Annotated in this window: 99 protein-coding genes; 31 read left to right on the plus strand and 68 right to left on the minus strand. The window is 67.3% G+C overall.

Going from position 1 to position 103,839, the window contains the following annotated elements; all coding sequences use genetic code 11:
- Positions 1 to 799: 799 nt before the first annotated feature.
- The 9 genes from ACJH6H_RS18220 to ACJH6H_RS18260 all read right to left on the minus strand — a co-directional run bounded on the left by ACJH6H_RS18220 (position 800) and on the right by ACJH6H_RS18260 (position 9,219).
- Positions 800 to 1,294 carry a hypothetical protein gene (locus ACJH6H_RS18220; RefSeq protein WP_406775498.1) on the minus strand — a complete coding sequence of 165 codons (495 nt, stop codon included), beginning with the start codon at positions 1,292 to 1,294 and terminating at the stop codon, positions 800 to 802.
- Positions 1,291 to 1,683 (minus strand): hypothetical protein, encoded by a 393-nt coding sequence (locus ACJH6H_RS18225; RefSeq protein ID WP_406775499.1) that lies wholly within the window; start codon positions 1,681 to 1,683, stop codon positions 1,291 to 1,293. Before ACJH6H_RS18225 ends, ACJH6H_RS18220 begins: the two co-directional genes overlap by 4 nt.
- A 7-nt stretch (positions 1,684 to 1,690) precedes the next feature.
- Positions 1,691 to 2,089 carry a hypothetical protein gene (locus ACJH6H_RS18230; RefSeq protein ID WP_406775500.1) on the minus strand — a complete coding sequence of 133 codons (399 nt, stop codon included), beginning with the start codon at positions 2,087 to 2,089 and terminating at the stop codon, positions 1,691 to 1,693.
- Between the two features lie 97 nt (positions 2,090 to 2,186).
- Positions 2,187 to 3,806, minus strand: coding sequence for a chaperonin GroEL (groL, locus tag ACJH6H_RS18235; RefSeq protein WP_212806839.1), 1,620 nt, complete (start codon positions 3,804 to 3,806; stop codon positions 2,187 to 2,189).
- Between the two features lie 82 nt (positions 3,807 to 3,888).
- The gene (gene groES / locus ACJH6H_RS18240) at positions 3,889 to 4,191 is read right to left on the minus strand and encodes a co-chaperone GroES (protein ID WP_029367666.1); all 303 of its coding nucleotides are present in this window, start codon (positions 4,189 to 4,191) and stop codon (positions 3,889 to 3,891) included.
- A gap of 208 nt (positions 4,192 to 4,399) precedes the next feature.
- The gene (locus ACJH6H_RS18245; protein ID WP_406775501.1) at positions 4,400 to 5,212 is read right to left on the minus strand and encodes a universal stress protein; all 813 of its coding nucleotides are present in this window, start codon (positions 5,210 to 5,212) and stop codon (positions 4,400 to 4,402) included.
- Positions 5,205 to 6,626: a hypothetical protein gene (locus ACJH6H_RS18250; RefSeq protein WP_406775502.1), complete on the minus strand. Its 1,422-nt coding sequence runs from the start codon at positions 6,624 to 6,626 to the stop codon at positions 5,205 to 5,207. Before ACJH6H_RS18250 ends, ACJH6H_RS18245 begins: the two co-directional genes overlap by 8 nt.
- A gap of 30 nt (positions 6,627 to 6,656) precedes the next feature.
- Positions 6,657 to 7,766, minus strand: coding sequence for an Abi-alpha family protein (locus tag ACJH6H_RS18255; protein WP_406775503.1), 1,110 nt, complete (start codon positions 7,764 to 7,766; stop codon positions 6,657 to 6,659).
- A 184-nt stretch (positions 7,767 to 7,950) separates the two neighbouring features.
- The gene (locus tag ACJH6H_RS18260) at positions 7,951 to 9,219 is read right to left on the minus strand and encodes a PucR family transcriptional regulator (protein ID WP_406775504.1); all 1,269 of its coding nucleotides are present in this window, start codon (positions 9,217 to 9,219) and stop codon (positions 7,951 to 7,953) included.
- 190 nt (positions 9,220 to 9,409) lie between these two features.
- Between ACJH6H_RS18260 and ACJH6H_RS18265 the strand changes: the two genes are divergently transcribed.
- From ACJH6H_RS18265 to ACJH6H_RS18275, 3 genes are read left to right on the plus strand one after another with little or no spacing between them, the layout of a single operon-like run.
- On the plus strand, positions 9,410 to 10,384 hold the full coding sequence (locus tag ACJH6H_RS18265) for a PDR/VanB family oxidoreductase (protein ID WP_406775505.1): 975 nt from the start codon (positions 9,410 to 9,412) through the stop codon (positions 10,382 to 10,384).
- On the plus strand, positions 10,381 to 11,406 hold the full coding sequence (locus ACJH6H_RS18270; protein ID WP_406775506.1) for a Rieske 2Fe-2S domain-containing protein: 1,026 nt from the start codon (positions 10,381 to 10,383) through the stop codon (positions 11,404 to 11,406). The genes ACJH6H_RS18265 and ACJH6H_RS18270 overlap by 4 nt, the downstream gene beginning before the upstream one ends.
- 10 nt (positions 11,407 to 11,416) lie before the next feature.
- On the plus strand, positions 11,417 to 13,132 hold the full coding sequence (locus tag ACJH6H_RS18275; RefSeq protein ID WP_406775507.1) for a GMC oxidoreductase: 1,716 nt from the start codon (positions 11,417 to 11,419) through the stop codon (positions 13,130 to 13,132).
- Between the two features lie 3 nt (positions 13,133 to 13,135).
- On the opposite strand, the gene ACJH6H_RS18280 is transcribed toward ACJH6H_RS18275, so the two are convergent.
- From ACJH6H_RS18280 to ACJH6H_RS18320, 9 genes are all read right to left on the minus strand, one after another.
- A complete protein-coding gene (locus ACJH6H_RS18280) occupies positions 13,136 to 13,570 on the minus strand; it encodes a nuclear transport factor 2 family protein (RefSeq protein WP_406775508.1) in 435 nt (144 codons plus the stop codon).
- Positions 13,567 to 14,592, minus strand: a complete 1,026-nt coding sequence (gene tsaD, locus ACJH6H_RS18285; RefSeq protein WP_406775509.1) for a tRNA (adenosine(37)-N6)-threonylcarbamoyltransferase complex transferase subunit TsaD — start codon at positions 14,590 to 14,592, stop codon at positions 13,567 to 13,569. Before tsaD ends, ACJH6H_RS18280 begins: the two co-directional genes overlap by 4 nt.
- Positions 14,589 to 15,089: a ribosomal protein S18-alanine N-acetyltransferase gene (gene rimI, locus ACJH6H_RS18290; protein WP_406775510.1), complete on the minus strand. Its 501-nt coding sequence runs from the start codon at positions 15,087 to 15,089 to the stop codon at positions 14,589 to 14,591. The genes tsaD and rimI overlap by 4 nt, the downstream gene beginning before the upstream one ends.
- Entirely contained in the window at positions 15,086 to 15,709 is a 624-nt protein-coding gene (gene tsaB / locus ACJH6H_RS18295) for a tRNA (adenosine(37)-N6)-threonylcarbamoyltransferase complex dimerization subunit type 1 TsaB (RefSeq protein ID WP_406775511.1), read from the minus strand. The genes rimI and tsaB overlap by 4 nt, the downstream gene beginning before the upstream one ends.
- Positions 15,706 to 16,167, minus strand: coding sequence for a tRNA (adenosine(37)-N6)-threonylcarbamoyltransferase complex ATPase subunit type 1 TsaE (gene tsaE / locus ACJH6H_RS18300; RefSeq protein WP_020102514.1), 462 nt, complete (start codon positions 16,165 to 16,167; stop codon positions 15,706 to 15,708). Before tsaE ends, tsaB begins: the two co-directional genes overlap by 4 nt.
- Positions 16,160 to 17,251 (minus strand): alpha/beta fold hydrolase, encoded by a 1,092-nt coding sequence (locus tag ACJH6H_RS18305; RefSeq protein ID WP_406775512.1) that lies wholly within the window; start codon positions 17,249 to 17,251, stop codon positions 16,160 to 16,162. Before ACJH6H_RS18305 ends, tsaE begins: the two co-directional genes overlap by 8 nt.
- 5 nt (positions 17,252 to 17,256) lie before the next feature.
- Complete coding sequence (gene alr / locus ACJH6H_RS18310) at positions 17,257 to 18,402, minus strand: alanine racemase (RefSeq protein WP_406775513.1); 1,146 nt, start codon at positions 18,400 to 18,402, stop codon at positions 17,257 to 17,259.
- A gap of 99 nt (positions 18,403 to 18,501) precedes the next feature.
- A complete protein-coding gene (locus ACJH6H_RS18315) occupies positions 18,502 to 19,923 on the minus strand; it encodes a glutamate decarboxylase (protein ID WP_406775514.1) in 1,422 nt (473 codons plus the stop codon).
- On the minus strand, positions 19,895 to 21,307 hold the full coding sequence (locus tag ACJH6H_RS18320; RefSeq protein WP_406775515.1) for an NAD(P)H-hydrate dehydratase: 1,413 nt from the start codon (positions 21,305 to 21,307) through the stop codon (positions 19,895 to 19,897). The genes ACJH6H_RS18315 and ACJH6H_RS18320 overlap by 29 nt, the downstream gene beginning before the upstream one ends.
- 137 nt (positions 21,308 to 21,444) lie before the next feature.
- On the opposite strand from ACJH6H_RS18320, the gene ACJH6H_RS18325 reads away from it, so the two are divergent.
- The gene (locus ACJH6H_RS18325; protein ID WP_406775516.1) at positions 21,445 to 21,810 is read left to right on the plus strand and encodes a hypothetical protein; all 366 of its coding nucleotides are present in this window, start codon (positions 21,445 to 21,447) and stop codon (positions 21,808 to 21,810) included.
- A 3-nt stretch (positions 21,811 to 21,813) separates the two neighbouring features.
- Here ACJH6H_RS18325 and ACJH6H_RS18330 read toward each other — a convergent pair whose 3' ends face one another.
- On the minus strand, positions 21,814 to 22,887 hold the full coding sequence (locus tag ACJH6H_RS18330; protein ID WP_053855627.1) for a zinc-dependent dehydrogenase: 1,074 nt from the start codon (positions 22,885 to 22,887) through the stop codon (positions 21,814 to 21,816).
- 212 nt (positions 22,888 to 23,099) lie between these two features.
- On the opposite strand from ACJH6H_RS18330, the gene ACJH6H_RS18335 reads away from it, so the two are divergent.
- The 3 genes from ACJH6H_RS18335 to ACJH6H_RS18345 all read left to right on the plus strand — a co-directional run bounded on the left by ACJH6H_RS18335 (position 23,100) and on the right by ACJH6H_RS18345 (position 27,375).
- Entirely contained in the window at positions 23,100 to 25,073 is a 1,974-nt protein-coding gene (locus tag ACJH6H_RS18335) for a PTS mannitol transporter subunit IICBA (RefSeq protein WP_406775517.1), read from the plus strand.
- A gap of 24 nt (positions 25,074 to 25,097) precedes the next feature.
- On the plus strand, positions 25,098 to 25,856 hold the full coding sequence (locus ACJH6H_RS18340) for a DeoR/GlpR family DNA-binding transcription regulator (protein WP_406775518.1): 759 nt from the start codon (positions 25,098 to 25,100) through the stop codon (positions 25,854 to 25,856).
- A gap of 283 nt (positions 25,857 to 26,139) precedes the next feature.
- On the plus strand, positions 26,140 to 27,375 hold the full coding sequence (locus ACJH6H_RS18345) for a DUF222 domain-containing protein (protein ID WP_406775519.1): 1,236 nt from the start codon (positions 26,140 to 26,142) through the stop codon (positions 27,373 to 27,375).
- A 114-nt stretch (positions 27,376 to 27,489) separates the two neighbouring features.
- Here ACJH6H_RS18345 and ACJH6H_RS18350 read toward each other — a convergent pair whose 3' ends face one another.
- Together ACJH6H_RS18350 and glmS are read right to left on the minus strand one after the other, a co-directional pair.
- A complete protein-coding gene (locus ACJH6H_RS18350; RefSeq protein ID WP_406775520.1) occupies positions 27,490 to 28,635 on the minus strand; it encodes a GGDEF domain-containing protein in 1,146 nt (381 codons plus the stop codon).
- Positions 28,636 to 28,798: 163 nt separating this feature from the next.
- Positions 28,799 to 30,667, minus strand: a complete 1,869-nt coding sequence (gene glmS / locus ACJH6H_RS18355; RefSeq protein ID WP_406775521.1) for a glutamine--fructose-6-phosphate transaminase (isomerizing) — start codon at positions 30,665 to 30,667, stop codon at positions 28,799 to 28,801.
- A gap of 85 nt (positions 30,668 to 30,752) precedes the next feature.
- Here glmS and ACJH6H_RS18360 point away from each other — a divergent pair, with 85 nt between their 5' ends.
- Positions 30,753 to 31,604, plus strand: a complete 852-nt coding sequence (locus tag ACJH6H_RS18360) for a dienelactone hydrolase family protein (protein WP_406775522.1) — start codon at positions 30,753 to 30,755, stop codon at positions 31,602 to 31,604.
- Here ACJH6H_RS18360 and ACJH6H_RS18365 read toward each other — a convergent pair.
- From ACJH6H_RS18365 to ACJH6H_RS18375, 3 genes are all read right to left on the minus strand, one after another.
- Complete coding sequence (locus ACJH6H_RS18365) at positions 31,601 to 31,858, minus strand: Rho termination factor N-terminal domain-containing protein (RefSeq protein ID WP_406775523.1); 258 nt, start codon at positions 31,856 to 31,858, stop codon at positions 31,601 to 31,603. The two genes, ACJH6H_RS18360 and ACJH6H_RS18365, sit on opposite strands and share 4 nt — an antisense overlap.
- 74 nt (positions 31,859 to 31,932) lie before the next feature.
- Positions 31,933 to 33,405: a hypothetical protein gene (locus ACJH6H_RS18370; RefSeq protein WP_406775524.1), complete on the minus strand. Its 1,473-nt coding sequence runs from the start codon at positions 33,403 to 33,405 to the stop codon at positions 31,933 to 31,935.
- Positions 33,405 to 33,707 carry a type VII secretion target gene (locus ACJH6H_RS18375; protein WP_406775525.1) on the minus strand — a complete coding sequence of 101 codons (303 nt, stop codon included), beginning with the start codon at positions 33,705 to 33,707 and terminating at the stop codon, positions 33,405 to 33,407. The genes ACJH6H_RS18370 and ACJH6H_RS18375 overlap by 1 nt, the downstream gene beginning before the upstream one ends.
- A 111-nt stretch (positions 33,708 to 33,818) precedes the next feature.
- Here ACJH6H_RS18375 and ACJH6H_RS18380 point away from each other — a divergent pair, with 111 nt between their 5' ends.
- Complete coding sequence (locus ACJH6H_RS18380) at positions 33,819 to 34,394, plus strand: exonuclease domain-containing protein (RefSeq protein WP_406775526.1); 576 nt, start codon at positions 33,819 to 33,821, stop codon at positions 34,392 to 34,394.
- An 11-nt stretch (positions 34,395 to 34,405) separates the two neighbouring features.
- Here ACJH6H_RS18380 and ACJH6H_RS18385 read toward each other — a convergent pair whose 3' ends face one another.
- The 10 genes from ACJH6H_RS18385 to ACJH6H_RS18430 all read right to left on the minus strand — a co-directional run bounded on the left by ACJH6H_RS18385 (position 34,406) and on the right by ACJH6H_RS18430 (position 46,502).
- Positions 34,406 to 36,235, minus strand: coding sequence for a DUF294 nucleotidyltransferase-like domain-containing protein (locus tag ACJH6H_RS18385; RefSeq protein ID WP_406775527.1), 1,830 nt, complete (start codon positions 36,233 to 36,235; stop codon positions 34,406 to 34,408).
- A 19-nt stretch (positions 36,236 to 36,254) separates the two neighbouring features.
- Positions 36,255 to 37,841: a GMC family oxidoreductase gene (locus ACJH6H_RS18390; protein ID WP_406775528.1), complete on the minus strand. Its 1,587-nt coding sequence runs from the start codon at positions 37,839 to 37,841 to the stop codon at positions 36,255 to 36,257.
- A 51-nt stretch (positions 37,842 to 37,892) separates the two neighbouring features.
- The gene (locus tag ACJH6H_RS18395; protein ID WP_406775529.1) at positions 37,893 to 39,413 is read right to left on the minus strand and encodes an APC family permease; all 1,521 of its coding nucleotides are present in this window, start codon (positions 39,411 to 39,413) and stop codon (positions 37,893 to 37,895) included.
- Between the two features lie 12 nt (positions 39,414 to 39,425).
- Positions 39,426 to 40,928, minus strand: coding sequence for an aldehyde dehydrogenase family protein (locus ACJH6H_RS18400; protein WP_406775530.1), 1,503 nt, complete (start codon positions 40,926 to 40,928; stop codon positions 39,426 to 39,428).
- 145 nt (positions 40,929 to 41,073) lie between these two features.
- Positions 41,074 to 42,201 (minus strand): aromatic ring-hydroxylating dioxygenase subunit alpha, encoded by a 1,128-nt coding sequence (locus ACJH6H_RS18405; RefSeq protein WP_406775531.1) that lies wholly within the window; start codon positions 42,199 to 42,201, stop codon positions 41,074 to 41,076.
- 55 nt (positions 42,202 to 42,256) lie between these two features.
- Entirely contained in the window at positions 42,257 to 43,456 is a 1,200-nt protein-coding gene (locus ACJH6H_RS18410; RefSeq protein ID WP_082761841.1) for an NAD(P)/FAD-dependent oxidoreductase, read from the minus strand.
- Positions 43,456 to 43,812, minus strand: a complete 357-nt coding sequence (locus tag ACJH6H_RS18415; RefSeq protein WP_061007193.1) for a bifunctional 3-phenylpropionate/cinnamic acid dioxygenase ferredoxin subunit — start codon at positions 43,810 to 43,812, stop codon at positions 43,456 to 43,458. The genes ACJH6H_RS18410 and ACJH6H_RS18415 overlap by 1 nt, the downstream gene beginning before the upstream one ends.
- 359 nt (positions 43,813 to 44,171) lie before the next feature.
- Positions 44,172 to 44,954: an IclR family transcriptional regulator gene (locus tag ACJH6H_RS18420; protein WP_204158611.1), complete on the minus strand. Its 783-nt coding sequence runs from the start codon at positions 44,952 to 44,954 to the stop codon at positions 44,172 to 44,174.
- Positions 44,955 to 45,006: 52 nt separating this feature from the next.
- On the minus strand, positions 45,007 to 45,684 hold the full coding sequence (locus ACJH6H_RS18425) for a GntR family transcriptional regulator (RefSeq protein ID WP_061007194.1): 678 nt from the start codon (positions 45,682 to 45,684) through the stop codon (positions 45,007 to 45,009).
- A gap of 137 nt (positions 45,685 to 45,821) precedes the next feature.
- Entirely contained in the window at positions 45,822 to 46,502 is a 681-nt protein-coding gene (locus tag ACJH6H_RS18430) for a GntR family transcriptional regulator (protein WP_061007195.1), read from the minus strand.
- Positions 46,503 to 46,619: 117 nt separating this feature from the next.
- Here ACJH6H_RS18430 and glyA point away from each other — a divergent pair, with 117 nt between their 5' ends.
- The 5 genes from glyA to ACJH6H_RS18455 are packed head-to-tail and all read left to right on the plus strand — an operon-like array spanning position 46,620 to position 52,888.
- Entirely contained in the window at positions 46,620 to 47,936 is a 1,317-nt protein-coding gene (glyA, locus tag ACJH6H_RS18435; protein WP_061007196.1) for a serine hydroxymethyltransferase, read from the plus strand.
- Positions 47,933 to 49,171: a sarcosine oxidase subunit beta family protein gene (locus tag ACJH6H_RS18440; protein WP_406775532.1), complete on the plus strand. Its 1,239-nt coding sequence runs from the start codon at positions 47,933 to 47,935 to the stop codon at positions 49,169 to 49,171. The genes glyA and ACJH6H_RS18440 overlap by 4 nt, the downstream gene beginning before the upstream one ends.
- A gap of 15 nt (positions 49,172 to 49,186) precedes the next feature.
- Positions 49,187 to 49,462 (plus strand): sarcosine oxidase subunit delta, encoded by a 276-nt coding sequence (locus ACJH6H_RS18445; RefSeq protein ID WP_212806877.1) that lies wholly within the window; start codon positions 49,187 to 49,189, stop codon positions 49,460 to 49,462.
- The gene (locus tag ACJH6H_RS18450; protein WP_406775533.1) at positions 49,462 to 52,311 is read left to right on the plus strand and encodes a 2Fe-2S iron-sulfur cluster-binding protein; all 2,850 of its coding nucleotides are present in this window, start codon (positions 49,462 to 49,464) and stop codon (positions 52,309 to 52,311) included. The genes ACJH6H_RS18445 and ACJH6H_RS18450 overlap by 1 nt, the downstream gene beginning before the upstream one ends.
- The gene (locus ACJH6H_RS18455; RefSeq protein ID WP_406775534.1) at positions 52,304 to 52,888 is read left to right on the plus strand and encodes a sarcosine oxidase subunit gamma; all 585 of its coding nucleotides are present in this window, start codon (positions 52,304 to 52,306) and stop codon (positions 52,886 to 52,888) included. The genes ACJH6H_RS18450 and ACJH6H_RS18455 overlap by 8 nt, the downstream gene beginning before the upstream one ends.
- Positions 52,889 to 53,255: 367 nt before the next feature.
- Here ACJH6H_RS18455 and ACJH6H_RS18460 read toward each other — a convergent pair whose 3' ends face one another.
- Genes ACJH6H_RS18460 through ACJH6H_RS18470 form a run of 3 tightly spaced genes read right to left on the minus strand, consistent with a single transcriptional unit; the run spans position 53,256 to position 57,051 of the window.
- The gene (locus ACJH6H_RS18460; RefSeq protein ID WP_406775535.1) at positions 53,256 to 53,888 is read right to left on the minus strand and encodes an MBL fold metallo-hydrolase; all 633 of its coding nucleotides are present in this window, start codon (positions 53,886 to 53,888) and stop codon (positions 53,256 to 53,258) included.
- The gene (locus tag ACJH6H_RS18465) at positions 53,885 to 54,970 is read right to left on the minus strand and encodes an S-(hydroxymethyl)mycothiol dehydrogenase (RefSeq protein WP_406775536.1); all 1,086 of its coding nucleotides are present in this window, start codon (positions 54,968 to 54,970) and stop codon (positions 53,885 to 53,887) included. The genes ACJH6H_RS18460 and ACJH6H_RS18465 overlap by 4 nt, the downstream gene beginning before the upstream one ends.
- Positions 54,971 to 55,002: 32 nt before the next feature.
- Positions 55,003 to 57,051: an FAD-dependent oxidoreductase gene (locus ACJH6H_RS18470; protein WP_406775537.1), complete on the minus strand. Its 2,049-nt coding sequence runs from the start codon at positions 57,049 to 57,051 to the stop codon at positions 55,003 to 55,005.
- Positions 57,052 to 57,215: 164 nt separating this feature from the next.
- Between ACJH6H_RS18470 and ACJH6H_RS18475 the strand changes: the two genes are divergently transcribed.
- Complete coding sequence (locus ACJH6H_RS18475) at positions 57,216 to 58,613, plus strand: L-serine ammonia-lyase (protein WP_406775538.1); 1,398 nt, start codon at positions 57,216 to 57,218, stop codon at positions 58,611 to 58,613.
- Between the two features lie 27 nt (positions 58,614 to 58,640).
- Positions 58,641 to 58,880: a hypothetical protein gene (locus ACJH6H_RS18480; RefSeq protein ID WP_406775539.1), complete on the plus strand. Its 240-nt coding sequence runs from the start codon at positions 58,641 to 58,643 to the stop codon at positions 58,878 to 58,880.
- A gap of 3 nt (positions 58,881 to 58,883) precedes the next feature.
- Here ACJH6H_RS18480 and glmM read toward each other — a convergent pair whose 3' ends face one another.
- The 15 genes from glmM to eccCb all read right to left on the minus strand — a co-directional run bounded on the left by glmM (position 58,884) and on the right by eccCb (position 75,528).
- Positions 58,884 to 60,221 (minus strand): phosphoglucosamine mutase, encoded by a 1,338-nt coding sequence (gene glmM / locus ACJH6H_RS18485; protein WP_406775540.1) that lies wholly within the window; start codon positions 60,219 to 60,221, stop codon positions 58,884 to 58,886.
- 89 nt (positions 60,222 to 60,310) lie between these two features.
- Positions 60,311 to 60,751, minus strand: a complete 441-nt coding sequence (gene rpsI / locus ACJH6H_RS18490) for a 30S ribosomal protein S9 (protein WP_406775556.1) — start codon at positions 60,749 to 60,751, stop codon at positions 60,311 to 60,313.
- A 29-nt stretch (positions 60,752 to 60,780) separates the two neighbouring features.
- Positions 60,781 to 61,224 (minus strand): 50S ribosomal protein L13, encoded by a 444-nt coding sequence (rplM, locus tag ACJH6H_RS18495; RefSeq protein WP_064859820.1) that lies wholly within the window; start codon positions 61,222 to 61,224, stop codon positions 60,781 to 60,783.
- 485 nt (positions 61,225 to 61,709) lie between these two features.
- The gene (locus tag ACJH6H_RS18500; RefSeq protein ID WP_406775541.1) at positions 61,710 to 62,084 is read right to left on the minus strand and encodes a hypothetical protein; all 375 of its coding nucleotides are present in this window, start codon (positions 62,082 to 62,084) and stop codon (positions 61,710 to 61,712) included.
- A gap of 97 nt (positions 62,085 to 62,181) precedes the next feature.
- Positions 62,182 to 62,547 (minus strand): hypothetical protein, encoded by a 366-nt coding sequence (locus ACJH6H_RS18505; protein ID WP_406775542.1) that lies wholly within the window; start codon positions 62,545 to 62,547, stop codon positions 62,182 to 62,184.
- Positions 62,544 to 62,987, minus strand: a complete 444-nt coding sequence (locus ACJH6H_RS18510) for a hypothetical protein (protein ID WP_406775543.1) — start codon at positions 62,985 to 62,987, stop codon at positions 62,544 to 62,546. Before ACJH6H_RS18510 ends, ACJH6H_RS18505 begins: the two co-directional genes overlap by 4 nt.
- A gap of 170 nt (positions 62,988 to 63,157) precedes the next feature.
- On the minus strand, positions 63,158 to 63,934 hold the full coding sequence (gene eutC, locus ACJH6H_RS18515; RefSeq protein WP_406775544.1) for an ethanolamine ammonia-lyase subunit EutC: 777 nt from the start codon (positions 63,932 to 63,934) through the stop codon (positions 63,158 to 63,160).
- Positions 63,931 to 65,340 carry an ethanolamine ammonia-lyase subunit EutB gene (locus ACJH6H_RS18520; RefSeq protein ID WP_406775545.1) on the minus strand — a complete coding sequence of 470 codons (1,410 nt, stop codon included), beginning with the start codon at positions 65,338 to 65,340 and terminating at the stop codon, positions 63,931 to 63,933. The genes eutC and ACJH6H_RS18520 overlap by 4 nt, the downstream gene beginning before the upstream one ends.
- Positions 65,337 to 66,782, minus strand: coding sequence for an ethanolamine permease (eat, locus tag ACJH6H_RS18525; RefSeq protein ID WP_406775546.1), 1,446 nt, complete (start codon positions 66,780 to 66,782; stop codon positions 65,337 to 65,339). Before eat ends, ACJH6H_RS18520 begins: the two co-directional genes overlap by 4 nt.
- A gap of 236 nt (positions 66,783 to 67,018) precedes the next feature.
- A complete protein-coding gene (gene adh, locus ACJH6H_RS18530; RefSeq protein WP_020101488.1) occupies positions 67,019 to 68,542 on the minus strand; it encodes an aldehyde dehydrogenase in 1,524 nt (507 codons plus the stop codon).
- Positions 68,543 to 68,655: 113 nt separating this feature from the next.
- The gene (locus tag ACJH6H_RS18535; RefSeq protein ID WP_020101487.1) at positions 68,656 to 69,948 is read right to left on the minus strand and encodes a GAF domain-containing protein; all 1,293 of its coding nucleotides are present in this window, start codon (positions 69,946 to 69,948) and stop codon (positions 68,656 to 68,658) included.
- Between the two features lie 161 nt (positions 69,949 to 70,109).
- Positions 70,110 to 70,406 (minus strand): WXG100 family type VII secretion target, encoded by a 297-nt coding sequence (locus ACJH6H_RS18540; RefSeq protein WP_061007211.1) that lies wholly within the window; start codon positions 70,404 to 70,406, stop codon positions 70,110 to 70,112.
- A 13-nt stretch (positions 70,407 to 70,419) separates the two neighbouring features.
- On the minus strand, positions 70,420 to 70,743 hold the full coding sequence (locus ACJH6H_RS18545; protein ID WP_061007212.1) for a WXG100 family type VII secretion target: 324 nt from the start codon (positions 70,741 to 70,743) through the stop codon (positions 70,420 to 70,422).
- A 73-nt stretch (positions 70,744 to 70,816) separates the two neighbouring features.
- Complete coding sequence (locus ACJH6H_RS18550; RefSeq protein WP_406775547.1) at positions 70,817 to 71,959, minus strand: type VII secretion-associated protein; 1,143 nt, start codon at positions 71,957 to 71,959, stop codon at positions 70,817 to 70,819.
- The gene (gene eccCb, locus ACJH6H_RS18555; RefSeq protein WP_406775548.1) at positions 71,956 to 75,528 is read right to left on the minus strand and encodes a type VII secretion protein EccCb; all 3,573 of its coding nucleotides are present in this window, start codon (positions 75,526 to 75,528) and stop codon (positions 71,956 to 71,958) included. Before eccCb ends, ACJH6H_RS18550 begins: the two co-directional genes overlap by 4 nt.
- A gap of 108 nt (positions 75,529 to 75,636) precedes the next feature.
- On the opposite strand from eccCb, the gene eccD reads away from it, so the two are divergent.
- The 3 genes from eccD to ACJH6H_RS18570 all read left to right on the plus strand — a co-directional run bounded on the left by eccD (position 75,637) and on the right by ACJH6H_RS18570 (position 78,924).
- Positions 75,637 to 76,905 (plus strand): type VII secretion integral membrane protein EccD, encoded by a 1,269-nt coding sequence (eccD, locus tag ACJH6H_RS18560; RefSeq protein ID WP_406775549.1) that lies wholly within the window; start codon positions 75,637 to 75,639, stop codon positions 76,903 to 76,905.
- On the plus strand, positions 76,857 to 78,215 hold the full coding sequence (gene mycP, locus ACJH6H_RS18565) for a type VII secretion-associated serine protease mycosin (RefSeq protein WP_061007216.1): 1,359 nt from the start codon (positions 76,857 to 76,859) through the stop codon (positions 78,213 to 78,215). The genes eccD and mycP overlap by 49 nt, the downstream gene beginning before the upstream one ends.
- Positions 78,216 to 78,399: 184 nt before the next feature.
- Positions 78,400 to 78,924, plus strand: a complete 525-nt coding sequence (locus ACJH6H_RS18570) for a hypothetical protein (protein ID WP_061007217.1) — start codon at positions 78,400 to 78,402, stop codon at positions 78,922 to 78,924.
- Positions 78,925 to 79,048: 124 nt separating this feature from the next.
- On the opposite strand, the gene ACJH6H_RS18575 is transcribed toward ACJH6H_RS18570, so the two are convergent.
- Entirely contained in the window at positions 79,049 to 79,912 is an 864-nt protein-coding gene (locus tag ACJH6H_RS18575; RefSeq protein WP_267324347.1) for a glycoside hydrolase family 16 protein, read from the minus strand.
- Between the two features lie 231 nt (positions 79,913 to 80,143).
- Between ACJH6H_RS18575 and ACJH6H_RS18580 the strand changes: the two genes are divergently transcribed.
- A complete protein-coding gene (locus tag ACJH6H_RS18580) occupies positions 80,144 to 80,635 on the plus strand; it encodes a carbonic anhydrase (protein WP_061007219.1) in 492 nt (163 codons plus the stop codon).
- Positions 80,636 to 80,764: 129 nt separating this feature from the next.
- Here the strand turns inward: ACJH6H_RS18580 and ACJH6H_RS18585 are convergent, their stop codons facing one another.
- Complete coding sequence (locus tag ACJH6H_RS18585; protein WP_061007220.1) at positions 80,765 to 81,673, minus strand: hypothetical protein; 909 nt, start codon at positions 81,671 to 81,673, stop codon at positions 80,765 to 80,767.
- 98 nt (positions 81,674 to 81,771) lie between these two features.
- Here ACJH6H_RS18585 and ACJH6H_RS18590 point away from each other — a divergent pair, with 98 nt between their 5' ends.
- Together ACJH6H_RS18590 and ACJH6H_RS18595 are read left to right on the plus strand one after the other, a co-directional pair.
- On the plus strand, positions 81,772 to 82,413 hold the full coding sequence (locus ACJH6H_RS18590) for a TetR/AcrR family transcriptional regulator (protein ID WP_406775550.1): 642 nt from the start codon (positions 81,772 to 81,774) through the stop codon (positions 82,411 to 82,413).
- Between the two features lie 226 nt (positions 82,414 to 82,639).
- Positions 82,640 to 83,302, plus strand: coding sequence for a DUF308 domain-containing protein (locus ACJH6H_RS18595; RefSeq protein ID WP_064859998.1), 663 nt, complete (start codon positions 82,640 to 82,642; stop codon positions 83,300 to 83,302).
- On the opposite strand, the gene ACJH6H_RS18600 is transcribed toward ACJH6H_RS18595, so the two are convergent.
- The 4 genes from ACJH6H_RS18600 to ACJH6H_RS18615 form a co-directional block, all read right to left on the minus strand.
- Positions 83,291 to 84,403 (minus strand): glutamate--cysteine ligase, encoded by a 1,113-nt coding sequence (locus ACJH6H_RS18600; RefSeq protein ID WP_406775551.1) that lies wholly within the window; start codon positions 84,401 to 84,403, stop codon positions 83,291 to 83,293. The two genes, ACJH6H_RS18595 and ACJH6H_RS18600, sit on opposite strands and share 12 nt — an antisense overlap.
- Positions 84,404 to 84,450: 47 nt before the next feature.
- Complete coding sequence (gene eccB, locus ACJH6H_RS18605) at positions 84,451 to 85,800, minus strand: type VII secretion protein EccB (protein WP_061007231.1); 1,350 nt, start codon at positions 85,798 to 85,800, stop codon at positions 84,451 to 84,453.
- Between the two features lie 115 nt (positions 85,801 to 85,915).
- On the minus strand, positions 85,916 to 87,433 hold the full coding sequence (gene glpK / locus ACJH6H_RS18610; RefSeq protein ID WP_061007223.1) for a glycerol kinase GlpK: 1,518 nt from the start codon (positions 87,431 to 87,433) through the stop codon (positions 85,916 to 85,918).
- 114 nt (positions 87,434 to 87,547) lie between these two features.
- On the minus strand, positions 87,548 to 88,102 hold the full coding sequence (locus ACJH6H_RS18615; protein ID WP_020101471.1) for a CGNR zinc finger domain-containing protein: 555 nt from the start codon (positions 88,100 to 88,102) through the stop codon (positions 87,548 to 87,550).
- A 120-nt stretch (positions 88,103 to 88,222) separates the two neighbouring features.
- On the opposite strand from ACJH6H_RS18615, the gene ACJH6H_RS18620 reads away from it, so the two are divergent.
- The 5 genes from ACJH6H_RS18620 to ACJH6H_RS18640 all read left to right on the plus strand — a co-directional run bounded on the left by ACJH6H_RS18620 (position 88,223) and on the right by ACJH6H_RS18640 (position 92,072).
- Complete coding sequence (locus tag ACJH6H_RS18620; RefSeq protein WP_406775557.1) at positions 88,223 to 89,200, plus strand: EamA family transporter; 978 nt, start codon at positions 88,223 to 88,225, stop codon at positions 89,198 to 89,200.
- A 15-nt stretch (positions 89,201 to 89,215) separates the two neighbouring features.
- Positions 89,216 to 89,884 (plus strand): cutinase family protein, encoded by a 669-nt coding sequence (locus ACJH6H_RS18625; protein WP_406775552.1) that lies wholly within the window; start codon positions 89,216 to 89,218, stop codon positions 89,882 to 89,884.
- 110 nt (positions 89,885 to 89,994) lie between these two features.
- Positions 89,995 to 90,606: a cutinase family protein gene (locus ACJH6H_RS18630; protein WP_406775558.1), complete on the plus strand. Its 612-nt coding sequence runs from the start codon at positions 89,995 to 89,997 to the stop codon at positions 90,604 to 90,606.
- A 114-nt stretch (positions 90,607 to 90,720) separates the two neighbouring features.
- Positions 90,721 to 91,326 carry a cutinase family protein gene (locus tag ACJH6H_RS18635; RefSeq protein ID WP_406775559.1) on the plus strand — a complete coding sequence of 202 codons (606 nt, stop codon included), beginning with the start codon at positions 90,721 to 90,723 and terminating at the stop codon, positions 91,324 to 91,326.
- A gap of 20 nt (positions 91,327 to 91,346) precedes the next feature.
- The gene (locus ACJH6H_RS18640; RefSeq protein WP_036427226.1) at positions 91,347 to 92,072 is read left to right on the plus strand and encodes a cutinase family protein; all 726 of its coding nucleotides are present in this window, start codon (positions 91,347 to 91,349) and stop codon (positions 92,070 to 92,072) included.
- A gap of 1 nt (position 92,073) precedes the next feature.
- On the opposite strand, the gene truA is transcribed toward ACJH6H_RS18640, so the two are convergent.
- The 8 genes from truA to infA form a co-directional block, all read right to left on the minus strand.
- A complete protein-coding gene (gene truA, locus ACJH6H_RS18645) occupies positions 92,074 to 92,970 on the minus strand; it encodes a tRNA pseudouridine(38-40) synthase TruA (RefSeq protein WP_406775553.1) in 897 nt (298 codons plus the stop codon).
- The gene (rplQ, locus tag ACJH6H_RS18650) at positions 92,954 to 93,505 is read right to left on the minus strand and encodes a 50S ribosomal protein L17 (protein ID WP_020101464.1); all 552 of its coding nucleotides are present in this window, start codon (positions 93,503 to 93,505) and stop codon (positions 92,954 to 92,956) included. The genes truA and rplQ overlap by 17 nt, the downstream gene beginning before the upstream one ends.
- A gap of 61 nt (positions 93,506 to 93,566) precedes the next feature.
- Positions 93,567 to 94,619, minus strand: a complete 1,053-nt coding sequence (locus tag ACJH6H_RS18655) for a DNA-directed RNA polymerase subunit alpha (RefSeq protein WP_406775554.1) — start codon at positions 94,617 to 94,619, stop codon at positions 93,567 to 93,569.
- An 84-nt stretch (positions 94,620 to 94,703) separates the two neighbouring features.
- Positions 94,704 to 95,309, minus strand: coding sequence for a 30S ribosomal protein S4 (gene rpsD / locus ACJH6H_RS18660; RefSeq protein ID WP_060998918.1), 606 nt, complete (start codon positions 95,307 to 95,309; stop codon positions 94,704 to 94,706).
- 14 nt (positions 95,310 to 95,323) lie between these two features.
- A complete protein-coding gene (rpsK, locus tag ACJH6H_RS18665) occupies positions 95,324 to 95,740 on the minus strand; it encodes a 30S ribosomal protein S11 (protein ID WP_020101461.1) in 417 nt (138 codons plus the stop codon).
- Between the two features lie 4 nt (positions 95,741 to 95,744).
- Entirely contained in the window at positions 95,745 to 96,119 is a 375-nt protein-coding gene (gene rpsM / locus ACJH6H_RS18670; RefSeq protein ID WP_060998921.1) for a 30S ribosomal protein S13, read from the minus strand.
- 155 nt (positions 96,120 to 96,274) lie between these two features.
- Positions 96,275 to 96,388, minus strand: coding sequence for a 50S ribosomal protein L36 (gene rpmJ / locus ACJH6H_RS18675; protein ID WP_003879483.1), 114 nt, complete (start codon positions 96,386 to 96,388; stop codon positions 96,275 to 96,277).
- A gap of 48 nt (positions 96,389 to 96,436) precedes the next feature.
- Positions 96,437 to 96,658: a translation initiation factor IF-1 gene (infA, locus tag ACJH6H_RS18680; protein WP_003886926.1), complete on the minus strand. Its 222-nt coding sequence runs from the start codon at positions 96,656 to 96,658 to the stop codon at positions 96,437 to 96,439.
- Between the two features lie 265 nt (positions 96,659 to 96,923).
- Here infA and ACJH6H_RS18685 point away from each other — a divergent pair, with 265 nt between their 5' ends.
- The 4 genes from ACJH6H_RS18685 to ACJH6H_RS18700 are packed head-to-tail and all read left to right on the plus strand — an operon-like array spanning position 96,924 to position 101,864.
- Positions 96,924 to 98,624 (plus strand): FAD-dependent oxidoreductase, encoded by a 1,701-nt coding sequence (locus ACJH6H_RS18685; protein ID WP_060998923.1) that lies wholly within the window; start codon positions 96,924 to 96,926, stop codon positions 98,622 to 98,624.
- Positions 98,625 to 98,636: 12 nt separating this feature from the next.
- The gene (locus tag ACJH6H_RS18690) at positions 98,637 to 100,112 is read left to right on the plus strand and encodes an ATP-binding protein (RefSeq protein ID WP_060998925.1); all 1,476 of its coding nucleotides are present in this window, start codon (positions 98,637 to 98,639) and stop codon (positions 100,110 to 100,112) included.
- 42 nt (positions 100,113 to 100,154) lie between these two features.
- Positions 100,155 to 101,000 carry an LLM class F420-dependent oxidoreductase gene (locus ACJH6H_RS18695; protein ID WP_406775560.1) on the plus strand — a complete coding sequence of 282 codons (846 nt, stop codon included), beginning with the start codon at positions 100,155 to 100,157 and terminating at the stop codon, positions 100,998 to 101,000.
- Between the two features lie 15 nt (positions 101,001 to 101,015).
- A complete protein-coding gene (locus ACJH6H_RS18700) occupies positions 101,016 to 101,864 on the plus strand; it encodes an LLM class F420-dependent oxidoreductase (protein WP_060998928.1) in 849 nt (282 codons plus the stop codon).
- An 8-nt stretch (positions 101,865 to 101,872) separates the two neighbouring features.
- On the opposite strand, the gene ACJH6H_RS18705 is transcribed toward ACJH6H_RS18700, so the two are convergent.
- Together ACJH6H_RS18705 and ACJH6H_RS18710 are read right to left on the minus strand one after the other, a co-directional pair.
- The gene (locus ACJH6H_RS18705) at positions 101,873 to 102,451 is read right to left on the minus strand and encodes a hypothetical protein (protein ID WP_131808708.1); all 579 of its coding nucleotides are present in this window, start codon (positions 102,449 to 102,451) and stop codon (positions 101,873 to 101,875) included.
- A 121-nt stretch (positions 102,452 to 102,572) separates the two neighbouring features.
- The gene (locus ACJH6H_RS18710; RefSeq protein WP_406775555.1) at positions 102,573 to 103,769 is read right to left on the minus strand and encodes an RNA polymerase sigma factor; all 1,197 of its coding nucleotides are present in this window, start codon (positions 103,767 to 103,769) and stop codon (positions 102,573 to 102,575) included.
- Positions 103,770 to 103,839: the final 70 nt, after the last annotated feature.

Here is a 103,839-nt window from a genome sequence, read left to right on the forward strand (position 1 = left end):
CGGCACCGACACGGCCTGAACATCTCCGCCCACCTCAGCCCCGTCCCCGAATTCCCACCACCCCAGGGGACTTAGCCCTTGTCACGCCGATCAGTACCGCCCATACTTTCGACAACGAGCCGATGGGAACATGACCGGCGCCAGTGATGCACTCGTCGTGCCTACGCTGGTAATTTCGCATCGACGGGCTTACGAGTTCCTTCACTTCAACGACATGCCGCGCCGACTCGAAATCTGGCGTCGGCTCGTTCGCGCCCCTTGCACAGACACGATTGAGCTCGTAGTCGCGTAGGAGCCGACGAACAATTTCGACGGCTCGGGCCTCAACGTTCGTTGGCACACACCGGTCATGTTGACAACTCACAGTTCCAATTTTGCGCTACATTTCCACTTCGTCGTCCTGCTCTAGGACAACGAGGCTCCACACCCAGACGTTCGCCGTCCGTGCAGCCGTCGACTCGTCAGCGGCCCTGGGGCGAGTCCGCAGGCTCGCGGAACCAATAAGCGATGGTCGGGCGGGTGCGCTACCAGCCCAGATCTAGCCATCGCCCGGTACTTGCCAGCTCGTATCAGCCGTGCTCCAGACTGCAGTAGCACCGAGACAGCCGACCCAGCTGAGGGTGAGCTTGTCGTCTTCGTCGGATCCCCGAATTGGCTTTCGGCAGGCCGGGCATGTCCGGTGATTGCTTCAGAGGTCAGCGACTTCTGGCGGCAGCACGCGCGCTGCCTAGCGAGTACCTCGGTGCCTGTGCGTCACACCGGGCCACTCTCGGCGCCCCACCTCCTGGCACAACGTGCTCTAGCCGATCTTGCTGGCCGGAACGTAGATGTCCTCGGTCCAGTCGTCGCGAGTCATACCATCAATTCGAATACGCCAAGTAAATCGCTGCCCGGGCGCTAACGGCAGTCCTGCATTAAACATCAGCATAATTGTTGCTCTCGGCCGTACCGCCCCGTCCGGAACGTATCCCCAGTCCACTTTCGGATGTTCAAGCTGGTCTTCATGCCGCATACGGAGATATTGGGACTGGCCCAGCTGGCCTTCAATCCCGGGAATTGCAACCAAATCACCGTTGGCGTCTTCAAGAGATAATTCGACCAACGGCCGTCTACCAACAAACTTGGAGTCAAAATCAGCGGTTGCGACTACGGCGAAGGGTGCGGCTACTCCTGGCCGGGCGGTACCCGCGATAGTGATACCCGCGCCAACGAGTGTGAACTTGCCACTACTATCCAGCGTTCCGTAGTCGGCCAGCATGATCCGGACGCGGGCCGACTCTGCGACTTCACTCATGCAGTGAGTGCCATTGCAAGGTACTGCGCGCTGTCAGGCGCGACCGCATCATAGTGCGAGGTCGTCGCAGCAAAGGTCATCGTCTGCCGAGGCTCCGTCACCCTTAGGGTTAATCCATCGACCACTTGCCGGACCTGTTCTAGCAGCTCTGACGAGGTCAAGTAATGCTCGGGGACTAGCGACTTCCAATCCACAGCAAGATAAATCAGCCGAGCATCGTCTAGCACTCTCGTAACTTGACCGAACCCGATGACGTCCGACTCCGACTCGCGCACCACCACACGGTCGCCCACGCCAGGAACGGGACCGCCTTTAACATCCTCGAAGCCAGAGCGGGTCTGATTGCCCGCAACACGCACATTGAGATCAATGTGAACCTCGGTCAACATGTCGAACCTACCTCCGTTCTGGTCGAAAAGGTTCTAGGAACCGCTTGGCATCATCGATAGTTGGCGGATTGCCGAGAACCACAGAGTAGTGGGTAAGCGGCTCACCGGTCCATCCATCCTTTACAAACGTGAACTTACGGTCGAGAAGTTCCTGTGCTGTAGTACACAGCCAGTACTTTGAGTTGCTCACAGGATCGATACCGTCAAGCTCACTGTCCGCCAGCAGGCGTTTTACTACATCGTCGCGACCTTCATCATCGCGCGCATGGTCTGCGAAAACAGACGATCCGTAATGTCCCCCACAGTCAGGGTCGCGCGCATTCTGTTCCGCGCGTAGAAGCACCCTCTCGGCGTCCACAGGCCGGAAACGGATCACCACGGCATCGGGTCGCGGCATGTCAGGCATCGGAATAGACATTAGTGTCGGCCGGGGACGAAGCCGACAGACCCACTGACGAACGAAGCATCCCCGGCCGAGACCGGGGATGCTTCGCATTTTCCGCCTAGTGGGCGTGGCCGTGGTGGCCGTGCCCGTGATCGGCTTCCTCGGCCGGCTTGTCCACGACGGCCGTCTCGGTCGTCAGGATCATCCGGGCCACCGACGCGGCGTTGAGCACCGCGGACCGGGTCACCTTGGCCGGGTCGACGACACCGTCGGCCAGCAGGTCACCGTAGGTCAGGGTGGCGGCGTTGAAGCCGTGCCCGGCGGGCAGCTCGGCCACCTTGTTCACCACGACGGGGCCGTCGAGGCCGGCGTTGGTGGCGATCCAGTACAGCGGGGCGGACAGCGCCGAGGAGAAGACCTCGAGGCCGATCAGCTCGTCGCCGGTCAGCGAGCCACGCAGGCCCTCCAGCGCGGCACGGGCCTGGACCAGAGCGGCGCCACCACCTGTGACGATGCCCTCTTCCACCGCAGCCTTGGCGGCGGCGACGGCGTCCTCGACGGCTTCCTTGCGCTTCTTCAGGTCGGTCTCGGTGGCAGCGCCGACCTTGATGACGGCCACGCCGCCGGCCAGCTTGGCGAGCCGCTCTTCGAGCTTCTCGCGGTCCCAATCCGAGTCCGAGGCCTCGATCTCGCTGCGCAGCTGCGCCTTACGGCCGTCGATGGCCTCGGCGGTGCCGCCACCGTCGACGATCACGGTGCTGTCCTTGGTGACGACGACGCGACGGGCGGTGCCCAGCACGTCGAGGCCCGCCTCACGGAGCGTCAGGCCCACATCGGGGTTGACGACCTGGCCACCGGTGACGACGGCGAGGTCCTCGAGGAACGCCTTGCGACGGTCACCGAAGAACGGCGCCTTGACCGCGACGGCCTTGAGGGTCTTGCGGATGGCGTTGACGACCAGGGTCGACAGGGCCTCGCCCTCGATGTCCTCGGCAACGATCAGCAGCGGCTTGCCGGCCTGGGCGACCTTCTCCAGCAGCGGCAGCAGGTCGGGCAGCGAGCTGATCTTGTCGCGGTGCAGCAGCACCAGCGCGTCCTCGAGGACGGCTTCCTGCGAGTCGAAGTCGGTGACGAAGTACGCCGACAGGAAGCCCTTGTCGAATCCGACGCCCTCAGTCACCTCGAGCTCGGTGTTCAGGGTCGAGGACTCCTCGACGGTGACGACGCCGTCGGCACCGACGCGGGTCATGGCCTCACCGACCAGCTCACCGATCAGTTCGTCGCGCGACGAAACGGTCGCGACCTGGGCGATGGCGGTCTTGTCGGACACCGGCTTGGCCGCGGCCAGCAGGGCCTCGGACACCGCGTCGGCGGCCTTCGAGATGCCCGCGCCGAGCGCGATCGGGTTGGCACCGGCCGCGACGTTGCGCAGGCCGGCCTTCACGATGGCCTGGGCCAGCACGGTGGCGGTGGTGGTGCCGTCGCCGGCAACGTCGTTGGTCTTGGTCGCGACGGACTTGACCAGCTGGGCGCCCAGGTTCTCGAACGGGTCTTCCAGGTCGATGTCGCGGGCGATGGTGACGCCGTCGTTGGTGACCTGCGGGCCACCGAAGGCCTTGGCCAGCACGACGTTGCGGCCACGCGGGCCGATGGTGACGCGGACCGCGTCAGCGAGCTTGTCGACACCGGCTTCCATGGCCCGGCGCGCAGCTTCGTTGAATTCAATCTGCTTGCTCATAAGAGCCTTTCGCTGAGACGCATACCGCCCCGGACATCACCCGCACAGACATGCGGGGACGACCGGGGCGGGACACGAACGCTTACTTGGAGACGACAGCCAGCACGTCGCGGGCCGACAGGATCAGGTACTCCTCGCCGTTGTACTTGATCTCGGTGCCGCCGTACTTGCTGTAGATGACGGTGTCGCCCTCGGCAACGTCCAGGGGGATCCGCTTCTCGCCGTCCTCATCCCAGCGGCCGGGGCCAACTGCGACGACGGTGCCTTCCTGCGGCTTTTCCTTGGCGGTGTCAGGGATGACCAGACCGGAAGCGGTCGTGGTCTCGGCCTCGTTGGCCTGAACGAGGATCTTGTCCTCGAGTGGCTTGATGTTGACTGCCACGATGGAAGCCCTCCACTTGGTTGGTATGTCGATCCAGGGCCAATCCCCGGATGCCAGGTTGTTCGGCAAGCGTCCTGACCACACACCGTCGTCGCGGGTGCCGGAGCGCGGTTGGCCGCGTGCCACCTAGCACTCTATACACGCGAGTGCTAGCGCTCAAGGGTGGGGCAGTGCCGGATTCGGCGAACTCGCTGTCGGCGGAAACAGCAGGCTACCCAGCGGCCGGTGACGTGGGGACCAGGAGCAGGTTGGACGTCGCCCGATGGGTGACGGTGTTGGCCGTCGACCCGAGGACGCGGGCGAAACCCGCCATGCCGCGGTTTCCGATCACGATGACGTCATATTCGGCGGCCGCGAGCACGTCGGCGGGGTCGCCCGCCAGCGCGAGCCGCTCCAGTGAGCCGGTGACCCCCAGCCGGCGTTCGACGTCGTTCAGCGTCTCCTCGGCCGCGGCGGTGTCGCCGGCGACGGTGACCAGGATCGGCCTGGCGCCGAGTGCAGCCGCCAGGTCGTACCCGGCACGTACCGCACGCACCGAGGTGCCGGAGCCGTCGGTGGCCAGGGCGATCGTCGGCACCGCCGAGAGCGGCTTACGCACGAACAGCACGTCGACGGGGCTGTGGTGCGACAGTTCGTTCGAGGTACTCCCCCACAGCCGGCTGGACGTGTGGCCGAACCCCGCGGCCCCGACCACGATCAGCGGCCGCTCGGCCTGCGCCGCGGCGTCGACAAGGGCGTCGAACGCGCTGCCCTTCACCGCAATCTTCTCGATCGTCGTGACGCCCAGCGCGGTGAGATCGACGTCGGCGCCCGCGGCCGTCAGGTCTGCCCACGACTGTTCCCGTCCACCCGGAACCGAGACGCTGGGCTTCCACGCGGTGACGACGGTGACCGGCGCACCGAGGCCGGCCGCCACCACCCCGGCGACGGTGACCGCGTCGGTCGCCTCGTCGGACCCGTCGGTGCCGACGACGATTCTGGAATAGGACGCCATGGCGACCCTTTCGCTCGGGGTGTCAGGCACCGAAGACGAGGATGTGGACGGCGCCGACGAGGATGCCCAGGAGCCCACCGTGGGCGTACAGCAGCCAGGCGTCCTGCTCGATGGCGGAGTACAGCATCTCGCCGAACTTGTCGGGCGGCAGCGCCCGGAACTTCTCGGTCGCGAACGTCTCGATCTTCTTGGCCTGTGTCTTGTTGAACCCGGGGTCGTAGAGGACGCTCGGGGCGAAATCGACCAGCTTGTCCCCGGCACCGCGTTGCAGCCCTTCGACATCCACGACACCGAACGAGTTGCGCGCAACGACCAGGTACGGGCCCAGGATGCGCTCGGCTTCTTCACCGACCGCGGACTGGATCAGCGCCCGGGTCTTGTCCGCACTGGCACCGTTGAGTAGTTCATGCGCGAAGTTCTTGACCGTCAGGACCTGTAACGACAGCATCGTCGCGAGTTCGTGGGCGGCCTGGTGCTGCCGCTTCGCGAAAAGCCCTTGCTTCCAGAGGTATTTGTAGCGGGGCTGCGGCTCGCCGGGCTCGAATACGACTTTGATCGCGATGATGTTGACGACGATGCCGATCACCGCGGCGCCGGCGAGCACCCACAGCCAGGTCGGCAGGAAGTGCAGGATCGAGTCGAGGAACCCCGGCAGGTGGATCGCGAAACCGCCATGGGTCGCAGCATGTTCGCGCGCCTCATCGCTGGAGTAGTAGATCAGCGACAGCCACAGCGCGAGCAGCACGCCGAACGGAAAACCCAGCGCGCCGATACGCACCATGAAGCGCAGCTCGGGCACCGCCATGCCTTTGATGATGTCCCGCAACACTTCCGGGTTGCGGCGCAGGAAGTTGACGGTCATCAGCTTGACGTTGAGCAACTGGTCGATGTTCTCGCCGATCTTGGCGAAGGCCCGCTTGGAGATGGTCGGCAGCTCGGCGTCGACGGTCTGCAGCACCTCGTCCTTCAACGGCTGCGGCAGCGACCGCCACATCTGTGGATGCCGGGCCTCGATGATCTCGGTGGTGAGCCGGCCGATATCCGGCCTGGCTGCCACCGCAATGGCTTTGGCGAGTTTGTCGGGATTGAGTTGTTCGTAGAAATCCGAAATCTTGCCGATCCGGGCTATGGACGTGTCGACGATGAGGCTGGCCATCTTCTCGGCGCGACACGGAATGAATCCCTGGAAACCCAGAATTCCGTTGGGCGCGAAGGTGGGCAGAATCTGAACCTTGCGGGGCAGAAAGGGAAATATCCGTTTCAGGCCCGGCACATAGAAGCCGGTGAAGCGGACGGGTGCGAACAACATGATGACGCCGGTCCAGTTGGTGATCAAGCCGGCGATCGCGCTGAAGATCGGCACGCTGATGATGTCGACGACGAATTTCGATTGTCCGGTGAGCTCCTCCCAATCAAGAAAGGGCCCGGCGGCGAGCGTTGTCATGAAATATCCCTGGGCTTGTCGGGGGGCGGATCAGTGCTTGGGTTTGTACGCGGCGGGATCGGGCGGCCCTTTTCCGATGATCTTGTCGCCGCGCTCATCGGTGGCCCAGCCACCGGCGTTGTAGCCGTCGGTGTCGATGCAGACCTCGCAGAACTGTTGGCCGAATTCCGACAGATAGATGCTGCGGTACACGCTGATGGTCTTGGGTATCGACTCGGTCACCTCGAGGGCACGCGGTTGCACCTCGAGCAGAGCGTAGCGCCGGTAGTCCGCCACCGGCTCGGACGAAAAGCGCACCAGACCAAGACGATTGAGGTTCGCGAGATAGCGCTGGTCGGCCTCCGGCCAACGGCACCCGGCCATGTCCGCGATCATGTTCACGCCGCTGACGAGCCGCTCCGAGCCAACCTGGAACATCGTCTTCGTCCGGATGTCGATGGACGGCTGCGTGCCCGCGACGGCCAGGAAGCGCAGCATCCGGACTTCATCCGGCGCAAGCTCGCTGAGGATCTGTCCGAATGCCGGATGACGGTGCGCCTGTTTACGTGTCGGCTTCTGCGACTTCGCAATCAGTTCGTCGCCCCAATGGCGCAAATCGGCGTCGCTGTCGTGCTTCGCCACTTTCTTGTCCCCGTCACGGTTTTCGGACTTCTTCTTGGCGGTGTCGCCGGAACCCATCACCTTGCGCACCGGTGTTACGGCCACACCGATCACGGTGGCAGGATTCAGCGCCGACTCCGCGGCGCGCTTGAGGCCGCCGAAGAGTCCCGGGGTCTCGGCCGGCGACGCGTCCGGCGCCACGACGGGCAGCACAGCGGTTGCCGCAGCGGCATTTTCGTCGCCATCGTCAATATCGTCGCTGCCCTCGGCCCCTTCAGTCGGCGACGGGACCGCGGCCGGCGCCGGATGCGTCTCGCGTCCGGGCAACCGACTCAGAATGTTGACGACCTTCAGCAAGTCTCCGGCGGCAGCCCGGGTCGATTGCACCGCGGCGGCAATGTCACGCGCGGTGTCGATGCCCAGCTTGGTGAGCGGATCGACTATGGCGCCCAAGGGATTACTGCTCTGATTCTGATCTTGACCGCGATCGGCGGAAGGCGACGTGTCACGCGCTTCGTCGGATTTTGGATCGTCGCCCATGATTCGCCTCCGTCGGACCGTGCGAGTAATTATCCAAAGGACCGACTCGCTGACATGCGTTTCGCAGTGATCCAAAAACTACTGACGGCAGCGCACGCGAACTACGTCGCAAACAGCCAAAGTTCGTACCGCACCCGGTGTACGTGTTGTCGACGGTCCACAAATGGACCGCCGCGACGAATTGTCAGTTCAGAACGGCCTGACCGAACCAGTGGCACAGCAGCAATGCGACCTCGACCTCGATGCGGTCGTCGACAATCGGCGTGCCGCGGCGACTGATCGCGCGGTTCACCCGGTACTTGATCGAATTCGAATGCAGGTGCATTTCGTCGGCAGCCGCTTTGAAACTCGAGCCGGTCCGCAGGAACACCCGCAATGTCTCGCGGAGGCGTTCGTCGTTCTCGGTGTCGCTCGCGAGCGGGCCCAGGATTTCGGCGACCCAGGCGCCGACCGATCCGATGTTGTCGCCGAGCAGCGTGGCGACCGGCAACCCCGGATCGCTCGCCGCGGTGATGCGGCGCTCGGCCGAGCCCGAGACCACCGCAACCGCGCGGGCATCCACCGCTTGTTCATGTGAACGCCGGAAACCTTCGATACCCGGCAACGGATTGCCCATCGCGATCCACGGCGAATCCTGTTGCATTGCCGCCAATTCACGAACCCGGTCCGAGGCGCCCTCGGCGTCGCGCGCCGACAGCGGCAGCCAGACCCAGGCGGTCAGATGGTCGACCGAGAGGAACAGGGGCGGCTCATGGGTGCCGAGCGCCGTGGCGAGGTGGTTCGCGAACCGTTCCATCCGCACGAGCGCATCGCTGCCGGTGGCAGCGGGATACCACAGCGCAAGCGCCAGGTGTACCCGCCGGAGCGGGTAGCGGATCTCCTCGGTGAGCTCGTCGACGTCACTGGCAGCAGTGGTGAGGATTGCGCGAACCCGCTGGGCCCGCATGCTGTTTCGGTTTTCCACCCACCGGTCGTACTCCTGCTGGTAGGTGATGAGCACCTGCTGCGAAATCCAGTCGATATAACCGAACGCGATGGTCTGGAAGTACTTGAAAACTTCGAGGCCCCAACGCGGATCCATGTCCGATTCCGCGATCTCGTCGAGCACGAAGTTCATCACTTCCTGGTGGCCCAGCCGGTAGGCGCGCACCACCGCGTTTGCGGGAACGCCGCGCTGCGCCATCCGCCTGGCGTGTTCGAGCGACTCCGTCGGCGGGACGACGTCCTTGATCGGGATCCGGTGCCGGATCGAGGCGAAGACGGTCTCGACGTTGGCGGCGACGGTATGCGCCTGCAATTCCATCAGCTGCGCATCCTCGCTGAGCTCGGCGATCTCGGTGAGGAGGATCTTCTGGATCGACTGCGTGATGTCACCCAACTTGCCGTCGAGCCCGCCGATCACCTGTGCTGCGCGCGCGACGACGTCCTGCTCTTCGGCGCGTCGTTCCGGCATGAAACGACCGTAGATCACCAGGCGCCGAAGTTGCTGCAAATCGGGCTTTGTCCCCGCACGACAATGACGCCCCGCAAACCCTTCGAGAGTTGGTCGTCGCGAGACGTCGATTCGAACCGGCTCGGTGAATAGCTTTCGTAAACATCACACCGACAAGGAGGTCAACCGTGAGCGATGAGCAGAAGGCATCGTGAGTAACGCTGCATACCGGGAAGTCGAGGTCGACCTCGAGGTCCGCCGGCGCGAGCAGTCAGCGGACGGTGTCGTCACGCTGACCCTCGCCGACCCCTCCGGCGCGGACCTGCCCGAGTGGACCCCCGGCGCTCACATCGACCTGGTCATGTCGCCGTCGCTGACGCGGCAGTACTCCCTGTGCGGCAGCACCGCCAGCCGCACCGAGTGGCAAGTGGGCATCCTGCTCGACCCGAACAGCCGTGGCGGCTCGCAGTACGTCCACGACAAGCTGCACGAGGGCACCACGGTCCGGGTTCGCGGGCCGCGCAACCACTTTGCGCTCGTCAATTCGCCGCGCTACCAATTCGTCGCGGGCGGTATCGGCATCACGCCGATGCTCCCCATGATCGAGGCCGCCGAGGCCACGGGCGCCGACTGGCAGTTGATCTACGGCGGCAGCTCCCGCTCATCGATGGCGTACCTGGATGCACTGAAGCGCTTCGGCGACCGCGTCACCGTCTGTGCGCGTGACGAGCACGGCGACGCTTTCCGGACGAAGCTGTCGGCGGTGCTGGCGGCACCGCAGGACAAGACGTTGGTCTACTGCTGTGGGCCCGAGGGCCTGCTCGACGCGGTCGAGAAGGGCTGCCAAGCCTGGCCCGACGGCAGCCTGCACCTCGAGCGCTTCTCTGCGAAGACCATCGAGGAACCGGCCGACGCCCTCGACACGTTCGAGATCGAGTGCCAGCGTTCCGGCATCACCCTGACCGTGCCGTCGGACAAGACGATCTACGACGTCGCCGAAGAAGCGGGCCTGGACGTGCTGGGGTCGTGCATGGAGGGCGTCTGCGGCACCTGTGAATGCGAAATCATCGCCGGCATCGGCGATCACCGCGACTCCGTGCTCAACGATTCGGAGAAGGCGGAAAACAAAACCATCATGATCTGCGTCTCGCGCTCCCGGTCCGAAAGGCTGGTGCTCGACCTATGAGAACCAACTACCCGTTGAACTGCTGGTACGTGGCCGCACTCAGCGATGAGGTCGGCGCGGGACTGCTCTCCCGGCGTCTGCTGGACAAGCACGTGGTCCTGTACCGCCGAGCCTCCGGCGACGTGGTGGCCCTGGAGGACCGCTGCGTGCACCGCGCCTATCCCCTGTCGGAGGGCCGGTTGGACGGCGACCGCGTGGTCTGCGGCTACCACGGCTTCAGCTACAACCCCGACGGCTGTCTGACCGACGTGCCGTCGCAGGAGAACGTGCCGCCCGGCGCCCGGGTGCCGGCGTACCCGGTCGTCGAGACCGCGCCGTTCGTCTGGATCTGGCTCGGTGAGCCGCGCGCCGCGGCCCTGCGCCCGCCGCCCCGCGTGCCGTGGTACCTGGACGGTACCGGCTGGACCGGCTCCACCGAGGTCCTGCGCGTCGAGGCGAATTACCTTCTGCTGCACGAGCATTACCTCGACCTGACCGACGTGTTCATCACCCGTCCGGAGATGGTGCCGCCCGATATCCAGCAGCTGCCGCCGCTCGACGAGGTCGAGATCTCCGAACGCTCCGTGGCCTATACCCGGGTGACTCAGCCGAGTCGCCTTGCGCCGTGGGAGTCGGCGATCACCGGATTGCCTGAGGAGACGGTCGCCATCCGGCGTGAAGAAGGCACGTTCGTGTCACCCGCGCTGCACACGCAGCACTACGCCATCGACGTCATCGATGGAAAGTCGTACGGGCTCTTGCGGATTCACGGGTTCACGCCCGAATCCCCCGGCGCGACACACGTCTTCCTGCAGTTGGCGCGCAACTACGACAGCGCCGAGGACAGCATCACCGAGTACCTGCGGATCATGTTCCACGAGTGGGCCATCCGCAATGCCACGATCCTGGAGACGATTCAGCGGCGGCTCGACGGACCCGGTGGCCGCCGGCGCGACATCAACGTCAAGGCCGACCGGGCCGCGATCCGTGCCCGGCGTATCGCCATGGACATGGTCGACGACGAAACCAGCTTTTTCAACTGAGGAGAAGTACATGTCCAACACCGACTATGACGTGATCGTCGTCGGGTCCGGATTCGGAGGTAGCGTCACCGCGCTGCGATTGACCGAGAAGGGCTACCGTGTCGGCGTTCTGGAGGCCGGCCGTCGATTCACCGACGACCAGTTCCCCAAAACCAGTTGGGACGTCCGGAAATTCGTGTGGGCGCCCAAGCTGGGCTGCTACGGCATTCAGCGCATCCACATGCTGCGCGACGTCGTCATCCTGGCCGGGGCGGGTGTCGGCGGCGGGTCGTTGAACTACGCCAACACCCTCTACAAGCCGCCCGCGACGTTCTTCAACGACCCGCAGTGGGCCCACATCACCGACTGGTCCGACGAGCTCTCGCCGTTCTACGACCAGGCCAGGCGCATGCTCGGCGTGGTGATCAACCCGAGCATGACCCCGGCCGACGACATCATGAAAGCGGTCGCCGAGGACATGGGTGTCGGCGACACGTTCGTGCAGACCCCGGTCGGGGTGTTCTTCGGTGAGCCCGGCAAGACCGTGGCCGATCCGTTCTTCGGCGGCGCCGGCCCGGACCGTACCGGGTGCATCGAATGCGGCAGCTGTATGACGGGCTGCCGCTACGGCGCCAAGAACACGCTGCTGAAGAACTACTTGGGGCTGGCCGAGAATGCCGGTGCCACAGTGCATCCGCTGACGACGGTCGATTCCGTGCGGCAGAGTCCGAGCGGCATCTGGGAGATCGACACCGTGCGCACGGGCCGGACCCTGCGCAAGAACCGTCGCACCTTCACGGCGCGGCACGTCGTCCTTGCGGCCGGTACCTGGGGTACCCAGAATCTGCTGCACAAGATGAAGGACAACGGCGCCCTGCCCCAGCTGTCGGACCGCCTCGGTGTTCTCACCCGCACCAACTCCGAATCCATCGTCGGCGCAATGAAATACAAGGTCGACCCGGCGCTCGACCTGACGCGCGGCGTGGCGATCACGTCGTCGTTCCACCCGACCAGCGACACCCATATCGAGTCGGTGCGTTACGGCAAGGGCTCCAACGCGATGGGTCTGCTCCAGACCCTGATGACCGACGGCGGTGGCCGATGGCCGCGCTGGTTGAAGGCCCTGGGCCTCGCTGTGACGCATCCGCGCGCGTTGCTGCGGGTGCTGACGGTCGACCATTGGAGTGAGCGCACGGTGATCTCGCTGGTGATGCAGAACCTCGACAACTCGATCACCACGTTCACCAAACGCGGACTGCGAGGCCGGCATCTGTCGAGCAAGCAGGGCCACGGCCAGCCCAACCCGACGTGGATCCCGGCCGGCAATGACGCGACCCGCCGGGTTGCCCAGAAGATCGACGGCGTAACGGCCGGTACCTGGGGCGAGCTGTTCAACATCCCGATGACCGCGCATTTCCTCGGCGGTTGCGCCATCGGCTCGGACGCCGAGCATGCGGTGATCGACCCGTACCACCGGGTCTACGGCTACCCGACGCTGAGTGTTGTTGACGGGTCGGCGGTTTCGGCGAACCTCGGGGTCAACCCGTCGCTGACCATCACCGCACAGGCCGAGCGCGCGGCGGCCATGTGGCCCAACAAGGGCGAGGAGGACCTGCGTCCCGAGCAGGGGCTGCCCTATCGTCGGGTGGACGCTGTCGCTCCGATCAAACCCGTTGTGCCGGCGGGCGCGCCGGGGGCGCTGCGACTGCCCCTCATCCCGCTCTCCCCGGCTGCGAACGATGCCTAGCGGCTACAGCGACATGTTCAGGTGATCGGACACGTCACCAACCATCTGCACATCCACGACGCGTTCGGTGAAGTACCAGCCCGAGTCGTCGCGCGCGAACGCATCGGCATAGCGGCCCACCACGATGGGTTGCAGCGGCACCGTTTCGGTCTGCTGCACCACGCAGAACGTCGACCGGGCGCGGGCGGTGTCGCCGTCGAGTTCAACGATCGGGTTGAGCACCAGATGCCGGGTGCGCGGGGTGTTCCCGTGATCGGGGAAACGGCGGGTGGTCGTGGCGAACAGCGCCGCGATGGCCTCGGCGCCGGCAACGCCCATGAAGTTCCCGCGCCCCAGCAGTTTTCCCACGCCATCGAAGTCACCGGCGTCGATCAGTTCGGCGTACCGGTACAGCAGCTCGGTGATCTCCAGTTTGTCCGCGGCATCCTGGAGGCTCACGCGATCTGGCCTTTCACCACCGGCAGCCCCGGGTCGCTCGGCACGTCGAGCCGCGACGGTTTGGCTCCCGCCGCGATCAGGTGCGCGGCGAACGAGGCGATCATGGCCCCGTTGTCGGTGCACAGTCGTGGCCGGGGCACCCGCAGCGTCAAACCGGCCTCGGCGCAACGTTCTTCGGCCAGCTCCCGCAGCCGCGAATTGGCGGCCACTCCCCCGGCGATCAGCAGCGTGGACACGCCCAGGTCGGTGGCCGCGCGAACGGCCTTGCGGGTCAATACATCCGCGACGGCCTCCTGGAAACCGGCCGCGACGTCGGCGTGCGACGCGTCGGGGTGCTTCTCCATGTGGCGGGCGACGGCGGTCTTGAGGCCGGAGAAGCTGAAGGCGTACGGGTCATCTCGAGGACCGGTCATGCCGCGCGGGAACACGATGGCGTTCCGATCGCCCTGGCGGGCCAGCTCGTCGAGCACGCGGCCGCCGGGGTAGCCGAGGCCGAGCAGCCGGGCCACCTTGTCGTAGGCCTCGCCCGCCGCGTCGTCAACGGTGCTGCCGAGTTCCTCGATCGGCTCGCCCAGGGATCGCACATGCAGCAGGTGCGTGTGTCCACCCGACACCAGCAGCCCGACACTCTCGGGCAGCGGGCCGTGGTCGTAGACGTCGGCGGCCAGATGCCCACCCAGGTGGTTGACGCCGTAGAAGGGCACACCCCACGCCGCCGAATATGCCTTGGCCGCAGCCACACCCACCAACAGTGCACCGGCCAGGCCGGGCCCGATGGTCGCGGCGACAACGTCGGGCCGCTCGATGCCGGCGGCCGCCAGGGCGCGATTCATGGTGGGCCCCAGCGATTCCAGGTGCGCACGCGAGGCGATCTCGGGGACCACGCCGCCGTAACGCGTGTGCTCGTCGACGCTGGAGGCGACCTCGTCGGCCAAGAGCGTCACGGTGCCGTCGTCCGCCAAGTCGCAGATGCCGACACCTGTTTCGTCACAAGAACTTTCGATTGCCAAGATGATTGTCATGAGCCTGACTCGCTCCTCACGTCCGCGTCGCCTGACACGCTGCTCACCTGCGCGTCCCGTCGCATGGTGTACGCGTCCGCGCCACTGATCCGGTAATACCGCTTGCGCACACCCATTTTCACGAACCCGACGCTCTCGTACAGGCCGATTGCCGGCTCGTTGTCGGTGCGCACCTCGAGGAACACGGTGCCGCCGTCGGCAATGGCCAACAGCCGGTCCAGCAGCTCGCGGCCGATGCCCTGGCCCTGGTACGCCGGATCGACGCCGATGGTGTGCACCTCGTACTCGAACGGCGGTTTACGGCCCAGCCGGCTGATGCCGGCATACCCCACCAGAAGCTTGCCGTCCCGCGCGGCGACGTAGTGGTTGTGCTCCGAGTCGAGCTCGCGGATGAAGGCGACTGCCGGCCACGGGTCGTCGCCGGGGAACAGGATCGCCTCGAGCTCGCCGCACCGGTCGGCGTCGCCGACCGTCAGGTGACCGTACTCGATGGTCACGAGAGTCCCCGCTCGGCAAGGGTTTTCGCGTCGGGGCGGCGCAGGTAGAGCGGCACCAGCGCGGCAGGCGGCTGGTCCCAGTCGGCGGCGGTCACGAGTCCGGTCACAGTCGGGTATTCGACGTCGAGCGACGGCAACGGGAACAGCGCGGCCTGCGCGGCCGGGCCGGCCACCGAACCCGACCCGGGCTCGACGTCGGCCGCAGCGCTCACCGACGGCCCATCGACCCGCACGCCGTCGCGGTAGCGCGCCCAGTACACCTCGCGGCGGCGGGCATCGGTGACCACCAACAGTTCTCCAGCAGTCGCCGGGGCGATCGCATCCAGGCTGCATACGCCGTATACGGGGATGCCGAGCGCCTGCCCATACGCGGCCGCGGTGGCCATGCCGACGCGTAACCCCGTGAACGGGCCCGGCCCGCAACCGACGACCACAGCTTCCAGATCGGCGAACGTGATACCGGCATCGGCAACGGCCGCAATCACATTGGGTGTCAACTGCTCGGCGTGCGCGCGGGCGTCGATGGTGATCCGTTCGGCCAGCACCTCGACGCCGGCCGCGGCACGCCGTGCCACACCGGCGGTGACGGCCGGAGTGGCGGTATCGATGGCGAGAATCATCCACGGCTCCAATGCCAGACAGCGGTACGGGTGTCGTCGTCGGCGCGCTCCAACCGGATGTCCAGATGGCTGGCCGACAGTCGCTCGGCCAGACCCTCGCCCCACTCGACGACCACCACGGCGTCATCGAGGTCGGTGTCGAGGTCGAGCGAGTCGAGTTCTCCGAGCAGGTCGGTACTGCCCGAGTCGAGCAGCCGGTACATGTCGACGTGCACCATCGCGGGGTGTCCGGCACGGCGGGCGGGGTGCACCCGGGCCAAGACGTACGACGGCGACGTCACGGCACCGTCGACGTCCATTCCCTGCGCAATTCCCTTGGCCAGCATGGTTTTCCCCGCGCCCAGCGGGCCCGTGAGCACCACGACGTCACCGACCTTGAGCTCGGCGCCGAACCGGGCGCCGAGTGCCATCGTGTCGGCCTCGGTCGGCAGGTGCACGGTGCCGTGCGAATCATCCATTGCGCTTGGCCTTTCCACGCAGATGCCGGGTGAGCGCCACCAACCGTGACGGCGTGGCGTGCTCGACGAAGCGCTCCAGCGCCTCGTTGATCAGTTCGGGTTGCTCCATGTGCACCATGTGCCCGGCGCCTTCGACGATCACCAGCTCGGACTTCGGCAGCTGCCGGGCCATCGCCTGGGACTTGGCCAGCGGGGTGAGCAGATCGTGGTCGCCGCAGGCGATCAGGGTGGGCACGTGCTGCAGGACCGGCAGCGCGCCGGCCTCGTCGTGGGTTTCGAGTGCGTGCAGGAACTCGACGGTCGTGCGGATCGACGTGCTGTGCGTCATCTTCTCGACGTACCGCGCCACCGAGGGACTGACGGCGTCGTCACCGAACGATGCGGCCTTGAGCACGGGACCGATGACGGCCTTTGCCGCACCACGGCCCGCACTGACTGCTCCGGGCGCGAACCGCACCGCCGCCTTTGCCGCCTCCAGCGCGGGATTCTGCAGCACCTCACCCAGCGGCGACCGGGTAACCCCTTGTGCCGCAGAGGCGAGGATGGCCACGCCGCACACGCGGGCCGGGTAGTTGTGCGGAAACTGCCGGGCGTGCGACAGCACCGTCATGCCGCCCATCGAGTGACCGACCAGCACCACGGGACCACGCGGCGCCATCACCCGCATGACCGATTCGAGGTCCTGCCCCAGTTGCGGGACGGTGTACGAGTCGGTCGGGCCCGCCGAGGACCGGCCGTGACCGCGCTGGTCGTAGAACACCATGCGGACCTGATCGCCCCACCGCTCGGCCAGCCGGGCCCGCTGAAAGTGGAAGGAGCCCATGCTGTTACAGAAACCGTGGGCGAAGAGCACCGTCAGCCGGGCGTCTTTCGGGCCGACCTCGCGGACCGCCAGCGGCACGCCGTCGGTGGCCGTCACCACGTACCCGCGGTCGGCGTCGAGCGTGGTGAAATCCTCACCCGCGTAGGGATCTTCACCACCACGGCGGCGCAACGAGCGGGCGACGCTGACCCCGGCGACCGACCCCACGGCAGTGAGCCCGGCCATGCCCGCCAGCCACCGGGCATTCCTGTTGTCGCTCATGGACGTCAGCCCGTCGACTCGCGATAGGTCCGGGCGATCCGGCCCCGCGGGCTGGTGACGACCTCGTAGTTGATGGTGCCCAGCAGTTCGGCCCAGTCCTGCGCCGTCGGCTCACCGGAGGCACCCGAGCCGAACAGCACCGCCTCGTCCCCCACCTTGACACCGGCACCATCGGGGCCGAGATCAACGACGAACTGGTCCATACAGATTCGGCCGACGTTGCGGTACCGGGCGCCGTTGATGGCGACGTCGATGCGTCCGCTCAGATTGCGGAACACGCCGTCGGCGTAGCCGAGCGGGATCAGCCCCACGGTGGTGTCGCGGTCGGCGATCCACGTGTGTCCGTAAGACACACCGTCGCCGGCTTTGATCGAACGCACCGCGGTGACAGGGCATTTCAGCGTCATGACGGGCCGCAGGCCGAAATCCCCGAGCGCGGGGATCGGCGTCTGCCCGTAGACGGCGATGCCCGGCCGCACCACATCGAAATGCAGGTCGGGCCGCGTCAGGGTCGCGGGCGAATTGGCCAGGTGCGCCACTTCGAAGTGCACGCCGACCTCCGCTGCCTGTTTCCGCGCGGCGGTGAGGCGGGCGGCCTGCGTGTCGTTCATCGGGTGCTGAGGGTCATCGCCGCATGCGAGGTGGCTCATGATGCCGCGGGGGCGCACCGCGCCGTCGGCGGCCGCCCGGGCGATGGCATCGAGCAGGGCCGGGTACTCGGCGGGGCTGACGCCGTTGCGGCTCAGGCCGGTGTCGACCTTGACGGTGAGCGTGGCGGGTGCACCGCTGCGGCGCACGCCGTCGAGCACGTCGTCGAACTGCCGCACCGATGCCACCGCAACCTGTACATCGGCGGCCAGTGCGGGCGCGAAGTCGGTGCCGGGCAGGTTCAGCCAGGACAGCACGGGCGCCGTGATGCCGGCCTCCCGCAGCGCCAGCGCCTCGGTGATGTTGGTGACACCCAGCTCGGCGGCCCCGGCCGCCAGAGCGGCACGCGCCACCTGCGGCGCGCCGTGCCCGTAACCGTCGGCCTTGACCACCGCCATCACCGCGGCGCTGCCTGCGCGTTCCCGCAGAAGCCGCACGTTATGCGCAATAGCGCCCAGGTCGATGACGGCCTGGGCAGCAGGTTGAGGATCGGGCGAACTCATATCGCCTCCGATTCTCCCAGACGCCCGCTGGTCCGCGTCGAGCCTGAGCTTGTGCACCACAATTTCCGGAGATCTGGAACACAAGCTCAGGTTCGTCCGCTAGTGGGCGAACGGCTGCACGTCGTCGAACTGGCCCTTCGGTTTGAGCTCGTCGAGGCTGTTCAGCACGGTCGTCAGGTCGTCGCGCAAGGCGCGGGCCAGGTCCGCCGAGAAGCCTTCGCGCACCACCACACGCAGCACTGCGATGTCCGTCGCACCCTCGGGCATGGTGTACGCCGGCACCTGCCAGCCGTAGGCGCGCAGTGCGTGTGACACGTCGAATTCGGTGTAGGGCCGTTTGCCCTTGAGCCGGCACGCGATCACCGGGATGGCCGAGCCGTCGGTGATGACCTCGAAGTGCTCGCTGCCCCGCAGCTCGTCACCGATCCACCGGGCGGTGTCCGACAGGCAGCGCATGATCTGCGTGTAGCCGGCCCGGCCGAGACGCAGGAAGTTGTAGTACTGGCCGACAACTTGATTGCCGGGCCGGGAGAAGTTCAGGGTGAAGGTCGGCATGTCGCCGCCCAGGTAGTTGACCCGGAAGACGAGGTCCTCGGGCAGGTGTTCCCCGCTGCGCCAGACCACGAAGCCGATGCCGGGGTACGTCAGCCCGTACTTGTGGCCGCTGACGTTGATCGAGACGACCCTCGGCAGCCGGAAGTCCCACTCCAGGTGCGGGTGCAGGAACGGCACCACAAAACCACCGCTGGCCGCGTCGACGTGGACGGGGATGTCCAGGCCCTTGTCCTGCGCGAGCTGATCGAGCGCCGCGCAGATCTCGGCGATGGGCTCGAGCTCACCGGTGAACGTGGTCCCCAGGATGCCCACCACCCCGATGGTGTCCTCGTCGACATTGGCGAGCACCTGCTCCGGGGTGATGACGTAGCGGTCCTCGGCCATCGGCAGATACCGCGGCTCGACGTCGAAGTAGCGGCAGAACTTCTCCCACACCACCTGGACGTTGGAACCCATGACCAAGTTGGGCGTGCGTCCCTTCCAGTCACCTACCTTCTGGCGCCATCGCCATTTGAGGGCCAGGCCGGCCAGCATCACAGCCTCGCTGGAACCGATGGTGGACACGCCGCACGCTGACGACGGGTCATCGTCACGCAGGCCGTCTGCGTGGAACAAGTCGGCCACCATGCACACCGTCCTGGCCTCGATCGCCGCGGTGGCCGGGTATTCGTCCTTGTCGATCATGTTCTTGTCGAACGTCTCGGCCATCAGCTTTTCGGCCTCGGGATCCATCCACGTCGTGACGAACGTCGCGAGGTTCAGCCGGGAGCTGCCGTCGAGCATCAGCTCGTCGTGGATGAAGCGGTACGCGGCCTGCGGGTCCATCGGGTCGTCGGGCAGACGCAGCGACGGAACCGGTGCGGTGGAGAGTCTGCCGGTGTAGGCGGGGCTCATCACCGATGCGCGAACATGCTTGTGCGACACAAAAGTTCCCTTCTTAGAGTGATGCGACGGCGGCCCGGACATGGGCCAGGATGCGGTGCGCCGACGTGGGCGCGGGGTTGGGACCGGGGTCATGTGCGGCGAGGTCGGCCGCACGAGCGTGGACGAACGCGGCCATCGCGGCGGCCTCGCCTGGCGCGATTCCCGATGCCAGCAGCGCGCCGATGATGCCGGACAGGACATCGCCGGATCCGGCTGTGGCAGCCCAGGATTGACCGGCGGGATTGAGGTACGTGGTGCCGTCGGCTTCGGCGATGATGGTGACGTTGCCCTTCAAAAGGACGGTGGCACCCAGGCGTTCGGCCAGTTCGCGGGTAGCGGCCACCCGGTCGGTCCCGGGCGGATGTCCGGCAAGCCGGGCGAATTCGCCGGCATGGGGAGTCAGCACCGTGGGTGCCGCGCGGTCTGCGACGAGGTCGGGGTCGGCCGCCAACAAGGTCAGCGCATCGGCATCGACGATCACCGGCAGATCGGTGGCCAGCGCGAACCGCAGCGCATCGTCGCCGGCGGTGTCGGTGCCGAGGCCCGGGCCGACCACCCACGCCTGGACCCGCCCCGCAGCCGTCGCATCCGGCGCCGCAACGACTTCCGGCCAGTGCGACACCACTTCGGCGTGCGCGGAGCCGGCGTAACGCACCATGCCGGATGTCGCGGCCACGGCGGCGCCGGTGCTCAAGATCGCCGCGCCCGGATAGATCGCCGACCCGGCGAGCACGCCCTTGACGCCCTGGCTGTACTTGTCGTCCGACGGGTGCGGCACCGGCCAGCGGACGCGGACGTCGTGCGCCTCGAATCCGAGGAACGTCGGCTCCGGCAGGTCGAGTCCGATGTCGATCAGTTCGACGCGGCCGCAGTCCGCCAGTCCGTGTATGGGTTTGAGTCCGCCGAAGGTGACGGTCAGCGCGGCGTGCACGTGGGGGCCGTCGGTGGCACCGGTCTGGACGTCGATACCGCTGGGCAGATCGACGGCGACGACGGGCGCGGTGTTGGCGTCGAAGACCGCTGCGGCATTGGGCCGGAGCGGTCCGCTGGCGCCGATACCGACGACGCCGTCGATCACCAAATCGGTTGATGGCGGAATGCTTTCAACTACCCTGCCGCCTGATTTTCGAAATGCGGTGAGCGCCTTCGAATGGGTGCGATCCGGGTTCAGGAGCACCGCCGTGGCGGCCGCACCGCGGCGGCACAGGAAGTTGGCCGCCCAGAGCGCGTCGCCGCCGTTGTCCCCCGAGCCCACCACCGCACAAACGCTGCGCCCGCTCACGCCGCCGGTGCGGGTTTTGAGTTCTGTGGCAATCGCCGTCGCCAGCCCGTAGGCCGCGCGGCGCATCAGCACGCCATCGGGCAGGGAAGCCAGCAGCGGCGCCTCGGCCGCACGGATCTGCTCGGCGGTGTAGTAGTGCCGCATAGCTCCGAAGGTTACGCACTTCCGCCCCGCAGGGGTTGGCATGTGCGTCAAATTCGGGCGTCGTGCGTGAGCGTGTGTGCGGACTTCTGGCGATTTTTCGCACACACGCTCACGTTCGGCGCGGATAACATCCCGCCATGACCTACGGCTTTCCGGCGCCGCCACCGGCCAGGCCCCCACTGTCGAGCGGCGACCTCGCCGCGTCGATCAGCGCGCTGGTGCTCACGTACGTCGGCGGCGGCGTGGCGGCATTCTTCGCGGTGTTCGCGTTGGCGTTCACCGACTACTGTCCGCCGGCGACCTGTCACATCGACGCCGGGATCAACGCCATGGCAGCAGGATTCATCGCGGCCATGGTGGTGGCACTGGCCGGCACGGTCGTCACCGTCATCCGACTGGTGAAGCGCCTGCGCGCCTGGCCATTTGCCGTCGGCACTCTGGGGTTGTGTGCCGTCCTGTGTGTGCTGGCGATCGGCGGCTATATCGCCGCCGTCGGCGGCTGAGGCTCAGACGAGAACCGCGCTGGGCTCCACCGTCACCTTGATGGCCTCGCCGTTCTGGACGATCGAGAACGCATCGAGAACCTCGTCGAGTGCGATGTGCCGGGTGATCAAGTCCTTCACCGGAACCTGACCGGTTGAGATGTAGTGCAGTGCCCGCTTGTTGTGCTCCGGCGCAGATCCATTGGCGCCGTGGATATGCAGCTGCCGGTAGTGCACCACATTGGAATCGCAGGTGATCGTCGGGTTTGTCTTGGGCAGGCCGCCGAAGAACGAGATACGTCCGTTGCGCGCGGCCATCGCGATGGCCTGCTCCTGGGTGATGTTGGCGGCCGTCGCGGTGATCACCACGTCGGCGCCGCGGCCGCCCGTCAGTTCCATGACCTTCTCGACGACGTCGACCTCCGCCGCGTTGATCACCGCATCGGGGTGCACGGCATCCGCGGACATCGCCAGGCGGGCGTCGTTGACGTCGACGAGGTACACCGGCCCGCAGTCGTGCACGCCACGGGCGATGCGGATGTGCATGCACCCGATGGGGCCGGCACCGAACACCACGACGGTGTCACCCGGCTCGATGCCGAGCAGATCCTGGGCGTTGATGGCGCACGCGAAGGGTTCCGCGGCCGACGCCTCGTCGTACCCGACGTTGTCCGGAATCCGGTTCAGCCCATCGACTTTGAGTACCTGGCGGGGCACGATCATGTACTCGGCGAACCCGCCGTCGTACTGGTAGCCCATCGAAGTCTGGTTCTGGCAGACCGCCATCCAACCCTTGCGGCACTCGTGGCACTCACCGCACGGGACCGCCGCGATCACCTGCACCCGGTCCCCCTCGGCCCACTCGGTGCCGTAGGTGGCATTCACGTCGGCGCCCACCTCGACGATGTCACCGGCGATCTCGTGCCCGATGGTCCGCGGCGGTGTCAGGTTCTGGTGCCCGTTGTGCAGGATTTTCACGTCCGTGCCGCACGTCGAGCAGTTGCGCACCCGGATCTTGATCTCGTCGGGCCCACATACCGGTTCCGGCACGTCTTCGAGCCGGACGTCCTCGGGTGCGTAGTAGCGCAGCGCTTTCATGGCGTTCCTTCCGGTTGTCCGGCCTGGCCGGCAAGTGTGTCGTGGTTCACTCTGCGCCCACTCTAACGGCAATTCGGGCATAACTCCAAACTTTTTCGTGCCCATTTTTGCCCATTTGCTTGCCATCGTGCCCGCATGTGGGCTTTACTCATAACACACGGTGATGTGACGGGCATCACCTTCGCGGCCGGTCGAGGTGGAGGTCCAACACAGTGAACGCAACGACGGAAACACCGCAGCGCGTCAGCCTGCGCGTGCGCGTGCAGCAGCTCGGCACCGCGCTGTCGAACATGGTGATGCCGAACATCGGCGCCTTCATCGCCTGGGGCCTGATCACGGCGCTCTTCATCAAGACCGGCTGGCTGCCCGGCCTCTTTCACTCACTGCAGAACCCGGACGGCTGGGTGGCCCACATCGGCGGCTGGGGCACGTACGAAAAGGGCGGCATCGTCGGGCCGATGATCACCTACCTGCTGCCGATCCTCATCGGATCCACCGGCGGGCGGATGGTGTACGGAACCCGCGGAGCCGTCGTCGGCGCCATCACCACCATGGGCGTGGTTGCCGGGTCCGATGTTCCGATGTTCATGGGCGCAATGATCATGGGGCCATTGGGCGGCTGGGTCATCAAGAAACTGGATGCGTTGTGGGACGGCAAGATTCGCCCCGGTTTCGAGATGCTGGTGAACAACTTCTCGGCCGGCATCGCCGGCCTGGTGCTGGCAGTCATCGGGTTCTTCGGAGTCGGCCCGGTGGTATCGGCATTCACCCGCGGCGCCGGCCACGGCGTCGACTTCCTCGTCGGCCACGACCTGCTGCCCCTGACCTCGATCTTCATCGAGCCTGCCAAGGTGCTCTTCCTCAACAATGCCATCAACCATGGCGTGCTTACTCCCCTTGGCACCACCCAGGCGCTCGCCACCGGCAAATCGGTGCTGTTCCTACTGGAAGCCAATCCGGGACCCGGCCTGGGAATCCTGTTGGCGTTCATGGTGTTCGGCCGCGGCGCCGCCAAGGCATCCGCACCGGGCGCCGCCATCATCCAGTTCCTCGGCGGCATTCACGAGATCTACTTCCCGTACGTGCTGATGAAGCCGAAGCTGATCGCCGCCACCATCCTGGGCGGAATGACGGGCGTCTTCATCAACGTGCTGTTCGGCTCCGGCCTGCGTGCACCCGCCGCACCCGGCTCGATCATCGCCGTCTACGCCCAGACCGCCTCCGGCAGCTACCTCGGCGTCACGCTGTCGGTGTTGGGTGCCGCAGCCGTTTCGTTCGCGGTGGCCTCCGTGCTGCTCAAGACCGACCGCGCCACCGACGAGCCCGATCTGGCCGCAGCCACCGCCGAAATGGAGGCGCTGAAGGGCAAGCGCTCCAGCGTGGCGTCGGCCCTGGTCGGCAGCTCTGCGTCCGCTCCCATCACCAATATCGTGTTCGCCTGCGATGCCGGCATGGGTTCGTCGGCGATGGGAGCCTCGGTGCTGCGCAAGAAGATCCGTGACGCCGGATTCACCGGAGTGACGGTGGTCAACCAGGCCATCTCCAATCTCACCGACACCTACGGGCTGGCCGTCACCCACCGCGATCTCACCGAGCGCGCCCGGCAGAAGACCCCGTCGGCGATCCACGTCTCGGTCGACGACTTCATGAACTCGCCCCGCTACGACGAAATCCTCGAACTGCTGGGACGTACCAACGGCGCCCCTGGGTCGTCGAGCGAATCCGCCACAGCGCCAAGCGAACCCACTGCCGATTCCGACGATGTGCTGTCGCTCGACTCGATCGTGCTGGCCGGCTCGGCCACCACCGCCGAGGCCGCCATCACCGAGGCCGGCAACCTGCTGGTCTCCGCGCACGCCGTCGACACCTCTTATGTCGACGCCATGCACGAGCGCGAGAAATCTGTATCGACGTACATGGGCAACGGCCTGGCGATCCCGCACGGCACCAACGACGCCAAGAGCGCGATCCGCCATTCCGGAATTTCCTTCGTCCGCTATCCCGAACCCATCGACTGGAACGGCAAGCCCGCCGAGTTCGTGGTGGGCATCGCGGGCGCCGGCAAGGACCACATGGCGCTGCTCACGCGGATCGCCCAGGTGTTCCTGAACAAGGACGAAGTGGACCGGTTGCGCCGGGCCAGCACCCCAGAGGAGGTCCGGGCGGTGCTGAGCGAAGCCCGGTAAACGCCGACCGCAAGAATGTCATCCGTGGATTCCGACAGCCGCCAGCGCCAGATCGTCGAGTTCGCCCGCACCCGCGGGCGGGTCGAGGTGCTGGCGCTGGCCGAAGAACTGAACGTGGCGTCGGAGACCATCCGCCGCGACCTGAAGGTGCTGGCCGGTCGCCGCATGCTCAAGCGGGTCCACGGCGGAGCCATCCCCCTGGAAACAGCGGCGTTCGAATCGACGGTGGAGTACCGCAGCCAGGTCGACCTGGCCCAGAAGCACCGGATCGCGGCCGCGGCCGCCGACCTGCTGCACGGAGCCGAAACCGTCTATCTGGACGAGGGTTTCACTCCGCGGCTCATCGCCGAACAGCTGGCACATCGGGAACTGACGGTGGTGACGTCGTCATTGTTGGCCGCCGAAGCGCTGGCCCACAGCGAGACCGTGACGGTGTTGCTGCTCGGCGGACGAATGCGCGGACGAACCCTCGCGACGGTGGACAACTGGGCGGTGGAGCGCTTGCGCAGCCTGGTCATCGATGTCGCCTACCTCGGCACGAACGGCATCACGCCCGAGCACGGACTGACCACTCCGGATCCCGCGGTGGCCGCGGTCAAGCAGACCGCGGTGTCGGTCGCGATGCGCCGGATTCTGGTGGCCGCCCACTCCAAATTCGGTGAGACCAGCTTCTGCCGGTTCGCCGACGTGTCCGACTTCGATGCGATCGTCACCGGTACGGAACTGCCGGCCGCGGAGGCGGCGCGCTATGAGGCGCTAGGGCCGTCGGTGGTGCGCGCCTGAGTGTTGCCGAGGCGTTCCCGCGGAGCCGTCGGGGCGCCGGATCGGGGCGTCAACGTGTATCGCTGCATCGGCGCGCAGGCGTGCCCGGCTGAGCACACGCGCTGCCCGGCCGAAGTTGGCGCCCAATCCTTTCCGGGCGGTTCGCGATGCGCTAGGCAGTTGCAAGGCTCGGTCTTGAGGAGCCACCACCTGCCTTCACCAAGATCAGCGCAACTGTCACCGATGTCCTGATGTAGGCCGAAAAACCCCTTGTCATTCGAACGTGTGTTCGATAAAATTAAGCATGGGACTCACACCGGATCTCACCACCAGCCTCGACACCCTCCGCGGCGTGCAGGTCCCCGACGACATGTCCAGGGACGACGCGGTGGCGGCGATGACGTGCGTGATGAAACTGCGCGGTGTGGCCGATCATCTGGCGGCGATGCTGACCGGGGTGCTGGACCGCTGCGGTGCGGCCGCCGCGCAGGGGCGGACGCCGAGGGAGTTGTTGATGGCGTTGGGGTGTGCGCCGTCGGTCGCGCAGCGGCTGGTCCGGGTCGGCGCCGCGTTACCGGTGTTGCCGACCCTGGCAGCGCATGCCGCTGATGGGGCGATCTCCGGGGAGCATGTCGATGCGATCGTCAAAGGCATCAACCACATTCAAGCCCGCACACCCGGTGAAGTAGACGAGGAGGCCCGGTTCGCGCAGGTGACCGATCTGTTGGGGCAGTTCTTCTCCGGCGCCACCCCCGCCGACATCGACAAACGCGCCCGCCGGCTGGGCAACCGGGTCGCCGCCGAAGGTGGCCTGCCGGCGTCCGAGGACCGGTCCATCAACACCGCCGACCACCGCATCACCAGCGACGGCCGCGTCCAGATCCGCGCGGACCTGGACGCCGAAGTCGGCGCCAAATACATCGCGGCGATCGAACAAGGGGCGGCGCCGCGACCCGAACCTGACGGCAGCCCCGACACCCGCGCAGCGGGTCGGCGCCGCGCTGATGCCCTGGAAGCGGTGCTAGATATCGCCGCCCGCGGCGGGGACGTCGCCTCGGCCCCGCGCACCCAACTGCTGATCACCGTGCCCGCCGACACCCCCGATTTGGCGGCGTTGGAATTCATCGGGTCGATCAGCACCATGACCCTGGACCGACTCACCTGCGACACCACCGTCACCACCATGATCGTCGACGGCGAACGCGTACCCCTGGACATGGGCCGGGAGAAACGCCTGTTCCCGGCCCACCTACGCAAAGCGCTCTATCACCGCGATGAATGCTGCATCAAATGCGGCGCCCCACCAGGACGCACCCACGCCCACCACATCATCCACTGGACCCACCACGGTGAGACATCACTAGCCAACGGCTGCCTGCTGTGCCCGGCCTGCCACGCCAACGTGCACCACGACGGCTGGGACGTGGTCATGGGCCTGGACAAGCACCCCTGGCTCATCCCACCCGCGACCGTCGACCCACAAAGAAGACCCGTCCCCGCCTACAACCGCCGCACCATGCGCCTCGACAAGGCCGCCTAACACGCAAAGCATTGCGCACCTTGACAACTCAACAGTGACAACGGCAAACACGGGCCTGCTGCCTCAACAGCGGCATGGGAGCAGCAGGCCCGCACCCGGAGGGTCGCGAACAGTTCACCGCGACGTCCGCACCGCGTCGGACATCGGCGGCAGGTAGCTGACGGCGTTGCCGCCGCCACGCTTGGCCACGAACATCGCCTCGTCCGCGCGGGTGACCAGATCGCCGAGCAGTTCCGCGTGATCGCAGCCGGATTCGGCGAAGTGTGTAATCGCCGCGGCGGTAATCCCGATGCTCGCCGTGATCGGTGCGTGGTCGTCGCGGCCGCACAACGCGACCCGGATCCGGTCGGCCACGGCCACCCAGTCGCCCGGTTGCAGGACGTCGACGACGACGAACTCCTCGCCCCCGACGCGCGCCACGAGCGCACCGCCGTGCACGGCGGACTCCAGTCGCCGCGCGCAGCGGACCAGTACCTCGTCGCCGACGCTGTGGCCGAACCGATCGTTGACGATTTTGAACCTGTCGAGGTCGATCACGATGACGACGACGTCGGCCGCGCGCTTGCGATGGCCGCGCAGCAGGTCGTCGATGTGGAGATTGAGGCCGCGGCGGTTCAGCAATCCGGTCAGCGGGTCATTCGAGGCCTCGTTGGCCTCGTTGCGCAGGGCCCAGATGCCGAAGTGCGCGGCTATCGGCGCGACCGCGAGTGCCCCGCCGGACAACAGCTTCACGAACGCCAGCACCGGATCGCCACCGCCGATGATCGCGATCTCGACAGACATCGCCGCAATCGACGACACCGCCCAGAAGCTATGCACAGCAAGAGCTTTCGGCCCATCGAAGAAGATGATGTAGAACGACACCAGCAGCAACGCACTCAGCCCGAACATGCCGGACAGCACCTTCTGGTTCACCACGGTGACCACGGTGACGCCGACGTCGACGTTGATGAGGAACGCGTGCGACAACCGGTACGACGGCCACGGCCGCAGCCACCACACCCAACTCCACACGTACATCGCGGTGATGAACACGATGGACACGGCCCGCACGGCCACACCCGCGGGCGCGTCACCGGACCACTGGGCAATCATGACGATCAGGCCGACCATGCCGACGCCGAGCCCGACGAGGAACTGGATCAGCCCGGTCAGCGAACGCTTGGCGAAGTACTCGACCTGCGCGTCGTAGTCGGTCGGCGTGTGCCACCATTCGCGGACCATCCGGACCGTCGCGTGACGCGCAGCAGCATCAAGCAACAATCCACGGCCCTCACAATGGACACCTTCGGCTGACCCTCAACCCGCAGCCAACCATTTTTCACAGCTAATATTTCAGTCGAATATATAGATGTGGTTGACCTGCGATTTCCCATGCTAGAGCACAGGCATGGTTGATGCCAGCGAACGAGCCAACGCGAAGCTATTCGACAGTGACCGACTTCGCCAGGTTCCGCGGCTTGTCCACGTCGTATCCGCGCTCGCGGGCCACCGAAGCAGCGAACACCTGCAGCGGGATGGTCGACAGCAAGGGCTGGAACAGAGTCGAGGTCGTCGGCAACTCGAAGATGTAGTCCGCGTACGGGCGCACCGTCTCGTCGCCTTCCTCGGCGATGACGATGGTGACCGCACCACGGGCCTGGATCTCGCGGATGTTGCTCAGCAGCTTGGCGTGCAGCATCGACGAGCCCTTGGGCGACGGCATCACCACGATCACCGGCAGGTCGTCGTCGATCAGCGCGATGGGACCGTGTTTGAGCTCGCCGGCGGCAAAGCCCTCGGCATGCATGTACGCCAGCTCCTTGAGCTTGAGCGCACCCTCGAGCGCGACCGGGTAGCCCACATGCCGCCCCAGGAACAGCACCGTCGGCGACTGCGCGAACTGCTTGCCGAGGCCCGCGATCGGCTCCAGCCGCTCGAGCACCTGCTCGACCAACGCCGGCATGGCCTCCAACTCGCGGTACTCGCGCGCGACCTCGTCCGGGTACTTGGTGCCGCGCGCCTGCGCCAGCGCCAGACCCACCAGGTAGTTGGCAGCCACCTGGGCCAGGAACGTCTTGGTCGCGGCGACACCGATCTCCGGCCCGGCCCGCGTGTAGAGCACGGCGTCGGCCTCGCGCGGAATCTGCGAGCCGTTGGTGTTGCAGATGGCCAGCACCTTGGCCTTCTGGCCCTTGGCGTGCCGGACGGCCTCCAGGGTGTCGGCGGTCTCGCCGGACTGCGAGATGGCGATCACCAGCGTGCTGCGGTCCAGCACCGGGTCGCGGTACCGGAACTCGCTGGCCAGCTCGACCTCGACAGGCAGCCGGGTCCAGTGCTCGATGGCGTACTTGGCGAGCAGACCCGAGTGGTACGCGGTACCGCAGGCGACGATGAAGACCTTGTCGACGTCGCGCAGCTCCTGGTCGGACAGCCGCTGCTCGTCGAGGACGATCTTGCCGTCGACGAAGTGGCCGAGCAGCGTGTCGGAGACGGCCGCGGGCTGCTCGGCGATCTCCTTGTACATGAAGTAGTCGTAGCCACCCTTTTCGGCGGCCGACAGGTCCCAGTCGATGTGGAACGGGCGCGCGCGGTCGGACGCGTCGTTGCCGTCGAAGTCCAAAACCTGGTAGCCGTCCGCGGTGATCACCACGGCCTGGTCCTGCCCGAGTTCGACGGCGTCGCGCGTGTACTCGATGAAGGCCGCGACATCGGAGCCGACGAACATCTCGCCGTCGCCAACCCCGACCACCAACGGTGTGGACCGGCGGGCGGCGATGATGGTGCCCGGGTCGTCGGCGTTGCTGAACACCAGCGTGAAGTGGCCTTCCAGCCGGCGAAGCACCGCCAGCACCGAAGCGACGAAGTCGCCGGCCGTCGGCCCGTTCCGGTAGGCCTGCGCCACCAGGTGGACGGCAACCTCGGAGTCGGTGTCGCTCTGGAACTCGACGCCGGCGGCCTCCAGCTCGGCGCGCAACCCGGCGAAGTTCTCGATGATGCCGTTGTGGACCACCGCGAGCTTGCCGCTGGCATCACTGTGCGGATGCGCGTTGCGGTCGGTGGGACGCCCGTGGGTCGCCCAGCGGGTGTGCCCCATGCCGGTGGTGCCTTCGAGCTCGGCGGCATCGGTTTCGGCCAGCGCCTCTTCGAGATTGGCCAGTCGGCCGGCGCGCCGCCGGATGGTCAGACCCCCGTGGCCATCAGCCAGAGCGACACCGGACGAGTCGTAGCCGCGGTATTCCATCCGTCTCAGCGCGTCGACCACGATGTCGCGGGCCGGCCGTTGCCCGACATAGCCGACGATTCCACACATGGTTATCCAGGGTAGTGCAGCCGCCCGGGTGCCGGACCGTGCATGCGTGACGCGCAAACCAGGGCCACTGCGCTAACGTCATCGCGTGGCCAAGACGAAGAAGCTCTTCGGCGCTCTGACGCGCCGCGGCCCGCACCGCGTTCTGCGTGGTGACCTGGGTTTTGCCGGCCTGCCGGGCACTGTCTACACCCCCGAGTCGGGATTGAATCTGCCCGGCGTGGCATTCGGCCACGACTGGTTGCAGGGTGTCGGACGTTACAACGGCACGCTCGAGCATCTGGCATCGTGGGGCATCGTCGCGGCCGCGCCCAACACCGAGACCGGCATCGCGCCGTCGGTGCTGAACCTGGCGTACGACCTGGGCACCACCCTCGACATCATCACCGGAGTCCGGCTCGGCCCCGGCAAGATCAGCGTGCACCCAACCAAGCTGGGCCTGGTCGGGCACGGTTTCGGGGCATCGGCGGCGATCTTCACCGCCGCGGGCCTGGGCTCGTCGGCCAACCCGCTGAAGGCGGTGGCCGCGGTGTTCCCGACCGCGAGCAAGCCCGACGCTGATCAGCCCGCAGCCGGTCTGCGGGTTCCCGGGCTGATCCTCAATGCGCCGGGCGCCGAACTGACCATCCAGTCCAACGCCACCGAGCTGGCCGCCGCGTGGCGGAACTCGACGGTGCGGACCGTCGCCAAGGCGGTCCCGGGCGGGCTGGCCGAGGGCTTCCGGCTGTCCAAACTGGTCGGGATGCCCGGTGCGGATCGTCGGACCCAGAAGACGGTGCGCGCCCTGCTGACCGGCTACCTGCTGTTCCAGCTGACCGGCGACAAGACCTACAAGGATTTCGCCGACGCCGACGTGGTGCTGCCCAAGACGGTAGCCGCCGATCCCGACGCCGAGAGCCCGGCTCTGGAAGACAAGGTCGCCGCCCTGCTGAAGGGCTAGTGGTTGCGCAGTGCGCTGATCAAGTCGTCCTTCTTCAGTGACGAATACCCCGTCAGACCCAGCTCTTTGGCGCGCTTCTTCAGGTCCTGCACCGTCCAGTCGTCATAGGAACCGGACTTCCCGCCTTTGCGGCCGACGGAAGAACCGCCGCGGGCGGCCGCAGCATTCGAGATTCGCGCCGCCTTTTCTTTCGAGTCGCCCTGCTTGCGCAGTTCTTCGTACATCTTCTCGTTCTTGATCGAGGAATTGGGCACGGCCGTGGCTCCTTCGCTGTGAATCGCACAGGCAGAATGCCCTGACCGCACGCGGTTGAAACGCCGCGACAGATTCACTCGCCCACTTGAGGCAACTCGTCGGCTGCGATCTCGCACGGTGTCTTGGCTGTCGGGTTCTCCTGTCCGGCAACAGGTTCGGTGGGCAGCGAGACCGGCGCCGGCGGCGGGGTGGGCGCCGGGGGCGGGTTGGGTGCCGGTGGCACCTGCTGCGGGTCGACGGGAGGCTGCGCGACTGCCGGTTCGCCTGTGTCCGCGGCCATCTCGTCGGTGCTTTCGTCCCCGCTGTCGGCGTCCTCGTCGGCTTCGTCGGCTTTGTCGTGTTTGTCGTCGGCTTCGTCGTCAGCTTCGTCGTCAGCTTGGTCGTCGTGTTCGTCCTCGCCGGAGGTCCCGTCGTCCTTGTCGCCCAGACCGAGGTCGTCGGCGAGACTGTCGTTGACGTCGTCGAGCCTGTCCAGTCCCGATGCGCCGGGCGCCAGACCCGCCATCGAGCCCAGCGCTCCCCCGATGGCATCGGTCAGCTGCCGACCCAAACCGCCGATACCCGAACCCAATCCGAGATCTCCGGACGGACCGGCCGCGGCCGGGTTTGCGGCGGCAGCACCGAGCGCCGGTTCCGGAACTCCGGGTGCACCGGTCGACGGTGCCGAGGCGGTTTCGGCAGACACCGGTGGAGCGGACGGCGCCGCAACAGGTTCGGCAGGCACCGGCGGGGCCGACGGAGCAGCCGGAGCCGACGGCGTCCACCCGGCCGCGGTACCCAACGTCGCGAAGGGCGCAGCCGCCGCGGCCTGATACGCCGGCGCGCCCGGCAACTCCGGCACGGGCGACGACGAATGCGGCGTCCAATCGGGCGTCAGCACGACTGGCACCGCGAACGACACCGCTGCCGGCGTGACCGCCGCGATGGCCGAATCGTAGGCCGCCGCAACGGCATCGGCGGAATCGTGCAAAGCGGGCAGCAGGTCCCCCGACACCGCGCGAAGGACGAAGGGCTTGAGTTGCTGGTCGACGATCTCGCTGGCGGCCGACAGGTCGCCGGCCCCAGCAAGGACGACGCGGGCAGCCGCGCTCCACTGGTCACGGTGTTCGCCAGCCGCCGCATCGGCCCGCAATACCGCGTCGACCTTCGCGTCGACGGCGCGCCACAATTCGTCCCGCAGCGTCGTCAGTGCCTGCGCGCTCCGCTGCAGATGCACGACCACATCCTCGGCCGCCACGGTCAGGGTGCGCAGAAACCCGCCGGCGGCGTCCCCGCCGGTGCCCGACCACTGCGCCGTCAGTTCCCGATAACCGTTGCCCTGCAACCGCAGTGCGTCCTGCGCGACCACCACCGCAGCGTCAAGTGAGCGGGCGTCCGCAGCCAGCGCGTCGAGGTTCAGCCCACTCTCGGCGTAATACAACTGCGCCAACGGCCCCGGAGACGGCAGGCCCAACACCTGGCATGCCGTCACGTACTCGTCGAGGATCGTCACGGCGCCGTCGCCTTCGGAGAGCCGCCCGGCAACATCGAACGCGTCCGCCATCATCAGACCAACCGGCCGGCGAGGTCGGCGTCGACGTCCTCGTAGCGCCCTGACGAAACCCGCAGTGCCGCTGCGGCTTCCGTCGACGCGGACGCCCACGCCCGAAGCTGGGCCGCCGACTGATCCAGCGCGGCGCGCAAGGCGGCCGCACGGGCGGCATGGTCACTCCCGCCGCAGAACCCGTCGAAGTACCACCGCAGCAGCGGCGCGACCGCGGTGCCGAGCATGTCGGCGACCGATTCGCACCGCTGCGCGATGTCCCGCACTGCCGAGAGGTCTATCCGAGCGACGTCACGTTCTCCCATGCCTTGCTATGACGCACGGCGCGGACGTTCGGTTCCATCGAAGCTGAAAATATCCTGTGGCCACCCGCCAAAACGCCATCCGCGGACGGCTGCCGGCACTAGCCTTCAACGATGCAACCGCTGGTCTTCCTGGATACGGAGACCACCGGCCTACACGCCGACCGGCAACCCTGGGAAATTGCCATGCTCCGGCGCGACGATGCCGGTGAATCCCGCATCGTGCTGTACATCGATCTGGCCGATCTCGATCTCGACGCGGCCGAACCCGCGGGCCTGCGGATCAGCCGGTTCTCCAGTCGCCACCCTCAGGTCGTGTACGGGCCCATCGACCTTCCGTCGGTGCACCGCGAACACGAAGCCGCGGAAATCGTTCGCGAGTGGACCATGGACGCCACCATCGTCGGCGTGGTGCCCAGCTTCGATACGCAGTGTCTGTGCGCCATGCTGGCGCGCCATCAGCTGACACCGGGCTGGAGCCCCAAGCTCGTCGACGTCATCTCGCTGGCCGCCCGGTACGTCCTCGACTACGGGCGTACCCCGGAACGCGACTCGACACAGCTGTCCCGGCAGTGCGGAGTCCGGCCGCCAGGCGCCGGCCTCCGGCACACCGCGCTCGGCGATGCACGGTGGGCCATGCGCTGGTACGACCAGTTGTCCACCCGTCTGATGTCGCGACTGGCCCAGTAGGACAAGCGGTCTCAGCGTAATCCCGGATGCGTGCCCGATTGCCGTGCCCGCCGCTGGACCGCGGCGATCTCGCGCAGCCCGTCACCGAGCAGGCTGCGGTTGAGCGGGGACAGATCCCCCACCGTGATCACGTCGTTCGGCGTACGGCCGTCGGCGATCAGTTCGACCTGATGCGCCAACCGCATTCGTTGCAGCATGACGAAAACCTCGGTGAGGGTTCGGGAGTCGCGCTCGGTCAGCGCTCCGGTGCTGGCCGCCGCCGCCAGCCGGGCCGGAGTCGAGGCCGAGGTCATGTCGGCGGTGAGGCCGCCCCACCGGGCCAGGTTGACGATCGGCGTCACCGCATGCGTCTTCAGGTCGAAGGTGCCGCCGCGCCGCGAGAGCACATCGCGCAGCGACCACGTGCGCACCTTGCCCGACAGGGCATCGAGGAGTTGCAGGCGGAGTGCGTTCGGATGTTCGTCACGCATCCGGTGGAACACCGTGGGCACGGTGTGCAGCGCCCGGTTCCCCCACACGACGCGACCGTCGATCAGCAGTGAGGACAGGATCAAACCCTTGCCGCGCAAGGGATCATCGAGCCACCCCTCGGCGGCCTGTGCCCAGTCGGAGGCCGACCGCGCGAACGCCTTGTGCGATGCGACAGCACCGTTGCTGTCGGCGGGCAGTCCGCAGCCGTCGAGGATGGCGTGCGCGCGGGCCGCGATGGCACGCAACTGCGCGCATTCGGCATCGCAGCTGTCGGCCCAGCTGAGCGCGCTGTCCACGTCAGAGGACGGCATGGCCTCCCGGCGGGCGATGCTGCCGAGGGTGAGCCAGGCGAACTGGTCTTGCGTCGGCCCGGGTCCCGCTTCGGCCAGGGCGAGCTCCAATGCCTTGCGCACCAACGCATCCAGCACGATCGAGGCGATGCTGCTGGCGGCCGATGCCTTCGTGCCGGTGCGGAACAGCTCGACTGCGATGCGGGTCACCTCGCGACCGTGCCGCTGCAGCGCAGCCGCATCAGGTGCCTGCGCGATGGCCCGGCGCAACACGAAGCTCTGGCGGGCCGAGGCGGCCAGCAGATCGACGTCCTCCAGGACGCCCAGCACCTCACCGCGCGGCGACAGCACCGGCATGTGGCGCATGCCGCGCTCCAGCATGTCCAACAGCACGGTCTCGGCAGTGCGATCGGCGGTCACCGTCTGGGCGGGCGCGCTCATCACCTCGGAGATCGGGACGTCGACCGGCAGCCCCGCAGCGACCACGCGAGACCGAAGGTCACGATCGGTGAAGATGCCGACACCACCCTCACGCAGCCGGATCAGTGCGTAGGACACCCGCTGCTCGCTCATCTGCACGACGGCGTCGCGAACCGACACCCCGGGCTCGACGATCAGCACGGTGCCGTGCACCAGGTCGCCGACGGGCCGCGAATCGCCGGCGGTGATCAGCTGCGACTGCGACGACGGTGTGGCCGACAACGCCAGGAACCGCAGCCCAGCCGGTTTGGCGAACTGGGCCCGCACGAGCTCACCGGGCAGCCGGATGACGGTGGCGGGTTCCGTTGTGCGAGCCAGGAATTCGATACCGCCACCGGTCAGCATCGGCACGTAACCGAAGATTCCGCCGGGCTCGATGGTGTCGAACACCTGCCCGTCGCCCACCTCCTGGAGATTCACCGAACCGGTCAAGACCATCCAGATGTCATCGGGGACCTGGCGGGAGAAGTCCGCGATCACGGTGCCGGCGCGGTAGTGCTCCAGCGACGAGGCGGCGACGAGGTCGTTCAGTTCGGTGTCACTCGCCGTCTGAAACGGCGGGCGCGAACCGAGGAAGTTCACCAGCTCCGGAGAGGTCACCCCGCCATCGTGCCCTACTTCAGCCGTTGCGAATGAGGTCGGCGCATTTCTCGGCCATCGTCATCACCGTGATGTTGGGGTTGACCACCGGCAACTTCGGCATCGCCGAGGCGTCGACCACCCGCAGGTTGCGCACACCCTTGACGCGCAGCTGTGGGTCGAGCACGGCCATCGGATCGTCGACCGCGCCCATCCGCGCCGTGCCGGCCGGGTGGTACACCGTGTTGTGCGTCTTGTAGATGTACGCGAGCAACTCCTCGTCGGTCTGCGCATCCGGCCCGGGCGCGAGCTCACGGCCGATCCACTCCTGCAAGGGCTCCTGCTCGGCGATCTTGCGGGCCAGCTTGATGCCGGCCAGCATCACCTTCTCGTCGTGCCCCTCGGGGTCGGTGAAATAGCGCGGGTCGACCTTCGCCCGATCCCGGAAATCGCGAGACGCCAACCGCACGGTTCCGCGCGAACGGCCTTGCGTCACATTGGGAGTCAGGCAGAAGCCGTTGTCGGTGGTGGGGTACCCGTGTCGCAGGGTGTTCATGTCGAACGGGACGCTGCCGTAATGCATCATCAGGTCGGAGTGATCGGGGTTGTCGCCGGCGACCTCGGTGGTCGCGAAAAGCCCGATCTCCCACCACTGCGTGGATTCGGTGACCATCGGCTTTGCCGCTTCCCAGAACACCAGGCCCTCGACGTGGTCGTCGAGGTTCTCGCCGACACCGGGCGAGTCGACCCGCACCGGCACCCCGACCTCGTTCAGGTGCTCGGCGGGCCCGATTCCGGACAGCATCAGCAGTTTCGGGGTGTCGATGGCGCCGGCCGTGACGACCACCTCGCGGCTGGCGGTGACGACGTCGTAGCCGGTGAGGTCCGGACGCTGGTACCGCACGCCCGTCGCCACCGGCTCGTCACCGGAATCGTCGAACAGAATCTCGGCCACCCAGCAGTCGGTCAGCACCGTGAGATTGGGGCGCGAATCCAGGATCGGATGCAGATACGCGTGCGAGCTGGACATCCGCTCGCCGGCCTCGTTGGCGTTGATCTGCAGCCAGCCCGCCGCGTTGAGGGTCCAGTCGCCGCGGTTGAACTGCACCGTTTCCAGACCGACCTTGGCCGCGGAGTCGATCACCGCCTGGCCGCACGGATCGTTCGGCGGCACGTCGCGCAGCCGGACTGGACCCGAATCACCGTGCGGCACACCCTGATACGTGCCGGTAGCGGTGTTGTTCTCCACCTTCGCGGTGAACGGCAGCACATCCTCCGGACCCCACCCGGTCGCGCCCATGGCCACCCAGTCCCGCAGGCCCTGGGCGAGCGGCCAGAAGGCGATACAGGAATTGTGCGACGAACAACCGCCGAGCACCTTCGCCCGCGCGTGCCGCATGAAGCTGTTGCCCTTCTCCTGTGGCTCCACCGGGTAGTCCCAGTCGTAGCCGGAGTCCAGCAGGTGCATCCACTCCGACAACTCGAGGATGTTGCGGTCGTCCACATCCGACGGCCCGGCCTCCACCAGACAGACGGTGACGTTCGGGTCCTCGGACAGCCGCGCCGCGAGGACACAACCGGCAGTGCCGCCCCCGGCGATCACGTAGTCGTAGGTCTGATCGGACATGATGCGCACTCCTCGAAAAGTGGTCAGGCAGAACGAAATCAGCTCAGCGGGTCATTCGCCGGTGAGCGCCGAATGGGAGGCCAGGGTGCCAATGTGGTTGCGGCCCTTGACGAAATACCACAGCAGGCCGAGCCCGAGGATGACGCCGATGTAGACGAACGCGCCCCAGGTGTTGTACCACGGGTCACCGTAGATCGCGACGCGTGGCCACGCCAGGTTGACGGCCATCCCGACGCCCCACAGCACCGCGAAGATGTTGACCGGCAGGCCCCACTTGCCCATCGTGAAGTAGCCGCCCTCCTTGAGATCTTTCGGCGGCCACTCCCCTTGCAGGCGCTTCTTGAGCAGCGGGCCGGTGACCATCAGGTAGGCCAGGTAGATCATGATGATCGCGATCGAGGTCAGCACGGTGAAAACCTTTGGCTGCCCGAGGTTGATCACGAGGATCAGCGCCGCGATGATGCCGATCACGACAGCGGGCACGACGGGTGCCTGGGTCTTGGGATGCACCTTGGCGAGCTTCTCGCCGAACGGCAGCGCGTTGTCGCGGGCCATGGCGAACGTCAACCGGATGGCCGCGGTGTGCACGGCCAGCGAGCACACCGTCACCGCGACCACGATGCAGATCAGGAAGATGGTGCCCAACGGGCCCCACATCACCTTCTCGACGATGGACTGCAGGCTGCCGTCGGGGCTACCCAGCGCCGGGTCGCTGAGGTCCGGCGTGGCCATGATGGCGCCAGCCAGGATGGCGCCGCCGATCACGAACGAGGCCAGGATCGCACGCAGGATGGCCTTGGGCGCGGTGCGCCTGGGCTCGACCGTTTCCTCGCCGAGCGAGCTTGCCGTGTCGAACCCGTACATCACGTACAGCGATGCCACCGAGGCCACCAGGAACGCGCCGAAATATCCGCCGGGCAGTCCCGCGCCATGGCCCTGGGTGTCGAAGAAGACACTCGGCCCGCGCTTGATGTTGAACAGCAGGATGACCGCAATGAGCACTGCCGCAATGAGTTCGATGAAAACACCGGCGCTGTTGATCATCGCCATCAGCCGCACGCCGAAGGCATTGACCACGGTGGTGAACACGATGAGGACGGTGCCGAGCAGGATGGCGTTGGCGGCGAAATCGTACTGACCGGTGCCGTCGCCGATCACCTGGAAGCCGCTCCAGAGTCGCGGCAGGTTCAGCTGTAGGGCCAACACCACCGCCGACAGGGTGACGATGGAAGCCGTCAGCATCAGCCACCCCGAACTCCAGCCCACGATGCGGCTGCCCAGCTTCTTCGACCAGTTGTAGACGGAACCCGCGACCGGATACTTGGCGGCGAGTTCCATGAAACACAACGCCACCGCCATCTGCCCGATGAAGACCATGGGCCAGGACCAGAGATACGCCGGTCCGCCGTTGCCGTAGCCGACGTAGAACAGCTGGAAGGTACCGGTCAGGATGGAGATGTAACTGACACCGGCCGCAAAGCTCGCGAATTTTCCGATGCTGCGGTCCAGCGATTCCTTGTAGCCGAAGTCTTCGAGTCCGCCGCTGTCCGCGTCGGCCAGGTTCTGAGTCATGATGGTGTGTCCTTAACCTTCATTGGCAGTGTTGAACCAGCCGGCCGGCGTTGGCGCGGTGTTGTGCCAGATGTGTTTGAGTTCTTGATATTCCGCGAGACCCGAGGGACCGAGCTCGCGGCCGTTGCCCGACTTCCCGAAACCGCCCCACTCCGCGGCCGCGGTGTAGTAGCCGAAGTCGTTCAACCACACCGTGCCGTGCCGCAGTGCGCGCACCACACGTTCGCCTCGCGCTGGATCGGAAGTTCGCACTCCCGCCGCGAGACCGTACTGCGTGTCGTTGCCGAGCCTGATCGCCTCGGCCTCGTCTGTGAATCGCTCCACCGTCATGATCGGCCCGAAGGTCTCCTCCGTGACGATCCGCATCGACCGGTCGCACCGGTCGAAGATCGTCGGCAGGAAGAAGTAGCCGTCCGCCAGCGCCGGATCGCTGGGCCGGGTTCCGCCGGTGATGAGCTTCGCACCCTCAGAAATACCCAGGGCCACAAAGGATTCGATTTTTTCCAACTGTTGCTTGGAGACCAGCGGGCCGGTCTCGCTACGCGGGTCGGTACCGTCGCCCATCCGGATCTTCTCGGCGCGCTCGGCGAGCTGAGCGACGAAATCGTCGGCGATCGACTCCTCGACGATCACCCGCGTGCCTGACGAACACACCTGACCCGAGTGCAGGAACACACCGGTGAGGACCTGGTCCACGGCGGCGTCCCAGGCCTCTCCCCCTCCGATATCGGCGAACACGATGTGCGGGTTCTTCCCGCCGAGTTCCAGCGCCACCTTGGTCACGTGCGCGGCGGCGGTCCTGGCGATGTGCTGCCCGGTGCTGAGCCCGCCGGTGAACGAGATGAGGTCGACGTCGGGGTTGTCGGTGAGGGCCGCGCCGACGGCGGCCCCACTGCCCTGGATCAGGTTGAGCACGCCCGGCGGCACGCCCGCTTCCTGAGCCAGCCGGACGAAGGCGATGGTCGAAAGCGGTGTCACCTCACTGGGTTTGGCCACCATGGTGCACCCGGCCGCCAGGGCCGGCGCGATCTTCCACGAGATCTGCAGGAGCGGGTAGTTCCACGGGGCGATCAGCACGCACACCCCGATGGGCTCGTGCACCACCCGGCTGATGACCGTCGGGTCGCCCACGTCGACAAGCCGGTCGGACTGCGTCGCCACCAGGCGCGCGTAGTAGCGGAACACCGAGATCACGTCGTCGATATCGATCCGGCTCTCCGCCAAGGTTTTTCCGGTGTCGGCGGTCTCCAGTGCCGCGAGCGACTCCTTGTCGCGGGCCAGCAGGTCGGCGATGCGCTCGAGCAGCGCGGTCCTCTCGGCGACCGGTGTGGCCGGCCAGTCACCGGCGTCGAAGGCGGCGCGGGCCGCGGCGACTGCCGCCAGCGCATCGTCGTGCGTGGCCTCGTCGACCGTGGCGAAAACCTTGCCCATTGCGGGATTGATGATGTCCCGGGTACCGCCGTCGGCGGCATGCCGCCACTCCGATCCGATCAGCAGATCAGGTGCACCGTCCACGTTGCCTCCTCGACTAACGGTCACAGTTGTGGTGGTGTCCCGGTCCACCGGGGCCGCCTCTCCAGCCGGCCCAGCGGACCGGGACACCGCGCCGACTCCGCGAGTATTCGGCGCCCGGCCGGTTGCCGGGAGCCGAATGCCCACATCAGTCGGCGAGCTTGTTGCGCAACCAGTCATGGAATTCGCCGAGGTGGTGTTCGCTCGGCACCAACACCCCGCCGTCGCGGTAGACGCGCGAATTCATGGCGGGCTGGCAGCGCTCGCACGCGTCGAAGTCCTGCTGGTTGACCCGGTGGAAAAGCTCCACCGACTTGCTCACGTCGCGCCCCGAATCGACGACGCCGGGCAGGTACAACCAGTCGCATTCGACGATGGTGTGGTCGGCCGCCATCGGGAACATGCGGTGGATGATGACGTGGTCGGGCACCAGGTTGACGAACACCTGCGGACGTACCGTGATCGCGTAGTAGCGCCGGTCCTGGTCCGGGGTGACGCCGGGGATGTGCTCGAAACCCTCTGAGCCATCGATGGTGAAGCCCTCGACCTCTTCGCCGAACTCCGCGCCGTGGCCGACGTAGTACTGGGCGGCGTAGCCGTCGGCGAACTCGGGCAGCACCTCGGTCAGTTCCGGATGGATCGTGGCGCAGTGGTAGCACTCCATGAAGTTCTCGATGATGAGCTTCCAGTTCGCCTTGACGTCGTAGACGATGCGGCGTCCGAGGCTCAGATCGGCCACCGTGTAGTGGTCGATCGATTCGACGTCGCCGAGCCGGGCGACGATGTCCTGCATGACGGTGTCTTCGAACGACGGCGGCTCGTCGGCCAGGCACACCCAGACGTAGCCGAGCCACTCCCGGACCGAGATCTTGCGCAGGCCGTACTCGACGCGGTCGATGTCGGGCATCTTGGTCAGGTTCGGTGCCGCGATGAGCTTGCCGTCGAGATCGTAAGTCCATGCGTGGTAAGGACATTGGAACGCACGCTTGACCTCGCCACTGTCCTCGGTGCACAGCCGCGCGCCGCGATGCCGGCACAGGTTGAAGAACGCGTTGATATCGCCCTTGCGGGACCTGGTCACCAAAACGCTTTCGCGACCGACCTGGACGGTCTTGAATGCGCCGGGCTTGTCCAGATCCGCGGCGCGCACAACGCAGAACCACATGGTCTCGAAGATCTTCTCCTGCTCGAGGGCGAAGACCTCCGGATCGGTGTAGTAATGCCCTGCCAGAGTGGAAATGAGGCTTCCAGGCAGGTTCGGCACGGTGGCGGTCATCGAGCTCCTTTGCGGTGTCTTGTCGTGATTTTTATTGGGCTGCAACAACTTCGGCCTAGACCGCAGTGGGTGTCGGGACCAGCTGGCGGCGCCACCGGGTGAAGAGCCGGGGCTGGTCGATACCGAGGACCGCGACCAGGCGGCCATCGCGCCGATAGGTGGCGAGCAGGCAGCGCTCCTCGCAGCTGCCCTCCTCGATGGTGATCTCGTCATCGGGACGGGCGAGGCCGGCGAACTGAATGCGGGAGCCGTACTGGTCGGACCAGAAGTACGGCGGCTTCACCGTCGACTCCTGACGGAGGCCACCGGCCAGCAGGGCGGCGACCGCCATCGCGGGACGCTCCAGCGCACCGGTCCAGTGTTCGACCCGGTGGTGGGTGTCGGTGGCGGCGTCGAGCCAGGCCGCGCAGTCACCGACGGCGACGACGTTCGGCAGGGCCGTCTGCCCATGCGTGCCGCACAGCACGCCGTTGCCGAGCTCCAGTCCACTGCCCTGCAGCCAGTCGATGTTCGGCACACCGCCGATACCGACGACGACGACGTCGGCCGGCAGGTGGCGTCCGTCGGTGAGGTCGACGCCGGCGACCCGCCGCACGCCGTCGGGTGCACGCAGTGCGCGCTCCTCGCCGACGAGCCCGGCGACGCCCACCCCGCAGATCAGCGTCGTGCCGTTGGCGGTGTGGGCGCCGGCGACGACACCACCGAGCCAGCTACCGAGCTGCATCTGCAGCGGTGCCGGAGCGGCTTCGACGACGGTGACGTCGAGGCCCAGTTTGCGCGCCGTCGAGGCGACTTCGGCGCCGATGAACCCGGCGCCGATGACCACCAGCCGAGCGCCCGGCACCAGTTCGGCACGCAACGCGACGGCGTCGTCGATGGTGCGGATGACGTGGACGCCGGCCATGCCCGCACAGCCGGGCCAGCGGCGGGCGCGGGAACCGGTCGCGATCACCACGCCGTCGGCGTCGATGCGTGTCCCGTCCGCGAGTTCGATTGCACCACAACGACTGTCGAGCCTGGCCGCGGCGGCACCCAGGCGCCAGTCCGCCTGCAGATCGTCGTCGTCGGATTCGAGGGCGAGGTCGGCTTCGGAGACGTTGCCGCAGAGGAACTCCTTCGACAGCGGCGGGCGGTCGTAGGGCCGCTGCGCCTCGTCGCCGATGACGGTCAGCCGCCCATCGAAGCCCTGTGCCCGCAATGCCCTCGCGGCGGACAGGCCCGCGAGTGACGCACCCACGATCGCGACGTGCTTCATCACTGCCCCGCGCCGAGTCGAGCCCGGATGTCGGGCGGCAGGTTGGGTTTCTCGGTGCTGAGTTCGACGTGGATGACGCCGTCGGTGATCACCACGGCGTGCGTGCGGACCGGCAGCTTGGCAGGCGGCGCGTCGACCGCTCCGGTGCGGAGGTTGAACCGCGAGGCGTGCAGCGGGCACTCGACGTCACACCCTTCCAGCCAGCCGTCGGCCAGCGAGGCGTCCTGGTGCGAACAGGTGTCGTCGATGGCGAACACCTCGCCGTCCTCGGTGTGGAACACCGCGATGGGCGGGTCGGTGTCCACCCGCCGGGCCTCGCCGGGCGGGAGTTCGGAGAGCGGACAGATCTCGAGCATCAGGTGGGTTGCCCTCTCGGTGAGTTTGAAGCGCTATACGCAACGCAATTCGCATTATGCAACAGTGTGGCGACAGTCACATACCCGTGTCAAGGGGTGGATGGCACCGTTTACACAGCCGGAACAACTGCCTCGGCGGACCCGAAAGCCCAGGTCAGTCGGACGCGCGGCGAGTCGACGCCATGTTGTGCGGCAGCTTCGCCACGTCGACGCCATTCGCACCACCAGCGCTGCGGGGGCATCGACTTGAGGTTCGCCACCGGGCACGGGAATCACCGATGGCGAACCGTTGATATATTAGATCGCGCTGATCTGATATGCAGCGCGAATCGGCGAATTGCCCGATAGGGCGTGCGCAGTCAGCCCCGGTAGCCCATCCGGCGGCTGACATCGTCGGCCGCCGAGACCACCGCCGGTGCGATCTCCTGCACCCGTTCGACAGTGAGCCGATACGCCGGGCCGGAGACACTGAGAGCGGCGATCACCCCGCCGAGGTGATCGCGAATCGGCGCGGCAACCGCGTTGAGGCCATGCTCGAGCTCTTCCAGCGACACCACGTAGCCGGTGCGGGGCACGTCCTGCAGCTGCGCTTCCAGGCGCTCGACAGATGTGATGGTGTGCTCGGTGAACCGCCGCAGCCCGGCCTCCGCCAACAGATCCCGGCGGGCATCCGCGGACATGAAGGCCAGCAACACCTTTCCGCTCGACGTCGCGTGCAACGGGGTGAGCTCACCTACCCAGTTGTGCGTGCTGATCGCGGCGGGCCCGCGCGCCTGGTCCACGTTCACCGCGTACTCGGACCGCAGCACGGCGATGTTGACGGTCTCCCCGACCTCGAGCGCCAGGCGCTCGCAGATCTCCCGGCCCTGCCGGGTGACGTCGAGCCGGCCGGACACCGCGTTGGCCAGCCGCAGGATGCCGAATCCGAGGCGATACTTGCCGCGCTCGAAAGCCTGCTCGACGAGTTCACGATCCTCGAGGGCCGCAAGCAGGCGCGACACCGTCGATTTGTGCACCCCGATGTCCGATGCCAGCTCGGTGACGCCGGCTTCGCCGCGGCGTGCGAGGAGCTCCAGGATGTACAGCGCGCGGTCGACGGACTGCACGCCGCCATTGCCGGAATCAACGCCGTTGTTGCTCATTACGCAACGATAACCACATTGCGATGCGGTTGGTCGCCTTCGTCGGCTGCCGTCAGACGATCGCGCGGATCGCTTTCTCGAATCCGGTGACGTGATCGAGCGCTATCTGCGCGGCAGCGTCGCCATCGCCGCCGGCGATGGTCCGCAACAGCTCGGCGTGCTCGCCCACGTGGCGGGCCACGGTCGGCATCCGGTCGAGGAACAGGCAGAAGATCCGGGTCGCCAGATTGTCGTACCGGACCAGCACGTCCTCGAGGTGCGGGTTTCCGGCAGCCCGGTAGATCGCGCGGTGCGCGCGCAGGTCCCACCTCATGAGTTCGTCGCGTTGGATGTTCTCGACATCGAGCGCTTCGGTGCGGTCGGCCAGTGCGAGCAGGCCCGCACGCACGTCGGGCGAGGCGTTCTCGGCGGCAGCGCGCGCGGCGACGGGCTCGAGATTGACCCGAATCTGCGAGATGTGCCGGAGGTCGGCGACGTCGACCCCCGTAGCAAAAGTGCCCCGACGGGGAAACGAGACCACCAGCCGGTCGGCTTCCAGGCGCTTCAGCGCCTCGCGCACGGGAGTGCGGCCCAGCTCGAGCTCGGCGGCCAGCTCGTTTTCCACGATAGCTTCGTTGGGACGGATGTCCAGCATGATGAGCTTGTCGCGGATCACGAGGTACGCCCGGTCGGCAAACGACATCTCCTCGGAGACAACGTCATCGAGCTGTTCCACTCCCGCAACGCTCATGCCCGCCCCGCCTTCCCGACGTCACCGGCAACCCCGACCGGCAACTGATCTGATCTGGTCAGGCCAATGATATATCAGGACGGGCGGTCTCCTGGCCGGCTCGGTTGGCGAGCCGTCGGCCACGAGCTACCGAGAACTCACAGCAACGCGCGAATGGCAGCCTCGAAGCCGCAGACATGGGCCAGCGTCAGGGCCGCCGCCGTGGCCTCGTCGCCCTCGACGATGGCCTCCAGCAGCTCGGCATGTTCACGGACGTGACCGGCGACGTCCGGCAACCGATCGAGGAACATGCACCAGATCCGGGTGGCATGCGCGTCGAGACTGACGAGGATCTGTTCCAGGTGCGGATTGCCCGAGGCCCGGTAGATCTCGCGGTGCACATGGACGTCGTGACGCAGGACCTCGCGGGAGTCGTCGGCGTCCTCGATCCCGGAGATCGCCCGCGCCAGTGCCGCCAGCCGGGCCCGGGTGTCGGCAGTCGCAACCCGGGCCGCACGGGCGGCCGCCGTCGGCTCGAGCAGCTTGCGAATCTCCGAGATGTCGGCCAGGTCGGTCATGTCGACGGCGGTGGCGAACGTGCCCCGGCGCGGATAGGCGACGACGAGGCGGTCGCGCTCGAGCCGTTTGAGGGCCTCCCGCACCGGAGTACGGCCGAAGCCCAGGTCAGCCGCCAGGCGGTCGTCGTTGATGGGCTCTCCCGGCCGGATGTCCAGCATGACCAGACGTTCGCGCACGATGTCGTAGGCGCGGTCGGCATTGGTCTCGGTGACAGCCGCCGGGCTGTCGAGATCGCCGAACGACAACTCCGTCAGGGTCATCGTCACTCCTCCAGAAGTATCTGCGGCCCAGCTATTGACGCCGCCACGAGCTGATCTTAATCTAACCTACAGCTGATATATTAGTCCATCACACACTGCAATGTCAGAAAGGTCCAGATGACCCTCGACACCGCACCGGCGGCCACGAACCCCACGCTGAACGTCAGCCTCGCCGACCTGGATCCCGAAGTGCACCAGGCCATCGCCGCCGAACTGCACCGTCAGCAGAGCACGCTGGAGATGATCGCGAGCGAGAACTTCGCGCCGGTCGCGGTGATGCAGGCGCAGGGCTCGGTGCTGACCAATAAATACGCCGAGGGCTACCCCGGCCGCCGGTACTACGGCGGCTGCGAATTCGTCGACGTCACCGAGCAACTCGCCATCGACCGGGTCAAGAGCCTGTTCGGCGCCGAATACGCCAACGTACAACCACATTCGGGGGCGCAGGCCAACGCCGCGGCCATGTCGGCGCTGCTCTCCCCCGGCGACACCATCCTGGGTCTCGATCTGGCGCACGGCGGCCACCTCACGCACGGCATGAAGCTCAACTTCTCCGGCAAGCTGTACGACGTCGCCGCCTACCACGTCGGCGAAGGCGACCACCGGATCGACATGGCCGAGGTCGAGCGCATCGCCCGCGAGCGCCGGCCGAAGCTCATCCTGGCCGGCTGGTCCGCCTACCCGCGGCAGCTCGATTTCGCCGAATTCCGGCGCATCGCAGACGAAGTCGGCGCGTACCTGATGGTCGACATGGCCCATTTCGCGGGCCTGGTCGCGGCCGGCCTGCACCCCTCCCCCGTGCCGCACGCGCATGTGGTCACCTCGACCACGCACAAGACACTGGGCGGCCCCCGCGGCGGCATCATCCTGACGAACGACCAGGCGCTGGCCAAGAAGTTCAACTCGTCAGTGTTCCCCGGTCAGCAGGGCGGGCCGCTCGAACACGTCATTGCCGCCAAGGCCGTGTCGTTCAAGCTCGCCGCCACCCCGGAGTTCCGGGAGCGGCAGCAGCGCACCCTGGACGGCGCCGCGATACTGGCCGCGCGCCTGCTGCAAGAGGATTCACGCGCGGCGGGCATCAACGTGGTGTCCGGCGGCACCGACGTCCACCTGGTGCTGGTCGACCTGCGGGAGTCCGAATTGGACGGCAAGCAGGCCGAGGACCGGCTGCACCGCGTGGGAATCACCGTGAACCGCAACGCCGTTCCCTTCGACCCACGGCCACCGATGGTCAGCTCGGGCGTGCGCATCGGCACCGCGGCGCTGGCGACCCGCGGCTTCGACCTGGACAGCTTCCACGAGGTCGCTGACGTCATCAGCCATGCGCTGCGGCCCGATGCCGACGACGCCGACCTCGACGGGCTGCGCGCCCGGGTGGACGTGCTGGCCGACCGCTTCCCGCTCTACCCCGACCTCACGGAGGCCTCGCTGTGACCGCACCGACGACCCCACCGGGTGCACATCTGCCCGATCACCCCGAATTCCTCTGGCGCACACCGGAACCCAAGAAGACGTACGACGTCGTCATCGTCGGCGGCGGCGGCCACGGCCTGGCCACCGCGCACTACCTGGCCAAGAACCACGGCATCACCAACGTCGCAGTACTGGAACGCGGCTGGCTGGCCGGCGGCAACATGGCCCGCAACACCACGCTGATCCGGTCCAACTACCTGTGGGACGAGAGCGCCCAGATTTACGAGCACGCCCTCAAGCTGTGGGAAGGGCTCGAGGAGGACCTGGACTACCCCATCCTGTTCAGCCAGCGCGGTGTGCTCAACCTGGCGCACAGCCTGCAGGACGTCCGCGACAGCGTGCGGCGCGTCGAGGCCAACAAGCTCAACGGCATCGACGCCGAGTGGGTGGAACCCAAAGAGGTCAAGGACCTGTGCCCGATCGTCAACATTTCCAGTGACATTCGCTATCCGGTGCTGGGTGCCACCTATCAGCCCCGCGCCGGCATCGCCAAGCACGACTACGTCGCGTGGGGCTTCGCGCGCCGCGCCGACGAGGCCGGCATCGACATCATCCAGAACTGCGAGGTCACCGGATTCGTCACCGACGGCGACCGGGTCACCGGGGTGCGCACCACGCGCGGCGACATCGGCGCCGGACAGGTGGCGCTGTGCGCGGCCGGGCACACCTCGACGTTGACCGACATGCTCGGCATCCGCACGCCGCTGCAGAGCCACCCGCTGCAGGCGCTGGTATCCGAACTGCTCGAGCCGGTGCATCCCACCATCGTCATGTCGAACGCGGTGCACGTGTACGTATCTCAGGCCCACAAGGGCGAACTCGTGATGGGCGCCGGCGTCGACTCCTACAACGGCTACGGCCAGCGCGGCGCGTTCCACATCATCGAACGCCAGATGGCCGCCGCGGTGGAACTGTTCCCGGTCTTCGCCCGCGCGCACCTGCTGCGTACCTGGGCGGGCATCGTCGACGTCTGCCCCGACGCATCACCGATCGTCGGCCGCGTCGGCTACGACAACCTGTACCTCAACGCCGGTTGGGGCACAGGCGGTTTCAAAGTGACGCCCGGCATCGGCTGGTGCCTGGCCGACACCATCGCCACCGGCCGCGAACACGACTACGTCGCCCCCTTCAGCCTCGACCGGTTCGTCACCGGAGCCCTGGTCGACGAACACGGCGCCGCCGGCGTGGCGCACTAGAAACCAGGAGCCGCAATGCAACTCATCGACTGCCCGTGGTGCGGGCCACGTGAGGAAACCGAATTTCACTACGGCGGTCAGGCGCACGTCGCCTACCCCGAGGACCCGCAGGCACTGACCGACGAACAGTGGGCGCACTACGTGTTCTTCCGCGCCAACCCCAAGGGGCTGTTCGCCGAACGCTGGACCCACAGCGCCGGCTGCCGCCGCTGGTTCAATGCCATCCGCGACACCGCAACCTACCGATTCGACCGTGTCTACCGACTCGACGAGCAGAGGCCGACAATCTGATGAGCACCGCACTGCGCACCGAAACCGGCGGCCGTATCGACCGGGATACGGTGCACACCTTCACTTTCAACGACCGGGAGTACACCGGCCACGCCGGTGACACTCTCGCGTCGGCGCTGCTGGCGAACGGCGTGCATCACGTCACCTCGAGCATCAAGATGGGCCGGCCCCGCGGCTTCACCTCGGCGTGGGCCGAGGACACCGGCGGCCTGGTCCAGATCGAGTACCCCTTCCCCGAGCCCATGCTGCTCGCCACCACCGTCGACCTGTACGACGGACTCGTCGCACGAGGCATCCCCGGGCAGGGCCGGCTCGCCGAGATCGCCGACACCGCGCGCTACGACTCGACCCATGTGCACGCCGACGTCCTGGTCGCCGGGGCCGGCCCGGCCGGCCTGGCAGCCGCACTGACGGCCGCCCGCACCGGCGCCCGCGTCGTGCTGATCGACGAACAGAGCGAGGCCGGCGGTGCCCTGCTGGGCAGTACCGACACCATCTCCGGCCGCCCGGCACTGGAGTGGGTCGCCGACGCGGTCGCCGAACTCGCCACCTATCCCGACGTGTTGCACCTGCAGCGCACCACCGCATTCGGACACTACGACGACGGCTTTGTCCTTGCGCTGCAACGGCGTACGGACCACCTCGGCGCCGCGGCTCCCGCCGGCGCGAGCCGCCAGCGGGTGTGGCGGATCCGGGCCCGGCACGTCATCGTCGCCGCCGGTGCGCACGAGCGGCCGGTGGTGTTCACCGACAACGACCGGCCCGGCATCATGCTGGCCGCCGGTGCCCGCACCTTCCTGCACCGCTACGGCGTCAGGGTCGGCACGCAGGCCGTCGTGTTCACCACCAACGACAGCGCGTATCAGTCCGCGCTGGACCTGCACGACGCCGGCGTGGCGATCACCGCGATCGTAGATGCCCGCGACGCGATCGCCACCGACCTGCGCGAGACGTGCGCGGCCCGCGGCATCGAACTGCGGCCGGGGTCGGTCGTCAGCGGGACCCGCGGTGAGAACCGGGTCAGCGCCGCCGTCGTCACCGGCGCGGACGGCGCGGCCGAAGAGCTGGCGTGCGACGTGCTGCTGATCAGCGGCGGCTGGAACCCCGCGGTGCACCTCTTCAGTCAGGTGCGCGGGCCCCTTCGGTACGACGCCGCACTCGGTGCGTTCGTGCCGGGCGCCGAGCTCCATGAAGTGAGTGTCGCCGGCTCGGCCGCAGGCACCTTCAACCTGCCCGGTTGCCTGCGCGACGGTCGTGCGGCGGCCACTCGCGCCCTGGCCGGCCTCGGGCTCACCGCGGCAGCCGAACCGCTTGCCGGAGAATCGGATTCGATTCGGGCCACGGGTGCACCCCTGGTGCTGTGGCGGATTCCCGATGCCGACGGTGCCACGCAGTTCGTCGACGTCCAGCGTGATGCGACGGTGGCGGACCTGATTCGCGCGGTGGGCGCCGGCATGCGGTCGATGGAACACATCAAGCGCTACACCACCATCGGCACCGCGCACGATCAGGGCAAGACCTCGGGCGTCGTCGCCTCGGGCATCACGGCCGAGCTGCTCGGTGTGCCGGTGGCCGATCTCGGCGTCACCACCTTCCGGCCGCCGTACACGCCCGTCGCGTTCGCAGCCCTGGCCGGCCGCGACCGCGGGCGGATGTTCGACCCGGAACGCGTTACCGCCGTGCATGATTGGCACGTCGCTCGCGGCGCGGTGTTCGAGGACGTCGGCCAGTGGAAGCGTCCGCGCTACTACCCGCTGCCCGGCGAAGACATGGACACCGCGGTGCTGCGCGAATGTGCAGCTGCCCGAACAGGTGTCGGCATCCTCGACGGCTCGACGCTGGGCAAGATCGACGTCCAGGGCCCCGATGCCGGCGCATTCCTCGACATGCTCTACACGAACCTGATGAGCACGCTCAAGGTCGGCATGCTGCGGTACGGCGTCATGTGCGGCGTCGACGGCATGGTGATCGACGACGGCACCGTCATGCGCCTGGCCGACGACCGCTTCCAGGTGTTCACCACCACCGGTGGCGCCGCCCGCATCCTGGACTGGATGGAGGAATGGCTGCAGACCGAATGGCTGCACCTGCGCGTGCGCCTCACCTCGGTCACCGAGCAGTGGCACACCTTCCCCGTGGTCGGCCCGCGGTCGCGGGACGTCATCGGCACGGTGTTCCCAGGCGTCGACGTCAGCAATGACGCGTTCGGATTCATGGCGTGGCGCGACACCCAGATCGACGGAGTCCACGTGCGGATCGGCCGGGTGAGTTTCTCGGGCGAGCTGGCATACGAGGTCAACGTCATGGGCTGGTACGCAACGGCAGTGTGGGAGCGGCTGATCGAGGCCGGCGAACCGTTCGGCATCACGCCCTACGGCACCGAGACCATGCACGTGCTGCGCGCCGAGAAAGGTTACCCGATCATCGGCCAGGACACCGACGGCACCGTGACACCGCAGGACCTCGGGATGAACTGGGTGGTGTCGAAGAAGAAGCCCGACTTCGTCGGGAAGCGCTCGTTCACCCGCGCCGAGAACCTCAACCCGCTGCGCAAGCAGTTCGTCGGACTCCTTCCCGTCGACGCGCGGACCGTGCTGCCCGAAGGCGCCCAGATCATCGAAACCCCGGCCGACGGCACGTTGCCGCCACCACCGGTTCCGATGCTCGGGCATGTCACGTCGAGCTACCGCAGCGCCGAGCTGGGCCGCCCATTCGCGCTGGCACTGGTCAAGGGCGGCCACGCCCGCATCGGAGACACCCTCACCGTTCCGGTGGACGGCGCGCTGGTGGCCGTCGAGGTCACCGGTTCCGTCCTCGTCGATCCCGAAGGAGCACGCCGCGATGGCTGAAACCCTCACCCGCCGTAGCCCATTGCAGGGTTGGGCCGCCCAGTTCGCCGCGACGCCACCAGCGGCACGCCTCACCGAGGAGCCGTTCACCACCATGGTCGATCTGTGGGTCGACCCCGCCGGAGCCGGCGGCGCCGAAGCCGCCCGGCTCCTGGGCCTGGCCGCACTGTCGACGACACCAGGCACGTGTGTCAGCGGTCCGGACTCGACGGTGATGTGGTTCGGCCCCGAGGAGTGGCTGGTGACATCCACACAGCGCCACGGTGAGGCACTCGAGACACAGCTGCACGAGGCGGTCGCCGCGGCCGGCGGTGCTGCCGTCGACGTGTCGGCGCAGCGGACGAGCGTGCGCCTGCGCGGAGCCCATGCCCGCGACGTGCTGGCCAAGGGCTGCTCACTGGACCTACATCCGCGGGTTTTCGGTCCCGGTGCTGCGGCCCAGACGATGCTCGCCTTGGCGGCCGTCGTACTGATCCCCTTGGACGACAAGGGAACCGACTACCGGATCATCGTCCGCTCATCGTTCGCCGGGTACCTGGCCGACTGGCTGCTCGACGCGGTGGAGGAATTTGCCTGACGCAATACGCCGCAAGTGAGCTTGTGTTCGATCACAAGCTCACTTGCGGCGTATTTGTCGGCGGGGGCTGTCGCTGATCCTGCGCTGCGGGCGACAAATATCGAGTGACTAGAGCCCTGGCCGCAGAGTGAACCAGAACCGCCCATTCACCCTGCAACCACGGCGCAAAAAGCCGAGTACCGAGCACCGCTGGCGCGGAATCAATTTCGGTGTCGCTGATCCTGCAACCACGGCGCAACAGCCAGGGCGAAGCCCGCGTCAACGTCGACAGCCGCGGTGATCTCTCACGACGCCGCATCGAAAGTGAGCTTGTGCTCGAAGAATCGCAAGATCTTCGAGCACAAGCCCACTTTCGGCGTCGAGACAGTCAGTGCCCGCGCGCGATCCATTCCGCCAGGTGTGGCGCCTCGGAGCCGACCGTGGTGTGGTCGCCGTGGCCGGTGTGCACCCGGGTCTCCTCCGGCAGCGTCAGGATCGAATCCCGGATGGAGTCGATGATCGTCGGGAAATCGCTGTAGGACCGCCCCGTTGCGCCGGGCCCGCCGTTGAACAGGGTGTCTCCCGAGAACAGCGCACCGGCCTCGGGCAGGTACAAGCACACCGACCCCGGCGAGTGCCCGGGCGTGTGGATGACCTCGATCTCGGTACCCGCGACACCGATCCGCTGACCGGCGTCGAGGTTCCAGTACTTCTCGTCGGGATGGCTTGTCTGCCAGAGCATGTCGTCGCCGGGATGCAGCAGGATCGGGGCGTGCAACTCGTACGCCAACTCCGGGGCGACGGTCACGTGGTCGTTGTGCCCGTGGGTGACGACGACCGCCACCACGTTACGGCCGGCAACGGCGTCGACGATCTGGGGCGCCGTGTGGGCGGCGTCGACGATGACCACCTCCGAGTCATCGCCGATCACCCACACGTTGTTGTCGACGTCCCACGTCCCGCCGTCGAGGCTGAACGTCCCAGAGGTGACGACGCGGTCGATGCGGAGCTCGCCACTCACAGCACGACCACCGAGCGCAGCACGTTGCCGGCGTGCATGGTGTGGAACGCGTCCTCGATCTCGTCGAGCTTGATCCGCTCGGAGACGAAGCGCTCCAACGGGATTCGGCCCTGCTGGTAGAGATCGACCAGCATCGGGAAGTCCCGCTCGGGCAGGCAGTCGCCGTACCAGGAGGACTTCAGCGAGCCACCGTGGGAGAAGAAATCGACCAGCGGCATCTCCAGCGTCATATCCGGGGTGGGTACGCCGACGAGGACGACGGTGCCGGCGAGGTCACGGGCGTAGAACGCCTGCTTCCAGGTCTCCGGGCGACCGACGGCGTCGATCACCACGTCGGCACCGAACCCGCCGGTGAGCTCCTGCACCGCCTCGACGGTATCGGTTTCGGCGGCGTTGACGGTGTGGGTGGCGCCGAGTTCCTTGGCCCACTCCAGCTTTCGCGGATCCCGGTCGACCGCGATGATCTTGCCCGCGCCCGCCAGCCGGGAACCCATGATGGCGGCGTCACCGACGCCACCGCAGCCGATCACGGCCACCGAGTCGCCGCGGGAGACGTTGCCGGTGTTGACCGCCGCGCCGAGCCCGGCCATCACGCCGCAACCCAGCAGGCCGACCACCGCCGGGTCGGCGGTGGCGTCGACCTTGGTGCACTGTCCCGCGTGAACCAGGGTCTTGTCGGCGAAGGCGCCGATGCCCAGTGCCGGCGTCAGCTCGGTGCCGTCCTCCAGCGTCATCTTCTGGGTGGCGTTGAACGTGTCGAAGCAGTACTGCGGCCGGCCGCGCTTGCACGCCCGGCACTGGCCGCACACCGCGCGCCAGTTCAGGATCACGAAGTCGCCGACCGCGACCGATTCCACACCGGGCCCGACTTCTTCGACGATGCCTGCGGCCTCATGGCCGAGCAGGAAGGGGTACTCGTCGTTGATGCCGCCCTCGCGGTAGGTCAGGTCGGTGTGGCAGACGCCGCACGCCTGGATGTTCACCACCACCTCGCCGGGGCCCGGATCGGGAATCACGATGGTGGTGACCTCGACTGGAGCGCCCTTGGCGCGGGCGATGACACCTCGAACTTGTTGCGGCATGGAGATACTCCTTGTTGGTCAGGGGGTGGTTATCAGAGGACGAGGCAGAGCCGGAACGCGTCGTAGATCGCGGCGTGGATGTTGCGACTGGCGACGGCGTCACCGATCCGGAAAAGCTGGTAGCCGCCGTCGGCGTTGCGCATGACGGTCTGCGGCTGCAGGTTGAGCAGCGCCTGCTGGTCGACCTCGCCCAGGTTGGTGGAACCGGGGACCAGGCCGAAGTACAACTCGTCGGACGGCAGCGTGCCGTGTTCGACGACGACGTGGTCGACCATGCGCTGCCGCGTGGCATGCGCATACTCGTTGTACAGGTCCACTTCGAGCCGGCCGTCCTTGCGGCGCACCCCGGTCAGGCGCTCGTTGAGGGTGACGCGCACGTCGTGCTCGGCGAACACCTTGAAGTAGCCGGGGTAGTTCACGCCGCCGACGTCGGGCGCCAAAGTCCGCTCGGGGGTGACGAACTCGAGGTCGACGCCGGTCCGGGCCAGCACCTCGGCGGCATCCAGTCCGGGGTGGCCGCCGTTGTCGTCGTACAGCATGACCTCGCCGCGCGGATGTACCGCGCCGCACAAGACATCCCAACCGTCGGTGACGAGATTGGCGCCCTCGGTGAGGAATTCGGTGTTCGGCACGCCGCCGGTCGCGACCACGACGATGTCGGGGTTCTCGGCCAGCACCTCGTCGACGTCGACGTACCGGTTGGTGCGGATGTCGACCCCGAGCAGCTTGCACTCGTCCAGCCGCCACTCGATGATGCTGATGAGATCGCGCCGGCGCGGTGACGACGAGGCGATCCGCACCTGCCCACCGGGCAGGTCGGAGGCCTCGAAGACCACGACGCGGTGACCGCGCTCGCCGAGCACGCGCGCGGCTTCCAGTCCGGCCGGCCCGGCTCCGATCACCACCGCGGTCCGCGCCGGCCCGGAGGCCTTGTCGACGCGGTGTGGCAGCCGGTCCTCGCGGCCGGTGGACGGATTGTGCACGCACTTGGCGTCGCGGTTCTGGTAGATCTCGTCGAGGCAGTAGGTCGCGCCGACGCAGGGCCGAATCCGATCCTCCTCGCCCGCTTGGATTTTCGCGACGATGTGGGGGTCGGCGATGTGCGCACGCGTCATGCCGACGAGGTCGAGCAGGCCGTCGCGGATCGCGTGCCGGGCGGTGGCGACATCGTTGATGCGGGAGGCATGCATGACGGGGATACCGAGTTCCTTCTTGACCTGCCCGGCGAACGACAGGTGCGGCGCGACCGGGGTGCCCATCGGCGGGATGACGCGCGAGAGCGCCTCGTCGCTGGCCATGTAGCCCTTGATCACGCTGATGAAGTCGATGCCCTCGGGCACCAGGCGTTTGGCGATCTCGATGCCGTCCTCGTACTGCAGGCCGCCCGGCAGGTCCTCGTCGAGTGACATCCGGATGCCGACCGCGAAGTCAGGCCCGGCGGCCTCGCGCACCGCGCGAATCACCCTCAGTGGGAAGCGAAGTCGATCCTCCATGCTTCCCATGCCGTATTCGTCGTCGCGGTGGTTGGTCAACGGCGACCAGAACGCGTCGAGCAGATGGGTGTAGGCCTCGAGTTCGACGCCGTCCAGGCCGGCCGCGCGGCACCGCGCGGTGGCGTCGGCGTAGGCCTTGACGATGCGGTCCATGTCCCATTCCTCGGCAACCTTGGGGAAGGACCGGTGGGCGGGTTCGCGGATGGCGGACGGGTACACCACGGGCAGCCAGTCGCCGTCGTAATTGCTGGTGCGCCGGCCCAGGTGGGTGATCTGGCACATGACGGCGGCGCCGTTCTCGTGGACGCCGTAGGCCAGCTCGCTCAGCCAGGGCACGATCTCGTCCTTGTAGACGTGCAGATTGCCGAACGCAGAGGGGCTGTCGGGCGCGACCACCGCCGAGCCACCCATCATGGTCAGCGAGATGCCGCCCTTGGCCTTCTCCTCGTGATAGAGGCGGTAGCGGCGCTTGGGCATGCCGTCTTCGGTGTAGGACGGCTCGTGCGATGTGCTCACCACGCGATTGCGCAGGGTCAGGTTCTTCAGCCGGAAGGGTTGAAGGAGCGGATCGATGAGCTGATGCGCCATGGGCGAGTCCATTTCTTTCCGATGGTTCGGACGTGGTTCACACGGTGTCCGCGACCCCACAAGTACCGCTTGACCAGGTACAAATGCTGATCTACCGTATGTGACGTAACTAATATATCACTCGTCTATCAGCCCGTCTATGGACATCGAAAGGGGAAGTTCCGATGACCATCAGCGTGTTCGACCTGTTCTCCGTCGGCATCGGTCCGTCGAGTTCGCACACCGTCGGACCGATGCGGGCCGCGGCCCGATTCGTCGATGATCTGCACACAATCGGCGCCTTCGGCGGCACCGCCGGCGTGGCAGGCGTCCGCGTCGATCTCTACGGCTCGCTGGCGGCGACCGGAGCCGGCCACGGCACCATGACGGCCATCCTGCTCGGCCTCGAGGGCAACCACCCCGAGGAGATCCGCACCGATGTGATGGAACGGCGCGTCGAAGAGATGCGGGCCAGCGGCCACATCATGCTCGGCGGGCTGCGGGCGATCGCGCTCACCGAGGCCGACATGGTCCTGCGCCCGTTGACCGTGCTGCCCTTCCACCCCAACGGCATGACGCTGACCGCAGTCGACGCACACGGCGCCGAGTTGCACCTGCAGACCTACTTCTCCATCGGTGGCGGGTTCGTCGTCACCGAGGCCGAGAGCCTCGAACCCGACGCCCGGACCACCACGGCCCAGGCGCTGTCATTCGACTCCGCCAAGGAACTGCTCGAGCTCTGCCACCAACGTGATTGCCGCATCAGCGATCTGATGCTCGCCGTCGAATGCCAGACCCGCACCGCCGACGAGGTCCGGGCCCGGCTGCTGCACATCCGCGACGTGATGGTCGAGTGCGAAGTGCGCGGCATCGCGCGCGACGGTTACCTGCCCGGGCCCATGCGGGTGCGCCGCCGCGCCAGGGACTGGTTCGAGCGGCTCAATGCCGAGGACTGGAACAAACAGCCCGAATTCGCCGAGGACTGGGTCAATCTCGTCGCGCTGGCGGTCAACGAGGAGAACGCATCCGGCGGCCGGGTCGTCACCGCCCCCACCAACGGCGCCGCCGGTATCGTGCCCGCGGTGATGCACTACGCCGTGCACTACACCCGGGCCGGCCGCCGGGATCCAGATGGCACCGCGGTGCGTTTCCTGCTGACCGCGGGAGCCATCGGTTCGCTCTACAAAGAGCGCGCGTCCATCTCCGGCGCCGAGGTCGGCTGCCAGGGCGAGGTCGGTTCGGCGGCGTCGATGGCGGCAGGCGCCCTCGCCGAAATCCTCGGCGGCACACCGAAACAGGTCGAGAACGCCGCCGAGATCGCGATGGAACACAGCCTCGGCCTCACCTGCGACCCCATCCAGGGGCTCGTCCAGGTGCCGTGCATCGAGCGCAACGCGATCTCGGCCGGCAAGGCCATCAACGCGGCCCGCATGGCACTGCGCGGCGACGGCGCCCACTACGTCTCGCTGGACCAGGTCATCGAGACCATGCGGACAACGGGCGCCGACATGCTGTCGAAGTACAAGGAAACCTCTACCGGCGGCCTCGCGGTCAACGTGCCGGTGAACTATGTCGAATGCTGAATCATGTTGCTGGAGAGGGAGACAACGATGCACCTTGATTGGTACGACCGCGGCATCCTCACCTTCGTGTTGGGCTGCGCGCCGGGTGCGGAACCACCCAACGACGCGTCCCTGGCCCGGTTCGGCATCACCACACCGCGCGTGATGCGCCGGTTCGACGCCGTCCTCGACGCCGTCCGGTCACACCAGTTCCCGCTCGATGACGCCGATCTGACGCTCGTCCACCAGGCCGTCGACTATCGCGACCACATGCCGCGCACCGGATAGGCGCTAGGGCTGTTCGCTGACCGACTCGGCGACGCGGAACGCCACCATCCGCGCCGTGTCCTCGTCGGCGGCTTCCACCATGACCCGGACCACCTGTTCGGTTCCGGAGGGACGCAACAGGATTCGGCCGGTGTCACCGAGTTCGGCCTCGGCTTCCGCGACCGCGGTCTGCACCGCCGGCGCCTGGGCCACCGTGGCCTTGTCGGCCACCTCGACGTTGATCAGCACCTGCGGCAACGTCTTCATGGGCGCACACAGCTGCGCCAGGTTCGACCCGGTCTGCGCCATGCGCGACATGAGCCGCAGTCCGGTGACGATGCCGTCGCCCGTGGTGCCCAGCTCGGGCATCACGATGTGGCCGGACTGCTCGCCGCCGAGCGAGAACCGTCCCGCGCGCAGCTCTTCGAGCACGTACCGGTCCCCCACGCCCGTCGTGCGCACCTCGATGCCGGCCTCGCGCATCGCCAGGTGCAGGCCGAGGTTGCTCATCACGGTCGCCACCAAGGTGTTCGAGACCAGCTCGCCGGCGTCGCGCATGGCCAGCGCCAGCACCACCATGATCGCGTCACCGTCGACGAGGGCGCCCGACGCGTCGACGGCCAGACAGCGGTCGGCGTCGCCGTCGTGGGCCAGGCCCAGGTCGGCGCCGTGGTCGATGACGGCCTGCTGCAGCTGCGCCATGTGGGTGGAGCCGCAGCCGTCGTTGATGTTGAGGCCCGTCGGCTCGGCGTTGATCGCTATAACTGTGGCTCCGGCCGCTCGATATGCCTGCGGGGCGGCCGCCGAGGCGGCGCCGTTCGCGCAGTCGACGACGACCGTCAGTCCGGCCAGCGGCGCGACCGCGGCCTTGGCGGCGTGGGTGAGGTAGCGGTCCAGTGCGTCGGAGGCGTCGAGCACGCGGCCGATGCCGGCGCCCGTCGGCCGGGTACCCGGACCGGCGGCCACCAGTTCGGCGATGCGGTCCTCGGTGTCGTCATCGAGCTTGTGCCCGCCGGTACCGAAAATCTTGATGCCGTTGTCCGGCATGGGGTTGTGCGAGGCGGAGATCATCACGCCGAGCTGCGCGTCATACGACGCCGTCAGGTACGCCACCGCGGGGGTCGGCAGCACGCCGACCCGCAGCACGTCGACGCCCTCGCTCGTGATGCCGGCGATGACCGCGGCCTCCAGCATCTCGCCACTGGCCCGGGGATCTCGTCCGACGACTGCGACGCAACGGCCGGCGCCGGAGGTCGAGCAGAGCCGGCGGGCGGCAGCTGAACCCAGCGCCAACGCCAACTCCGCGGTCAGATCACGGTTTGCGACGCCACGGACGCCATCGGTGCCGAACAGCCGACTCATGAACCTTCTTTCGTCCTTCAGATGACCCCATGAAACGCCGAAGGCGGGCGTGTCCAGACTGCGACACGCCCGCCCACGAGCAGAAACGATCAGCGCTTGCTGTACTGAGGCGCCTTGCGGGCCTTCTTGAGGCCGTACTTCTTGCGCTCGATGGCACGCGGGTCACGGGTCAGGAACCCGGCCTTCTTGAGTGCCGGACGATCCTCGGGCTGAACCAGGATCAGCGCACGGGCGATGGCCAGACGCAGCGCGCCGGCCTGGCCCGAGGGGCCGCCACCGTCGAGGTGGGCGTAGATGTCCACCGTGTCGACGCGGTCGACGGTCACCAGCGGGGCCTTGATCAGCTGCTGGTGCACCTTGTTCGGGAAGTAGTCCTCCAGGCTGCGGCCGTCCAGGTTGAACTTGCCGGTGCCGGGCACCAGGCGAACGCGGACGACGGCCTCCTTGCGGCGGCCAACGGTCTGGATCGGACGGTCGATGTAGACGGGCTCGCGGGGGGCCGACTCTTCGGCCGCGTCGAACTCGGTCACCTCGGCCACTTCAGTCACATCAACTTCAGTCACTGGGCCACCTGCTTGATCTCGAACGGAATCGGCTGCTGCGCGGCGTGCGGATGATCAGGACCCGCGTACACCTTCAGCTTCTTCTGCACCTGGCGCGACAGCTTGTTGTGCGGGAGCATGCCGACGATCGCGTTCTCAACGGTGCGGGTCGGGTGCTTCACCAGCTGTTCGCCGATGGAGCGCTTGCTCAGACCGCCCGGGAAACCCGAGTGACGGTAAGCAAACTTGTCGGTGAGCTTCTTGCCCGACAGGGCAATCTTCTCGGCGTTGATGATGATGACGAAGTCACCCTCATCGGAGTTGGGCGTGAACGTCGGCTTGTGCTTGCCGCGGAGCAGCTTGGCTGCTTCCACGGCGAGCCGGCCGAGCACCACGTCTTGGGCGTCGATGACGTACCACTTACGCGTGGTGTCACCCGCCTTCGGCGTGAATGTAGGCACAGCTATACCTCTTCTTCTCGGGTTGAGTCCCGGTGCTATCCGGGTGCCGGTCAAGTACGCGACCTGCGATTTCCCGGCGACCGACGGTGACCCGGGAAGCATTGGCCTGACGGCCTGCAGCGCACCAACGTGGGAGCTTACCCGGGTGCGTCACCGCAGGTCAAAACGCGCAGCGGGTCAGGATCGCCACCACTCGACGTCGACGGTTTCCCCAAAGCCTCGCCCGTGTGATCTGAAACCGCGCACCACGAGCGGCGACTACGCTAATGCGAGCCAAGAGCCGTCCGCGGTCCGTTCCAGGCCTAAGACCTTCTCGGTGTATTCCACATTCGGCCAGCTAGTGGCGAGCGTGGCAGGTCGGTCGAGTGCAGAGAGGGTCGGGCATACGCCCGGGATCATTGACTCATGTTCGGGTCTAACGCAATTGGACGCCGAGGCGTAGTTGCGGATGCCCCGCCACCGCCACATTGGCGGTCTCGGCCTTTTTACTCAGTCGCAGCCGCTGGAGGATGACGCTCCGTGTGCAGCACAGTGAAGGGCCAAATGATCTCGCCGGCGCCACTCACCACGACTCCGATTGGGTCATTCATACCTCTGAGGATCCTGTCGAGCAGCTCGGCATTGATCTCAACGGGCTCGTCATAAGCGTCATAGGAGAACTGGAGAGGAGTATCCGGCGGGCACCACAGCGAACTCGTTGGCAGCGGCTCCCCCGCGTTACCTGTTCCACCGAAAAATGTAATGAAGAAGCCCTGCCCTTGACGAAACTTCTGGAACGCTGCGGTTTGCAGATGGGCCATGAGGTAGTTGCCGTTGACGAGGTTCAGCACTTCGTGCCCACCCTGCCTGAGCTTCGCCATTCAGCAACTCCCGTCCCAATGAGTGTCCATCACGCATCGTCTACCTGGTCCAGCCTGGTGAGGAGTTAGGTTTGTTCTCTCCAGGGCCCAGCAGCTACTAGAACCCGGACGCAAAGAGCATTTCGGATCGATAGCTAACCGTCACGGTGCGTGACTCGTCGAGCACAGGCGATCGATTCGGCTCCACGTCGTGGAAGCCCTTCCAATCAACACAAAGTGTGATCAGGTGCCGTGCACGGTCAACATCGGCGACGACGGCAGTACTGACGAAATCAGCTGAGGGATCGTCATCAGGTTGGATCACAGTGACGACGTCGCCAACGGAAGGGATAGCAGAAGCGTCGCGGAAACGGGCGACGTACATCTCTGGGTTCCAATTATCCCCGTGGTAGGCGTTCGGGTTCACCTCAACCCGGATGTTGAGCGTGCTTTCGCCTGCCTTGATCGTTACTGGCGAGCTCATGACCGCATCCTAATCTTCTCGTCACCGAACAGCACCGCCAAATCCGTCACTCTCTCAAGATCGATCGCGTCCTTCCCAAGAGGAATGTCGTAGTGATCGTCAGGCGGCTCATTCAGTATCAACTGGAAACCGGCATCAGTAAGTTCCGACTCCGTTACAAGGCAGTACCACTTGAATCGCCGATATTCAGCGGCGTGCGCGGTTAGTCGATCTACAAGGTCGGCGATGGTTTCACCTTGGGTGTACGTCAGGGCAAAGACTGAGATGCTGTAGTACTCGGGCTGTATTCCGTCGTGCAGGGATGTCTCGATCACGAACCCATCAGAAGCGTCTTTGAGCAGGCGCTCTTCATCCCAACTCCACAGCCTGATAACGAGCTTCTCCCCCCAGCACAGTTGAATTGGCCGCGTACGGCGCTCAACAGCACAAAACTCAACCACCGGGAGGACACCCACACTTCACTGAGACTCACAACGACCCACACCCACGCCGTCGCCACCTCTAATCACAGCATACGAAAAGGCACCAAGAGTTCCGGGGGCCAAATCGCCACTGGGACAGAATCACCTAGAAACACCCAACCAAGGCACCTGCTGACATCGAACGGATCTCAGGTGAGCTCGGCGGCGCTGGGCGCTTCCAGGGAGGTGTCGCGGGAGGTGTCCTTGAGGTCGACGCCGGACCGGCCCAGCGCGCGGGCACCCGACACCAACCCCGCCGCGACCGTCGCGGCCTCGGCGTAGCCGAGCCCCTCGGGCGGGTGGATGTTAGAGATGCAGTTGCGGTCTGCGTCGGTACGCCCCGGCATCGGCAGATGCGTCAGGTAGATGCCCAGGCTGTCGGCCACCGACAGGCCCGGCCGCTCCCCGATGATCACCAGCAGCGTGCGCACTTTCGCCGCCGCGCCGACGTGGTCGCCGAGCGCCACGCGGGCCTGCGTGGCGATCACCGGCGGCGCCAGCGTGTACTGGTCGCCCAGCCGCGCCACGAGCTCGGCGAGCAGCGCCGGACCGTGCTTGGCCAGGGCGTAGGGCGAGAGCCCGTCGGCCAGGACGAAGCCGATGTCGGCCGGGGTTTCCGGGACGTCCATGGGCGTCGCCGGCAGCCGGCCGAGATCGGGGCGGCGCAGGTACTCGCTGCGGGACTCGGCCTGGCTGCGTACCACCGCCGGTTCACCGATGCCGATCTCCCGGACGCGGGCCGCGAGGGACTCGACGTCGAGGGGCTCGTGGACGGCGTCGCGGGCGGCGGCGTGCGCCGCGGCCAGTTCGAGGACTTCCCGGGTGGGCAGCGCATTGCCGGCCCGGCCCAGTCCGATGCGGGCCTGCGTGGTCTTGCGGAGCTCGTCCCAGAACTCCTGGATTGCGAGATCTTCGGTCATCGTCATCCCGCCGCGGTGAGCGCCCGCAGCGCCGAGCGCTGCAGATCGAACTTGGTCAGCTTGCCGGAATCGTCGGTCATACCGACCTTCTTGAGCCAGGCGTCGAACTCCGGAGCCGGCTTCAAACCGAGTGTCCGGCGGACCGCCACGACGTCGTGGAACGACAGGCTCTGGTAGCCGAGCATGACGTCGTCGGCGCCTGGCACCGTGATGACGAACGCACAACCCGCCGCGGCCAGCAGCGTGAGCAGGGTGTCCATGTCGTTCTGGTCGGCTTCGGCGTGGTTGGTGTAGCAGACGTCGACGCCCATCGGCAGCCCGAGCAGCTTGCCGCAGAAGTGGTCCTCGAGCCCGGCCCGGATGATCTGCCGGCCGTCGTAGAGGTACTCCGGCCCGATGAAGCCGACGACCGTGTTGACCAGCAGCGGGTCCAGCGCGCGGGCGACGCCGTAGGCGCGGGTCTCCAGCGTCTGCTGGTCGACGGGCCGCCCACCGGTGCCGAGGTGCGCGCCCGAACTGAGCGCCGAGCCCTGCCCGGTCTCCAGGTACATGACGTTGTTGCCGACGGTCCCGCGGTTCAGGGAGCGGCCGGCCTCGTTGCCTTCGCGCAGCAGCGCCATGTCGACACCGAAGGCCTTGTTGGCGCCTTCGGTGCCCGCCACCGACTGGAACACCAGGTCCACCGGGGCGCCGGCCTCGATGAGGCCGATCGTGGTGGTGATGTGCGACAGCACGCACGACTGCGCCGGGATGTCGTAGCGGCTGCGGATGTTGTCGAGCAGGTGCAGCAGGTCGGCGGTGGCCTGCGGCGAGTCGGTGGCCGGGTTGATGCCGATGACGGCGTCGCCGCACCCCATCAGGAGTCCGTCGAGCACGGCGGCGGCGATGCCGCGCGGATCGTCGGTCGGGTGGTTGGGCTGCAGCCGGGTGGCCAGGGTGCCCGGCAACCCGATGGTGCTGCGGAAGGCCGCGTGCACCTGGGTGGCCGCGGTGACGGCGATCAGGTCCTGGTTCCGCATGATCTTGGAGACCGCTGCCGCCATCTCCGGCGTGATGCCGGGGGCGACGGCCGCGATCTTGGCGGCGGCGTCGTCGCCGGCCACCGCGTCCAGCAGCCAGTCCCGGAAACCTCCCACCGTCAGGTGGGAGATTTCCGAAAACGCTTGCTGGTCATGGGAATCGATGATGAGGCGGGTGACCTCGTCGGTCTCGTACGGCACCACCGCTTCATTGAGGAAGGTGTCCAGCGGAAGCTCGGCCAGTGCCCACGCCGCGGCAGCCCGCTCGGCGTCGTTGTGGGCCGCGCACCCGGCGAGTTCATCACCGGAACGCAGCGGCGTGGCCTTGGCCATCAAATCCACAAGCCCGTCGAAGGTGTGGTTCACCCCCGAAATCCGCTGGTGGTACTTCATTTCAGCTCGTCCTCGGCTTCTGCGAGCATCGCGAACTCTTCATCAGGAGAGTTTGCCACCAAACGGTGCCGGCTGTAGACCGCGAAGTAGAGCATGAAGGCGCAGAACACCAGCAGGCACAGGCCCACGGCCTTGGGGTCGACCAGGAAGGTGGCGATGACCGCGACGACGGCGATGACGAGCGCGAAGCCGGTGGTGGCGATGCCGCCCGGGGTGCGGTACGGCCGCGGCATGTTCGGCTCGCGGCGGCGCAGCACGATGTGGCTGACCATCATCAGGACGTAGCTCACGGCCGCACCGAAGACCGCCATGTTCAGCAGCAGGTCGCCCTTGCCGGTCAGCGACAGCAGGAAGCCGATGACGCCGGGGACGATGAGCGCCAGTGTCGGCGCCTTGCGGGAGTTGGTCACCGACAGCTGGGTCGGCAGGTAGCCCGCCCGGGACAGGGCGAAGAGCTGACGCGAGTAGGCGTAGATGATCGAGAAGAAGCTCGCGATCAGTCCGGCCAGGCCGATGTAGTTGACCAGCTTGGCGCCGACGCCCGAACCGAGCGCCTCGACGAGCGGGTTGCCCGAGGCCGACATCTGTTGCGCGCCACCGACACCCGTGGTGAGCACCAGCACGACGGCGCAGGTGACCAGCAGGACCGTCATCGCCGCGATGATGCCGCGCGGCACGTTCTTCTCCGGGTTCGCGGTTTCCTCGGCGGCCAGCGGCACGCCTTCGATCGCCAGGAAGAACCAGATGGCGAACGGGATGGCGGCCCAGATGCCGAGGTAGCCGTGCGGCAGGATCGCCGAAGCCCCGGCCGCGTTGACGTCGACCGCAATGGTGGTCAGGTTGGAGACGTCGAACTGCCCGATGGCACAGACCGCGAAGATCACCAGACCCAGCAGCGCGATGGCGGTGATCACGAACATCACCTTGAGCGCCTCACCGACACCGGACAGGTGGATGCCGATGAAGAACGCGTAGGCCGCCAGATACACCCACCAGCCGTTGTGAATCCCGAAGAGCCCCAACGATTCCACGTAGGCGCCGATGAACGTCGCGATGGCGGCGGGGGCGATCGAGTACTCGATGAGGATCGCGGTGCCGGTGGCGAAACCGCCCCACGGGCCCAGGGCACGACGGGCGAAGGTGTAACCGCCGCCGGCGGCCGGCAGCGCCGAGGACAGCTCGGCCATGCCCAGCACCAGGGCCAGGTACATGCCGGCGATGATCACGGCGGCGATGGCGAGGCCACCGAAACCACCGTGTGCCAGACCGAAATTCCAGCCGGAGTAGTCCCCGGACACCACGTAGCTGACGCCGAGTCCGGCGAGCAGCAGCCAGCCGGCCGTGCCCTTCTTCAGCTGACGTTTCGCGAGGTATTCGTTGCTCTCGACGTGCTCTTCGACACCGCGAGCGGAGTGCTCACTGGGTGGGTTGGTGATGGACACTGCGAACTCCTGAAAGAGGGATGGCGGATGCCGAATTGGCCTGCCCCCCAGGAGTCTTCTGGTGCCGTCCTTGATCATTGTGTCGCCGAACGCTTTTGGAAAGCGTCGACCGAGAAAGGAAGCGAGCGCCCGCGCATTCGGGGGGTACGCGGGCGCTCGCGGTTCGTGGGAGCTACGCGCTTCGTTTCCTTGCGCGCTCGCTCATCAGAGTGCTCGTTTCCTCGCGCGAGCGCTCGTCAGAAGAACCCCTGGGCCTTCGTCGAGTACGAGACGAGCAGGTTCTTCGTCTGCTGGTAGTGGTCCAGCATCATCTTGTGGTTCTCGCGGCCGATTCCGGACTGCTTGTAACCGCCGAACGCGGCGTGCGCGGGGTACATGTGGTAGCAGTTGGTCCACACGCGGCCGGCCTTGATGTCGCGGCCCGCCCGGTAGGCGACGTTGCCGTTGCGCGACCACACGCCGGCGCCGAGGCCGTACAGGGTGTTGTTGGCGATCGAGATGGCGTCGTCGTAGTCCTTGAACGACGTCACCGACAGCACCGGCCCGAAGATCTCCTCCTGGAAGATGCGCATGCCGTTGTGGCCGGAGAACACCGTCGGCGTCACGTAGTAGCCGCCGTTGAGGTCGCCACCCAGCTCGGCCCGCTCGCCACCGGTGATCAGCTGTGCCCCTTCGGACTTGCCGATCTCGATGTAGGACAGGATCTTCTCCAGCTGGTCGTTGGAGGCCTGCGCGCCGATCATGGTCTCGGTGTCCAGCGGGTCGCCCTGGCGGACGGCCTTGGTGCGGATGGCGGCCAGCGCCAGGAACTCGTCGAAGATGTCGGCCTGGATCAGGCTGCGCGACGGGCAGGTGCAGACCTCGCCCTGGTTCAGCGCGAACATGGTGAAGCCTTCGAGCGCCTTGTCCTGGAAGTCGTCGTTGGCGGCCATGATGTCGTTGAAGAAGATGTTCGGGCTCTTGCCACCCAGCTCCAGGGTGACCGGGATCAGGTTCTGGCTGGCGTACTGCATGATCAGCCGGCCCGTGGTGGTCTCACCGGTGAAGGCGATCTTGGCGATGCGGTTGCTCGACGCGAGCGGCTTGCCGGCCTCGACGCCAAAACCGTTGACCACGTTGACAACACCCGCCGGCAGCAGGTCGCCGATGAGCGAGAACAGGTACATGATCGACGCCGGGGTCTGCTCGGCGGGCTTGAGCACGATCGCGTTGCCGGCAGCCAGCGCGGGGGCCAGCTTCCAGACGGCCATCAGGATCGGGAAGTTCCAGGGGATGATCTGGCCGACGACGCCGAGCGGCTCGTGGAAGTGGTAGGCGACGGTGTCGTCGTCGATCTCGGAGATCGAGCCTTCCTGGGCCCGCAGCACGCCCGCGAAGTAGCGGAAGTGATCGACGGCCAACGGGATGTCGGCGTTCAGGGTCTCGCGGACCGGCTTGCCGTTGTCCCAGGACTCGGCGACGGCGATGGCCTCGAGGTTCTGCTCCATGCGGTCGGCGATGAGGTTGAGCACCCGGGCGCGGGCGGCCGGCGAGGTCTTGCCCCAGGCCGGCGCGGCGGCGTGCGCGGCGTCCAGCGCCTTCTCGATGTCGGATTCGTCCGAGCGGGCAATCTCGATGAACACCTCACCCGTGACCGGGGTACGGTTCTCGAAGTAGCGACCGGCAGCGGGTGCCACCCACTCGCCGCCGATGAAGTTGTCGTAGCGGGCCGGGTAGGTCATCACCGAACCCTCGGCACCGGGACGCGCGTAAACAGTCATGGGTTCACTCCTCCAGTGGGTGACAAAACACAGATGTGCTGCTGGTCACTAACGGTACGCAGAAGTGGGTTGCAACACAGTTGCATCGTTGAACGCGATGGAACCGGAGCCCGTCAGCCGAGGTCGGCGTCCAATCCCGCCAGGTGCCCGACCGCCTGCGCCCGCACGACGGCGTCCGCGGATGGGTGGTTGCGCAGCAATTGCCAGCCGTGCCGGTCGTCGCGGCCGTCGGGCAGCGCCAGCCACCGGCGCAACAGGCCAACATGTCCGGCCGCGGACGCCGACAGCACCGCGGTCCGCAGGCTCTCCCCCAGCTCGGTGCGCAACCGGGCGATCGCCGGCGACACCGACTGCGGCAGCAGCGCACCCGAGTAGTGGGACAGCGCGGCGTCGACATCACCGCGGTGCAGCGCGGCGAAGACATCGGCGACGTCACTGTCGATCGGGGTGAGCAGCCGGTAGGGCCGCGACGCCACGTACTGGGCGCCGATGACCCGGCGCAGGCGGGACATCTCGACGCGGATGGTGACCGAGTCAAGATCGTTGTCGTCCAACAACATTGCGAGATGGTCGGCGCTCAGACCCTCGGGATGACGGCTCAGCAGAACCAGGATGTCGGCGTGCCGGCCGCTCAGGGTGTGCTGGCGCGGTTGTCCGTCGTCGCCGGTGGCGACCCAGCGCGGACGGTCACCGCCCAGCACCGTCAGGCGAGCCATGGTCACCGGACTCGGCGTGGGCTGCAGCAGCCGCTGCAGCGCCAGGTGGTTCTCGATGGCCATCACCGTCGCGCGCACCAGGCCCAGGGTCTGGGCCGAGGCAATCTGGCTGTCACCGGTGAGGTCGACGCAGCCGATGAGCTCGCCCGTCGTCGGGTCGTGCACCGGCACCGCCGTGCAGGTCCAGGGCTGCACCAGGCGGGCGAAGTGTTCCGAGCCGTGGATCTGCAGTTCCCGGTCCAGCGCCAGCGCGGTGCCCGGAGCGTTGGTGCCGGCGCTGCGCTCGCTCCAGTTGGCGCCGGCCACGAAGTTCATGGCCTCGCCCCGGCTCAGGGCCGTCTTGTCGCCCTCGACCCACAGCAGGGTGCCGTCGGCGGCGGCCACCGCCACCATGACACCGCTGTCCTTGGCGTCCTCGACCAGCAGTTTCCGGATCACCGGCAAGGCGGCCGCGATGGGTTGTTCGGCGCGCAGCTGGTCCAGGGTCTTGGGCACGACGGGCGTGAACTGCGCACCGCCGAGGTCGGGGTCCACGCCCGTGGCCAGGCTGCGGCGCCAGCTGTCGGCGATGACGGGACGGACGGCCGCGGGGTCCAGGTGCTGGGCGTCGATCTCGCCGGTGACGAACCGCTGGTGCACCGCGCGCAGCGTCGAGCCGGCCGGCGACCCCTCGGTGCGGCTGGTTCCCACGACACTCACACTCCTCGCAGGTCGGATACACACCTGCGTGGCCGCCAGGGTAGTCGACCTGGGTGTTCCAGGACACACGTTGGGTCCCGAGCGCGGCCATGACTGTGTGGTCCTGCCCCCGGCTCTCCTCCGGGGGCAGGACCACACAGGGCTTGGTTGGGCTAGAAGACCCAGTCGCCCGCCGCGCGCCGATCGGTCGCGGCGATCTCATCGGCGCCGTCACGGACGGCATTGCCGAGGCTGTGCAGGATGTCGTTGAGGGCGGCCGCCGACTGGTTCCAGCGGGCCTGCTCGGCCTGGAAGGCTTCGGCCGCCTCGCGGGTCCACGTCTGCTGAAGTGGTGCGACGAGGTGCCGGAGCTCTTCCAGCGACGTGTTCATCCGTGCCGATGTGGCATGGATTTGTTGGCGGACGGTGAATTCGATCTCGCCGAAGTGGTACGACAGTGCCGGTTGCATATGCCTTGTCCCGTCAGATCGCTTGACCGGTGGCGCCGATGCGCTGGGCATGGGAATCGGCTGCCTGACTCAGCACCGCCGCGTTCGAGCGGATGGTTTCGGCGATGCGTTGCAGTGACGCGTGCAGCTTCATCGATTCGCCGTTCCACCGGTTCACCACGTCCTGGAATCGGGTCGCCGCGGCACCGCCCCACACCGTCGGCGGGATGGCCGTCATCTGACCGATGAAGTTTCCGAGCATGGCCCGAATCTCCTCGTTGCGGACCTCGACCTTGCCGGCGATCCCCGTCATCAGATCGAAATCTGTAGTCAGAGCGCCACTTTCCGGAGCTGTCATGATTTCCTCTCGATTGGGTTTGACTATTCAGACGTTTGCCGACGGCGTTCGGTTCCATTGCCGCCCAGGTTTTTCAGTCGGTCCGGCGCGCCGAGCGGATCGCGGCGTCACAGGCCGAGCGGACCGACGCACCCTGGCATCCCACGGCGATCCGGACCGGCCCATCGAGCAGCACCGACCACTCGACCGTCCGCCCGTCGCGTACCTCGCGGTACCGCACCGCCGCGCGCCCGGCACTGACGCCGGCCTCCTGGAAATCCACGATGACCCCGTCGGGCAGCTTCGCCGACGCCTCCCGCAGCGATCGCGCCGCCGCGTCGAGCGTCTGCTCCCGGGGTACGAACGATTGGGTGAGGTGGATGATCTGGCCGCGGTCGTCGGGCGAAATGATCTGCAGCCGGGCTGATCCCGCGCCCGCGAGTGCCCGATCGACCGTCCACCGCACCGGGATCTGTACCGCCACCCGGCCTTCCACGAGCCACGTGAGCTCCGGGTCAGCGACAGCGGCGACCGGCGGCGCTGGGGCGTCTCTGTTGGACAGGCCCAGTGCCCCAGCGCCGATGACCGCGACAGCCGCGGCGAAGGCAATCGCGATGCGCGCCCGCGGTGAACGGGTCTCTGCTGCGCTGCGGGTGCTGTCCTCGTCGGCCTGGTCGAGCAGATCGGCGCAACTCAGAATCTGTGCGGGGACGCCCTGATCCTGCAGCAGCGCTTGTATTTCGGCGGCCAGGGGTGCAGCGCCGGGAACGCCGATGGGCGCGTCGATCACCAGCGGGGTATCCCAGGTGATTCGTGCGATGACCGCCTCCGCGGTGTCGCTCCCGGTGCGCCGCACGACGGAGGCGTACGCCCCTGGGCGGGAGATCGTCACGACGTCCTCCCCCAGTTCGACGACCGCGCAATCGGGTTCGCCGCCGGCCGCTCGGAGGGCATCGGTTCTGCGCTCTATGACGACGTGAGAAACGCTGGTGGGGACCGCCGTCCGAACTCGCTCGATCCTCGCCGGCGACCACCATGTCGGGCAAACCACCGTGATGGCCGACGCGGTGCCTGCCGCCGCGGCCATGACGTCGCGCCAGATGCGTTGGGCGGGAAGGACCGCCGCACGCAGCAGGCCCAGCGGTTCGTCGACGCACTCCAAAGCGGACGAGACCAGGTCGGCGTCGATGTCTCCCGGCCCGCGGATCGTGTTCGGTCCGACCACCACAACCGTCATGGCGGCTCGGTCCAGCCGATCTGGATCAGCTGGTCAGGTTGACCGCGCCGCACCACGACGGCCCGGCCGGGCGGCAGCGTCATCGGCCGTGCCGCGCCCAGCAGCGGCCCTTCTTCCGGGCTGGTGCTCATGACGATGTCCGTTGCGCCCAGGTCCCGCATGCGCGACAGCAGCGGGTCGAACATCGCGCGTGCGGCACCACCGGAGCGGCGGGCGACCACGACGTGGAGCCCGATGTCCGCGGCGTGCGGCAACAGGTCGAGCAAGGGGCCCAACGGATTTCCCGCGGCGCCCACGACCAGGTCGTAATCGTCGACCACGACGTGGATTTCGGGACCGGACCACCAGGACCGGTCCCGCAACTGCCGCTGAGTGATGCCAGGGCCCGGCAGCCGGGCGGTGAGCAGGGACAGCGCCGCGTCGAGCTCGGCGGCGGTCGTCACGGCCGACATCGCATAGCCGCACAGGTGCGGCGATTCCACCACCCCCAATAACGATCGCCGGAAATCGACGATCAGCAGCTGGGTTTGTGCGGGATCGGTCTGGTCGACGATCGCGCGGCACAGCGTCCGTAACGCCGAGGTCTTGCCGCACGCCGTGTCGCCCAACAGGATCAGATATGGATCGACGCTCATGTCCAGGGCGAACGGTTGCAGGTCCTCTTCGGATACGCCGATGACGTACCGCGGCGGGCGTTCGGCGGTGGCCGCGAGCGCGGCGTATTCCACGCGTTGCGGAAGCAATTCGATCCGGGGCGCCGGGGACTGATTGGTGGCGATCCGGTCGAGCTCGGGCCGCGCGACCACGAACTCCTTGCCGTCTCTGGTGAGGCCCCGGCCGGGCGGGCAGGTGGTGAGCAGATGGGCACGGCGGCGGTCCATTTCGGACTCGCTCGGGTCACCGAGCCGCAATTCGACCCGGGTGCCGATGTGGTCTTTCAGCATCGGCCGCAGTTCTGCCCACCGATTCGCGGTCAGCACCACGTGGATCCCGACCGACAGGCCCTGCGCGGCCATGGCGGTGATGGGCTCCTCCAGCGCATCGAATTCACGACGCAGCGTGGCCCAACCGTCGACGGCCAGGACGACCTCACCGTAACTGTCCGGAAAGGGCGCTTCGGGGCCGTACTGCTGCCGGAAGTCCTGGCGCCGGCGGCACAGCGAGGCCAGCTGGGAAACGATGCGCCGCAATAACTCCGGCTCGTTCCGACCGGCGACGGTGCCGACGTGCGGGTGCTGTCGCAACGCCGTCAGCGCACCGTCGCCCAGATCGAGGCCGTAGACGCTGAGGCCGTCGGCAGGCGCGGTCACAGCGAGGCCCAGTAGCAACGTCTGCAGCGCAACGGATTTCCCCGAGCGCGGGCCGCCCACGATGGCCACGTGCCCGCCGGACCCACTGAGGTCGGCAACGAGCGGCTCGCGGCGCTGCTGAAACGGGTTGTCCACTAATCCGATCGGGACCCGCAGCGGACCGCCTTCGCTGCCGGCCGCCAGCAGCTCGGACAACGCGGGCGAATTCGTGAGGGGCGGCAGCCAGACCGGATGAGCGCGCGCACCGCGACCGGTCAGCCGGCGCAAGGTCGTGTCCATCAGCGTCGGCCCGGCCGGCGGGTCAGGCGTGACCACCGGGGCCTCGACGGTGAACAGGCGCGGAACCGGGCGTTCGTCGTGGCTCTGTGGGACCGGCCCCGAGACGAATGCAGTGTGAAATCGCACCAGCTTTCCGTCTGCGGTGCGCAGCAACCCCGCACCCGGCGTTCCGGGCAGCTCGTGTGCGTCGGTGACCCCGATGACGGCCCGCGACTCCGCCGCCGAGAACGTCTTGAGGCAGACCCGGTACGAGAGGTGGGTGTCCAGTCCGCGCAGGCGACCCTCGTCGAGACGCTGGCTGGCCAGCAGGAGATGAACGCCCAGTGATCGACCGAGGCGGCCGATGGCGACGAACAGCTCCGCGAAATCCGGATGCTGGCTGAGCAATTCGGAGAACTCATCGACCACGATGAACAGGGCAGGCAGCGGTGGCAGGTCGGCGCCCGCCGCGCGTGCCCGCCGGTGGTCGCCGATTCCGGACAGGTTCCCGGCCGCCCGCAACAGTCCTTGGCGCCGTGTCAGCTCGCCGGCGAGGGCGTCGTGCATCCGGGCGACCAGATGTGCTTCCTGCGCCAAGTTGGTGATGACGGCCGCGACGTGGTTGGCCTGTTCGAAGCCGAGAAACGTTGCACCGCCTTTGAAGTCGACGAGGATCAGATTGAGCTCGTCCGGCGAGTGGGTGCTGATCAGACCCAGGGTCAGGGTGCGCAGGAACTCGGATTTGCCGGAACCTGTTGCGCCGATGCACAAGCCGTGCGGACCCATGCCGTGCTCGGCCGGTTCCTTGAGGTCGAGCTCGACCGTCGCACCGGTGTCGTCGGTACCGATCGGCACCCGCAGCCGATGCCGGGCCGGACGAATCGGCCACCCGTCCCCCGCCACGTCCACGCCGACGAACGTCGTCCGATCATGGTGTCGGCGTGCGTTGTCCGCACCGACGGCCAGGCGGTAGCGCGCCACACGTCGTCCGCAGGTCTCTGCTTGTGCGGCCGTGAGCACGTCGGCGGTCGAGCAGGGCGGAAGCGTCGACGCCGTACCCGGCGCGCCGAGCACCAGCAGTGTCACCGCGTCGGTGTCCACGAAGACGGCGGCCGCCGGACTGTCGACCAGCACCACCAGATGACACCCGGCGATGGCAGTGACGGCACCGAGGTCCGTAAACCGCAGCGGCTGCCCGCTGAGCACGCCCGAGCGATAGTGGTGCGGTAGCCATTTCAGCCAGTCCCACTCGGCCGATCCGGCGACCGCGGCGATCTTCAGCTGGTCGGGTCCATGCCACATAGCCAGCTGGCACGCCATGGCGCGCGCCTGTCCCCGTGGATCATCGCCGCCGACGTCGATCCGCCGCAGCCGATTGACGACGACCGTCACCGGGACATCGGGCACGGTCGCGGCGGTTCGTAGCAGCCGATCGAGTGCCGAGGCGGTCAGCGGATCCGTCGTCCCGTCGCCGGTGGCGGGTACCGGAACGAGTCTGGTGTTGAGTGGGCGTTCCCCGATCCCGACGCGGATTTCGGTGAAATCGTCGTCGTTCCAACGGCGTTGCCACATCCGTTCGGAGCCGGCGAGCGTCCACAGCGTGTCAGGCGGCGGGTGGTTCTGATGTAGTACCCGATGCTGCTCGGCTGCGGTTCGCTCCGCGCACTCACCGATCGCGTCGAGATACACCAGGTACTCACGCCGATCTGCGTCGATCTCACCTGCCCGGCGCGCACCGCGCGACCCGAGGACAGTGCTGCCGACCAGCGACAGCACCATCATCGCCGGAAACAGTAGGAACATCGGATTCCGGCCGGTGGCCGAACCCGAACGGAAGTAGAACACCATCATGCCGGCCATCGCCAACAGCATGAGCACGGGTGCGACTCGGGTGACGACGTTGCCCGACGACAATCGCGGCACCTGTGGTGGTGTCCGGACCTCGATGTCTTCCGCATCCACTGGGACTACGGGAGATCGTGCGACTCTGGTGAATTCCATCGAACTATCAGACGTACCCCGACACCGTTCGGTTCCATCGATTTTCGTGTCGGGTAGGGACCCGATTCGCGGTTACGGTGAGATCGGCATGTCGATCCGGGGGGCGCGATGTCTGAAGCAGTGTGTCGGCTATCCGTACGGACCGACAGTGAACGCACCAGCGACACCACCGATCTGGTGCTGCCTGCGGGCGCCGCGGTGGACGCGTTGCTCCCTGACATCGTGGCGCTGGCACATGCGCGCGCGCCGGAAGGCGTGAGTTGGCACCTGAGCCGGGCTGCCGGGGATCCGATCGACGGGTCATTATCGTTGCGGCAAAACGGAGTTCGCGACGGTGACATCCTGGAGCTGCGGCGAAGCACGGTGCCGGAGTTCGGCACGCTCCGGAGGCACACGGCGACCATGGCCGCCGACCAGGCGCCTCGCGATGCCACCGGCCATCTGGTCGGGCCCGTGCTCTGTCTGTGGGCGGTGACCGCCGCGTCCGTGCTGCTGCTCTGGTCTGCTGCGCGCGGCGACCACTTCACGGCAGCCACTGTCGGTTGCGGTGGTGCGCTGGCTGCAGTGGCGATGTCATGGCGGTCCGGCCGGGCGGCGTGGCCGGCCGCCGCCGTCGTGCTCGCTTTCGCGGCGGGTTTCTCGGCCGTACCGGGTGGCCCGGCGGCGCCCAACGTCCTGCTCGGATCGGCGACGGCGTTCGCGGTGGCCCTCGTTCTGCTACGGATCGGTGTGTTTCCCGTATCCGTTGCGGCCGTGGCCTTTACGATGCCGACAATGGTGGCGACCGTTGCGGCGAGCACGTGGTCGGTGGCGCTGGCCAGTACCGGGGTGGCCACCACCGTGGCGGCATTTGTGGTGCTGTCGGCCGCGCCGCGGTGCGCTGTCACCGTCGCGGGACTCACGCCGCGCTCGGCGACGGTCACCGACGGCGATCCGCAACGGATCGAGCTGGCGCAGCGGGTGCTCACGGCGATGGTCGTGGGCGCGGCCGCTGCCGCGGCGGCCGGCGCCGTCGTGGTTGCAATGGGCGCCGTCCATGAGTCCCGGACCTCGACGGTGGTGTTCATCTGGGTGGCGACGGCCGCGATTGCGCTGCGGGCACCGTCCTATCGGCATCCGGCACGGCGGTGGGCGGTCATGGTCGCGGGAATGGTCTGTACCACTGCGGCTTTGGTCGTCACCGCGATGGCATTCCCCGGCTGGGCCGCCTGGCTCGGCGGCGGCGTCATCGCGGTGGTGCTGGGCGCTCAGCGGATCGGACGGGTGAGTGCCACGGTGGGCCGAGGCTTTGTACATCTCGAATACGTGGCACTGGTCGCCGTGCCGGCATGCGCACTCTGGACCGCAGATGTTTTCCGCCTGGCGCGTGGCCTGTGAGCGCCCTGCGACGGGTCATCGCTGTCGCCTTGACGATCACCATCGCGTCGGCCGCTCCGTGCGCACATGCCATCGCGCCGAAACCGGTTGATCACAGCCAACTTCCCGGACCCGCGGCCCCGGCGCCGCCCGGTAGGACCGAACAATCGGACCGGTGTGCGACGGCGAAGCCGGCTGATGCCCGTCCCGCAGACCAACCCGACATGCTCAATCTTGCTGCGGTGTGGCCGCTTTCCCGCGGCAGCGGACAGCTGGTGGCAGTGATCGACACCGGCGTGGCCCGGCACCGACTGCTCCCCCGCCTGGTCGCCGGCGGTGACTACGTCTCGTCCGGGGACGGTACGCAGGACTGCGACGGCCACGGTACGGCGATCGCCGGACTGATCGGCGCCGTTGCCCCGGACAACGGGACCTTCAGCGGTGCGGCACCCGACGCCACGATCCTGGCGATTCGACAGTCCAGCAACAAGTTCCGGCTGACCGACGATCATGAGATATCAGGGGTGGGTGATGTCGAGACGCTCGCCCGTGCGGTGCGCTCGGCCGCCGACGCGGGCGCCACTGTCATCAACATCTCGTCGGTCGCCTGCATGCCCGCCGCGGACCCGCTCGACGACCGGTCGTTGGGCGCCGCCCTGGCCTATGCGGTCGATGTCCGCAATGTCGTGGTCGTCGCGGCGGCGGGCAACGCCAGCGGTGACTGCGCGGGGCAGAACCCGCTGTCCGATCCCAAACGGCCGGGCACGCCGGACTGGGACACGGTGCACACCGTCGTCAGCCCGGGCTGGTACGACGACTACGTGCTCACCGTCGGATCGGTCAGCCCGAACGGGACGCCGTCGCCATTCAGCCTGGCCGGACCCTGGGTCGACGTCGCCGCGCCCGGCGAGTCGGTGGTGTCACTGAGCGCGCAGGGCGACGGACTGGTCGACAGCCGGCCCGACGGGCGCCCGCTGTCGGGCAGCAGCTACGCCGCACCCGTCGTCAGTGGTGTTGTCGCACTGGTGCGTTCGCGACTGCCGCAATTGTCCGCCCGCCAGGTGATGGCCCGCATCGAAGACACCGCACGCCACCCGGCCGATGGTTGGAATCCCCAGGTGGGACGCGGCGTCGTCGACCCACTGGCCGCGGTGAGCAGCGGTGTCCCGACACCCGCCCCCGCGCGGCTGTCGACCGCGCAGACAACGCACGCGCCCGGTCCCGACCACCGACCATCGCGGCGCATCGCCTTCCTCGGCACCGCCATCTGCATCGCGGTGGCAGCCGTCGCCGTGACCGGGCGCCGACGGTCACGCGGGAACTCACCCTGACCAACAGGGTCCTCATCCTGCCCACCACCGAGTATCTTGAGTTTCTCCAGCACCACGGCATCACAGCCGATCAGGCCGCTACCGGAAGTCAGGTATCGATCGCCCGGCACAACACCGTCGAGACACCCCTGTTCGCAAAGAGCATCGAATGTAGGACGCTCGCCACGACCCGATGAGACCACCAATGACCCAACTGATCGACGCGCACGCCGTCACCGACGACGTGCTGGCCCGCTTTCACGAGTTCCTGGGACCCGACGCGCAGCGGTACCGCAACCACGTCTACCGCTGCCTCAACTACCAGCGAATACTGTTGCAGTTGAACGTGATTCCCGACGATGTCGCACTGGCGTGGGCCCTGCACGACATCGGCGTCTGGACCACCGGCTGGGACTACATCGAACCGTCACTTCAGTACGTCGATGAGTTGGCATCTGCCTACGGCGTCGACAACGTCGAGCGCGCCCGACAGATGGTCGAGTGGCATCACAAGCTGCGTCCCTGCGAGGACCGGTGGACCGAGACTTTTCGCGTCGCGGATCGCATCGACGTATCACGCGGACTCATCCGCAGCGGAGTGCCCCGCACCGACATCGCCCAAGTCGTGCAAGCATTCCCGTATCTCGGCTTTCAGGCACTGCTCGTTCGGACCGCCGCAAGCTGGACTCTGAAGCACCCGCTGCACCCCATGCCGATGCTGCGCTGGTAGTTCGAAATGCGCGATGCTGGCCCAAGCCTCCCGAGAAGCCGGCGATAGGTGTACCGCGGCCAGCTGTGACACGTTGCAGAACCGAGCCAGCCACGGCGGGCGCCGACCGTTGCCGGCCGATTGATCAGAAGACGCGAATCCAGTCGATCAGCATCTCGGCCGGGTATTGGCCGCCACCTGGTTCGCGCCCACCCGAGCCACCCACCGCGAGGTTGAACACCGGGACCAGGGTGTAACCCGGATCGTTGAACGGCCAGTCGTCCAGCGAATTGGCCGGCACCGACCAGAACGGCTCCATACCCGGCGCGTAGTCCTTCCAGAAGTACATTCCGCTGGGCTGCCAGGTCATTCGATACGTATGCCAGCCGCTGTCGAACGGGTGCGGGTCGGTGGCGAACGACGTCCCGTCCAACCGGGCGTGCACGGTGGTCCCCGATGGCCAATCCCGGTTGCCGTACCACTCCACCAGATCGACCTCGCCGCCGCGAGCCGGATCGTCGTTGAGCAGCCAGAAAGCCGGCCAGGCACCGTCGGTCAGGCAATTCAGCTTGACCCGGGCCTCCCACGTGGTGCCGATGCCACCGCGCCAGTTACCGACGATCTTGGCGCTGGCGTAACGCTCCTGAATGTTCGCACCGGGGCCTCGGGTCGCTCGGATGACCAAGTTGCCCTTGCCGTCCTGGAACACGTGCTCCTGGTCGGTCACGTATCGACCCATGTTGTACGGCTGATCCCACTCGACAGGACTCCGGATGACCTCACGCTCAGGCACGATGAACCACCACGCCGGATCTGGCGGCGCGCCCGCGGGGCCGTTGAATTCGTCCTGGAACAGCATCACCGGCGCGCCGGCCGAGCCTGCTGGTGCGGCCGGGGCGAATCCAGGGCCCGGTGACACCGCGTTCGGCTGGGCTCCGGCCTTGGCCGGGGGCAGCACGGCCGCAGCCACGCCCAGCCCGGCCATCATCATGACGCTACGGCGATCCATATCGGGCACTCCGAAATCCTAGGCGATGCAACTAAAAGTTGTGCCGGTCTCGCGTCCAGGACACGCCTTCCCGCCGTCCAGCGAGAAGGGGCACCGTCCGCAAATGGCGCGGACCCCAAGAGTCCTAATCGTCAGGATCAGACTGATTTCCACCCTCCCACCCCGTCGGGACTGTCAATACGCTCAACTGCGAAGGCAAGCCGTCAGCAACGCGAACAGGAGAATCTGCGCGTGACCGTCACCGACGAATACCTCGCCAACAATCAGGCATACGCCGAGTCCTTCACCGGCCCGCTGCCTCTACCCCCGAGCAAGCACGTCGCGGTCGTCGCCTGCATGGACGCCCGACTGGACGTGTACCGCATCCTGGGAGTCAGAGAGGGTGAGGCGCACGTCATCCGCAACGCTGGCGGCGTCATCACCGACGACGAAATCCGTTCCCTGGCGATCAGCCAACGGCTACTGGGCACCAGAGAGATCATCCTGATTCATCACACGGACTGCGGCATGCTGACTTTCACCGATGACGACTTCAAGAAGGCCATACAGGACGAAACCGGCCTGAAACCCGCATGGGCCGCCGAAGCCTTTTCTGACATCGCTCAGGACGTGCGCCAGTCGCTGCGCCGCATCGAGGCCAACCCGTTCGTGACCAAACACGAATCGTTGCGGGGCTTCATCTTCGACGTGGCGACCGGCAAGCTCAACGAGGTGGCCGTCTGAAACGCGAAGGCGAACGCCACGAATCGTGGACTACGACATCATCGCCGCTTTCGATCGGGTCGGCGATACTCGGCGTGCGCTGGCCCGGCGGGCCGCTCGATCAGAAGGATAGGAATTCTCAAAATTCTGTCACTTTGCAATCGCTATGAAGACGTCGTCGAGGGCCCTCGGTCGGCCGGCCCGTCGAGCGGTCGCACGTGAGGCGTGGTTATGGCGGTCGATGGTGCCGATCAGCAGCTGGTCGGTATCCGTGGCAACGCAGTGAGCCCAGGCGCTTTGCGCTGAGGCCGCGTACCGGTGGCCTGCGTGAGCATCGCTGATGACTTCCTCGTTGATTTCCTCACCAGTGATCCACCCGATCGCGCCGGGCGCGACGGCGAGGACACCGATCGTTGTGTCCTGACGGCGCACGGCGCGGAGCTGATCGCTACGGTGCCAGTACCGCAGCTCATCTGGTGTTGCGATGGACAGGTTGTTGGCCAGAGTCGGGTCCGTGGCGGCCACAGCGGCATAGCGAGCTTCGACGAGCGCGATGGCGTCCTCGGGATCCTCGAAACGGTCGAGGACGACGCGGCCGTCGGCAGGGGGCATGTCCCGGTATCGGGCGAGGTGAATCGTCTCGTCGAGGATGACCCCTGGTCTACCGGTGAGGAGCCCGGGCGCGGTACGTAGGCGCAGGTAGCGTGGGCTGAAGACTGACCATTCGCCCAGTACGCAGTCGGCGAGGGCGTCGAGGTCGTCGAAGCTGTGGGCGAGGACGTCGACGAACGGGCGGGCGATGTTGCGTGAGTAGAACCGGATCCCGCCGAGCAGCTCGCCGAGAGTGGTGCGAACGTGGCGGTGGGCGTACTCCAGTGGCCCGATGCCCGGTAGCTGGACATGTGCGGCGAAGTCCTGGGCGAAGTCGACATCGTGGACCAGGCGGACCTGCTCAGCGAGCCAGTCGGCGACCTTCTGTTCGCCTACGGGTGAGCTGTACAGTTCGTTGGCCAGCGCGACCTGATCGTTCAACGACGGCCAATGAGCGAGTGCTTCCACTCGACACAGCATCCACACGCGCAATGGCGAAGCCAACAGATTTTCGGGGCAGCGGCGGCGCCGGTTAGGGCAATCCACCACCGTCATCCGCTTCAAGTTTGACTGCCTACCTACTAGAAGGTAGGCTGCGAATCGTGGCACAATCTCCATCGACGGCAGACGAAATCCTTGCTCATGCAAGACGTTTCATCATCGCTGGGGGATACAACGGATTCAGCTACGCCGATATCGCGAACGAAATCGGCATCCGCAAGCCGAGCATTCACCACCACTTCGCCACCAAGGCCGATCTGGTCTGCGCAGTGGTGAGCCGTTACCGACAGGAGGCCCTCTCCGGACTGGCCGAGATAGAACGCCACGTCGACGATCCCGTCGGCAGGCTCCGCAGCTATGTCGATTACTGGCGTACCTGCATCGCCGACGCGACGCATCCGTTTTGTGTCTGCGCCCTTCTGGCCGCCGAACTTCCTTCCCTCCCAGAACAAGTCGCCAACGAGGTGGCCGCTCACTTTCGCGCACTGTCGGCGTGGCTGACGTCGGTTCTCGAACGCGGCGCCGAGCAGAAACTGATTCGAATCGAGACAAGTCCCCGCGTCGACGCGGAGATGTTCATGGCCACGGTGCACGGCGCGATGCTGTCCGCCCGCGCCTACGGCGATGCCAAGCTGTTCGCTACCGTCACAACCCCTCTGGTCAACCGACTCGACGCTTCGGGCTCCGCACCGGCGGCAACTTCGTGACCACGGCGGCATTGCCGGCAACGAACAGGCCGCCGAAGCGCCATCAGCCGCCGGCAAGCAACGCGCCGCACCCCGCCGAAGCCGATTCGTCGCAGCTATCCATCCCCAACGCTCCACCGCGGATAATCTGAATCCCAAGATGCCCGCACCAAATCCGTTGCGGCACAGTTTGTCCAGTCCCCGTCAACGGCATCCGCCCCATTGGTGGATTGCCCCCGGTGTCGGGATGCTCGTCCGCACCCATCGAGAGGACACAATCATGTCGATTCAGCAAGCAAGCCTGTCGGAGCCCAACCGCGAGCAGTGGTTGAGGACCTATTACTTCGTTCGCGCAGCCGCCTCGTTCGCGTGGGTTGCCGGCGCGCTGACGCTCGCGCAGCACAGCCTTCCGCTGGCCTCGGGGTGGCTCATCCTCTATCCGCTGTGGGACGCCGCCGCGAATTTCTGGGATGCCGCGCGAAGCGGTGGACCGACGCAAAACCGGAGCCAGTTGATCAACGTTGCGGTCAGTCTGATCGTCACCGTCGTGGCTGCCTACGCCCTGTTCGCAGGTACGACGTGGGTACTCGCAGTCTTCGGCGCGTGGGCCACCCTTGCCGGGTTGCTGCAACTCATCACCGCCATTCGACGTTGGAAGGTCGGCGCGCAGTGGGCGATGGTCCTCAGCGGCGGCCAGTCGGCGCTTGTCGGGGGCCTGTTCATCACCCAGGCTCACACGCCGACCATCGAGTCGGTCAAGACCCTTGCCGGATACGCGGCGATGGGCGCGATCTACTTTCTCATTTCAGCGGTCTGGCTGACGGTGAAGGCCAAGCGCACCAAGGCAATAGGTGTCCCGCACGACGGGGACGCACGCACCGCGAAGCTCAGTCGACGGTCACGGGGCTAACGGATCGAACGTCGTTGTCGCCGTGGCCAATTCGGACATGACATCGCCGACATCTTTGCGGCGTCGCCAGGCCCGACGCTGCCGCATGGCCCCGTTGCCCTGCTCGGCGATGCGGGCCAACTCGTCGCGGGCCATGTCATAGTCACCCAGCGCTTCGAGGGCCGGGCGGAGGTTCTCGATGAATCCGGCGAGCAGAACCCGGGCCGGCGCCATCGAGCAGTCGCCCGCCAAGTCGATCGCCTCGCCGTCGAGCCCGTCATGCGCCGCCTTCCAGGGCGCGGCGCGCAGCGTCCAATCAGCAAGGCGTGGTATCGGTTTCCCACGTTCCTTCGCGTCCAGCGCCGTCATCACCGCGGCCCGGATGAGCGTGGCCAGTAACACGGTCTCGGCCACTGTTGCCGGCACATCGGCCACGCGCACCTCGACGGTCGGGAAATTGGCAGACGGCCGCACATCCCAATAGAGCATGCCGTCGTCGAGCACCGCACCGGCCCGCGTCAGGGTGTTGGTGACGGCGTCGTAGTCCTCGACCGAGTCGAAGTATGGTGGCGGTCCGGCGCTCGGCCAGCGGGTCCACAGCACGCCCCGGAAGCTGGCGTAACCGCTGTCGGTGTTGCGGTAGATCGCGGAGTTCGCGCTCAGCGCGAGGAGCAGGTGCAGATAGGGCCGAAGCCGGTTACTGACGTCGACAGCCGCCGCCCGACTGGGCACCTCGACGTGCACGTGACACCCGCAGATGCCCTGTTCATGAGCGATCATGCCGAACCGATCGGCGATGCGGGCATACCGCTCTTTGGTTGTCACCGGGAACGCGTGCGGCACCGTCGGCGGTAGCGCGACGGCCAGCAGCCGCGCCCGCTGCGCTTCCGCCGACTCGGTGGCGACGCGACGCAGCCGGGTCAGTTCCGCACGCAGATCGCCGCTAGTGGTCATCACCGCGGTGGTGGTCTCGACCTGGCACCTGGTCAACTCGAGCTGTAGGTCGACACCGCGCGCGGCCGCATATTCCGCGACCGCCTGGTTGCGCGGTAGGGGCGCACCGTCACGGTGATCGACGAGGAGAAACTCCTCCTCCACCCCGAAAGTCGGCACGTCGGTCATGGCACCCGGAATGCCCCCGAGGCCACCATGGCAAACCTGCCGCGTCGCTACGGCGACAGGCCGTCGCGCAGCACCTCGGCCGCCGCCACACTCAATTCGGGCCCGCCCGGCAACCGGGCCAGCAGCGGCCACGGTGCGGGCAGCGGCGCACCCTCCACCCCGAGATACTTCGCCGTCTCGGCATCGTGGATGCCGTACCGCACGCCACTGTCCGTCACCAGGTACAGCGGTCCGGTCACCGATCCACCGGTCACCCCGGTGGCGTGCACGTACGCATACCGGCCCGGCGGTAATGCCACGGCATCGATGTTCGGACCGTCGCCGTCCTCCTGCGCCAGCGCCACCGCGGCCGCATCCGGTTTCCCTTGCACGACAACGGTATCCGCACGATCGCCGTCGGCCCGCCACCGTGCGCAGACCGGGGCCTCGCTCGGCAGTGGCGGGCTCGCCTGGTCCGGAAACGTCGACACCGCAAGGTCATGGACAGCGGGAATGCCGGCGATGGCCGCCGGCGGCACGGTGCGAAGGTCACCGTCGGCCACTCCATGGGTGAACCGGATGACATCGGCCGCCACGTCGCCGACGCGCTGCAGACCGCCGCCGAGGACCACGTGATGTTCGGGAGCGTCGGCGCGGCTCACCCGCAGCACCTGCCCGACAACGAAGCCGCCCGGCCCCGTCCTGCCGAGCCCCGGAATCGACGGCGCGGTGATCGCGGGCAGCTCGGGCAGCAGGTCGAGAAATGATCGCGACACCGGCCGGGGCGTCACGCCGTCGAGCCGCAGCGCCCGGACCACCGCGAGGTCACGCAGGTCCACCGCGGCGCGCTTGCCGCCGTACAGCAGATACGTGGCGGCCAGGTGCTCACCCGCCGCCGTCGCCAAGATGGGCCGCGCACCGTCAGGTCCGATCGTGTCCGTACCGGCGATCATTACCGTCGTTCCGTTGTCACACACCTGCCACGACGTCGCCGCGAGCGGCCGGCCCAATTGTGCTGGTGCACCCGGGATTCCGACGAGCGGGCCGCGCGGTGCGCCCGCGATCGCCTCGGCGTCGACCGCTACCGGGTTGGCTGCGGAGTTGGCGACGAGCCGCGCGGACGCGAGATTCAGGGCGGGATGCCACGTCGACCCGATCCGGACGTACAGCGCGCCGGTATCCCGGACCATGACGATCGGCGCGTCCCCCAGCCGGCCCGCCGGTGAGGCGATCGCGATCACCGCGCATACTGCCACCGCCAGCAGTGCGGCGAGCCAGCCCGCCGCGTACGAAATCGATTGCGCGCGAATGGGTTCGTCGACCATCGCCGCGTCGCCACGCACCAGTGCGTGGATCAGCCGCCGCGTCTGAAAGCGCCGGCCGCTGGCCTCCAGTTGCGCGCCCTGCCCCCGAGCCATGTCCATCCCCCGGCTAGCAGCCTAACCGCGGGCAGACGCATGCCCCGACACCAATTCTCGCCAGGGATTTGTGCACGATTTTCCGCGCCAACCGCGGAAAATCGTGCACAAATCCCTAGGAGAGGTCGACCCAGTCGAGGGTGCGGCCGACGGCCTTCTGCCAGCCGGCGTACCCGGCGGAGCGCTGGCCGTCGTCCCACGACGGCGCCCAGCGCTTGTGCTCCTGCCAGTTGGCGCGCAGCTCGTCGGGGTTCGACCAGAAGCCGACCCCCAGCCCCGCGGCGTAGGCCGCGCCGAGCGCAGTGGTCTCGGCGACAACGGGTTTCACCACTTCGACGCCCAGCACGTCGGCCTGGATCTGCATGCACAGTTCGTTGGCGGTGATGCCGCCGTCGACCTTGAGTACCTCGAGGTGGACGCCGGAGTCCGCGGCCATGGCGTCGACGACGTCGCGGCTCTGGTAGCAGATGGCTTCGAGTGTGGCCCGGGCGATGTGGGCGTTGGTGTTGAACCGCGACAGGCCGACGATCGCGCCGCGCGCGTCCGAACGCCAGTACGGCGCAAAGAGTCCCGAGAACGCCGGCACGAAGTAGACGCCGCCGTTGTCCTCGACCTGGCGGGCGAGCGTCTCACTGTCGGAGGCCCCCGCGATGATGCCCAACTGGTCCCGCAGCCACTGCACGGCCGATCCGGTGACGGCGATCGAACCCTCAAGGGCGTAAACGGGTTTCGCGTCACCGAACCGATAGCACACCGTCGTCAGCAGCCCGTGCTCGGAGCGCACGATCTTCTCACCGGTGTTGAGCAGCAAGAAATTGCCTGTGCCATAGGTGTTCTTGGCCTCGCCCGCCGACAGACACACCTGCCCGACCATGGCGGCCTGCTGGTCGCCGAGGATGCCGGTGACGGGCACCGGCGCACCGAGCGGGCCGTCGGCCGCCGTCAGCCCGTAGGGCTCCGACACCGACGACGACGCGATGGTCGGCAGCATCTGGCGTGGAATCCCGAAGAACGACAACAGTTCGTCGTCCCAGTCGAGGGTCTCGAGGTTCATCAGCATGGTGCGGCTGGCGTTGGTGACGTCGGTGACGTGCACGCCGCCGCGCGTGCCGCCGGTCAGGTTCCACAGCACCCAGGTGTCGCACGTTCCGAAGATCGCGTCACCGCGTTCGGCGGCTTCCCGCACGCCGTCGACGTTCTCGAGGATCCACTGGATCTTGCCGCCGGAGAAGTAGGTCGCCGGCGGCAGGCCGGCCTTGCGGCGGATGACGTCGCCGTGGCCGTCGCGTTCCAGGGCCGAGGCGATGCGGTCGGTGCGGGTGTCCTGCCACACGATCGCGTGGTAGTACGGGCGCCCGGTGTGCTTGTTCCACACCATGGTCGTCTCACGCTGGTTGGTGATACCGAGCGCGACCAGATCGGACGCCGACAGCCGGGTCTTGTTCAGCGCGGTCTGCAGCACCGAGCCGGTGCGCTCCCAGATCTCGACGGGATTGTGCTCGACCCACCCGGCCCGCGGCAGGATCTGCTCGTGCTCGAGCTGGTGGCGTCCGACCTCGCGACCTGAGTGATCGAAGATCATCGCCCGGGTGCTGGTGGTGCCCTGGTCGATGGCCGCCACGAATTCGGCCAATGGCCCGTCCTTCCGCTCAAACGCTGCATCCGCTGTCGGACATCACGGTAGGAGACGCGGGCCTGTCACGCGATGCATTGCGGCAACCGGCGCGGGCGCGTCGGACGCCGAATGTCAGTTCTCGCGGGCGCGGCGTTCGCGGTACGCCGCGACGTGCTGGCGGTTCCCGCAGTTCCCGGTGTCGCAGAAGATGCGGGATCGGTTGCGCGACATGTCGATCAGCACCGCGGTGCAGTCCGACGCCGCACACGTCTTGAGCCGGCGCAGTTCACCGGCGCGGATCAGGTCGGCCAGGGCCATCGCCATCTCGGCGCCCATGCGCTGGGCGAGCGGGTCCTGGTCGGCCGCCAGGTGCAGGTGCCATTCCGGCATCTCGGGGTGTCGCGTCAGCCAGGGGTTGGCGCGGGTGTCACTGAGCAGGGCGTTGACCTGGCCGACCACCGCCTCCTCGTCGTCCGCCGCGGCCCACAGCAACCCGAGCCGTTCGCGCAGGGCCTGCACCGCGGCCAGCTCCGCGGTGTCCCGGTCGCGCCGGCCCGTCCAGCCGAAGTCGTTCAGATACCCGTCGAGGGCCGCCAGATCGGCCAGTTGGTCACCGTCGACCCGGTCGCTGTTGATCAACACACACGCCGCGCGCAGCGTGAGCTCCGTGTCATGACTGAAATTCATTTGACTCGTTACACCCGCCCTCCGTAGCGTCATGACCAATCCCAACTTCACTCATTACATCATCGGAGGTGGCCCGTGACTTTGTCGAACGGCACCGCGGCCGGCCACTTCCGGACCGGCATGATCTTCGCCGTCGCATCCGCCTTCACCTTCGGGATGGCGGGCGGCCTGGGCAAGTCCCTGATCGAAGCGGGCTGGAGCCCCACCGCCGCGGTGGTCGCCCGGCTGACCGGCGGCGCGCTCATCATGGCCGTGGTCGCGACGATCCTGCGCCGCGGCTGGGTACGCGAAGCGCTGAGCCACAAAGGGACGGTCGTCGCCTACGGCGCCATCCCGATCGCGGGCGCCCAGCTGTGCTACTTCAATGCCGTCACGTATCTGCCGGTCGGCGTGGCACTGCTGCTCGAGTACGCCGCGCCCCTGCTGGTGGTCGGCTGGGTGTGGGCCACGACCCGGCGCCGCCCCAGCACGCTCACGCTCGCCGGTGTGGCGATCGCCATCGCCGGCATCACGCTGGTGCTCGGCCTGGTCGGGCCCGGCAGCCACACCGGCGCCCAGATCAGCCTCGCCGGCATCGGCTGGGGCATGGGCGCCGCCGTCTGCGCCGCCTGCTACTTCGTCATGTCCGACAAGGCCAGCGCCGACGGCACCGGCCTGCACTCCATCACCCTGGCCACCGGCGGCCTGCTGGTCGGCGCCGCGACGGTGGCGCTGCTGGGCCTCTCCGGCGTCATGCCCCTCGCCTTCACCCGCCACGACACCACGCTGGCAGGCGTGACGACGTCCTGGCTGGTCCCCGTCATCGCCCTGGCCATCGTGCCGACCGCGCTGGCCTACACCTTCGGCATCATGGGCATCGCCCGCCTGCAGCCCCGGTTCGCCTCACTGGTCGGCCTGTCCGAGGTGATGTTCGCCGTCCTGGCGGCCTGGGCACTGCTGGGTGAGGCCATCACCGGCATCCAATTGCTGGGTGGCGCGGTGGTGCTGGCCGGCCTGGCGCTTGCCCGCCAGGGCGACCGCGGCGAAGCGACCTGGCATGACGATTGGCCCGACAGTCCGGAGGGTTTGCCAGCAGGTCAAACAATTGGCCGTAGCTGAGCCCCATATGTGAAGATGGCCCGCGTGACCTTGCTCAGCATGTCGGTCCGAGTGGCCGCAATCGCCGCCACCGTCATCTCCGGAACCGCGCTGCTGCCGTCGGCACCCGCCCAGGCGGACCCCTGCCCGAACATCGAGGTGATCTTCGCCCGCGGCACGCACGACGACCCCGGCATGGGCCGCGTGGGCTCGGTACTGGTCGACGCGCTGCAGCCTCTGGTCGGCAACCGCACCGTCACCGGCTACGCCGTCGAGTACCCGGCGTCCTATGACTTCCTCACCGCGCAGGACGGCGCGACGGACGCGCAGAACCGCATCGCGACCATGGCGCAGCAGTGCCCCAGCACCAAGATCGTGCTCGGTGGCTACTCGCAGGGCGCCGCGGTGGTCGACATGCTGGCCGGCGTTCCGCCGCTCGGTGACCGGATCGGCGATGTCGGCTCGGCACCTCCGCTGCCCACCGAACTCGCGAACCGGGTCGCGGCTGCCGCCGTATTCGGTAACCCGTCGGCCAAGTTCAGCCATCCGCTGGACTCCATCGGCCTGTTCTCGAACCGCTCGGTGGACCTGTGCCTGTGGGGCGACCCGATCTGCTCGCGTGGCCGAAACCCGTTCGCGCACTCGCGCTATGAGTCGTCCGAGTACATCGGGCAGGCCGCGCAGTTCATCGCATCCCGCGTCTGACCGGCGGCGGACCGGCTGTCGCGGGAGCACATCGGGAGTCGCGGTTAGGATTCGGTGTGATCATCAGTGCTCTGCGCCGGGCCTTCGCCGGCACCGCAACCACCGTCGTCATGGCCGGCATCACTGTGCTGACGCCACCGTCCCTGGGTGCCATCGGCACCGCCGCCGCGGCCAACTGCCCCGACATCGAGGTGACGTTCGCCCGCGGCACGTCCGAAGATCCGGGCCTGGGCCGCGTCGGCGGCGCGTTCGTCAACCAGCTGCGCAACAAGGTCGGCGGCCGCTCGGTGGGCGCCTACGCCGTCGTCTACCCGGCGTCATACGACTTCCTGGCCGCCGCTGACGGCGCCAACGACGCCAGCGCCCACATCCAGTGGATGGCCGAGAACTGCCCGAACACCCGGCAGGTGCTCGGCGGCTATTCGCAGGGCGCCGCGGTGATGGACGTCATCGGCGCCATCCCGGTTCCGGGCATCGGTTTCAACAACCCGCTGCCCCCGGAGGCCGCGGGCCACGTCGCGGCGATCGCGGTGTTCGGCAATCCGTCCGCCAAGTTGGGTCTGCCGTTGACGGCGAGCCCGGTGTGGGGCGGCAAGGTCATCGACCTGTGCAATGCGGGGGATCCGATCTGCCAGACCGACGGTCAGAGTGTGCCCGCGCACAAGACCTATGCCGGCGGCCCGACCAACGAAGCCGCCGGCTTCGTCGCCGGATTGTTGTAAGGCTGGCATCATTTCTCGACGAGACCGTCAATTCGTCGGGATACCATCGGATTTGTGATTGGCCGCCGGACGCTCTGTGTGCTGATCACCGCTCTGACTGTCGGCGCCGCCCCAATGTCGGTGCTACTGACGGACATTGGGGTGGCGAACGCAGCTGCCACGTGCGCTCCCGCAGAGGTCGTGTTCGCCCGCGGCAGGATGGAGCCGCCCGGCCCCGGACAGGTTGGCGCCGCCTTCGTCACCGCGCTGCGCCAGCTCCGCGGCCCGAATATCGGTCTGTACCCGGTGAATTACCCGGCGGACACCCAGGTCGACATCGCCGCCAACGACATGAGCCGGCGCGTGCAATGGCTCGCCCGCAACTGCCCATCGACCAAAATCGTGCTCGGCGGTTACTCATTGGGCGCCGCCGCCACCGATCTGGTTATCGCCGTGCCCATTTCGGCGTTCACCTTCAACAGTCCCCTGCCCCGTGACGCCGATCAGCACATCGCGGCCGTGGCGCTCTTCGGCAATGGCTCCAACTGGGCCCTGCCCATCTCCGCGCTGAGCCCGACGTACCAGAATCGGACCATCGACCTCTGCCATTCCGACGACCCGGTCTGTAATCCGAGCAGCCCCTACAAATGGCGTTCGGAATGGCAGGATCACCTCGCGCCGGGCTACATCAAGTCCGGCATGGTGAACCAGGCCGCGAAGTTCGTGGCTGCGCGTCTGTGATCCGCCGCTAGACTCCAGCCATGACCCCCCGCTCCGTCATGACGTCCGTCCGGTCTGCCGTCGCCCTGGCCGGCGCGGCAGCATCGGTTGCCACCGGGGTGGTGGCGGCGACGGTCGTAGCCCCCGCAGATGTCATCGGTGCCGCAGCGGCAGACCCGTGCCCGCAGGTCGAGGTGATCTTCGCGCGCGGCCGCAACGAGCGACCGGGCGTCGGCCGCGTGGGCGGCGCATTCGTCGACGCGCTGCGCGCCAAGACACCTCTGAATGTCGGGGTCTACGCGGTGAACTATCCCGCCAACGTCGAAATCGCCCAGGGCGCGAACGACATCAGCTCGCGTATTCAAGACATGGCAGCGCGGTGCCCCGACACCCGGCTGGTGATCGGCGGGTACTCGCTGGGCGCCGCATCGGCGGCCGTGGCATTGACCTCCGACAACCCGGGCTGGGGATTCAACAGGCCGCTGCCGCCGGGGATGGACTCCCATGTCGCCGCGGTGGCGCTGTTCGGCAACGTCACCCACCGGATGGGCGGCTCCAACATCAGCCCGATCTACCTGGATCGCACCATCGACCAGTGCAACGGCGCCGATCCCGTCTGCATGGACGGACTGCCGCAGACCATCGCTCAACTACAGGGCGACTGGCAGAACCACCTGCAGGATGGCTACATCGGGTCCGGCATGGTCAATCAGGCCGCCGACTTCGTCGCCGCCCGCCTGGCCCCGCCCCCACCGCCGGCACCGTGAGCTAATCGAGGGTACGCAGATCCCGGGTGACGGCGATCCGGGACGCCAGCTGATCGTCGGGCGGGTAGTCCACCGACACCAGCGTCAGGCCCCGCGCCGGGGCGGCGGCGTACTCGCTGGACCGGCTGTCGGCCGCCAAAAGGCCTGCGATCCAACCGGGTTCGCGACGGCCCTCCCCCACGGCGAGCAACGCGCCGACCAGCGACCGCACCATGTTCCAGCAGAAGGCGTCAGCCGTCACGTGGGCGGTGACCAGATCACCCGAGCGCTGCCAGTCCAGCCGCTGCAGATCCCGGATGGTCGTCGCGCCCTCACGAAAGCGGCAGAACGCGGCAAAATCCTGCAGCCCCAACAACTCCTGCGAAGCGGCCGTCATGGCGTCCAGATCGAGCGGCCGCGGCCACGGTGTGATGAACCGGGCCTGTTGCGGCTCAACGCCATACGGCGCCAACGACAACCGATATTCGTAGTGCCGCCGCAGCGCCGAGAACCGGGCGTCGAAACCCGGTGCGGCCCGGACGATCTGGCGCACCCGCACATCGGCGGGCAGGAACCGCGCGAGCCGGCGCACCAACGGCAGGAACTCGGGGTCCCCCGGCCGCAGCGTGCGCGGATAGGCGAAACTCAATGCGGCAGAAGGCACGTCGACGTGTGCGACCTGCCCGGTGGCATGCACGCCGGTATCGGTCCGCCCTGCGGTGACCAGGCGCACCGGCTCACGGAACACCGTCGACAACGTCTCTTCGATGACACCGGCGACCGTGCGCTGCCCGGCCTGCGGTGCCCAACCGGCGAATTCGGTGCCGTCGTACGAGATATCCAGCCGTAAACGAACGTGCCCGCCATCGGATTCGATGGCGGGCACGTCGTTCACAGCGTGATTAGGACTTGGCCTCATCCTCGGTCGCCTCAGCCTCGGCCTCAGCGGTCTGAGCGTCGGCGATGCCCTCGTCAGCAGCCTCGACCTCGGCAACCGGAGCCTCGACAGCGGCTTCCTCAGCGGGAGCCTCGGCTTCGGCAGCCTTCGCCTGAGCGGCGGCCGCGCGACGGGCGCGGTCGGCCTCGGAGACGACGGTCTTCTCCCGGACCAGCTCGATCACAGCCATGGGGGCGTTGTCGCCCTTGCGGTTCTCGACCTTGATGATGCGGGTGTAGCCGCCCTCGCGGTCCGCGAAATGCGGTGCGATCTCGGCGAACAGGGTGTGCACCACGTCCTTGTCGCGGATCTTCTTCATCACCTCGCGCCGGTTGTGCAGCGCGCCCTTCTTGGCGTGGGTGATGAGCTTCTCGGCGTACGGACGCAACGCCCGGGCCTTGGCATCAGTGGTCTTGATGCGGCCGTGCTCGAACAGCGAGGTGGCCAGGTTGGCCAGGATCGCCTTCTGGTGCGACGACGACCCGCCGAGGCGAGCACCCTTAGTGGGTTTGGGCATTGCTACTTCTCCTAATTGGGGCCGGCCCCCGTATCAGGTAGGGCCGGGACGGAATTTCTTATTACAGCTGTTCGGTTTCGGCGTAGTCCTGGTCGGCGTCCAGGTCGTAGCTGGCATCGCTGTTCCAGGTGCCGGTGGCCACGTCGTAGCCGGCGACCTGCGACGGGTCGAACGTGGCGGGGCTGTCCTTGAGCGACAGACCCAGCTGGTGCAGCTTGATCTTGACCTCGTCGATGGACTTCTGGCCGAAGTTACGGATGTCCAGCAGGTCCGCCTCGGTACGCGAGACCAGCTCGCCGACGGTGTGCACACCCTCGCGCTTGAGGCAGTTGTACGACCGCACGGTCAGCTCCAGGTCGTCGATCGGCAGCGCGAACGAGGCGATGTGGTCTGCCTCGGCCGGCGACGGGCCGATCTCGATGCCTTCGGCCTCGACGTTGAGCTCACGGGCCAGACCGAACAGCTCGACCAGCGTCTTGCCGGCCGAAGCCAGGGCGTCGCGCGGGGCGATCGAGTTCTTGGTCTCGACATCCAGGATCAGCTTGTCGAAGTCGGTGCGCTGCTCGACGCGGGTGGCCTCCACCTTGTAGGTGACCTTCAGCACCGGCGAGTAGATCGAGTCGACCGGGATACGGCCGATCTCGGCACCCGAAGCCTTGTTCTGCACGGCCGGGACGTAACCGCGGCCGCGCTCGACGACGAGCTCGACCTCCAGCTTGCCCTTGTCGTTCAGGGTGGCGATGTGCATGTCCGGGTTGTGGACCGTCACACCGGCCGGGGGCACGATGTCACCGGCGGTGACGGCACCCGGGCCCTGCTTACGCAGGTACATGGTGACCGGCTCGTCCTCTTCCGAGGAGACGACCAGGCCCTTGAGGTTCAGGATGATGTCGGTGACGTCTTCCTTGACCCCGGGGACGGTGGTGAACTCGTGCAGGACACCGTCGATGCGGATGCTGGTGACCGCTGCGCCCGGGATGGACGACAGCAGCGTGCGCCGCAGCGAGTTGCCGAGGGTGTAACCGAAGCCCGGCTCCAGCGGCTCGATGGTGAACCGCGACCGGTTCTCGGCCAGCACGTCCTCGGACAGGGTGGGTCGCTGAGAGATCAGCATTTTTCTATCTCCTTCTCGGCACCCGCTATTTGATGCCGGTTGGTTGGTGCCCGCCCGGGATTGGGCGGGCCACCAGGACTCGAATTACTTCGAGTAGAACTCGACGATCAGCTGCTCGGTGAGCGGCACGACGATCTGGGCGCGCTCGGGCAGCTGGTGCACGAGGATGCGCTGACGCTCGCCGACAACCTGCAGCCACGACGGCACCGGACGCTCGCCGGCGACCTCACGGGCGATCTGGAACGGCAGGGTGTTCAGCGACTTCGGCTTGATGTCGATGATGTCGTACTGCGACACCCGGTAGCTCGGGATGTTCACCTTGACACCGTTGACGGTGAAGTGACCGTGGCTGACCAGCTGACGGGCCATGCGGCGGGTACGGGCCAGACCGGCGCGGTACACGACGTTGTCCAGACGGCTTTCGAGGATCTGCAGCAGGTTCTCACCGGTCTTGCCAGCCTTGCGGTTGGCTTCCTCGTAGTACTTGCGGAACTGCTTCTCCATGACGCCGTAGGTGAAGCGAGCCTTCTGCTTCTCCTGCAGCTGGGTGCGGTATTCGCTCTCCTTGATCCGCGCGCGGCCGTGCTGGCCGGGCGGGTAGGGGCGCTTTTCGAACGACTGATCGTCACCGACGAGGTCGACGCCGAGACGGCGCGACTTGCGGGTGGCGGGTCCGGTATAACGAGCCATTTTTCAGATCCTCCCTAGACCCGGCGCCGCTTGGGCGGACGGCAGCCGTTGTGCGGCTGCGGCGTGACGTCGGAAATCGCGCCGACCTCGAGGCCGGCAGCCTGCAGCGAACGGATCGCGGTCTCGCGGCCCGAACCCGGACCCTTCACGAAAACGTCGACCTTCTTGACACCGTGCTCCTGCGCCTTGCGGGCAGCGTTCTCGGCGGCGAGCTGCGCGGCGAACGGGGTGCTCTTGCGCGAACCCTTGAAGCCGACGTGACCCGACGAGGCCCAGGCGATGACGTTGCCCTGGGGATCGGTGATCGAGACGATGGTGTTGTTGAACGTGCTCTTGATGTGAGCGGCGCCGTGCGGGACGTTCTTCTTTTCCCGGCGACGAGTGGGCTTGCCGCGCTTGGAAGCAGCGCCGGCTTTCTTGGTGGGTGCCATTTACTTACCTGGCCTTCTTCTTGCCGGCGATGGTGCGCTTCGGACCCTTGCGGGTACGCGCGTTGGTCTTGGTGCGCTGGCCACGCACGGGCAGGCCACGACGGTGGCGCAGGCCCTGGTAGCAACCGATCTCGATCTTGCGACGGATGTCGGCCTGCACCTCGCGGCGCAGGTCACCCTCGACCTTGAGGTTGCCTTCGATGTAGTCGCGCAGCTGGGTCACCTGGTCGTCGGTGAGGTCCTTGGTGCGCAGGTCCCGGTCGATGCCGGTGGCGGCCAGGATTTCCTGGCTGCGGGTACGGCCGATGCCGTAGATGTAGGTCAGCGCGATCTCCATGCGCTTGTCGCGCGGGAGATCAACGCCCATGAGGCGTGCCATCAGGCAGTGTTCCTTTTCGTTGCGGAGGTCTGATCCCAGTCCGTTCCCCGTCTTGGTCGGGGTCCGGCCTCCGTGCCGGACGTGGTTGAGGGCCGTCTGCCCTCAGTGGTACTGGGAGGTCTGCATTCAGTTTTGGGTGCTGCTTGAGCTGGTGTTTAGCCCTGCCGCTGCTTGTGCCGCGGGTCAGAGCAGATCACCATGACCCGGCCGTGGCGGCGGATCACCCTGCACTTGTCGCAGATCGGCTTGACGCTCGGGTTCACCTTCACGACTTAGCGATCCTTTTCTCGGTTCTGAATTGATGGTGCTCGGGCGAGTTACTTGTAGCGGTACACGATGCGGCCACGGGACAGGTCGTACGGAGAGAGCTCCACTACGACACGGTCCTCCGGCAGGATGCGGATGTAGTGCTGCCGCATCTTGCCGCTGATGTGGGCGAGCACCTTGTGACCGTTCTCCAGCTCAATGCGGAACATCGCATTGGGCAGGGGCTCGATCACGCGACCCTCGACCTCGATGGCGCCGTCTTTCTTGGCCATACTCTTTGGTAATCCTCTGGTTCTTCGGTTTCGTATCTCATACGCCCGTGCTTGGCGCAGAGCCCACCCCGGCTACAAGAACGTGGACTTAATGCCAGGAAATTCCGGGGAACTTCAGAACAGAGCACGCAAAGAGCCGGCGCAGAAGCTGCACCGTTGGTCCACGATACCCGCTCGGACCCCAGGGACCAAAATCCGCGGAGCACCCCGGCAGAGGCCAGGTAGGCGCATCGTCTTCGCAAGTCAGGGCGCATAATGAACAGCGATGACTGGACCCGCTTCCCCGGCTCGCAATCCGGTGATTCTCACCGTGGACGATGATCCCGCAGTGTCCCGGGCCGTCGCCCGCGACCTGCGCAAACACTACGGTGAGCGCTATCGGATCGTACGCGCCGAATCTGGACAGGACGCGCTGGTCGCGATCAACGAGCTGCAGCTACGGGGCGACACCGTGGCGATGTTCATCGCGGACTACCAGATGCCGGAGATGAACGGCATCGACTTCCTGGAACTGGCCATGGACGTGTTCCCGCTGGCCCGCCGCGTGCTGCTGACCGCGTACGCGGACACCCACGCCGCGATCAACGCCATCAACCTGGTCGACCTGGACCACTACCTGCTCAAGCCGTGGGACCCGCCCGAGGAGAAGCTGTACCCGATCATCGACGGCCTGCTGGAGGCCTGGCATGAGGTCGGCGACCGCGCCGTCCCCCACACCAAGGTGATCGGCCACCGGTGGAATCCCCGCTCGTGGGAGGTCCGCCAGTTCCTGGCCCGCAACCAGCACTACTACCGCGCGTACGCGTCGGACGAGCCCAAGGGCAAGCAGCTGCTGACCGCCGCCGGCCTGGACGGGCTGGAGCTGCCGGTGGTGACCTCCGAGCAGGGCGAGACGCTGGTCCAGCCGACGGACGCGCAGCTGGCCGGAATGCTCGGCCTGTCGACCACACCGTCGTTGGAGATGTACGACCTGGCCGTCATCGGCGGCGGACCGGCCGGCCTGGCGGCCGCGGTGTACGGCGCGTCCGAGGGGCTGCGCACGGTCCTGATCGAGCGCACCACCACCGGCGGGCAGGCGGGCCGCAGCTCGCGCATCGAGAACTATTTGGGCTTCGAGACCGGCATCTCGGGCGCCGAGCTGACGACCTCGGCGCGGCGGCAGGCCGAGCGCTTCGCCGCCGAGGTCATCACCACCCGTGAGGTCGTCGGGCTGGACGTCTCGTCGCTGGCCAGCAAGACGCTGACCTTCGACGACGGCCGGAGTATCACCGCGCGGTCGGTCATCCTGGCCACCGGCGTCGACTACCGGCATCTGCAGGTCGCCGGGTGCTGGGAGGACCCCGACAGCGTCGGCAACAGCTATGTCGGCAACGGCGTCTTCTACGGCGCCTCGGTGTCGCAGGCCTCCGAATGCGCGGGCGAGGACGTCTACATCGTCGGCGGCGCGAACTCCGCCGGCCAGGCCGCGATGTTCATGTCGCAGCAGGCCAAGTCGGTGACGCTGCTGGTACGCGGCAAGTCGCTCGAGGCGTCGATGTCCTACTACCTGATCCAGCAGATCGAGAACACCCCGAACATCAGCGTCCGGACCTGCACCGAGGTGGTCGACACCTGCGGCGAGGACGGGCACCTGACCGGGCTGTGGCTGGTCAACAACGCCACCGGCGAGCGCGAGCACGTCGAGTCGACGCGCCTGTGCTGTTTCATCGGCGCCACCCCGCGCACCCAGTGGCTGGAGAACGCCGGCATCGCCCGCGACGACCACGGCTTCATCCTCACCGGCCCGGATCTCAAGGACGTCTGCGGCTGGAACCTGGACCGGCCGCCGCACCACTTGGAAACAAGTGTGCCCGGTGTGTTTGTTGCAGGAGATGTCCGCGCTGAATCGGCCAAACGGGTCGCAGCCGCGGTTGGCGAAGGCTCGATGGCAGTGATGCTGGTGCACCGGTATCTGGCCGAGACGTAGGAGGAGACCGGTATGGGCGAAACGTGCGCGCGAAGTGAACTGAAAACGCTGTTCCTTTTCGAGGCGTTGACCGACGAGCAGCTGGACACGCTGTGCGCCAACGGTCACATCGCGACGTTCGAGCCCGGCCCCGTCTGCACCGAAGGCGAACCGGCCACCTGCTTCTACGTCATGCTCGACGGCGAGCTGGTGATGTCGATGAAGTCGGGCGGCATCGACATCGAGACCAACCGCACCTCGATGCGCGGCGTGTACTGCGGCGCCTGGTCCGCGTACATCCCCGACGAGCAGCCGGTCTACGAGGCGTCGGTGCGGGTGACCAAGCCGTCGCGGTTCTTCGTCCTGGACGCCAACGCCTACGCCGACTTCATGCGCAAGGAATTCCCGATGGCGGTGCACCTGCTGGAGGGCCACAAGGTCGGCGGCCGCCGCGGGCGGCAGATCGTCGGCCAGCGCGAGAAGCTCCTCGCGCTCGGCCAGCTCTCGGCGGGGCTGACCCACCAGCTCAACAACCCGGCTGCCGCGACCGCCCGCGCCGTCGCCGACCTGCACGACCGGATCGGCAAGATGCGCCACAAGCTCGCCATGCTGGCCGACGGCCAGGTCAGCCCGCAGTCGCTGCGGGTGCTGGTCGGCATCCAGGAGGGCATCGCCGAGCAGGTGGCCAAGGCCAGGACCCAGGAACTGTCGGCCATCGAGGCGTCCGACCGTGAAGACCAGATCGGCGAATGGCTGGAGGACCACGACATCGCGTCCGCGTGGGACTACGCCCCCACCTTCGTCGACGCCGGCCTGGATGTCGCTTGGCTGGAAGGCATTTCGTCATCCATCGGGAGCGCCGACTCGTCCGCGACGTTGCAGGGCGCGCTGGGCTGGCTGAAGTACACCATCGACACCGAGCTGCTGATGTGTGAGATTTCCGAAGCGAGCAAGCGGATTTCGACGCTGCTGGCCGGTGCCAAGCAGTACTCCCAGATGGACCGGGCCCCCTATCAGAACGCCAACGTGCACGACCTCCTGCGCAGCACGCTGATGATGTTCGGTGACCGCATCGGCAAGGACGGCACCACCTGCGTCAAGGTCGTCAAGGAGTACGACCCGGCGCTGCCCGAATTGCAGTGCTACCCAGCAGATCTGAACCAGGTGTGGACGAACATCATCGACAACGCACTGCAGGCCATGAAGGGCTGTGGAGTGCTGACGATCCGCACCAAGCGCGCCGGCGACGACACCGTCCGGATCGAGATCAACGACAACGGCCCGGGCATTCCGCCCGACGTCATCGAGCGCATCTTCACCCCGTTCTTCACGACCAAGCCGTTCGGCGAGGGCACCGGCCTGGGGCTCGATCTGGCGTGGCGCATCATCTGCGAGAAGCACCACGGCAACATCTACGTCGAATCCAAGCCGGGCGACACCACGTTCATCGTCACGCTGCCCGTGCACGCACCCGCGCCAGAAGAAATTCTGGCTGGGACAACGGGATAGTTCGAATCACCGCGCGCCGAACGGAATAGCCGCCCGCGCCCCATAGTTGCCGCAAAGGTGACCAAACCAGACCTTGGGCGCTACGGCGTATTCGGGCGCGGCGCGACGCCGCAACAGGCAGCAGAAATCGAAGCGCTGGGCTACGGCGCGATCTGGGTCGGGGGATCCCCGCCCGCGGAATTGGACTGGGTCGAGCCACTGCTCGGCGCGACGGAGCGGCTGAAGGTCGCGACCGGCATCGTCAACATCTGGACGGCGGCAGCGGGACCGGTGGCCGAGTCGTTCCACCGCATCAACTCCGCCTATCCGGGCCGCTTCCTGCTGGGCATCGGCGTCGGTCACCGCGAGGCCATCGCCGAATACAAGAAGCCGCTCGACGCACTCACCGAATACCTCGACAAGCTCGACGAGTACGGCGTGCCGAAGGAGCACCGCGTCGTGGCCGCACTCGGCCCGCAGGTGCTCAAGCTCTCGGCCCGGCGCAGCGCCGGCGCCCACCCCTACCTGACCACGCCGGAGCACACCGCCCAAGCGCGTGAGTTGATCGGGCCGGACGCGTTCCTGGCGCCCGAGCACAAGGCGATCCTGACGACCGACGCGGACAAGGCGCGCGCGGTCGGGCGCCAGGCCCTGGAGATTTACCTCAATCTGAACAATTACCTCAACAGCTGGAAGCGGTTGGGATTCAATGACTCTGACGTCGCCAAGCCTGGCAGTGACGAGCTCGTCGATGCCGTGGTGGCGTACGGCACCGTCGACGCGATCGCCGCCCGGCTCAAGCAGCACCTCGACGCCGGCGCCGACCACGTACCGGTTCAGGTGCTGACGTCGCCCGAGAAACTGGTACCCGCACTGACCGAACTCGCCGGCCCGCTGGGCCTGCGGTAACTGGAAGGATCGCGCATGAGCAAGCTGGATCTGGGCCGCGTCGGGGTGTGGACGTTCGGCGCCCCTACGCCCGAGCAGGCCGCCGAGATCGAGAAGTTGGGGTACGGCGCGGTGTGGCCGGGCGGCTCCCCCGCCGGCGACCTGGCGTTCGTCGAGCCGATCCTGGCCGCGACGGAGAAATTGCAGGTGGCCACCGGCATCGTCAACGTGTGGACGGCCCCGGCCGGGCAGGTCGCCGAGTCGTACCACCGGATCGAGGCGGCCTACCCGGGACGGTTCGTGCTGGGCGTCGGCATCGGCCACCCCGAGCACACCAAGGAGTACCGCAAGCCCTACGACGTCCTCGTCGAGTACCTGGACGAGCTGGACGCCGCGGGCGTTCCGGTCGCGCGCCGGGTGGTCGCGGCCCTCGGCCCGAAGGTGTTGCGGCTGGCGGCCGACCGCAGCGCCGGTGCGCACCCGTACCTCACCACCCCTGAGCACACGGCAGAAGCGCGCCAGCTCATCGGGCCGGACGCGTTCCTGGCACCCGAGCACAAGGTCGTGCTGACCGACGGATCGGCCGAGGCCACCGCGGAGGCACGGGCCATCGGCCGGCAGACCGTCGACTTCTACCTGAATCTCAGTAACTACCTGAACAATTGGCGCCGGCTCGGCTTCTCCGAAGACGACATCGCCAAGCCGGGCAGCGACGCGTTGATCGACGCGGTGGTCGCGCACGGAACACCCGATGCCATCGCCGCACGGCTCACCGAGCATCTCGACGCCGGCGCCGATCACGTGACCGTCCAGGTGCTGGGCGGCTGGGACAAGCTGGTGCCGACGCTGACGGCGCTGGCGGGTCCGCTCGGCTTACGCGGATAGCCTGGCGCTCAGCGCTTTTGGCCTTGACCGTCCTGCTGGTCGTGGTGCTGCCAGATGCGGCGCAGCCAGTCCCAGTGCGGCCGGCGCTGCGTCGGCTTCGGGGCCTCGGCGATGGGCGGCGCGGCAACCGGCTGCGGCGGCACGACGGCCTTCGGCGGGACGACGACGGGCGCGCTCACCACGCCGGCCACCGGCGCCGGTGCCGGACCTGCCACATGATTGGCGGTCGCCATCGGGGCCGCGGCCGGCGCGACGTACGGAGTCGACCGCGTGTGGTCGACGACGGCCAGCGGAGTCGACGGCTCATCGCTGCCGCCGAGGAGGATCGCGCCGAGCGCGGCAGCGACGGTGACCCCGCCGAACACCACCGCGACGAGCGCGCCCCGTGTGCTTTTCGGTGACCGCGTCGACGCGAGCGGTGCGGCGGGAATCAGGTTCGGCGCCAAAGGTTCTTCGGCGTCTCCCGACTCGGCCAGCGACCAGGCCAGCGCCGCGAACGGCATCGTCGGGAGCCCGTGGAGGCTTCCACTGGCCGGGTCGGATGAGTACTCCAGGTTCGGCAGTGTGGCGGTCATGGCAGTGGACATGGCGTGCTCCTGTGTCGTTCTCGCGGTCCCGGATGGGCGGCTCTCACAGGTAGGAGTCGCGCGGCACCCACGACGGGACAACTTTTGGCGGGCTTTGCTTCTCGGCTCGACATCGGCCGGGCTAGTAGATGATTGGTCCCTGCGTCGTCGTCACCGGTGCCGGTTCGATCGGCCCCACGGGGCCAGGTGGCAGCGGGCGCGGCGGCTTGTGCGTCGTCGTCGGCGGCGGGGTGGGCGACGGCGACGGCTCGGTGATCACGGGCGGCTGTTTGCTCGGCGGCGACGGTTCTTCACTGACGACGGGCGGCCGCGGACGTCGCGGCGGTGGCACCGGCCGTGTTGACGGCGGCGGCGTCACGACCGGCGCGGCCGGCGGCAGCGGCACCGGCGACTGCTGCGGCGGCGGGACCGCCCGTGGCGGAAGGACCGTCGTCGGCTCGATAGGCGCGGTGACGACGGCGGTCGGGCTGGGCGGAGGTGCGACGGTCGTGGTCACCGGGTTCTCCGGCGTCGTGCTCGGTGGCGGGGTGACGGAGGTGGTGACGCCTTTCGGGGCGACCGGGGCGTTGGTTTCGTACCGCCAGGCGATGGTCAGCGCCAGCATGATCAGTGGAATGCCGATCAGCAGCGACATCGTCAGCATCACGCGGCCATTCGGCTGCCTGGTGGCCGGTTCCGCGGCGAGCCCGTCGGCCGCGGCGAACTGCTCGGTCGGCGCATCCGGCAGCGCACTCTGTGCCGCGGTGGGTGCGCTGTCCAGATCGGCGGACGCCGAGGTCAGCTGAATCCGATTCAGTGTGCGGTCGCGCAGCCAGGTCGGCGCGGGGATGAACAGCGGCGTGCCGCCGAGCAGCGCGACCGGGTTGACCATCCGGCGACGGTCCTGATCGCACGTCGGGCAACTTTCGATGTGACGGGCGATCCGCTTGCGCATCAGGATGGTGAAAGTCCCGTCCCACCCGGCGAGGATCGCGCCCAACTCCGCACAGCTGTTACCACTCTGTCCGCGTCGGGCGACCAACAGCGCGCCCAGCGAGCGTTCCATGGTGTCGCGCAACCGCTGCATGATCTTCTTGGCGCTGGCGGTACTGACGCCGAGGGCCTCGGCAAGTTCAGGCCCCTCCAGTCCGTGGCGGTAGCCCAGCTCCAGCACCGCGCGGTCGCGGTCGGACAACCCGCCGGCCGCTTCGGCGACCAGTTTGGCCAGTTCGTTGCGGGCTGCCAGCGTGTCGGGCCCGGCGTCCCCGGACGCCTCGTCGGGCAGTTCGTCTGACGGTTCTTCGCGGCGCCGCTGCCGGATCCGGCGCAGCGCGAGCAATGATCAGAACCTGTGGATGAGCCTCGGCGAGGCGGCGTAGGAAAGGGCGCACCTTCCCGAGGATGATCTG

It is taken from the genome of Mycobacterium sp. SMC-21 (assembly GCF_045310825.1).
Lineage (GTDB): Bacteria > Actinomycetota > Actinomycetes > Mycobacteriales > Mycobacteriaceae > Mycobacterium.

Excerpts from the sequence above, each read along its gene's own strand:
- ACJH6H_RS18220 (WP_406775498.1), bottom strand. The coding sequence starts at position 1,294 with ATGAGTGAAGTCGCAGAGTCGGCCCGCGTCCGGATCATGCTGGCCGAC.
- ACJH6H_RS18225 (WP_406775499.1), bottom strand. The coding sequence starts at position 1,683 with ATGTTGACCGAGGTTCACATTGATCTCAATGTGCGTGTTGCGGGCAAT.
- ACJH6H_RS18230 (WP_406775500.1), bottom strand. The coding sequence starts at position 2,089 with ATGCCTGACATGCCGCGACCCGATGCCGTGGTGATCCGTTTCCGGCCT.
- groL (WP_212806839.1), bottom strand. The coding sequence starts at position 3,806 with ATGAGCAAGCAGATTGAATTCAACGAAGCTGCGCGCCGGGCCATGGAA.
- ACJH6H_RS18250 (WP_406775502.1), bottom strand. The coding sequence starts at position 6,626 with ATGACAACGCTCGCCGCCGGGCCCTTTCTTGATTGGGAGGAGCTCACC.
- ACJH6H_RS18255 (WP_406775503.1), bottom strand. The coding sequence starts at position 7,766 with ATGGGCGACGATCCAAAATCCGACGAAGCGCGTGACACGTCGCCTTCC.
- ACJH6H_RS18260 (WP_406775504.1), bottom strand. The coding sequence starts at position 9,219 with ATGCCGGAACGACGCGCCGAAGAGCAGGACGTCGTCGCGCGCGCAGCA.
- ACJH6H_RS18270 (WP_406775506.1), top strand. The coding sequence starts at position 10,381 with ATGAGAACCAACTACCCGTTGAACTGCTGGTACGTGGCCGCACTCAGC.
- ACJH6H_RS18275 (WP_406775507.1), top strand. The coding sequence starts at position 11,417 with ATGTCCAACACCGACTATGACGTGATCGTCGTCGGGTCCGGATTCGGA.
- tsaD (WP_406775509.1), bottom strand. The coding sequence starts at position 14,592 with ATGACAATCATCTTGGCAATCGAAAGTTCTTGTGACGAAACAGGTGTC.
- tsaB (WP_406775511.1), bottom strand. The coding sequence starts at position 15,709 with ATGATTCTCGCCATCGATACCGCCACTCCGGCCGTCACCGCCGGTGTG.
- tsaE (WP_020102514.1), bottom strand. The coding sequence starts at position 16,167 with ATGGATGATTCGCACGGCACCGTGCACCTGCCGACCGAGGCCGACACG.
- ACJH6H_RS18305 (WP_406775512.1), bottom strand. The coding sequence starts at position 17,251 with ATGAGCGACAACAGGAATGCCCGGTGGCTGGCGGGCATGGCCGGGCTC.
- alr (WP_406775513.1), bottom strand. The coding sequence starts at position 18,402 with ATGAGTTCGCCCGATCCTCAACCTGCTGCCCAGGCCGTCATCGACCTG.
- ACJH6H_RS18315 (WP_406775514.1), bottom strand. The coding sequence starts at position 19,923 with ATGTCCGGGCCGCCGTCGCATCACTCTAAGAAGGGAACTTTTGTGTCG.
- ACJH6H_RS18320 (WP_406775515.1), bottom strand. The coding sequence starts at position 21,307 with ATGCGGCACTACTACACCGCCGAGCAGATCCGTGCGGCCGAGGCGCCG.
- ACJH6H_RS18325 (WP_406775516.1), top strand. The coding sequence starts at position 21,445 with ATGACCTACGGCTTTCCGGCGCCGCCACCGGCCAGGCCCCCACTGTCG.
- ACJH6H_RS18330 (WP_053855627.1), bottom strand. The coding sequence starts at position 22,887 with ATGAAAGCGCTGCGCTACTACGCACCCGAGGACGTCCGGCTCGAAGAC.
- ACJH6H_RS18345 (WP_406775519.1), top strand. The coding sequence starts at position 26,140 with ATGGGACTCACACCGGATCTCACCACCAGCCTCGACACCCTCCGCGGC.
- glmS (WP_406775521.1), bottom strand. The coding sequence starts at position 30,667 with ATGTGTGGAATCGTCGGCTATGTCGGGCAACGGCCGGCCCGCGACATC.
- ACJH6H_RS18370 (WP_406775524.1), bottom strand. The coding sequence starts at position 33,405 with ATGATGGCGGACGCGTTCGATGTTGCCGGGCGGCTCTCCGAAGGCGAC.
- ACJH6H_RS18375 (WP_406775525.1), bottom strand. The coding sequence starts at position 33,707 with ATGGGAGAACGTGACGTCGCTCGGATAGACCTCTCGGCAGTGCGGGAC.
- ACJH6H_RS18380 (WP_406775526.1), top strand. The coding sequence starts at position 33,819 with ATGCAACCGCTGGTCTTCCTGGATACGGAGACCACCGGCCTACACGCC.
- ACJH6H_RS18390 (WP_406775528.1), bottom strand. The coding sequence starts at position 37,841 with ATGTCCGATCAGACCTACGACTACGTGATCGCCGGGGGCGGCACTGCC.
- ACJH6H_RS18395 (WP_406775529.1), bottom strand. The coding sequence starts at position 39,413 with ATGACTCAGAACCTGGCCGACGCGGACAGCGGCGGACTCGAAGACTTC.
- ACJH6H_RS18405 (WP_406775531.1), bottom strand. The coding sequence starts at position 42,201 with ATGACCGCCACCGTGCCGAACCTGCCTGGAAGCCTCATTTCCACTCTG.
- ACJH6H_RS18410 (WP_082761841.1), bottom strand. The coding sequence starts at position 43,456 with ATGAAGCACGTCGCGATCGTGGGTGCGTCACTCGCGGGCCTGTCCGCC.
- ACJH6H_RS18415 (WP_061007193.1), bottom strand. The coding sequence starts at position 43,812 with ATGCTCGAGATCTGTCCGCTCTCCGAACTCCCGCCCGGCGAGGCCCGG.
- ACJH6H_RS18420 (WP_204158611.1), bottom strand. The coding sequence starts at position 44,954 with ATGAGCAACAACGGCGTTGATTCCGGCAATGGCGGCGTGCAGTCCGTC.
- ACJH6H_RS18425 (WP_061007194.1), bottom strand. The coding sequence starts at position 45,684 with ATGAGCGTTGCGGGAGTGGAACAGCTCGATGACGTTGTCTCCGAGGAG.
- ACJH6H_RS18430 (WP_061007195.1), bottom strand. The coding sequence starts at position 46,502 with ATGACCCTGACGGAGTTGTCGTTCGGCGATCTCGACAGCCCGGCGGCT.
- glyA (WP_061007196.1), top strand. The coding sequence starts at position 46,620 with ATGACCCTCGACACCGCACCGGCGGCCACGAACCCCACGCTGAACGTC.
- ACJH6H_RS18445 (WP_212806877.1), top strand. The coding sequence starts at position 49,187 with ATGCAACTCATCGACTGCCCGTGGTGCGGGCCACGTGAGGAAACCGAA.
- ACJH6H_RS18450 (WP_406775533.1), top strand. The coding sequence starts at position 49,462 with ATGAGCACCGCACTGCGCACCGAAACCGGCGGCCGTATCGACCGGGAT.
- ACJH6H_RS18455 (WP_406775534.1), top strand. The coding sequence starts at position 52,304 with ATGGCTGAAACCCTCACCCGCCGTAGCCCATTGCAGGGTTGGGCCGCC.
- ACJH6H_RS18465 (WP_406775536.1), bottom strand. The coding sequence starts at position 54,970 with ATGCCGCAACAAGTTCGAGGTGTCATCGCCCGCGCCAAGGGCGCTCCA.
- ACJH6H_RS18470 (WP_406775537.1), bottom strand. The coding sequence starts at position 57,051 with ATGGCGCATCAGCTCATCGATCCGCTCCTTCAACCCTTCCGGCTGAAG.
- ACJH6H_RS18475 (WP_406775538.1), top strand. The coding sequence starts at position 57,216 with ATGACCATCAGCGTGTTCGACCTGTTCTCCGTCGGCATCGGTCCGTCG.
- ACJH6H_RS18480 (WP_406775539.1), top strand. The coding sequence starts at position 58,641 with ATGCACCTTGATTGGTACGACCGCGGCATCCTCACCTTCGTGTTGGGC.
- glmM (WP_406775540.1), bottom strand. The coding sequence starts at position 60,221 with ATGAGTCGGCTGTTCGGCACCGATGGCGTCCGTGGCGTCGCAAACCGT.
- ACJH6H_RS18500 (WP_406775541.1), bottom strand. The coding sequence starts at position 62,084 with ATGGCGAAGCTCAGGCAGGGTGGGCACGAAGTGCTGAACCTCGTCAAC.
- ACJH6H_RS18505 (WP_406775542.1), bottom strand. The coding sequence starts at position 62,547 with ATGAGCTCGCCAGTAACGATCAAGGCAGGCGAAAGCACGCTCAACATC.
- eutC (WP_406775544.1), bottom strand. The coding sequence starts at position 63,934 with ATGACGATGACCGAAGATCTCGCAATCCAGGAGTTCTGGGACGAGCTC.
- ACJH6H_RS18520 (WP_406775545.1), bottom strand. The coding sequence starts at position 65,340 with ATGAAGTACCACCAGCGGATTTCGGGGGTGAACCACACCTTCGACGGG.
- adh (WP_020101488.1), bottom strand. The coding sequence starts at position 68,542 with ATGACTGTTTACGCGCGTCCCGGTGCCGAGGGTTCGGTGATGACCTAC.
- ACJH6H_RS18540 (WP_061007211.1), bottom strand. The coding sequence starts at position 70,406 with ATGCAACCGGCACTGTCGTACCACTTCGGCGAGATCGAATTCACCGTC.
- ACJH6H_RS18545 (WP_061007212.1), bottom strand. The coding sequence starts at position 70,743 with ATGACAGCTCCGGAAAGTGGCGCTCTGACTACAGATTTCGATCTGATG.
- ACJH6H_RS18550 (WP_406775547.1), bottom strand. The coding sequence starts at position 71,959 with ATGACGGTTGTGGTGGTCGGACCGAACACGATCCGCGGGCCGGGAGAC.
- eccCb (WP_406775548.1), bottom strand. The coding sequence starts at position 75,528 with ATGGAATTCACCAGAGTCGCACGATCTCCCGTAGTCCCAGTGGATGCG.
- eccD (WP_406775549.1), top strand. The coding sequence starts at position 75,637 with ATGTCTGAAGCAGTGTGTCGGCTATCCGTACGGACCGACAGTGAACGC.
- mycP (WP_061007216.1), top strand. The coding sequence starts at position 76,857 with ATGCGCACTCTGGACCGCAGATGTTTTCCGCCTGGCGCGTGGCCTGTG.
- ACJH6H_RS18570 (WP_061007217.1), top strand. The coding sequence starts at position 78,400 with ATGACCCAACTGATCGACGCGCACGCCGTCACCGACGACGTGCTGGCC.
- ACJH6H_RS18575 (WP_267324347.1), bottom strand. The coding sequence starts at position 79,912 with ATGGATCGCCGTAGCGTCATGATGATGGCCGGGCTGGGCGTGGCTGCG.
- ACJH6H_RS18595 (WP_064859998.1), top strand. The coding sequence starts at position 82,640 with ATGCTCGTCCGCACCCATCGAGAGGACACAATCATGTCGATTCAGCAA.
- ACJH6H_RS18600 (WP_406775551.1), bottom strand. The coding sequence starts at position 84,403 with ATGACCGACGTGCCGACTTTCGGGGTGGAGGAGGAGTTTCTCCTCGTC.
- eccB (WP_061007231.1), bottom strand. The coding sequence starts at position 85,800 with ATGGCTCGGGGGCAGGGCGCGCAACTGGAGGCCAGCGGCCGGCGCTTT.
- ACJH6H_RS18615 (WP_020101471.1), bottom strand. The coding sequence starts at position 88,102 with ATGAATTTCAGTCATGACACGGAGCTCACGCTGCGCGCGGCGTGTGTG.
- ACJH6H_RS18620 (WP_406775557.1), top strand. The coding sequence starts at position 88,223 with ATGATCTTCGCCGTCGCATCCGCCTTCACCTTCGGGATGGCGGGCGGC.
- ACJH6H_RS18625 (WP_406775552.1), top strand. The coding sequence starts at position 89,216 with ATGGCCCGCGTGACCTTGCTCAGCATGTCGGTCCGAGTGGCCGCAATC.
- ACJH6H_RS18630 (WP_406775558.1), top strand. The coding sequence starts at position 89,995 with ATGGCCGGCATCACTGTGCTGACGCCACCGTCCCTGGGTGCCATCGGC.
- ACJH6H_RS18635 (WP_406775559.1), top strand. The coding sequence starts at position 90,721 with ATGTCGGTGCTACTGACGGACATTGGGGTGGCGAACGCAGCTGCCACG.
- ACJH6H_RS18640 (WP_036427226.1), top strand. The coding sequence starts at position 91,347 with ATGACCCCCCGCTCCGTCATGACGTCCGTCCGGTCTGCCGTCGCCCTG.
- truA (WP_406775553.1), bottom strand. The coding sequence starts at position 92,970 with ATGAGGCCAAGTCCTAATCACGCTGTGAACGACGTGCCCGCCATCGAA.
- rplQ (WP_020101464.1), bottom strand. The coding sequence starts at position 93,505 with ATGCCCAAACCCACTAAGGGTGCTCGCCTCGGCGGGTCGTCGTCGCAC.
- ACJH6H_RS18655 (WP_406775554.1), bottom strand. The coding sequence starts at position 94,619 with ATGCTGATCTCTCAGCGACCCACCCTGTCCGAGGACGTGCTGGCCGAG.
- rpsD (WP_060998918.1), bottom strand. The coding sequence starts at position 95,309 with ATGGCTCGTTATACCGGACCCGCCACCCGCAAGTCGCGCCGTCTCGGC.
- rpsK (WP_020101461.1), bottom strand. The coding sequence starts at position 95,740 with ATGGCACCCACCAAGAAAGCCGGCGCTGCTTCCAAGCGCGGCAAGCCC.
- rpsM (WP_060998921.1), bottom strand. The coding sequence starts at position 96,119 with ATGGCACGCCTCATGGGCGTTGATCTCCCGCGCGACAAGCGCATGGAG.
- infA (WP_003886926.1), bottom strand. The coding sequence starts at position 96,658 with ATGGCCAAGAAAGACGGCGCCATCGAGGTCGAGGGTCGCGTGATCGAG.
- ACJH6H_RS18685 (WP_060998923.1), top strand. The coding sequence starts at position 96,924 with ATGACTGGACCCGCTTCCCCGGCTCGCAATCCGGTGATTCTCACCGTG.
- ACJH6H_RS18690 (WP_060998925.1), top strand. The coding sequence starts at position 98,637 with ATGGGCGAAACGTGCGCGCGAAGTGAACTGAAAACGCTGTTCCTTTTC.
- ACJH6H_RS18700 (WP_060998928.1), top strand. The coding sequence starts at position 101,016 with ATGAGCAAGCTGGATCTGGGCCGCGTCGGGGTGTGGACGTTCGGCGCC.
- ACJH6H_RS18705 (WP_131808708.1), bottom strand. The coding sequence starts at position 102,451 with ATGTCCACTGCCATGACCGCCACACTGCCGAACCTGGAGTACTCATCC.